This is a genomic window from Moraxella sp. FZFQ2102 (assembly GCF_024137865.1).
Taxonomy (GTDB): Bacteria; Pseudomonadota; Gammaproteobacteria; order Pseudomonadales; family Moraxellaceae; genus Moraxella.
Map to the genome: position 1 here is coordinate 1,903,157 of NZ_CP099960.1, position 115,343 is coordinate 2,018,499.

At 46.5% G+C, this 115,343-nt stretch carries 104 protein-coding genes, 3 tRNA genes and 2 riboswitches (2 of these 109 running past the window's edge); of the genes, 72 read left to right on the forward strand and 35 right to left on the reverse strand.

The features are described 5' to 3' along the window. On the reverse strand, nt 1-483 hold the 5' portion of the coding sequence (locus NGM44_RS08965) for a DUF2939 domain-containing protein (RefSeq protein WP_253223325.1). It extends 105 nt beyond the left edge of the window; only the first 483 of its 588 coding nucleotides appear in the window; its start codon is at nt 481-483; its stop codon lies off the left edge, out of view. A gap of 187 nt (nt 484-670) precedes the next feature. Here NGM44_RS08965 and NGM44_RS08970 point away from each other — a divergent pair, with 187 nt between their 5' ends. From NGM44_RS08970 to NGM44_RS09045, 16 genes are all read left to right on the forward strand, one after another. Then, entirely contained in the window at nt 671-2,200 is a 1,530-nt protein-coding gene (locus tag NGM44_RS08970) for a helicase HerA-like domain-containing protein (RefSeq protein WP_253223326.1), read from the forward strand. A gap of 254 nt (nt 2,201-2,454) precedes the next feature. Continuing rightward, entirely contained in the window at nt 2,455-2,664 is a 210-nt protein-coding gene (locus tag NGM44_RS08975; RefSeq protein ID WP_253223327.1) for a hypothetical protein, read from the forward strand. Nucleotides 2,665-2,706: 42 nt separating this feature from the next. Further along, nucleotides 2,707-3,150 (forward strand): hypothetical protein, encoded by a 444-nt coding sequence (locus NGM44_RS08980; RefSeq protein ID WP_253223328.1) that lies wholly within the window; start codon nt 2,707-2,709, stop codon nt 3,148-3,150. A gap of 174 nt (nt 3,151-3,324) precedes the next feature. Beyond that, nucleotides 3,325-4,050 carry a UMP kinase gene (pyrH, locus tag NGM44_RS08985; protein WP_253223329.1) on the forward strand — a complete coding sequence of 242 codons (726 nt, stop codon included), beginning with the start codon at nt 3,325-3,327 and terminating at the stop codon, nt 4,048-4,050. Nucleotides 4,051-4,158: 108 nt separating this feature from the next. After that, nucleotides 4,159-4,713, forward strand: a complete 555-nt coding sequence (gene frr, locus NGM44_RS08990; RefSeq protein ID WP_253223330.1) for a ribosome recycling factor — start codon at nt 4,159-4,161, stop codon at nt 4,711-4,713. Between the two features lie 142 nt (nt 4,714-4,855). Beyond that, nucleotides 4,856-5,617: a polyprenyl diphosphate synthase gene (gene uppS / locus NGM44_RS08995; RefSeq protein ID WP_253223331.1), complete on the forward strand. Its 762-nt coding sequence runs from the start codon at nt 4,856-4,858 to the stop codon at nt 5,615-5,617. 101 nt (nt 5,618-5,718) lie between these two features. After that, entirely contained in the window at nt 5,719-6,567 is an 849-nt protein-coding gene (locus NGM44_RS09000; protein ID WP_253223332.1) for a phosphatidate cytidylyltransferase, read from the forward strand. A 30-nt stretch (nt 6,568-6,597) separates the two neighbouring features. Then, the gene (gene dxr, locus NGM44_RS09005) at nt 6,598-7,845 is read left to right on the forward strand and encodes a 1-deoxy-D-xylulose-5-phosphate reductoisomerase (RefSeq protein ID WP_253223333.1); all 1,248 of its coding nucleotides are present in this window, start codon (nt 6,598-6,600) and stop codon (nt 7,843-7,845) included. Further along, nucleotides 7,842-9,218, forward strand: a complete 1,377-nt coding sequence (gene rseP, locus NGM44_RS09010; protein WP_253223334.1) for an RIP metalloprotease RseP — start codon at nt 7,842-7,844, stop codon at nt 9,216-9,218. Before dxr ends, rseP begins: the two co-directional genes overlap by 4 nt. A gap of 205 nt (nt 9,219-9,423) precedes the next feature. Further along, a complete protein-coding gene (gene bamA, locus NGM44_RS09015) occupies nt 9,424-11,931 on the forward strand; it encodes an outer membrane protein assembly factor BamA (protein WP_253223335.1) in 2,508 nt (835 codons plus the stop codon). Continuing rightward, a complete protein-coding gene (lpxD, locus tag NGM44_RS09020) occupies nt 11,931-12,944 on the forward strand; it encodes a UDP-3-O-(3-hydroxymyristoyl)glucosamine N-acyltransferase (RefSeq protein WP_253223336.1) in 1,014 nt (337 codons plus the stop codon). The genes bamA and lpxD overlap by 1 nt, the downstream gene beginning before the upstream one ends. Nucleotides 12,945-12,970: 26 nt before the next feature. Next, nucleotides 12,971-13,498, forward strand: coding sequence for a 3-hydroxyacyl-ACP dehydratase FabZ (fabZ, locus tag NGM44_RS09025; protein WP_253223337.1), 528 nt, complete (start codon nt 12,971-12,973; stop codon nt 13,496-13,498). Between the two features lie 2 nt (nt 13,499-13,500). Beyond that, nucleotides 13,501-14,274, forward strand: a complete 774-nt coding sequence (lpxA, locus tag NGM44_RS09030; RefSeq protein WP_253223338.1) for an acyl-ACP--UDP-N-acetylglucosamine O-acyltransferase — start codon at nt 13,501-13,503, stop codon at nt 14,272-14,274. Nucleotides 14,275-14,543: 269 nt separating this feature from the next. Beyond that, nucleotides 14,544-16,031 carry a sodium-dependent transporter gene (locus NGM44_RS09035; protein WP_253223339.1) on the forward strand — a complete coding sequence of 496 codons (1,488 nt, stop codon included), beginning with the start codon at nt 14,544-14,546 and terminating at the stop codon, nt 16,029-16,031. Nucleotides 16,032-16,041: 10 nt separating this feature from the next. Beyond that, entirely contained in the window at nt 16,042-16,170 is a 129-nt protein-coding gene (locus tag NGM44_RS09040) for a methionine/alanine import family NSS transporter small subunit (protein ID WP_253223340.1), read from the forward strand. 353 nt (nt 16,171-16,523) lie between these two features. Then, nucleotides 16,524-18,050 carry an acetyl-CoA hydrolase/transferase family protein gene (locus NGM44_RS09045; RefSeq protein ID WP_253223341.1) on the forward strand — a complete coding sequence of 509 codons (1,527 nt, stop codon included), beginning with the start codon at nt 16,524-16,526 and terminating at the stop codon, nt 18,048-18,050. Nucleotides 18,051-18,161: 111 nt separating this feature from the next. Here NGM44_RS09045 and NGM44_RS09050 read toward each other — a convergent pair whose 3' ends face one another. Continuing rightward, nucleotides 18,162-19,439: a bifunctional O-acetylhomoserine aminocarboxypropyltransferase/cysteine synthase gene (locus NGM44_RS09050; RefSeq protein WP_253223342.1), complete on the reverse strand. Its 1,278-nt coding sequence runs from the start codon at nt 19,437-19,439 to the stop codon at nt 18,162-18,164. 288 nt (nt 19,440-19,727) lie between these two features. On the opposite strand from NGM44_RS09050, the gene argC reads away from it, so the two are divergent. Then, nucleotides 19,728-20,801: an N-acetyl-gamma-glutamyl-phosphate reductase gene (gene argC / locus NGM44_RS09055; RefSeq protein WP_253223343.1), complete on the forward strand. Its 1,074-nt coding sequence runs from the start codon at nt 19,728-19,730 to the stop codon at nt 20,799-20,801. A 180-nt stretch (nt 20,802-20,981) separates the two neighbouring features. Beyond that, nucleotides 20,982-21,926 carry a D-alanyl-D-alanine carboxypeptidase family protein gene (locus NGM44_RS09060; RefSeq protein ID WP_253223344.1) on the forward strand — a complete coding sequence of 315 codons (945 nt, stop codon included), beginning with the start codon at nt 20,982-20,984 and terminating at the stop codon, nt 21,924-21,926. 59 nt (nt 21,927-21,985) lie between these two features. Here the strand turns inward: NGM44_RS09060 and NGM44_RS09065 are convergent, their stop codons facing one another. Then, entirely contained in the window at nt 21,986-22,879 is an 894-nt protein-coding gene (locus tag NGM44_RS09065; RefSeq protein ID WP_253223345.1) for a M15 family metallopeptidase, read from the reverse strand. 21 nt (nt 22,880-22,900) lie between these two features. Further along, entirely contained in the window at nt 22,901-23,446 is a 546-nt protein-coding gene (locus NGM44_RS09070; RefSeq protein ID WP_253223346.1) for an SH3 domain-containing protein, read from the reverse strand. Nucleotides 23,447-23,656: 210 nt separating this feature from the next. Between NGM44_RS09070 and NGM44_RS09075 the strand changes: the two genes are divergently transcribed. From NGM44_RS09075 to NGM44_RS09165, 19 genes are all read left to right on the forward strand, one after another. Beyond that, nucleotides 23,657-25,822, forward strand: a complete 2,166-nt coding sequence (locus NGM44_RS09075) for a cation-translocating P-type ATPase (RefSeq protein ID WP_253223347.1) — start codon at nt 23,657-23,659, stop codon at nt 25,820-25,822. 297 nt (nt 25,823-26,119) lie between these two features. Next, complete coding sequence (gene lolA, locus NGM44_RS09080; RefSeq protein ID WP_253223348.1) at nt 26,120-26,791, forward strand: outer membrane lipoprotein chaperone LolA; 672 nt, start codon at nt 26,120-26,122, stop codon at nt 26,789-26,791. 67 nt (nt 26,792-26,858) lie between these two features. Next, a complete protein-coding gene (locus NGM44_RS09085; RefSeq protein WP_253223349.1) occupies nt 26,859-27,560 on the forward strand; it encodes a DUF305 domain-containing protein in 702 nt (233 codons plus the stop codon). A 95-nt stretch (nt 27,561-27,655) separates the two neighbouring features. Beyond that, entirely contained in the window at nt 27,656-27,874 is a 219-nt protein-coding gene (locus tag NGM44_RS09090) for a heavy-metal-associated domain-containing protein (protein WP_253223350.1), read from the forward strand. Nucleotides 27,875-28,107: 233 nt separating this feature from the next. Continuing rightward, nucleotides 28,108-28,710: an NADH-quinone oxidoreductase subunit A gene (ndhC, locus tag NGM44_RS09095; RefSeq protein ID WP_371923490.1), complete on the forward strand. Its 603-nt coding sequence runs from the start codon at nt 28,108-28,110 to the stop codon at nt 28,708-28,710. A 136-nt stretch (nt 28,711-28,846) separates the two neighbouring features. Next, nucleotides 28,847-29,518 carry an NADH-quinone oxidoreductase subunit B family protein gene (locus NGM44_RS09100; RefSeq protein ID WP_253223351.1) on the forward strand — a complete coding sequence of 224 codons (672 nt, stop codon included), beginning with the start codon at nt 28,847-28,849 and terminating at the stop codon, nt 29,516-29,518. An 88-nt stretch (nt 29,519-29,606) separates the two neighbouring features. Beyond that, nucleotides 29,607-31,364 (forward strand): NADH-quinone oxidoreductase subunit C/D, encoded by a 1,758-nt coding sequence (gene nuoC, locus NGM44_RS09105; protein ID WP_253223352.1) that lies wholly within the window; start codon nt 29,607-29,609, stop codon nt 31,362-31,364. 34 nt (nt 31,365-31,398) lie between these two features. After that, nucleotides 31,399-31,908 (forward strand): NADH-quinone oxidoreductase subunit NuoE, encoded by a 510-nt coding sequence (gene nuoE, locus NGM44_RS09110; RefSeq protein WP_253223353.1) that lies wholly within the window; start codon nt 31,399-31,401, stop codon nt 31,906-31,908. 53 nt (nt 31,909-31,961) lie between these two features. Next, nucleotides 31,962-33,332: an NADH-quinone oxidoreductase subunit NuoF gene (gene nuoF, locus NGM44_RS09115; RefSeq protein ID WP_371923547.1), complete on the forward strand. Its 1,371-nt coding sequence runs from the start codon at nt 31,962-31,964 to the stop codon at nt 33,330-33,332. Next, nucleotides 33,332-36,391, forward strand: coding sequence for an NADH-quinone oxidoreductase subunit NuoG (gene nuoG / locus NGM44_RS09120; RefSeq protein ID WP_253223355.1), 3,060 nt, complete (start codon nt 33,332-33,334; stop codon nt 36,389-36,391). Before nuoF ends, nuoG begins: the two co-directional genes overlap by 1 nt. Before the next feature lie 47 nt (nt 36,392-36,438). Then, on the forward strand, nt 36,439-37,422 hold the full coding sequence (gene nuoH, locus NGM44_RS09125; protein WP_371923548.1) for an NADH-quinone oxidoreductase subunit NuoH: 984 nt from the start codon (nt 36,439-36,441) through the stop codon (nt 37,420-37,422). 12 nt (nt 37,423-37,434) lie between these two features. Continuing rightward, a complete protein-coding gene (gene nuoI, locus NGM44_RS09130; protein WP_253223357.1) occupies nt 37,435-37,983 on the forward strand; it encodes an NADH-quinone oxidoreductase subunit NuoI in 549 nt (182 codons plus the stop codon). Further along, nucleotides 37,980-38,621: an NADH-quinone oxidoreductase subunit J gene (nuoJ, locus tag NGM44_RS09135; protein WP_253223358.1), complete on the forward strand. Its 642-nt coding sequence runs from the start codon at nt 37,980-37,982 to the stop codon at nt 38,619-38,621. The genes nuoI and nuoJ overlap by 4 nt, the downstream gene beginning before the upstream one ends. 92 nt (nt 38,622-38,713) lie before the next feature. After that, the gene (nuoK, locus tag NGM44_RS09140; protein ID WP_371923549.1) at nt 38,714-38,992 is read left to right on the forward strand and encodes an NADH-quinone oxidoreductase subunit NuoK; all 279 of its coding nucleotides are present in this window, start codon (nt 38,714-38,716) and stop codon (nt 38,990-38,992) included. 3 nt (nt 38,993-38,995) lie between these two features. After that, nucleotides 38,996-40,867 carry an NADH-quinone oxidoreductase subunit L gene (gene nuoL, locus NGM44_RS09145; RefSeq protein WP_253223359.1) on the forward strand — a complete coding sequence of 624 codons (1,872 nt, stop codon included), beginning with the start codon at nt 38,996-38,998 and terminating at the stop codon, nt 40,865-40,867. 1 nt (nt 40,868) lies between these two features. Beyond that, on the forward strand, nt 40,869-42,569 hold the full coding sequence (nuoM, locus tag NGM44_RS09150) for an NADH-quinone oxidoreductase subunit M (RefSeq protein WP_253223360.1): 1,701 nt from the start codon (nt 40,869-40,871) through the stop codon (nt 42,567-42,569). Nucleotides 42,570-42,571: 2 nt separating this feature from the next. Continuing rightward, a complete protein-coding gene (locus tag NGM44_RS09155; RefSeq protein WP_253223361.1) occupies nt 42,572-44,050 on the forward strand; it encodes an NADH-quinone oxidoreductase subunit N in 1,479 nt (492 codons plus the stop codon). A gap of 99 nt (nt 44,051-44,149) precedes the next feature. Beyond that, nucleotides 44,150-44,953, forward strand: a complete 804-nt coding sequence (locus NGM44_RS09160) for a ferredoxin--NADP reductase (RefSeq protein WP_253223362.1) — start codon at nt 44,150-44,152, stop codon at nt 44,951-44,953. 3 nt (nt 44,954-44,956) lie between these two features. Beyond that, nucleotides 44,957-45,613, forward strand: a complete 657-nt coding sequence (locus NGM44_RS09165; RefSeq protein ID WP_253223363.1) for a nicotinamidase — start codon at nt 44,957-44,959, stop codon at nt 45,611-45,613. 117 nt (nt 45,614-45,730) lie between these two features. Here NGM44_RS09165 and NGM44_RS09170 read toward each other — a convergent pair whose 3' ends face one another. The 8 genes from NGM44_RS09170 to NGM44_RS09205 form a co-directional block, all read right to left on the reverse strand. After that, entirely contained in the window at nt 45,731-46,879 is a 1,149-nt protein-coding gene (locus NGM44_RS09170) for a sugar transporter (RefSeq protein WP_253223364.1), read from the reverse strand. A 101-nt stretch (nt 46,880-46,980) separates the two neighbouring features. After that, nucleotides 46,981-48,483, reverse strand: coding sequence for a 30S ribosomal protein S12 methylthiotransferase RimO (gene rimO, locus NGM44_RS09175; RefSeq protein ID WP_253223365.1), 1,503 nt, complete (start codon nt 48,481-48,483; stop codon nt 46,981-46,983). 338 nt (nt 48,484-48,821) lie between these two features. Continuing rightward, a complete protein-coding gene (locus NGM44_RS09180; protein WP_253223366.1) occupies nt 48,822-50,210 on the reverse strand; it encodes a DASS family sodium-coupled anion symporter in 1,389 nt (462 codons plus the stop codon). 560 nt (nt 50,211-50,770) lie between these two features. Next, nucleotides 50,771-50,847, reverse strand: a tRNA-Asp gene (locus NGM44_RS09185). A gap of 4 nt (nt 50,848-50,851) precedes the next feature. Further along, nucleotides 50,852-50,927: transfer RNA gene (locus NGM44_RS09190), tRNA-Val, on the reverse strand. Between the two features lie 218 nt (nt 50,928-51,145). Further along, complete coding sequence (locus tag NGM44_RS09195; protein WP_253224670.1) at nt 51,146-51,634, reverse strand: glutathione peroxidase; 489 nt, start codon at nt 51,632-51,634, stop codon at nt 51,146-51,148. A gap of 31 nt (nt 51,635-51,665) precedes the next feature. Continuing rightward, nucleotides 51,666-52,370: a Smr/MutS family protein gene (locus tag NGM44_RS09200; RefSeq protein ID WP_253223367.1), complete on the reverse strand. Its 705-nt coding sequence runs from the start codon at nt 52,368-52,370 to the stop codon at nt 51,666-51,668. A 78-nt stretch (nt 52,371-52,448) separates the two neighbouring features. Further along, nucleotides 52,449-53,522, reverse strand: coding sequence for a 3-deoxy-7-phosphoheptulonate synthase (locus NGM44_RS09205; protein ID WP_253223368.1), 1,074 nt, complete (start codon nt 53,520-53,522; stop codon nt 52,449-52,451). A gap of 320 nt (nt 53,523-53,842) precedes the next feature. Here NGM44_RS09205 and NGM44_RS09210 point away from each other — a divergent pair, with 320 nt between their 5' ends. Both NGM44_RS09210 and NGM44_RS09215 read left to right on the forward strand, forming a co-directional pair. Next, nucleotides 53,843-54,835 (forward strand): polyprenyl synthetase family protein, encoded by a 993-nt coding sequence (locus tag NGM44_RS09210; protein ID WP_253223369.1) that lies wholly within the window; start codon nt 53,843-53,845, stop codon nt 54,833-54,835. 290 nt (nt 54,836-55,125) lie between these two features. Then, a complete protein-coding gene (locus NGM44_RS09215) occupies nt 55,126-57,162 on the forward strand; it encodes a UvrD-helicase domain-containing protein (protein WP_253223370.1) in 2,037 nt (678 codons plus the stop codon). 124 nt (nt 57,163-57,286) lie between these two features. On the opposite strand, the gene NGM44_RS09220 is transcribed toward NGM44_RS09215, so the two are convergent. Both NGM44_RS09220 and NGM44_RS09225 read right to left on the reverse strand, forming a co-directional pair. Continuing rightward, a complete protein-coding gene (locus NGM44_RS09220; RefSeq protein WP_253223371.1) occupies nt 57,287-57,892 on the reverse strand; it encodes a glutathione S-transferase N-terminal domain-containing protein in 606 nt (201 codons plus the stop codon). Between the two features lie 38 nt (nt 57,893-57,930). Next, the gene (locus NGM44_RS09225; RefSeq protein WP_253223372.1) at nt 57,931-59,109 is read right to left on the reverse strand and encodes an MFS transporter; all 1,179 of its coding nucleotides are present in this window, start codon (nt 59,107-59,109) and stop codon (nt 57,931-57,933) included. Nucleotides 59,110-59,511: 402 nt separating this feature from the next. On the opposite strand from NGM44_RS09225, the gene NGM44_RS09230 reads away from it, so the two are divergent. The 5 genes from NGM44_RS09230 (at nt 59,512) to NGM44_RS09250 (ending at nt 64,340) form a co-directional block, all read left to right on the forward strand. Continuing rightward, on the forward strand, nt 59,512-60,795 hold the full coding sequence (locus tag NGM44_RS09230) for an FAD-dependent monooxygenase (RefSeq protein WP_253223373.1): 1,284 nt from the start codon (nt 59,512-59,514) through the stop codon (nt 60,793-60,795). 72 nt (nt 60,796-60,867) lie between these two features. Next, entirely contained in the window at nt 60,868-61,245 is a 378-nt protein-coding gene (locus NGM44_RS09235; RefSeq protein ID WP_253223374.1) for a CidA/LrgA family protein, read from the forward strand. Then, complete coding sequence (locus tag NGM44_RS09240; protein WP_253223375.1) at nt 61,245-61,970, forward strand: LrgB family protein; 726 nt, start codon at nt 61,245-61,247, stop codon at nt 61,968-61,970. The genes NGM44_RS09235 and NGM44_RS09240 overlap by 1 nt, the downstream gene beginning before the upstream one ends. Nucleotides 61,971-62,024: 54 nt before the next feature. Next, nucleotides 62,025-62,723 (forward strand): aspartate/glutamate racemase family protein, encoded by a 699-nt coding sequence (locus NGM44_RS09245; RefSeq protein WP_253223376.1) that lies wholly within the window; start codon nt 62,025-62,027, stop codon nt 62,721-62,723. A 24-nt stretch (nt 62,724-62,747) separates the two neighbouring features. Further along, nucleotides 62,748-64,340, forward strand: coding sequence for a Na/Pi cotransporter family protein (locus NGM44_RS09250; protein WP_253223377.1), 1,593 nt, complete (start codon nt 62,748-62,750; stop codon nt 64,338-64,340). Nucleotides 64,341-64,468: 128 nt separating this feature from the next. Here the strand turns inward: NGM44_RS09250 and NGM44_RS09255 are convergent, their stop codons facing one another. After that, nucleotides 64,469-65,176: a TerD family protein gene (locus tag NGM44_RS09255; protein ID WP_253223378.1), complete on the reverse strand. Its 708-nt coding sequence runs from the start codon at nt 65,174-65,176 to the stop codon at nt 64,469-64,471. 329 nt (nt 65,177-65,505) lie between these two features. Between NGM44_RS09255 and NGM44_RS09260 the strand changes: the two genes are divergently transcribed. Beyond that, a complete protein-coding gene (locus NGM44_RS09260) occupies nt 65,506-66,387 on the forward strand; it encodes a DUF4377 domain-containing protein (protein WP_253223379.1) in 882 nt (293 codons plus the stop codon). Nucleotides 66,388-66,538: 151 nt separating this feature from the next. Here NGM44_RS09260 and ruvC read toward each other — a convergent pair whose 3' ends face one another. After that, on the reverse strand, nt 66,539-67,129 hold the full coding sequence (gene ruvC, locus NGM44_RS09265; RefSeq protein WP_253223380.1) for a crossover junction endodeoxyribonuclease RuvC: 591 nt from the start codon (nt 67,127-67,129) through the stop codon (nt 66,539-66,541). Between the two features lie 116 nt (nt 67,130-67,245). On the opposite strand from ruvC, the gene NGM44_RS09270 reads away from it, so the two are divergent. Continuing rightward, nucleotides 67,246-67,857, forward strand: coding sequence for an FxsA family protein (locus NGM44_RS09270; RefSeq protein ID WP_253223381.1), 612 nt, complete (start codon nt 67,246-67,248; stop codon nt 67,855-67,857). A gap of 131 nt (nt 67,858-67,988) precedes the next feature. Here NGM44_RS09270 and gcvP read toward each other — a convergent pair whose 3' ends face one another. The 4 genes from gcvP to gcvT form a co-directional block, all read right to left on the reverse strand. Beyond that, nucleotides 67,989-70,844: an aminomethyl-transferring glycine dehydrogenase gene (gcvP, locus tag NGM44_RS09275; RefSeq protein ID WP_253223382.1), complete on the reverse strand. Its 2,856-nt coding sequence runs from the start codon at nt 70,842-70,844 to the stop codon at nt 67,989-67,991. 17 nt (nt 70,845-70,861) lie between these two features. Beyond that, complete coding sequence (locus NGM44_RS09280) at nt 70,862-71,329, reverse strand: hypothetical protein (RefSeq protein ID WP_253223383.1); 468 nt, start codon at nt 71,327-71,329, stop codon at nt 70,862-70,864. Between the two features lie 61 nt (nt 71,330-71,390). Further along, entirely contained in the window at nt 71,391-71,771 is a 381-nt protein-coding gene (gene gcvH / locus NGM44_RS09285; protein WP_253223384.1) for a glycine cleavage system protein GcvH, read from the reverse strand. Between the two features lie 51 nt (nt 71,772-71,822). Next, complete coding sequence (gene gcvT, locus NGM44_RS09290) at nt 71,823-72,926, reverse strand: glycine cleavage system aminomethyltransferase GcvT (RefSeq protein WP_253223385.1); 1,104 nt, start codon at nt 72,924-72,926, stop codon at nt 71,823-71,825. Nucleotides 72,927-73,058: 132 nt separating this feature from the next. Beyond that, a riboswitch (glycine riboswitch) is annotated at nt 73,059-73,189 on the reverse strand. Between the two features lie 17 nt (nt 73,190-73,206). Continuing rightward, nucleotides 73,207-73,335: riboswitch (glycine riboswitch) on the reverse strand. Nucleotides 73,336-73,518: 183 nt separating this feature from the next. On the opposite strand from gcvT, the gene NGM44_RS09295 reads away from it, so the two are divergent. From NGM44_RS09295 to rplI, 5 genes are all read left to right on the forward strand, one after another. Next, nucleotides 73,519-73,839 (forward strand): YcgL domain-containing protein, encoded by a 321-nt coding sequence (locus tag NGM44_RS09295; protein WP_253223386.1) that lies wholly within the window; start codon nt 73,519-73,521, stop codon nt 73,837-73,839. A gap of 111 nt (nt 73,840-73,950) precedes the next feature. Then, nucleotides 73,951-74,436, forward strand: a complete 486-nt coding sequence (locus tag NGM44_RS09300; RefSeq protein WP_253223387.1) for a hypothetical protein — start codon at nt 73,951-73,953, stop codon at nt 74,434-74,436. Between the two features lie 167 nt (nt 74,437-74,603). Beyond that, nucleotides 74,604-75,005 carry a 30S ribosomal protein S6 gene (gene rpsF, locus NGM44_RS09305; protein ID WP_253223388.1) on the forward strand — a complete coding sequence of 134 codons (402 nt, stop codon included), beginning with the start codon at nt 74,604-74,606 and terminating at the stop codon, nt 75,003-75,005. Between the two features lie 16 nt (nt 75,006-75,021). Continuing rightward, nucleotides 75,022-75,249 carry a 30S ribosomal protein S18 gene (gene rpsR, locus NGM44_RS09310; RefSeq protein ID WP_049235696.1) on the forward strand — a complete coding sequence of 76 codons (228 nt, stop codon included), beginning with the start codon at nt 75,022-75,024 and terminating at the stop codon, nt 75,247-75,249. Between the two features lie 16 nt (nt 75,250-75,265). Continuing rightward, complete coding sequence (gene rplI, locus NGM44_RS09315) at nt 75,266-75,742, forward strand: 50S ribosomal protein L9 (protein WP_253223389.1); 477 nt, start codon at nt 75,266-75,268, stop codon at nt 75,740-75,742. Nucleotides 75,743-75,885: 143 nt separating this feature from the next. Here rplI and NGM44_RS09320 read toward each other — a convergent pair whose 3' ends face one another. Next, nucleotides 75,886-77,028: a cupin domain-containing protein gene (locus tag NGM44_RS09320; protein WP_253223390.1), complete on the reverse strand. Its 1,143-nt coding sequence runs from the start codon at nt 77,026-77,028 to the stop codon at nt 75,886-75,888. Nucleotides 77,029-77,296: 268 nt separating this feature from the next. On the opposite strand from NGM44_RS09320, the gene prmB reads away from it, so the two are divergent. The 5 genes from prmB to NGM44_RS09345 all read left to right on the forward strand — a co-directional run bounded on the left by prmB (nt 77,297) and on the right by NGM44_RS09345 (nt 81,365). Next, a complete protein-coding gene (gene prmB / locus NGM44_RS09325) occupies nt 77,297-78,409 on the forward strand; it encodes a 50S ribosomal protein L3 N(5)-glutamine methyltransferase (protein WP_253223391.1) in 1,113 nt (370 codons plus the stop codon). Between the two features lie 3 nt (nt 78,410-78,412). Further along, a complete protein-coding gene (gene aroC / locus NGM44_RS09330; protein WP_253223392.1) occupies nt 78,413-79,501 on the forward strand; it encodes a chorismate synthase in 1,089 nt (362 codons plus the stop codon). A gap of 89 nt (nt 79,502-79,590) precedes the next feature. Further along, complete coding sequence (gene ybaK, locus NGM44_RS09335) at nt 79,591-80,058, forward strand: Cys-tRNA(Pro) deacylase (RefSeq protein WP_253223393.1); 468 nt, start codon at nt 79,591-79,593, stop codon at nt 80,056-80,058. A gap of 271 nt (nt 80,059-80,329) precedes the next feature. After that, complete coding sequence (locus tag NGM44_RS09340) at nt 80,330-80,734, forward strand: hypothetical protein (RefSeq protein ID WP_253223394.1); 405 nt, start codon at nt 80,330-80,332, stop codon at nt 80,732-80,734. Between the two features lie 160 nt (nt 80,735-80,894). Next, nucleotides 80,895-81,365, forward strand: a complete 471-nt coding sequence (locus NGM44_RS09345) for a hypothetical protein (RefSeq protein ID WP_253223395.1) — start codon at nt 80,895-80,897, stop codon at nt 81,363-81,365. Between the two features lie 65 nt (nt 81,366-81,430). Here NGM44_RS09345 and tgt read toward each other — a convergent pair whose 3' ends face one another. Both tgt and queA read right to left on the reverse strand, forming a co-directional pair. After that, complete coding sequence (gene tgt, locus NGM44_RS09350) at nt 81,431-82,594, reverse strand: tRNA guanosine(34) transglycosylase Tgt (protein WP_253223396.1); 1,164 nt, start codon at nt 82,592-82,594, stop codon at nt 81,431-81,433. Between the two features lie 77 nt (nt 82,595-82,671). Next, nucleotides 82,672-83,754 (reverse strand): tRNA preQ1(34) S-adenosylmethionine ribosyltransferase-isomerase QueA, encoded by a 1,083-nt coding sequence (gene queA / locus NGM44_RS09355; protein WP_253223397.1) that lies wholly within the window; start codon nt 83,752-83,754, stop codon nt 82,672-82,674. A gap of 140 nt (nt 83,755-83,894) precedes the next feature. Between queA and NGM44_RS09360 the strand changes: the two genes are divergently transcribed. Then, on the forward strand, nt 83,895-85,103 hold the full coding sequence (locus NGM44_RS09360) for an Mrp/NBP35 family ATP-binding protein (protein WP_253223398.1): 1,209 nt from the start codon (nt 83,895-83,897) through the stop codon (nt 85,101-85,103). Between the two features lie 84 nt (nt 85,104-85,187). After that, on the forward strand, nt 85,188-86,261 hold the full coding sequence (locus NGM44_RS09365) for a mechanosensitive ion channel family protein (RefSeq protein ID WP_253223399.1): 1,074 nt from the start codon (nt 85,188-85,190) through the stop codon (nt 86,259-86,261). A 76-nt stretch (nt 86,262-86,337) separates the two neighbouring features. Here NGM44_RS09365 and sthA read toward each other — a convergent pair whose 3' ends face one another. From sthA to NGM44_RS09380, 3 genes are all read right to left on the reverse strand, one after another. Continuing rightward, nucleotides 86,338-87,918: a Si-specific NAD(P)(+) transhydrogenase gene (gene sthA / locus NGM44_RS09370; protein ID WP_371923550.1), complete on the reverse strand. Its 1,581-nt coding sequence runs from the start codon at nt 87,916-87,918 to the stop codon at nt 86,338-86,340. 93 nt (nt 87,919-88,011) lie between these two features. Then, nucleotides 88,012-88,368 (reverse strand): DUF4377 domain-containing protein, encoded by a 357-nt coding sequence (locus NGM44_RS09375; RefSeq protein WP_253223400.1) that lies wholly within the window; start codon nt 88,366-88,368, stop codon nt 88,012-88,014. Nucleotides 88,369-88,407: 39 nt separating this feature from the next. Further along, entirely contained in the window at nt 88,408-89,271 is an 864-nt protein-coding gene (locus NGM44_RS09380; protein WP_253223401.1) for a pyruvate, water dikinase regulatory protein, read from the reverse strand. A 339-nt stretch (nt 89,272-89,610) separates the two neighbouring features. Here NGM44_RS09380 and ppsA point away from each other — a divergent pair, with 339 nt between their 5' ends. The 9 genes from ppsA (at nt 89,611) to pyrF (ending at nt 98,727) form a co-directional block, all read left to right on the forward strand. Continuing rightward, a complete protein-coding gene (gene ppsA / locus NGM44_RS09385; protein WP_253223402.1) occupies nt 89,611-91,986 on the forward strand; it encodes a phosphoenolpyruvate synthase in 2,376 nt (791 codons plus the stop codon). A gap of 157 nt (nt 91,987-92,143) precedes the next feature. Then, entirely contained in the window at nt 92,144-93,085 is a 942-nt protein-coding gene (locus NGM44_RS09390) for an RDD family protein (RefSeq protein ID WP_253223403.1), read from the forward strand. Nucleotides 93,086-93,094: 9 nt separating this feature from the next. Continuing rightward, on the forward strand, nt 93,095-93,805 hold the full coding sequence (ung, locus tag NGM44_RS09395) for a uracil-DNA glycosylase (protein WP_253224672.1): 711 nt from the start codon (nt 93,095-93,097) through the stop codon (nt 93,803-93,805). A gap of 95 nt (nt 93,806-93,900) precedes the next feature. Then, entirely contained in the window at nt 93,901-94,365 is a 465-nt protein-coding gene (gene tadA / locus NGM44_RS09400; protein WP_253224673.1) for a tRNA adenosine(34) deaminase TadA, read from the forward strand. Between the two features lie 28 nt (nt 94,366-94,393). Continuing rightward, complete coding sequence (gene cmk, locus NGM44_RS09405) at nt 94,394-95,104, forward strand: (d)CMP kinase (RefSeq protein ID WP_253223404.1); 711 nt, start codon at nt 94,394-94,396, stop codon at nt 95,102-95,104. A gap of 217 nt (nt 95,105-95,321) precedes the next feature. Then, a complete protein-coding gene (rpsA, locus tag NGM44_RS09410; protein ID WP_253224674.1) occupies nt 95,322-97,001 on the forward strand; it encodes a 30S ribosomal protein S1 in 1,680 nt (559 codons plus the stop codon). Between the two features lie 235 nt (nt 97,002-97,236). Continuing rightward, the gene (locus tag NGM44_RS09415; RefSeq protein ID WP_253223405.1) at nt 97,237-97,545 is read left to right on the forward strand and encodes an HU family DNA-binding protein; all 309 of its coding nucleotides are present in this window, start codon (nt 97,237-97,239) and stop codon (nt 97,543-97,545) included. Between the two features lie 28 nt (nt 97,546-97,573). Beyond that, the gene (locus tag NGM44_RS09420) at nt 97,574-97,966 is read left to right on the forward strand and encodes a LapA family protein (RefSeq protein WP_253223406.1); all 393 of its coding nucleotides are present in this window, start codon (nt 97,574-97,576) and stop codon (nt 97,964-97,966) included. 71 nt (nt 97,967-98,037) lie between these two features. After that, complete coding sequence (gene pyrF / locus NGM44_RS09425) at nt 98,038-98,727, forward strand: orotidine-5'-phosphate decarboxylase (RefSeq protein ID WP_253223407.1); 690 nt, start codon at nt 98,038-98,040, stop codon at nt 98,725-98,727. 61 nt (nt 98,728-98,788) lie between these two features. Here the strand turns inward: pyrF and ybeY are convergent, their stop codons facing one another. From ybeY to NGM44_RS09450, 5 genes are all read right to left on the reverse strand, one after another. Continuing rightward, nucleotides 98,789-99,223, reverse strand: a complete 435-nt coding sequence (ybeY, locus tag NGM44_RS09430) for an rRNA maturation RNase YbeY (protein ID WP_371923551.1) — start codon at nt 99,221-99,223, stop codon at nt 98,789-98,791. Between the two features lie 104 nt (nt 99,224-99,327). Then, on the reverse strand, nt 99,328-100,407 hold the full coding sequence (locus NGM44_RS09435; protein WP_253223409.1) for a PhoH family protein: 1,080 nt from the start codon (nt 100,405-100,407) through the stop codon (nt 99,328-99,330). Nucleotides 100,408-100,446: 39 nt separating this feature from the next. Further along, nucleotides 100,447-100,845, reverse strand: a complete 399-nt coding sequence (locus NGM44_RS09440) for a diacylglycerol kinase (protein WP_253223410.1) — start codon at nt 100,843-100,845, stop codon at nt 100,447-100,449. Nucleotides 100,846-100,974: 129 nt separating this feature from the next. Then, a tRNA-Leu gene (locus tag NGM44_RS09445) sits at nt 100,975-101,059 on the reverse strand. 195 nt (nt 101,060-101,254) lie between these two features. After that, nucleotides 101,255-101,734 (reverse strand): hypothetical protein, encoded by a 480-nt coding sequence (locus NGM44_RS09450; protein WP_253223411.1) that lies wholly within the window; start codon nt 101,732-101,734, stop codon nt 101,255-101,257. A gap of 418 nt (nt 101,735-102,152) precedes the next feature. Here NGM44_RS09450 and NGM44_RS09455 point away from each other — a divergent pair, with 418 nt between their 5' ends. From NGM44_RS09455 to carB, 3 genes are all read left to right on the forward strand, one after another. Next, on the forward strand, nt 102,153-103,229 hold the full coding sequence (locus tag NGM44_RS09455; protein WP_253223412.1) for a DUF475 domain-containing protein: 1,077 nt from the start codon (nt 102,153-102,155) through the stop codon (nt 103,227-103,229). Nucleotides 103,230-103,554: 325 nt separating this feature from the next. Beyond that, on the forward strand, nt 103,555-104,754 hold the full coding sequence (carA, locus tag NGM44_RS09460) for a glutamine-hydrolyzing carbamoyl-phosphate synthase small subunit (RefSeq protein ID WP_253223413.1): 1,200 nt from the start codon (nt 103,555-103,557) through the stop codon (nt 104,752-104,754). Nucleotides 104,755-104,837: 83 nt separating this feature from the next. Then, nucleotides 104,838-108,074 carry a carbamoyl-phosphate synthase large subunit gene (gene carB, locus NGM44_RS09465; protein WP_253223414.1) on the forward strand — a complete coding sequence of 1,079 codons (3,237 nt, stop codon included), beginning with the start codon at nt 104,838-104,840 and terminating at the stop codon, nt 108,072-108,074. A gap of 94 nt (nt 108,075-108,168) precedes the next feature. On the opposite strand, the gene NGM44_RS09470 is transcribed toward carB, so the two are convergent. The 3 genes from NGM44_RS09470 to NGM44_RS09480 all read right to left on the reverse strand — a co-directional run bounded on the left by NGM44_RS09470 (nt 108,169) and on the right by NGM44_RS09480 (nt 111,925). Then, a complete protein-coding gene (locus tag NGM44_RS09470; protein ID WP_253223415.1) occupies nt 108,169-110,007 on the reverse strand; it encodes a monovalent cation:proton antiporter-2 (CPA2) family protein in 1,839 nt (612 codons plus the stop codon). A 161-nt stretch (nt 110,008-110,168) separates the two neighbouring features. Continuing rightward, nucleotides 110,169-111,536 carry a magnesium/cobalt transporter CorA gene (gene corA / locus NGM44_RS09475; protein ID WP_371923494.1) on the reverse strand — a complete coding sequence of 456 codons (1,368 nt, stop codon included), beginning with the start codon at nt 111,534-111,536 and terminating at the stop codon, nt 110,169-110,171. A gap of 188 nt (nt 111,537-111,724) precedes the next feature. Then, on the reverse strand, nt 111,725-111,925 hold the full coding sequence (locus tag NGM44_RS09480; RefSeq protein ID WP_253223416.1) for a hypothetical protein: 201 nt from the start codon (nt 111,923-111,925) through the stop codon (nt 111,725-111,727). Nucleotides 111,926-111,960: 35 nt separating this feature from the next. On the opposite strand from NGM44_RS09480, the gene NGM44_RS09485 reads away from it, so the two are divergent. Both NGM44_RS09485 and NGM44_RS09490 read left to right on the forward strand, forming a co-directional pair. After that, nucleotides 111,961-113,238 (forward strand): ATP phosphoribosyltransferase regulatory subunit, encoded by a 1,278-nt coding sequence (locus NGM44_RS09485; RefSeq protein WP_253223417.1) that lies wholly within the window; start codon nt 111,961-111,963, stop codon nt 113,236-113,238. A gap of 60 nt (nt 113,239-113,298) precedes the next feature. Continuing rightward, complete coding sequence (locus NGM44_RS09490; protein ID WP_253223418.1) at nt 113,299-114,588, forward strand: adenylosuccinate synthase; 1,290 nt, start codon at nt 113,299-113,301, stop codon at nt 114,586-114,588. Nucleotides 114,589-115,045: 457 nt separating this feature from the next. Here the strand turns inward: NGM44_RS09490 and NGM44_RS09495 are convergent, their stop codons facing one another. Further along, nucleotides 115,046-115,343 carry the 3' portion of a 5-formyltetrahydrofolate cyclo-ligase gene (locus NGM44_RS09495; RefSeq protein ID WP_253223419.1) on the reverse strand. Its footprint extends 275 nt past the window's final position, so 298 of the gene's 573 nt are visible here — the last part of the coding sequence; its start codon lies beyond the right edge, outside the window; it ends in the stop codon at nt 115,046-115,048.

Below are 115,343 nucleotides of genomic sequence, written 5' to 3' on the forward strand. Positions count from 1 at the left end.
GGTGAAAGTGTTGAGTGATTGATAGCTTGGGTGAAATTGCAATTCATCCGTTTTGGCAAGACTGTCACCATCAGCATTGATAGCTGAATTATCACCTGTATGATCGGCTTTGCCTGTGATGGTATTTTGAATATTTTCTAAAGATAATTGCTTGCCGATGTCTTGACCATTGACCATCAATTCCACCGACTTTGGCGAGACCAAATGATCAATCAAGCCATCAACCATCACCGTGGCAAATGCCGCACCGAGCATGGCAAAGTTATCATTGCTATCAGGAAGCTCGGTGTTTAGCTTGGTTTTGACTTGGTCTTTGATACTGGATTTGACACTGACAAAATCCACCGTATCAACGATGGCGGCAGCGTCTTTTTGTTCTACTGCAGTTTTTAGATTATATAAAGTATGATAAGGGGATGCGAAATAATAGCCAACCAATGCCAACGCGATAAATAAGACAACAAAGCGAATCAATTTATTCATAACCATCATTCCAAATCATCATGTTAAGCAGTACCCGATTTATTTTGTACCTTGTGAAAATTTGGCTTTTTTATCAAATTTTACAGCCAAAAATTTTTGCAAAATTACAAAAATTCACTGCATTTTTCACACGGCAAATGGGTATAATAAGCATTATTCTAACACAGATTTTTTTAAGGAAAAACTCATGCAATTAACCCTTGCAAAAACCGTACAGGGCGCACAGGATTTGGGCATCATCGCTAAGATGGCGAACCGTCACGGACTGATCGCAGGCGCGACGGGTACAGGTAAGACCATCAGCCTACGCAAGATGGCAGAAAGCTTCAGCCGCGAAGGTGTGCCAGTATTTTTGGCGGATGTCAAAGGCGATTTATCAGGCATTGCGCGTGCAGGCGCAGCAACGGGCAAGGTCGGCGAGCGTATGGCTGAATTTGGCTTGAGCGATGAGTATTTGACAGGTTTTCCTGTGCGCTACTGGGATGTCTATGGCGAGACAGGCATCCCTGTGCGCGTGACGATTTCGCAGCTTGGTAGTACCTTATTGGCGCGTTTGCTTGGATTGAACGACACCCAAGAAGGCTTGTTAAATCTTGTGTTTAAAGTCGCTGATGATCGCGGCTGGCATCTGCTTGACCTAAAAGATCTGCGCAGTATGCTTGTGTTCGTTTCTGAAAATGCTGCAGAATTTCGCGTGCAATACGGCAATGTCTCAGCGGCAAGTATCGGCGCGATTCAGCGTCAGCTGTTGCAGCTTGAGAGCGAAGGGGCGAATGAGTTTTTCGGCGAGCCGAGCCTGAATTTGGAAGATTGGATTCAGCTTGATGGCGGCAAAGGCGTGATCAATATCTTAAATTCTGAAAAATTGATGCGCTCACCGCGACTGTACGGTGCGTTTTTGCTGTGGTTTTTGGCGGAGATTTTTGAGACTTTCCCTGAGGTGGGTGATCTGGATAAGCCAAAATTCGTGCTGTTTTTTGATGAAGCGCATTTGTTGTTTGACGATATGCCAGCGGCATTGACCAAGCAGATTGAGCAAGTGGTGCGCTTGATTCGTTCTAAAGGTGTGGGTGTGTATTTTGTTACCCAAAATCCGCTAGATCTGCCTGATACCATCCTAGGCCAGCTAGGTAATCGAATTCAGCACGCACTGCGCGCCTTTACGCCACGCGACCAAAAGGCAGTAAAATCTGCGGCTGAGACTTTTCGCAGTAATGAGAATCTCGATGTCGCTGAAGTGATCAGCGAGCTTGGCGTTGGTGAAGCTTTGGTGTCTTTTTTAGATGAAAAAGGTATGCCGACGGTGGTGGAGCGCGCGTATATTTTGCCGCCATCATCACAGCTTGCGCCACTGACTGCTGATGAGCGCGACCAAGCCTATCAAGGCGATGTGCTGTACCGCTATTATAAAGATATGGTGGATAATTATTCGGCATTCGAAGCTTTAAATGAACAAAAAGCACAGGAGCAAGCGCAAGCAGAACAAGCCACTGCCGAGACTTTACAGGCGCAAAATATCGCCAAGCAAAGCGAAGAAAAAACCGCAGGCAGCAGCGCGCTTGAAGGCTTTTTGGGTGGCTTGACAGGTGGTCGTAAGAAATCAGGACAGGGCACCGCCTATAATGTCGCTGATGCGCTTGGTAGTCAGCTGAACAAGCAAGCCACACAAGCCATCAGCCGCGGATTGATGGGTGTGATTAAGAATTTGTTAAAGTGATTTAATGCTCTAAAATTAGCCATTTGCCTTGGGTGAATGGCTAATTTTAATCAGATCCATCAATAAAAAAGCCCGCCATCATCAATGCAATGGCAGGCTTTTTCGGGGTGTATCTTGGGGTCATAATAAAATTACGATCGGTTCCCAAGCTCATTTGCTAATTATATCAAATCATTTATTTATTGGTAATCATAAGAGTTAAATAACTGGCTTGAGTAAATGATAGACAGTCAGTGCTAGGTGATCAAGTATCAATGAATAATTTAGATAATCTAGTATTAATACAAAAAATCTTTGGATATCTTTCCGTCTCGCGAACTCAAAAATATCTAAACAATACAGCAACGCCTGCCGGTGCATTTGCACTATATGAACTGAATGCCAAGCTGGGGGCTAGTCTGTGGACTGCGATACAATATTATGAAGTTGTGCTGCGTAATTTGGTTGATAGGGCATTGCCTTAATCTTTTTCGGAGAATTGGGTTGAAAATGCAGCATTCTTATCAATGATTAAGCAGCAAAAACGCGCAGCCATCGAAACGGCTGTAAAATATTGCACAAATGAATATGGTGCGTTTGATAAAAATGATGTGATTGCGTCACTAAGTCTGTCAATTTGGCTTGAAGTGGTGTCGCCGAAATTTTTAAATCAAATTTGGATAAAGCATATTGACGATGTATTTGTACACAAACCACAAGGGATGAGCGTTCGTGAATTTATCAGTGAGCTGCAGCAGCAATTTAAGCATATCAAAACTTTGAGAAATAGAATTGCGCATCACGAGCCAATTTATCATCTAAACATTCAAAAAATTATCGATGCAATTACCTTATTTCTAAAGGCGGCCGCGCCTGAATTATTGGTCATATGTAGGACGCATTTTCAAGCATCGCAAGATATTAAGCATCAAATCAAGGCACTGTTAAAGCAACAATATGCCAAAAAATAGGCAATGCCACTTTAGATGTGTCCAAATAATTTTGGTTAAATTTCTCACCACAAATCTCAGCCAACCCTATCAAAAATTTGCACTTCATGCTACAATAAACGCAATTTGTCTAATAAACGGGTTGATTTATACGCTAATTATACGCTAAATCACCCATAGCCAGTCGGGGTCGATATGTCTGATAAAAATCCACAATTTTCTCGTATTCTTCTAAAACTGTCGGGCGAAGCCTTAGCGGGCGGTCGCGGCATGGGTATTGATGCAGCGATCCTAGACCAAATGAGCTTGTCGATCGCGCATTTGCGTGGCTTGGGCGTGCAAGTCGGTATCGTCGTCGGCGGTGGTAACTTGTACCGCGGCAGCCAGCTGCAAAAAGAAGGCTTGGTGGGTCGCGTCACAGGCGATCAGATGGGTATGCTTGCCACGGTGATGAATGGTCTTGCCATGCGCGATGCCTTGGTGCGCCGTAATATCAAAACGCGTCTGATGTCAGCGATCGCCATCGACACGGTGGTGGAGTCGTACTCAAGCCGTGATGCCATCCGCCATCTGAATAATGGCGAAGTGTGTATTTTCGTTGCCGGTACGGGCAATCCATTTTTCACCACCGACACCGCAGCGTGCTTGCGTGGTATCGAAATCGAAGCAGGTCTGATCCTAAAAGCCACCAAGGTTGATGGTGTGTATGATAAAGATCCAACCACCAACGAAGACGCGGTGAAATTTGACAGTCTAAGCTTCGATGAAGTGCTTGAGAAAAAACTTGGCGTGATGGACTTGACCGCCATTGCATTATGCCGTGAGCATAATGTCCCACTACAAGTATTTGACATGAATAAGCCAAACGCGCTATTGAATGTGGTGATGGGCGAAGCAGAAGGTACACGCGTTTATCATTGATGATATTTCTGATATTAAAGAAAAATTATCAAATAAATGATATTAAACTTAGAAAAAGTTGATACGAATTTTAAAACCCATTGTGTAAAAATTTTAAAGGAAAGTCCCATGATTAATGACATCAAAAAAGATGGCGAAAGCCGTATGCAAAAATCAATCGAAGCACTAGAAGGTGCTTTTGGTAAGCTGCGTACAGGCCGTGCGCATCCAGGTGTATTGGCAAGCGTGATGGTCAGCTACTACGGCTCAGACACACCACTGAATCAAGTAGCAAGCATCAATGTCGAAGATTCGCGCACGCTATTGGTACAGCCGTTTGACCGCTCAATGGTACAAGCGGTAGATAAGGCGATCCGTGAAGCTGATTTGGGTCTAAACCCAATGACCGCCGATGTCATCCGCGTACCGATGCCAGCTTTGACCGAAGAGACGCGCCGCGATATGCAAAAAATCGCTCGCCATGACGCTGAGCAAGCGCGTGTATCTGTGCGTAATATCCGCCGTGATATGCTGGGTGATATTAAAGATTTGCTAAAAGAAAAAGAAATCTCAGAAGATGATGAATGCCGTGCAGCGGACGACATCCAAAAGATGACGGATAAATTCATCGCTGCGATCGATTCTCGCCTAGAGAAAAAAGAAGCAGAGCTGATGGAAGTATAATCCAGTCATCACAGAACATGGGTGAAGATGGTCTTTGCCCATGTTTATTCATTTATCAAGCTGCTTGAAATGCTGTAAACCACAGCAGTAAGCAGGCGACAAAACAGACAGCGACACACAGCGAACAGTAACAGCGAAGATTATGACCACCACGCTTTTGCCACTGGCAACCACCCCTAAGCACATCGCCATCATTATGGATGGGAACAACCGCTATGGCAAAGCCCAAAAGCTTGCTGCAGGGGCAGGGCATATCGCAGGCAAAGATGCGCTTGATCCGATCGTTGAGCATTGCTTGGCGCGTGGCGTGCAGGTGCTGACGGTGTTTGCGTTTTCTAGCGAAAACTGGGCAAGACCTGCCAATGAAGTTGAGCTACTCATGCAGCTGCTTGAGCAGACGATTCACGAGCAGATGCCAAGAATGCACAAATACCGCATTCGCCTGCGTTTTATCGGTGATCGCAGTCAGTTATCACCACAGCTTGCCAAGCTTATGAGTGATGCTGAAGCGACGACGGCGCAGTTTGACGCGATGACTTTGGTGATTGCCATCAGCTATGGCGGGCAGTGGGATATCGCTAATGCAGCACAAAGCTTGGCGCGACAAGTAGTAGATGGCAGTATCAAGCCTGATGACATCACTGCTGAGTCGTTGGGTCAGGCGGTGCAGCTGGCAGATCTGTCTGCGGTGGATATGCTGATTCGCACAGGCGGTGAGTATCGCATTTCGAATTTTTTGCTGTGGCAAGCGGCGTATGCTGAGCTATTTTTCACGCCGACATTGTGGCCGGAATTTACCCCTGATGAGCTTGATCGGATGATGCAGGATTTTGCCAATCGTGAACGCCGCTTTGGTATGACCAGTGAGCAAGTCCAAAGTGGCGCAGCACAGACAGCTGAATGATTGACTGATTTTGTATTTATCCAGTAATTATCATACTGAATTTATCGACCAAACAGGTTATACATCAAACGATTACATATCAAACAAAGGCAACTTAAACCATGTGGCAGCGTATCAAAACCGCAATCGTGCTTGTGATCATCGTGGGTTTTGCACTCTTTGCAAGCTCGATGCCGATTTTCGTTCTGCCATTATTGGCGGTGGGTGTGCTGATTGCTGCGCATGAGTGGACGAAGCTGATGCCCAAGGTCAAATATCCTGCGCGTTTTATTTTGGCGGTGCTGCTTTTGACCATATTGTCGGTCTTTGTGCCGTGGACTTGGGTGGCTTGGTGGGCGGTATCGCTTGGTATTTGGGTAATGGCGACCGCGTGGGTGTTACAGTATCCGGCGCAAGAAAAATGGTACGGCAAGCGACTGGTATATATGGGCGCGGTGATTTTGACCGCGGCGATTACCGCGATGTATGGACTGTGGCAGATGTCACCGTGGTGGCTGATGTATGTGTTTTTGCTTGTGTGGTGCGCAGACAGCGGCGCGTATTTCGTCGGTCGTAAACTGGGTAAACGCAAGCTTGCACCAAATGTATCGCCTAATAAAAGTATCGAAGGCTTGATCGGTGGCTTGGTGACAGCAGGGATTGTGACGGTGATTGTTGGTAATTATCTGCAGTTATCAGGCACGGCTCTGGCGTTGTTCTTATTATTATCCGCTGTGACTGTCTTGGCAAGTGTGCTGGGTGATTTGTTCGAATCCATGCTTAAGCGCCGCGCAGGCATTAAGGACTCAGGCAGTATCTTACCAGGGCATGGCGGTGTGCTAGATCGCATCGATTCGCTGTTATCTGCCACGCCTGTGTTTGCCTTTGGTTTTTGGCTATTATTAAAGCTTGGCGTCTTTACCGAAGTGTGGATTAAGATGCACTTTGCCGCCATGCGCATTCCTTTTTAATTTGAAAAATTAGCATAACCATTCAATACAATGACAAATCACACCACAACCCCACAAAATATCGCCGTGCTTGGCGCGACAGGCTCAATCGGTGACAGTACGCTTGCCATCATCAGACAGCATGCCGAGCGTTATCGCGTCTATGCGCTGTCAGGCTTTGGGCGTGTGGATAAATTGTTTGAATTGGCGTGTGAATTTCGTCCCGTCAAGGTCTGCACATCCGCGGAGAATCACGCGATTTTACAAGACAAACTTGCCAAACAAGGGTTTAACATCGAAGTGCTATCAGGCGATGACGGACTGGTGCAGATCGCCAGTGATGCACAGGTGGATACTGTGGTGGCTGCCATCGTTGGTGCAGCAGGCTTGTCATCGACATTGGCAGCGGCGCGTGCAGGTAAGCGAATTTTACTTGCCAATAAAGAATCGCTGGTGATGGCAGGCAGGCTTGTGATGAACGCAGCACGGCAGCATGGCGCGGTGATTTTGCCGATTGATTCTGAGCATAACGCCATTTATCAGTGTCTGCCACAAGCGGTGCAAGCGGATAATACCGCCATTCATCACGCCAAACATGGTATCAAGCAGCTGTGGCTGACGGCATCAGGTGGCGGGTTTTTGTACAAATCCATCGATGAGATGGCAGTGGCAACGGTCGCTGATGCGGTCAAGCATCCCAACTGGTCTATGGGGCAAAAAATCTCCATCGACTCAGCGACGATGATGAATAAAGGGCTTGAGCTGATCGAAGCATGTCATTTGTTTAATCTGAATGAACAAGACATCCAAGTGGTGATTCACCCAAATAGCGTGGTACATTCACTGGTGGAATATACTGATGGCAGTTTCTTAGCGCAGCTTGGCAGTCCTGATATGCGCACACCGATTGCGCATGCATTAGCTTATCCTGAGCGCATCGATGCAGGCGTGGCGACACTTGATTTGTATCAGCTTGCGGATTTGAAATTTATCAAGCCTGATTTGGATAAATTTGTCGCGTTAAAGCTTGCGCGAGCGGCTGCCAAGCAAGGCACAGGCGCGTGCATTACGCTCAACGCCGCCAATGAAGTGGCGGTAGCGGCTTTTTTAAATGAACAAATTCGCCTAACCGACATCGCCAAAGTCGTGGAGCTGTGCTTACATGATACGCGCATCACATCGCAGTTTGGGCAAGATTTCAGCGATGAAAATCAAGGACTGGATCATATCATGGCGCTAGATCAGCTTGTGCGTGAAGTCGCTGAGCTTAAGATTGCTCAACTGGAGCAGTCAGCGTGAATGCCTTGTACATGATACTTGCCGCCATCTGCGTGCTTGGACCGTTGGTGGCGCTGCATGAATTTGGGCATTATATCGTCGCGCGACTGTGCGGTGTGAAGGTGCTGACTTATTCGATTGGCTTTGGACCAAAATTATTCGGCTGGACAAGTCGCCGTTCTGGGATTGATTATCAAATCGCTGCCATTCCTTTGGGTGGCTATGTCAAGATGCTTGATGAGCGCGCTGAAGTTGTGCCAGATGAGCTAAAGTCGGTTGCATTTAATAACCAACACCCCCTAAAGAAAATCGCCATCGTCGCAGCAGGGCCTGTGATGAACTTCATCATCGCTATCAGCTTATTTTGGGTGCTGCTATTATTCCCAAGTGAGCAGCTTGCCACGCGCATTGGCAAGATCGTCACCGATTCACCTGCCCAAAGCAGCGGACTTGTCGTCGGTGATGAGATTGTCAGCATTGATGGGCGCGCTGTCAGCACTTGGCAGGATACCGCCTACGCGCTTGCCGATAGCATGGGCGAGAGCCGTAATATCGTGGTGGGCGTAGTGCGTGATGAGCAAGCCTTGACGCAGAATGTTGCTGTTGAGCGATTCATGCAGCCGACAGGTGAGCAGACGCAGACCCAAGACCCTTTGACAGCGCTAGGGATTTTGCCATATCAGCCCGTGATCGCACCTGTGGTAGGTGAAGTGGCGGCAGACAGTGCGGCGGCATTGATGGGGCTACAAGTCGGAGATAGATTCGTCAGCATCGATGGTGTCGCGGTCAATGACTGGGTAAGTGCCACCGAGATTATCCGCAAAAGCCCTGAGAAGATGCTTGCCGTCGTCATCATTCGTGATGGCAAGCAGCTACCGATCAAGCTCATGCCACGCGGTATTAAGACGCGAGATGGCGTCATCGGTCAGCTTGGTATCAAGCCACACATCGGCGATGAACAGCTGATTCCACCTGAATACATCAAGACCATCCAGTATTCGCCAGTCGAAGCGGTAGGCAAGGCATTTAGCCGCACCTATGAGCTGTCGGTGATGACGGTCAGCTCACTGGGCAAGATGATCACAGGGATGATTGGGCTTGATAATCTGTCAGGACCGATCACCATCGCTGAAGTGTCCAAAGACAGCTTTGAGATGGGTTGGAAGCAGGTGCTATCGACGGCGGCGATGATTAGTCTAAGCCTAGCTGTGCTGAATCTATTACCGATTCCTGTGCTTGATGGCGGGCATTTGATATTTTATACTTATGAGCTGATTCGCGGTAAGGCGATGTCAGAAACGGTGCAGGCGGTGGCGTTTCGCATGGGTGCGATATTGCTTTTATGTTTCATGGTGCTTGCAATTAGTAACGACATCATGCGTGTTTTTGGCTAAGCACTGTTTTTATGCTACAGTAAGATTATTTTTTGTATATTTGCGTTTTTGTACTTGCCAAATGCGGCGTTTTCGCTTACCTTTAGTGTTTTATTATTCACATGAATGACAGATGCCTGCTGATCGCGCGTTATTTGGTGTTTGGTGGGCCGATTTATCCGAAAGGGATGAAGGCACTGATTTTTAATTTTAGTTGGATAGACTTATGCGTAGTTCTTATTTTTCTGGCTTTGCTAAAACGGCCATCGCGACCGCTGTTGTGATGGTGATGAGTGCACAAGCAAAAGCTGACTTCGTTGCCAATGACATTGCCATCGATGGCTTGCAACGCGTGACGATCGAAAGCTTGCAAACCACTTTGCCGATTCGCATGGGGCAGACCGTCACTGATGAACAGCTTGCCCAGAGCATCCGCGCCTTGTACGCGACTGGTAATTTCAGCGATGTGCAAGCTGATGTCAATGGCGATCAAGTGGTGTTTCGCGTGACCGAGCGCCCAACCATCGCTGAGCTTAATTTTGATGGCAACCGTCTGATTCCAAAAGACGCCCTTGAACAAGGTCTAAAATCAAGCGGCTTGGTCGTCGGTGGTGTATTAAAGCAAGCCACCATTCACGCGATCAAAAACGAGCTTGAAAACCAATACGCCAGCCAAGGCTATTACAACACTGAAATCAATGTCAAACAAACCGAGCTAGATGGCAACCGCGTCAAGCTGGATCTTGAGTTCGTCGAAGGTAAGCGCGCACGCGTCGTGGATATCAATATCATTGGCAATGAGCATTTTAGCGATGACGATCTGCGCCAAGAGTTTATCCTAAAAGACGGTTCATGGAATCCGCTGTCACGCTCTGACCGCTACACCCAAGAAAAAATGGCAGCCAGTATCGAGAAGCTGCGCGCCAAATACTTGAACGATGGCTTTGTGCGCTTCACCATCAATGACGCCAATCTGAACATCGATGAAGAAAAAGAAAAAGTTTTTATCGAAGTGGCAGTGACTGAAGGTGAGCAGTATAAGTTTGGTAAAGCAAGCTTTGCTGGCGAGACCACTTATCCAATCTCAGAGCTTAATGAGTTGGTCGCCTTTAAAGAAGGGGATACTTATTCACAAGCCAAGATGGATGAGACCAGTACCGCCATCGCCAATAAATTCGGTGATGATGGCTACTACTATGCTCAAATCCGTCCAGTAAGCCGCATCAATGATGCCACGCGCACTGTGGATATCGATTATTATGTCGATCCTGTGCGTCCTGTGTATGTACGCCGTATCAACTTCAGCGGCAACCACAAGACCAAAGATGAAGTCTTGCGCCGTGAGATGCGTCAGCTAGAAGGTGCATTGGCATCGAACCAAAAAATTCAGCTGTCGCGCGCGCGTCTGTTGCGTACAGGCTTTTTCAAAAATGTCGTCGTCGATACACAGCCAGTACCGAACTCACCTGATCAAATCGATGTCAATTTCGTCGTCGAAGAACAGCCATCAGGCTCATCGACCATCGCCGCTGGCTATTCACAAAGTGGCGGTATGACATTCCAGTTCGATGTATCTCAAAATAACTTCATGGGTACAGGTAATCGTGTCTCAGCAGGTCTGTCGCGTTCAGAGACACGCGACTCGTACAATCTGTCGATGACCGATCCGTATTTCACGGTCAATGGCGTTTCACAGACCATCGGTGCATACTATCGTAAGACCAAATATGATCCAAAAAACCTAAGTAACTATGTACTAGACTCCTATGGCGGTAACCTAACTTATGGATATCCAATTGATGAAAATCAGCGCATTAGCGGCGGTCTGAATATTGATAATGTCAAGGTGCAGGGTAGTGTTAGAATGGGCTTGAGTAATGTTGTAAGCCTATTGGAAGATGGCGGCACGGCATATGGGGGTTATATGTCTAAAAACGCATCACCTTATAAGGAAGGTGACTTTGTGCACCAAAACTTTGAGAATACGTATAATACATACAATGCTATACTAGGTTGGTCTTACTCAAGTTTAGATCGTCCTGTGTTCCCAACTGAGGGTCAAAGCCATAATGTGGATTTAACTTTGGGCTTTGGTGATAAGACCTATCAAAAACTGGTTTATACCGGTAACTACTATAAGCCACTTTATAAAGGGTCTATCTTGCGTGGCTATGCTAAGCTTGGCTATGGTAATGATTTACCATTTTATGAAAACTTCTATGCCGGTGGTTATGGCTCGGTGCGTGGTTATGACCAATCAAGTTTAGGGCCATTATCGCAAGAATATGTGAATGTACAAGCTGCTGCATATGCGTTGAAAAATAGCGTTGGCGGTGATAATGCCCAAGCAATTTTGGATGGTACAACCAGTTTCCGTGGTCAAGAAGTTGGCGGTAATGCCTTGGCAACTTTCGGTGCTGAGCTGATTTTACCAATGCCGTTTAAGGGTGATTGGGCGGATCAAGTGCGTCCAGTGGTGTTTGTCGAAGGCGGTCAAGTCTTTGATACCACTGATCACAAAGATCAAGTCATTGACCTAAAAACCATTAACCCAAATCTAACTGGTCAAGCTAAGCTGATGAGAAGCGACAATGAGCTGCGTTATAGTGCAGGTGTTGGTGTGACTTGGTACACCGCCATCGGCCCGATCTCGATCAGCTATGCTAAGCCGCTGAACGCCAAAGAATACGACGAAACTGACAACATTCAGTTCCAAATCGGTAGTATCTTCTGATGGTAACATTAGCTACGATCATTGACGCGATTGAGCATCGTCAAGCGGTGCTCAATAAAGATCAGCTTGATTTGACACATGAGCTGACAGGCGTTGCCAATTTAGCCACTGCCAATGCATCGCAGTTGGCTTTTTTGGCGCAGGCCAAATATTTGCCTGAGCTTGTTGGTTCGCAAGCAGGCGTGGTGCTGATCTCTGAGAAATTCGCCACCGCCGATGAAGCCATGCGGACTGACGCCATTAAGGTGGTGGTCAAAGATGCATATTTGGCGTATGCGTGCGCAAGTGTGCTATTTGCACCAAGTATCTCGCCAAGCATCGCACCGACAGCGCAGATCGCTGCATCTGCCATGGTCGGTGAGCGTGTCAGTATCGGTCATTATGCGGTGATCGGTGAAGGCGCAGTCATCGCCGATGGTGTGAGTCTCGGTGCGCACGCTGTGATCGCCGATGGTGCGATCATCGGCGCTGATAGCATGATCGCAAGCCATGTATTTATCGGTCATGGCTGTGTCTTGGGCGCACGCGTGCGTGTGCATAGTCATGCCAGTATCGGTTCAGAAGGCTTTGGCTTTGCCCCTGCGGTATCGGCAGATGGCTTACAGTGGCAGCGTATCACGCAGCTGGGTCGTGTAATCATCGGCGATGATGTGCGTATCGGTAGTAGTACCTGTATCGATCGCGGTGCGGTCGAAGATACTGTCATCGGCGATCATGTCATCATCGATAATCTGGTGCAGATCGCGCACAATGTCCGTATCGGTCGCGGTACAGCCATCGCCGCCAAAGCAGGTATCGCAGGCTCGACCACCATTGGCAGTAACTGTATCATCGGTGGTGCAGTTGGTATCAATGGACACCTAACCATCGCTGATGGCGTAACTTTCACAGGCATGGCAATGGTCATCGGTGATGTCACTGAAGCAGGTACTTATTCATCAGGTACAGTCGCTATGCCACAAGCCAAATGGCGCCGCGCCGCTGTCAAATTCCGCCAAATGGGCGAAAAATAATTTATCTTTCATAGGAAAATCACAGTATGTCAGTATCAATGATTGATCACGAACTGCTAAGCGATGCCGACATCGCTGCCTTGAATGAACGCGGCGTAACATTGCCGCTGCGCTATGATCAGATCAAGCACTATTTGCCACATCGTTATCCATTCATGCTGATCGATCGCGTCACGGCAGTGCGCTGTGATGAGTGGATCACAGGCTACAAGAATATCAGTATCAATGAAGAGCTGTTCAACGGTCATTTCCCTGACAATCCAATCATGCCGGGTGTGTTGATGGTCGAAGCGATGGCGCAGCTGTCTGGGATTTTAAGCTTCATCAGTGCAGGTCAGTCATCGGATGATGGCTATCTGTATCTGTTCGCTGGTGTGGATAAGGTGCGTTTTAAGCGTCTGGTGCAACCGGGGGATCAGCTGGTGATCCGTGCCAAAACCATCATGAATAAGCGCGATATCTATAAATATGCCTGCAGTGCTTATGTCGATGAACAACTGGTCTGCAGTGCTGAGCTGATGCTTGCGCGCCAAAAAGTTGAACAGATGGGGTAAATATGAGTATTCATCCAACAGCAATTATCGACCCAAGTGCACAAATTGACGAAACCGCCACCATCGGTCCATACTGTATCATCGGCAGAAATGCCAAGATCGGTGCGCATACTGTCTTGCGCCGTCATGTCATCATTGGTGAGAATACTACGATTGGCGCACACAATGACATTTATCAATTCGCAAGCGTCGGCGAAAATCCACAGGATCTAAAATACGCAGGCGAAGAGACTTATCTTGAGATCGGTGATTATAACCGTATTCGTGAGTCTTGCACCATTCACCGCGGCACAGCCCAAGATCACGGCATCACCAAAATCGGCAGCCATAATCTGTTCATGGTCAATGTCCATATCGCGCATGACTGCGCGGTCGGTGATTATAATGTGCTTGCCAATAATGTTGGTGTAGCAGGGCATTCACACATCGGTAATCATGTGATCATCGGCGGTCAGTCAGGTATTCATCAGTTTTGCCGTATTGATGACTACAGCATGATCGGTGGCGCAAGCTTGATACTAAAAGATGTCGCGGCATTCGTCACTGTCTCTGGTAATCCTGCCAAGACACACGGCCTGAATAAAGAAGGTATGCGCCGCAAGGGCTGGTCTGCTGAGACGATCAAAGCCATTGATAGCGCTTATCGCGTGATCTTCCGCTCAGGACTACTGCGCGATGAAGCGGTGGAACAGCTAGAAGAGCTGGTCAAAGACGAACCAAAAATTCAGCTATTGATTAACTCGATCAAAAACAGCGAGCGTGGTCTGATCCGCTGATTTGGCGACAAAAACACCCAAAGACTGCGAATTTTTGCAAAGTAAATACCCATAATGCACAATATTATGGGTATTTTTTCATTTATAAATTGACTTTTTTTGTTTCTTAATTCAAACTATCATTCTAGGTTTTGTAACCTTAATGTAGTTTCAGGGATGTTTTTGTGCCAACATGACATGGCAGGACATCTTGGTTATGGACAATGAACATCGACATTGCAAAATAGCAATGTTTGAATTTGATTTTATTTTATTGATTTGGAGGGCTTATGTCGGCACAACGCGAAAGTTGGTCAGCACGCTCTGGCTTTATTTTGGCAGCCATCGGATCGGCTGTCGGCTTGGGTAACATTTGGCGTTTCCCTTATGTTTCCTACGAAAACGGTGGCGGTGCGTTTTTTATTCCGTATTTGATTGCACTGGCGACTGCAGGTTTTCCGCTATTGTTCCTAGATTATGTGGTTGGTCAGCGTTATAAGGGCGCGCCACCGACTGCTTATCGCCGTTTGGTGAAATCTGCTGAAGGCATCGGTTGGTGGCAGGTGGTGGTGTGTACCATCATCGGTATTTATTATGCGTCAGTCCTAAGCTGGGCAGGCAGCTATACGGTGTTTGCCTTTGATCAAGCATGGGGCGAAGACACCGAAGGCTTTTTCTTTAACACCTATCTACAGAACGCCAGTGAGATGACGATGGCGTATTCATCGGAGCTTCTGATCGGTCTTGTGATCGTTTGGGCGGCGGTGCTGTTGATTATGTATGGTGGTATCCAAAAAGGCGTTGAGCTGTCGAACAAGATTTTCATCCCGCTATTGGTGGTGATGTTCGGTATCTTGGTTGGCCGTGCGGTGACTTTACCAGGTGCTACCATGGGCTTAGATACTTTCTTTAACCCAGATTGGGCGAAGATGGCTGATCCAAAAGTATGGCTAGCGGCTTATGGTCATGTCTTCTTCTCGATGTCGATCGGCTTTGGTATCATGGTGACTTATGCATCGTATCTGAACCGCAATGCCAACTTGACAGGTTCAGGCTTGGTGGTTGGTTTTGCCAACTCAAGCTTTGAGCTATTGGCAGGTATCGGTATCTTCTCGGTGCTTGGCTTTATGGCGCAGGCATCAGGCGTACCAGTATCAGAAGTGGTCTCAGGTGGTATCGGTCTTGCGTTCGTCGCTTTCCCAAAAATCATCTCTACCATGGGTGATGCAGGCACGATCGTCGGTATCTTGTTCTTTGCTTCATTGACAGTCGCTGGTATCACATCAATGGTATCGATCCTACAAGTGCCAATCTCAGCAGTGCAGGATAAATTTGGCTGGTCAAAAAACAAAGCCGTCACCATCGTGGGTCTGGGCTCAGCGATCGTTTCTATCGCGCTATTTGGCACAAAGAACGCCATCACTTTCGTCGATGTCATCGATAACTTCGCGAACAACATCGGCATCGTGCTAGGTGCAATCCTATCGATCATCTGGGTAACATGGCTAAACCGCCGTTTACTACCGACTTTGATCAATCACATCAACGCAATCTCAAGTGTGAAGGTTGGCTTTGTGTGGTCATTCATGCTGACCGTGGTGACGCCAGTGGTCTTGATCGTTACTTTGGCATTGTCGCTACAGACGCTATTCACTGAAGGTTATGGCGGCTATCCGACGATGACGCAAGTGATCTTTGGTTGGGGTGTGGTGATTTTGGCTGCCTTGGCTGCTTTGATTCTTCCAAGTGTCAAAGGTCATGAAACGCACGAAAAATAAGGAGTGAGCCATGAGTTCTACAGCATTGATTGTCATGATCGTGGCGATGATCGCGATTTGGGGCGGTTTGATTTTATCATCCATTCATCTGATCAAAAATCCAGATATTGATTTGGATAAAGTGCCTGCCGATCATTGATCTTATCGGTTACAAAAACACGCCAAGTGCTGCATTTGGCGTGTTTTTTTATTTGGGGTGGATTTACTTTATTATCATAGATTTGGCTGTTTTGAAAATTAAGAAAAACTTTTTAAAATATGATGATTTTTAACAAGATTTGTCATGGTAAGGTACATAGTCTGATAGATGATTCTGGACGAAATTGACAATAATTTTAAATGATTAAAAATCAAAAATCTAAAAATTCGCAAAATGTTTGTACAGCCTATTTATTTCATCGTCATCTAGTGGTACAATTTTATCAATTTACAGTTGTAAATTTTTCGTTTTACCAAGTTTTTGGATAAAACAATATCATTAGGAGTATTATTATGTCTATCGATCGTATTCGTCATGCAGGTCTGCGTGACAAGGTAATGAGTGCAGAGCAAGCTGCAGAATTTGTCAAAGATGGCATGAATCTTGCCATCACTGGTTTTACTGGCGCAGGCTATCCAAAAGCCTTGCCAACTGCCATCGCAAACAAAGCTAAAGAAGCACACGCACGCGGCGAAAAATTCAGCATCGGTATGGTAACAGGCGCATCAACCGCCCCTGAGTGTGATGGCGTCTTGGCAGAAGCGAACGCGGTACATTTCCGCTCACCATTCCAATCAGATCCTACCTTGCGCAACAACATCAACGCAGGCCGTACCGCTTATCAAGATATGCACCTGTCGCATGTCGAGCAGCAAATGCGTCAAGGTTTCTATGGCGAATTTGACATCGCCATCGTTGAAGCGTCAGGCATCACCGAAGAAGGTCACATCATCCCTGCGATGGGTATCGGTCATGCAGTAGAAGCGATCAAATCAGCTAAGCAAGTAATCATCGAAGTGAATGCTGCACAAAATGTTGGCCTAGAAGGTATGCATGATGTGTATGGTGAAGTGGGCTTGCCGCCACATCGTAAGCCAATCCCATTGGTCGGTGCTTTTGACCGTATCGGTACGCCATACATCGAGTGCGCTCAAGACAAAGTTGCGGCAATCGTCCTAACCAACGGTGGTGACCGTAACTCAAAATTCGCTGATCCTGATGATGTCTCAATGCGTATCGCAGCGCAAATCATCGATTTCCTTGACCATGAAGTCAAAGCAGGTCGCCTACCTAAGAGCCTATTGCCACTACAATCAGGCGTGGGTAATGTCGCGAATGCGGTGATGGCAGGTCTGTTAGATGCACCATTTGAAGATTTGACCGGTTACACCGAAGTACTACAAGACGGTATGCTGGATCTGATTTTGGCTGGTAAGATGAAGCACGCATCAGCGACTGCATTGTCATTTAGCCCAGATGCACTACAACGCTTCAATGACAATATCGAATTCCTGCGCGATAAGCTGATCCTACGCCCAATGGAAATCAGCAACAACCCAGAAATTATCCGCCGTCTTGGTATCATCGGCATGAACGCGATGATCGAAGCGGATATCTATGGTAATGTGAACTCAACCCATGTCATGGGTACCAAGATGATGAACGGTATCGGTGGTTCGGGCGACTTTACCCGTAACGGCTTCTTCTCGTTCTATGTCAGTCCATCGACCGCAAAAGGCGGCGCGATTTCATCAATCGTCCCAATGGTCAGCCACCACGACCACACCGAGCATGATGTGATGTTCATCGTCACCGAACAAGGTATGGCAGATCTGCGCGGTAAAGCACCTAAGCAACGCGCTAAGCTAATTATCGAAAACTGTTCACACCCAGATTATCGCGATATGCTGCGTGATTACTACGATCGCGCGTTGGCAGCGAGCGAAAAAGCAGGCGGCATCCACACGCCACACATTCTGCTTGAAGCACTGTCATGGCATCAGCGTTTCGTTGAAACTGGTGATATGCGTATCAAATAATCTGCTATCATTAGCAAAACCGCCCGAAAGTTTTCGGGCGGTTTTTTGTTTATGGGAATGATAAACGCATTGCAATCAATGGTTTTTGTGGATTGGGTTGGTATTGATTGATTATACCTTATCCAATGCCTGCGCCAAATCTGCAATCAAATCATCGATATGTTCAATGCCGATTGATAAGCGTACCATATCCTCGCTCACGCCAGCAGATTTTAGCTCTTCGGCATTGAGTTGGCGATGTGTTGTTGTGGCAGGGTGACAAGCTAGGCTTTTTGCATCACCAATATTGACTAAGCGGGTAAATAGCTGCAGAGCATCAATGAATCGTGTACCGCCAGCTTTACCATCTTTGACCCCAAAAGATAAGATCGCAGATGGTTTACCGCCAAGATATTTCACCGCCAGCTGATGCTGTGGATGGTTTGGCAGACCAGCATAATTTACCCAGCTGACTTTTGGATGGTTTTGTAGGTATTCAGCGACTTTTTGGGCGTTTTCAGTGTGGCGCTCCATGCGTAAATTTAAGGTTTCTAAACCTTGTAAAATTAAAAACGCATTCATGGGGCTGATGGCTGCACCTGTATTACGAAGTGGTACAACTCGAGCGCGCGCGATATAAGCCGCCTCGCCCAAAGCTTCAACATAATTTACACCATGATAACTTGGGTCGGGCGTGTTGAGTGATTTAAAGCGTTCAGGATATTTACCCCATGGGAATTTACCACTATCAACGATTATGCCGCCAATACTGGTGCCGTGACCGCCGATGTATTTGGTCAAAGAATGTACAACAATATCAGCACCATGCTCAAAAGGCTTAAGAAGTGCAGGCGTGGCAACGGTATTATCAACAATGACTGGTACGCCATATTCGTGCGCAATGGCGCTGATGGCAGTCAAATCTACAATATTACCCAAGGGATTGCCGATAGATTCGACAAAGATTAGCTTGGTTTTATCATCAATTTTATCGCGTATTTGTTCTGGTTGATTACCATCAAAGAATCTTACCTCGATGCCTTGTTTTGGCAGGGTATGAGCAAAAAGGTTGTAAGTGCCACCGTATAGCTGACTGACCGAGACAATGTTATCACCTGCTTCGGTGATGGTCTGAATGGCATAGGTGATGGCAGCCATGCCTGAGGCTAGGGCTAGACCACCAATCCCACCTTCTAGTGCTGCGACACGCGCCTCAAGCACAGCGGTGGTTGGGTTCATGATACGGGTATAAATATTGCCTTGTACTTTTAGATCAAATAAATCTGCGCCGTGCTGCGTGTCATCAAAGGCATAAGAGGTGGTTTGATACATTGGGACGGCAACGGCTTTGGTGGTTGGGTCAGGGCTATATCCTGCATGAATGGCAAGGGTTTCATCTTTAAAGCTCATGTTATACACTCCATTGGTTGTAAAAATAGTAGAGTCAGTTAAAAGTACACTGTTTGCATAGAATACAAGGCAGGGTTTTATTGTTCGACATTTCAATGATGAGGTTGAAATAGTATAACGAAAATCATTGGGCTTCTTAATGCTGTTTTGCCACAAGCTTATGAGTGATTTTCATAATCAGTCTAAATTATCAATTATAATTTATTAAATAAAATACATTCTCATTGCAATTACTGACAGTTTGGGCTAAGATTAGGGCGTATTTTTACATTACAATAAGGATTACTCATGTCACAAACCATCTCAGTTGGTATCGTCGGCGGTACAGGCTATACAGGCGTTGAGCTATTGCGTATCTTGAGCCGCCATCCACAGGTGTCGGTCAAATTTCTGACTTCTCGCAGTGAAGCGGGCAAAAGCGTCAGTGAAATTTTCCCAAGTCTGCGCGGCGTGTGCGAAGTTGCCTTTAGTGATATGACTGATGAGACGATGGCGCAGATGGGTGATGAGTGCGATGTGGTGTTTTTTGCGACGCCGCACGGGGTGGCGATGACACACACGCCTGCACTGGTGGCAAAAGGCGTGAAGGTGATTGATTTGGGTGCGGATTTTCGCTTACAATCACTTGCCGAATTTGAGCAATGGTACGGCATGGCGCACACTTGCCCAGATGTGCTCAAAGACAGCATCTATGGTTTGACCGAAGTGACGCGCGATAAGGTAGCGACGGCATCAGTGATCGCTAATCCGGGCTGCTATCCGACGACGGCGATTTTGGGTCTAAAGCCTGTGATCGACACCGAAAACAGCCAAAATCAGCCGCTTATCGATGGTCGTATTATCATCGATGCCAAATCAGGCATCTCGGGTGCAGGTCGCCAAGGCAAGCTAGGCATCAGCTATGCTGAGACGGCGGATAATTTCAGTGCTTATGGCGTGGCAGGACATCGCCACAGCCCAGAGATCGCTCAAGGTGTACAGGCGGTGCTAGGTGCGAATTTTACGCATAAGATTCGCTTTGTGCCGCATCTGGTACCGATGATTCGCGGTATGCTCAGCACCATTCATGTGCCGCTGTCACAGACGGGCGAGCAGGTGGATTGGCAAGCGGTGTTTGAAGCGGTATATGTTGATGAATATTTCATCGATGTACTGCCAAAAGGTGCGCTGCCTGATACGCGCTCGGTGCGTGCGTCCAATAAGCTGCGTATCGCGGTGCATCAAGATGGCGATATGCTGACCATCATTGTAGTGCAGGACAATCTGGTCAAAGGCGCGGCGGGGCAAGCGGTACAAAACATGAATGTGATGTGCGGTCTGCCTGAGACGATGGGACTTGAGCTTGTGCCTGTCGTTCCTTGAGCGTAGTTCTTGATATTAGATGAATAAAAAAGCCAAATTCGTGATGAGTTTGGCTTTTTGATTTGAATAAAATAGGGCGACGATTTCACAATCATGGTTAAATGTTAAGATTTTTAAAATTGATAGAAAAGCAGATTAAAATCCGTTATAATCATTTTATTTTAGATGAGTGTTTACTGTATGAAATCAGCGCACTATTTGCTATTGGGTGCAGTGGTTGTAAGTATGACTGCCCATGCGCAAAATACACAAACTGCCACCAAGCGTAATTTTTTGGTCACAGATCATTCTACTTATGAAAATCAGCAACAAAAACCTGTACCACAAAAAACCGTTGCTGAGCCTATACAAGCCAAGCCGCTGTCACAGTTTTTAAAACAAAATGCCGTCAGTGGGCAAAATTATGCGACCGATGCCGCTGTAGCACCTACGACAGTTACCGCCATGCAAAACCCTTTGACTGTGCCTTTTGAAATTAACGGTCGCGTGCATACGCCTGTTGCTGCCAGTAAGTTTGAAAGTGTGGTGATGCCAAGCACACCTACGATCGCGCCAAAATCAGCATTGGTATCAGTAGTTGAACAAGATGCTGATAACACTGTCGATGTCATGCCCGAATGTACACCAAATAAAGCCGCCAAAAGTGTTGGCATCAGTCATTTTAAATTTGAAGAAACGCCAAAAACTGACTTAGTCAGCGTGGGTAAATATTTGGTGCATAAAGATGCAGCGCCGTCTTTGCGTCAGATGATGGCAGATGCCAAAGCAGCTCGCGCGCCTTTGACTTTGGGTTCGGCATTTCGCTCGTTGTCGCATCAGCAGGATATTATCAATCGCAAAACAAGAGAAAAGAAACCTGCCAAACAGATTTATCGTTTCTCAGCGCCATCTGGGTATTCTGAGCATCATACAGGTTTGGCGGTGGATTTTTCACCGATCAATGACACCTTTGCCAACACCAAAGGCTATCAATGGCTGCTGGATAATGCAGCCGATTACGGTTGGTATCAGACTTTTACCAAGGAATATTCAGCCAAAAGTGGCGTGGCTGAAGAGAGTTGGCATTGGAAGTTTAAAGGTACAGATACCGCCAAGCGACTGTTGAAAAATGGTGATTGTCTATAATCTGCCCAATAAAAAAGAACCTAAAGTTAGGTTCTTTTTTATGCTTGTCATCTTATGATTTATGATGGGTGGCAAGGGCTGATACCAGTCACATAGTCAGCGACTGTGCCAAGTTCGCGCAGGGCTGCTGCACCTTTGATAGATTGACTGGTGACTAGAGCGAGAGTTTGTGGATCGCGGATTTGGTCAAAATACTGCTGTGCAGTTGGGATATGTGACCAGTGCCACGCTTCTTCGCTGTAGCCTTTGGTGCGGTTTGGACCATAGGTTTGGCAAAAACCATAGTTTGGCGCATTGGCGGCCAACCATTGATGCACGCGCATACCTTCTTTGCCATTCCAGTAGTTCAATGCCACGCTGTTAAAGTCAATCTCAGTACCCCAGTGATGGCGACTTGTACCGGGAAATGATGACCATTTTAAGATATCCAATGCTTTTTGGGTATCATTGTCAGCAGTATCGCCCCATTTATTTTCCCAAATTTGCTTTTGGCGCTTATAGGAACGGTAAGCAGAAACCACTGTCAGATTGATGCCATCAGCTTTGGCGGCAGCGATCAGTTGCATCAGTGGGTCATAGACATCTTTATGCACTTGTTCAGCCTTGGTGGTGTATTGGCTTGGAATGCCGACCAGTACATGATCGTTACCCACGCCATGCACTTCAGACAGCTTGCCTGCTGGTGCAGGTGCTGCGGTCGTTGGTGTTTGATCAGCGGTCAAGGCATTGGTCTTGACTGGTTGCTCTTGGGTAGTTTGTGGCTCTTGCTCTGCTGTCTCATCCAGTGTTTTGATTTCACCGATTGCCACAGGTTCTTGGGCGGTATTATCTGCCAACTCTGACTGCTGATCACCGACAAAAATCTTTTGCCCAAAGTACAACGCCATCAATGCGCCTGCAAGAAAAATCAAAATGCCAAGCGTCTTGACGCTGCCTGTTTCGTATTTTTTCATTATATATCCAACCGTATGGGCTTAGTAATTCAAATAGCCACCAAAGCTATAACCTGTCAAGCCTGTCGCGTCCTGAACTTTTACCCAACAGTTATAAATGCCGTTGATGGTTTCGCATTTGTTGGTTTCAGCGATGACATAGATCTGCTCAGTGGTGTATAGATAGCCGACTTTACCCGCACTGCGTGATGGGCTGCGACGTACCATGACATTGCTGCCGTGGCGTGTGATGACGGTTGCGGGCAGATTTACAGGAGTTTCAGAATAGGCAGGCTGTGCTGCTTTACGCGCAGGTGCAGGTGTTGCTGTTGTTTTTTGTTTTGGCGCAGCTTGTACGGGCGCAGCGACTTGTGGCTGCTGGACCACTTCTACTGGCTGTTGTGCTTGCACTTGTGCATTTGGATCTTGAACGATCACAGGTTGTACTGCTTGTGGCTGCTGTGCAACTTGTGCTTGCTGCTGTGGTTGTTCATCTGCCAAGATAGCGCGTGCGATGCTCTTGATGATATCCCCATCACAGCCTGTCAATGCAAGGCTTACCCCTGCAATCATAAAAATGCGTTTCATAACAACTCCTAAATTAACCAATTAACACTCATCAATCAAATTTTACCAAATTCTTACAGCCTTATCAATGAAATTTATTTATATGCTTAAACTGTAAATTAATCTATCCATAATCTTACTAAGCTGATCACCATGGCTGTGCTAACTGGTTGAAACTGCTTGACTTTTACCCAAGGTCAGGGTTTATCATATACAAAAAAGGATCTGATCATGAGTAAACAAATTCACCAACAATTTGCCATCACCGGCATGACCTGCCAAGCCTGCGCCAATCGTATCGAAAAAGTGCTGAACAAAAAACCTGCGATCAATAAAGCGACGGTGAATTTCGCCACCGAGACACTGCAGGTGGATTATCAAGCCGATGCCACAAGCAGCGATGAGATCATCGCATGGGTTCAGAAAACTGGCTTTGAAGCTACGATCGATAAACCCAAAGTCGATACACGCGTGCCGTGGCAGCTGTGGGTGCTGTTTGTGCTTGCGCTGCCATTTATGGTGGGGATGATCGGTATGATGATGGGTCGCCATGATCTGATGATGCCTGTGTGGGCGCAGTTTGTGCTTGCGACGATTGTGCAGGTGGTATTTGGCGCGCGCTTTTATCAAGGGGCGTGGGCAAGCGTGCGAGCAGGACTTGCCAATATGGATGTGCTGGTTGCCATCGGTACGACAGCGATTTGGGCGTATTCGACTTATATTTGGCTCACCGATCCGCACGCGATGCATGGGGTGTATTTTGAAGCGTCGGTGATGGTGATTGCTTTTGTAAGATTGGGTAAATTTCTTGAACATCGTACCAAGACCCAAAGTCTAGATAGTATTGAGCTATTGACCCAGTTGATCCCAAGTATGGTGCATAAAAAAGTCGCTGACGGCTTTGTTAAAGTGGGTATCGAGAGTGTGGCTGTTGGTGATGAGCTGCTTGCCAATACAGGGGATAAAATCGCTGTCGATGGCATGGTGGTGACAGGCGGCGCGCTTGCCAATGAAGCGCATCTGACAGGCGAAAGTATGCTTGTGCCTAAAGCCATCGGCGACACTGTCTATGCAGGCAGCACGCTTGGTGATGGCAGTGTGGTGTATCGTGCGGCGGCGACAGGTCAGGTGACCAAGCTTGGTGATATGATGAGTGCGCTTGCTGATGCCCAAGGCAGTAAGGCGGATATTGCGCGCTTTGCTGATCGTGTCTCGGCGGTATTCGTACCTGTGGTGGTGGCGATTTCGATCATTACTTTTGTGGTAAATTTTGGTTTTGGTTTGGGTTTTGACACATCCTTGATGCGTGCGGTGGCGGTATTGGTGATTGCTTGTCCGTGTGCCTTGGGGCTTGCTACGCCTGCTGCGATCATGGCAGGAATGGGCGTTGGTGCGCGACACGGCGTGTGGTATAAAGATGCGGTGAGCCTTGAGCGAGCAGGGCGCATTGATACCATTGTCTTTGATAAGACAGGGACGCTGACCACAGGCAAGCCAAGCGTGACCGCGATGCAGATCATTAATCATCGTTATCACGCCGATGAGCTGTTATCCATCGCAGCAAGCCTTGAACAATACGCTGCCCATCCGCTTGCGCACGCCATCATCAGTCACGCCCAAGACAGACGCCTACCGCTGTACACCGCCCTAGATGTCAGTACCGTCACAGGATCGGGCTTAATGGGGCAGATCGCAGGCGTCGGCAGAGTGCGTGTCGGTACGCCAAGCTTTGTCGGTATCGATGAGCAGGCGTTGGCAGGACTGGATACTGATTGGCAAGAGAAATCGGCGGCATCAACGCTTGTGGCAGTGTCGATTGATGATAAGCCTGCGGCGATTTTTGTGCTGGATGACACCATCAAAGACGAAGCAGCACGGATTATCACCGCTTTACAAGGTGCAGGTGTGCAGACGGTGCTGATGAGCGGAGATCGAAATTCTGCGGTCGCCAAGGTTGCAAATGCGCTGAACATTACTCATGCCACAGGGCAAATGTCACCACGCGATAAATTGTCCGCCATTGAGCGTTTGGCGGCTGATGGTTATCAGGTGGCGATGGTCGGCGATGGGGTGAACGACGCACCAGCGATGGCAGCAGCACAGGCAAGCTTCGCGGTCGGTGGCGCAACCGATGTCGCGCGCCACACTGCATCAGCGACACTACTCGGTGAGTCACTCAGCCATGTGTATTATGCTTATCACATCGCACAGCGCACTTTAGCTGCGATTAAGCAAAATCTATTTTTCGCCCTAATCTATAACTGCATCGGCATACCGCTTGCGGCATTGGGGCTGCTTAGCCCTGCGATGGCAGCGGCGGCGATGGCATTAAGCTCAATCTCGGTACTACTGAATGCCATTCGCCTAAAACGCTTGGATTTGACCACAAAGCTTTGATTTTAAGCTCAAGTTGGCAAGTGCAAGGATTGGTTTTGGTGTACAACATCTCACTTGACAACACTGCTAATTTGTCATAATTTGTTACAAATACTGCGAAAATTGCCAATTCTTACCAAAAATTGCGTCATTTGCCGAAAATTTGAGCAATTGCGTTACAAATGCGTGCAGCTGTTAGCATTTTTCATCTAGATTGCAACATATAAAACTGGCACAATGCACCCATATCGATGACGCGTTTTGATGTGCTTTTCTCGCGTTTTCATTTATAATAGATGAATTTTTCGGAGTTTACTTATGTCAAATTTTAACCAAACAGTGCGCGCAAGCCTTCTTAAAGCAGTGATGGCGACCACTGTCATGGGTGCTATCGCAGCCCCTGTATTAACCACCACGGCATATGCTGCCCCAGCCAGCCAAGCAGACGCGGTCAAGCAGCTAAATCGCCTACTTAGCAACACCAAATCAATGAGTGCAGATTTCGCCCAAACCACAGTCGCGGGCAAAAAAACCACCAAGTTCAGCGGCTCGATGAGCGTACAGCGTCCGAACCAGTTCCGCTGGGAAACCAAATCACCGGCAGAGCAGCTGATCGTTGCCAATGGTGATACGCTGTGGGTATATGATAAAGACCTACAACAAGCAACCAAGCAATCGGTGGGCAACCAAGTCGGCGAAACGCCAGCCTTGCTACTGTCAGGCGATGTCAATCAAATCAACCGTAACTTCACCGTCAGTCAGCCGAATGCTGCCAAGTACTATTTTGTCCTAACACCAAAATCAAACAACGCCAACTTTAAAAATGTCTCGATCAGCTTTAATGGTGGCAAGCCTGTGATGATGGTGCTTAATGACAACTTAGGTCAGACCACCAGTATTCGCTTTAGCAAAATCACCATGAATAAAAAGATTGATGCATCACAATTTAACTTCAAGCCACCTGCAGGCGTGGATGTCATCAGCCAATAATATCAAAGGCTGCCATGCTGTGCGCGTGGCAGCTTCCTTGGATTTTTTTTGAAAAATGGTTGGGTCTATGACTTGGGTTTTTCGTCATAAAGGGCTGACGGCGATGTTTGCCGCTTTGGTGCTGACGGCGTGTAGTCAAAATACCGCCAAAACCAACACTAAAGCAGGTGCGCAATCAGCTTCCTTGCAAGCCGAGCAAACAAACAGTGCCGATACCGCACAGATACAAGCATCAAAATACCGCCAAAAACTGCGTGATGCCATCGAGCAGATGCAGCACGAGACGATCGATGCGCCATCGGCACAAGGCAGGTTTGTGCAGGCGTTGAGTGCGCATCACCAAGCGGCGATCACGATGGCTTATACCGAGCTTCGCTATGGCAAAGATAACCAAATGCGCGAGTTCGCCCAAGCGATCATCGATGGCGAGCAAGCTGAGCTACAGTGGATGCGTGACTGGCAGCAGCGCGCGCAGACAGATGATGATCAAGCGGCGCAGATGCAGGGCAAATGGCTGAGTCTTCAGAAGAATCTGCAGGGTAAATTGGATCAACTGGGCAAGGGTCTGTCATCAGATCTACAGACGCCTGATGTGCTGTTTGCTCATGCAATGCTGTTACAGAACCAACTGGCGATCGATTTATCTGCCCAAATCATCAAGCTTGGCGCGGATGATGAGATCTTGGCATTAGCGCAGCAAAATATCGATGACCATACGCTGCATAATAATGAGCTTAATACTTGGCTTAAGCAAATCAATAATCCATGAACAAAATCCGATGTTTTAGCATTGGGATTTTTGCATTTTTGCCAAAAATATCGTAAAATAACCACGCTACAAAACAACAACAAGGATAATAACAAATGACAACATTACACTTATCCATTTCAGACATGACCTGTGGCGGCTGTACTGCCAGTGTCCAAAAAGCCGTGCAAGCTTTAGACGGTATCACATCGATTTCTATTGATTTGCCATCTCGTCAAGCGGTGATTGGCTATGATGAAGCGCAGATTGACCAAGATGCGATCTTACAAGCCATTGATGATGCAGGCTTTGAGCCAGAGATTATCACTGCATAAATTCACAATAAATCTTGAAAAATTAAAAATCATTGCTTTAACAATAATTATCGATCATAAAAAAGCAAGTTTTGTGTAAAAAATAAGCAAGATTATTTGTCATGGATATGGCGGCATAAAAATAAGAAATAATAATTTACAATCAAATTCATCACTAAAATGTCGTAATTGTTGGATTTATGTTATAATACCGCCGTTTTTATTCTAATAAAAGAAATCACACAGAGGTGATTATGTTAGCCAATTGGTCAGCGATCGCATTTTTGCTAGCCGCCGCTGGGCTAGTCGTTTTTATGCTGACTGTACCGCGTCTTTTGGGCGGTCGGTCATCAGGTCTCCAAAAACAAGAAACCTTCGAAGCGGGTGTGGTGTCAGCAGGTTCGGCGCGCATTCGACTGTCTGCCAAATTCTATTTGGTTGCCATTTTCTTTGTCATTTTCGATTTAGAAGCACTGTTTTTATACGCCTATTCGGTAAGCGTGCGTGAAGTCAATTGGTATGGCTTTACTGCAGCTGCCATCTTTATCGCCATTTTGTTTGTAGGTTTGATCTATGAAATGCGCTTGGGTGCGATGAACTGGGCGCCAGCAGATAAGCGCAAGAAAAAACCACGCATCCTATCTAAGCCTGCAGGGTTTGATCTAGCGAGCATCACTGCCTTCAATGGCATCGATGAGCTGCACACCGACCCAACAGGTAAAGTACCAGCGCAATCTTCAGGCCGTATCAATGTCTCAAATGACATTGAGAAAAATCGTGCGCACATGGCGAACATCGACCACATTAACACCACTGGCCGAGTTACCACTCAAGACTTTCGCCAACAGGATGACTGAATAAACAAGCGTTACGGCGAGTGCTGTGGCGTTTTGTTTTATCAATGACAAGGACATCTAGGGAAGTTTAGCGTAGGGATAGCGATCGGTTCTGAGCCGATCGATCACCAATAACCAAAATAAGAAGTGTACCGCTATGAAATACACACTAACCAAAGCCAATCCATCAAAAGAACAATTCCCAAAACAATCGCGCGAGCTGATTGACGACATCACACAAGCTGAAGTCGAGAAAAATGTCTTTATGGCAAAGCTTGAAGACCTAACGCACGCTGCAGCGAACTGGGGTCGCAAAAACTCACTGTGGCCGTTTAACTTCGGTACAAGCTGCTGCTATGTCGAATACGCCACCACCTTGACAGGCGTGCATGACTTGTCGCGATTCGGTGCAGAAGTTATCCGTGCGTCACCGCGTCAGGCGGATGTGATGATCGTAGCAGGGACTTGCTTTGTGAAGATGGCGCCAGTTATTTTGCGCCTGTATGAGCAAATGCTAGAGCCGAAGTGGGTCATCTCTATGGGTGCGTGCGCCAACTCAGGCGGTATGTATGACATCTATTCGGTCGTACAAGGGGTTGATAAGATTTTGCCTGTGGATGTGTATATCCCAGGTTGTCCACCGCGTCCTGAAGCACTGATCCAAGCCTTGATGCTGCTACAAGAATCAATCACGCACGAACGCCGTCCATTGGGCATTCACCTAGATGAGCATGGTATCATCCAGCCTGTGATGACCCCAGAGCGCGATCGCAAAAACGCAGAACGCATCAAAACGGTCAATCTGCGCAGCCAAGATGATGCTTGGTAAGATTTTAATCGATCATCGATCGCTTGTTACTTTCTAATTTAATCGGTGTTTGATGTTTTGATTGAACATCACTAAGGATAATAACAAAATGAGTTTCAATGATACTGCGCCGAAGCATCACGCGATTTTTACGGCGTTAAATGTTAAGCATCATGGGCAATATACCATCCAAGAAACAGCAGATGGTATTCCGACCATTTGGGTGAGCGCTGATCATGTGTTGGATGTTTTGATGACGCTGCGCACCTTGCCAAAGCCCTATGTCATGCTGGTGGATTTGTCTGCCATTGACGAGCGTCTGCGCACCCATCGCTATGGCTTGCCGCCAAGTGATTTTACTGTGTTTTATCACTTGATGAGCCTTGAGCGCAATGAAGATATCCGCGTAAAAGTCGCGCTAAAAGAAGGTCAAAGCATCCCATCAGCGACCAAGATTTATCCAAATGCCAACTGGTATGAGCGCGAAGTGTACGATATGTTTGGCATCATCTTTGATGGTCATCCGCACTTGACGCGTATCTTATTGCCAAAATACTGGGAAGGTCATCCGCTGCGCAAAGAATACCACGCGCGTGCGACCGAATTTACACCATATTTTCTAAATACCGCCAAGCAGCAGTTTGAGCAAGAGAACTTACGCTTTGTGCCTGAAGAGTGGGGCATGAAACGCTCGGGTCGTGATGAAGACTTCATGTTCCTAAACATCGGCCCGAACCACCCATCGGCGCACGGTGCATTCCGTTTGGTGCTACAGTTGGATGGTGAAGAGATCATCGACTGTATCCCTGACATCGGCTATCACCATCGCGGCGCCGAGAAGATGGCGGAGCGTCAGACTTGGCATTCGTTCATTCCATACACTGACCGCATCGACTACTTGGGCGGTGTGATGAATGAGCTGCCATACATCATGGCGGTGGAAAAATTGGCAGGTATTACCGTGCCTGAGCGCGCGCAGACCATTCGCGTGATGATGAGTGAATTTTTCCGCATTACCAATAACCTACTGTACTGGGGTACATTCATCCAAGACGCAGGCGGTATGACGCCAGTATTTTATATGTTTGCCGACCGTCAAAAAGCCTACGATGTCATCGAAGCGGTGACAGGCTATCGTATGCATCCTGCGTGGTTCCGTATCGGTGGCACGGCGCATGATTTGCCAAATGGCTGGCAGAAACTGGTGCGCGATTTCCTAGACTGGATGCCAAAGCGTATTGATGAATATTTCAAAGCGACGATGACCAACACGGTGCTAAAAGGCCGCACCCAAGCGGTCGCCCAATACGATGCTAAGCAAGCCTTAGCATGGGGTGTGACAGGTGCAGGTCTGCGTGCGACGGGTATTGATTTTGACTTGCGTAAGGCACGCCCGTATATGGGTTATGAAAACTTTGACTTTGAAGTGCCGGTATTCTATAACGGTGATGCTTATGATCGCTGCTTGGTGAAAATTGAAGAGATTCGCCAAAGTCTGCGCATCATTGAGCAGTGCCTGAACAATATGCCATCAGGTCCTTATAAAGCCGAGCATCCGCTGGCTGTACCACCACCAAAAGACCGCACACTACAAGACATCGAGACCTTGATCAACCACTTCGTATCGGTCTCATGGGGTCCTGTGATGCCAGCGGGCGAAAGCTGCGCAATGGTTGAAGGTGTCAAGGGTCTGAACAGCTACTATGTGACTTCAGATAACTCAACGATGAGCTATCGTACGCGTATTCGCACACCGACCTTTGCACACTTGCAACAAATGCCAAGCGTGATCAATGGTTCATTGGTGTCTGATGCGATCATTTACTTGGCAAGTATTGATATTGTCATGGCGGATTGTGATCGATAATTAAGATGTGATAATAACAAAAATAAGGGTTTATATGAAAATTGTAACTGATAAAACCCCCAAAGTGGATGTGGCATCCATTTTGACCAAGGAAGAAATTGCAGGCATTGATGAATATATTCATCACTACCCACAAGCGCGTGCTGCAGTACTTGATGCACTTAAATTGGTTCAAAAACGCAACGGTTGGGTCGATGATGCCCAAGTGGCGGCGATTGCCAATATGCTTGACATCGCTGTGACTGATGTGGAAGGTGTGGCGACATTCTTTAACCGCATCTATCGCAGCCCTGTTGGTCGTCATGTGATCTTGATCTGTGACTCGATCGCCTGCTATTTGACAGGCTATGAAGCACTGGCAGATGAGTTCAAAAAGCAGCTGGGTATTGACTTTGGTCAGACCACTACCGATGGCAGATTTACGCTATTGCCAATCTGCTGCTTAGGTAACTGCGATAAAGGCCCAAGCGTGCTGATCGGTGAAGATACTTATGGTCCTGTACTGCCAAGCGAAGTGTCATTATTATTGGAGCAATACGCATGAAAACAGTTGCAGAACAAATCGATGCTCGTAAAAATGGCTTAGCACCAAGTCAGCTGAATAATCAGCGCGTACCGATCTATGGCGTGGGTCTTGCCGAAGGTGAAGAGCCAACTAGTCTTACGCATCCATTGACTTGGCGCTTGTTCCACCAAGATGCGGTGCTAAAACTTGCTGATTACCTTGCCCTAAAAGGCTTTGAAGGTCTAAAAATCGCCTTATCAAAAACCCCAAAAGAAGTCGGCGAGATGATCAAAACTGCCAATGTCCGTGGTCGTGGTGGTGCAGGCTTTAACGCAGGCTTGAAGTGGACATTCATGACACCACCAGATGGCGGTGTGCGCTACTTGATCTGTAATGCTGACGAGATGGAACCAGGGACATTTAAAGACCGTCTATTGATGGAGCGTCTGCCATTTCAGTTGATCGAAGGGATGTTGATTACCGCCTATGCCATCGGTGCTAGTGTCGGCTATATCTTTATCCGTGGTGAGTACATCCTAGCGGCTGAACGCCTAGAAGCTGCGATTAAAGAGCTGCATGAAGCGGGCCTTATGGGCGATGATATTCTTGGCAGTGGTTTTAATTTTGATCTGCATGTGCATACGGGCGCAGGTCGCTATATTTGCGGTGAAGAAACAGCTCTAATCAACTGCCTAGAAGGTCGTCGTGCCAATCCACGCACTAAGCCGCCTTTCCCACAAGTCTCAGGCGCGTGGGGTCGTCCGACAGTGGTGAACAATGTCGAAACGCTGAATAATATGTCAGCCATCATGCTAAATGGCGTGCAGTGGTACCTGGATTTACCAAAGAAAAAAGGCAAATCAGAAACCCCAGGGACCAAAATCATGGGCTGTTCAGGTCGCGTAAAAGACGCAGGTCTGTGGGAAGTGCCATTTGGTTATACTGCGCGTGAGTTGATTGAGCTGGCTGGCGGTATGCAAGATGGTCTGAAGCTAAAAGCATGGCTACCAGGTGGTGCAAGTACCGATTTTCTGACCGCAAGCGATGAGCATCTTGATCTTGTGATGGACTTTGATCCGATCATGAAAGCAGGTAGTCGCCTAGGTACTTGCCTAATGATGGTCGTCGATGAAACTCAAGATATGGTGAGTCTATCCAAGAACCTACAGCAATTTTTCCAACGCGAAAGCTGTGGCTGGTGTACACCATGCCGCGACGGTCTGCCTTGGGGTGTAAAAATGCTTGATGCTATCGACAATGGTCACGGCAAGCCTGAAGATATTGACAAATTATCCGAGCTGACACGCGATCTGTGGATTGGTAAGACTTTCTGCGCGCACGCACCAGGGGCGATGGAGCCATTGATGAGTGCATTGAAATATTTCCGCCATGAATTTGACAATAAAATCAATCAGCCTGCACCAGATGCAGCTGAGCAATCAGCACAACAAGGGGGTGTGTGATGGCAGTCATTCATATTGATGGTAAAACTGTCGAAGTCGATAGTGCTGATAACCTATTACAAGCCTGTTTGTCATTGGGCATCGACATCCCGTATTTCTGCTACCATCCTGCTTTGGGCTCGGTCGGCTCATGCCGTCAGTGCGCAGTCAAGCAATACAACAACGCCGAAGATTATGCCGCAGGTCGTGGCCGTTTGGTGATGAGCTGTATGGTTGCGCCGACCAATGATATGTATATCTCGGTTGATGATGATGAAGCTAAGGCATTTCGTAAGCGTATCGTTGAGTACATCATGACCAACCATCCGCACGACTGCCCAACTTGTGAAGAAGGTGGTCACTGCCATCTACAGGACATGACTTATATGTCAGGTCATCGCGAGCGCCGTTATCGCTTTACCAAGCGCACGCACCACAACCAAGATTTAGGCCCATTCATCAATCATGAGATGAACCGCTGTATCGCGTGCTATCGCTGTGTGCGTTTTTATAAAGACTATGCAGGCGGCGAAGACATGGGCGTGTATGCGTCGAACAACCGCGTGTATTTCGGCCGTGAAGCAGATGGTCAGTTTGAAAGTGAATTTAGCGGTAACTTGACCGAAGTCTGCCCAACAGGTGTATTTACCGACGCCACGCATTCAGACCGCTACAACCGTAAATGGGATATGCAGTACGCGCCAAGCGTGTGCCATGGCTGCTCTACAGGCTGCAACATCTCAGCAGGCGAGCGTTATGGTGAGCTGCGCCGCATTGAAAACCGCTATAATCATGATGTCAATGGTTATTTCCTATGTGACCGCGGCCGCTTCGGTTATGGTTATGTCAATCGTGCCGATCGCCCATTGACCCCATGCCAAAACACCGCCAATGGCAAAGTAGCACTCACCGCTGATGCAGCATTGGATACCGCCATTGAATTATTAAAAGGTAAAAAAGCCATCGGTATCGGCTCAGATGCAAGCAGCATTGAGAATAACTTTGCGCTCAAAAAACTGGTCGGTGCGGATAATTACAGCACAGGTCAATCATTGGCAACCCAAAGCTTGATTGATAAATCGGTGCAAATTCTTCGTAATGATAGCGTGTATAATGTTTCGGTTGCCCAAATCGAGCAAGCTGATGCAGTATTCATTTTGGGTGAAGACATCACGCAGACTTCTGCGCGTGTGGCACTGTCTGTACGCCAAGCAGCGAAAAATAAAGCCAAAGATATGGCGACAGCGCTGCGTACTGAGCATTGGCTGGCTGAGCCTGTCAAGCGTATTGGTCAAAATGCCTATAGTCCGATCTATGTCGTCGATGTGGTCGATACCAAGCTTGATGACATTGCTAAGGTGTCTGCTGTGGCGACGATCGAAGATGTTGCGCGCTTGGGCTACTTGGTCGGTGAAGTGATTGAGACTTTCGGCACGGATTTGGATCGTCTTGCCAAGCCAAGCTTGAATGCCAGCGATGAAATGCTAGATTTGGCTTATCAAATCGCCAAAGATCTAATCACTGCTAATCAGCCATTGGTCATCTCAGGTACTTCATTGTCATCAAGCCATGTGATTGATGCAGCAGGTTATATCACGACCGCCTTGACCAAAAAACGCCAAGCGATCAAAGCGCAAAACGATGCTGAGCTACAAGCATATCAAGCGCAAGTGGATGCACTGAATGCAGCAGAACTGCCTGAACATGATCCACAATTGGCAGCCAAGCCTGAGCATGAAGGTACGAATACCGATAAGGCAGAGCAAGCGCAACTGGTACGCATTCCAGAGCCAAAAGCCTTAGATAAGCGCTTTGCACCTGTGGCGGGCATTTATCTTGCCTTACCAGCGGCGAACAGCGCAGGTCTAAGCTTGCTTGGTGGTAAATCAATCGAAGAAGTGCTGGCGTCAGACTTTGAAGTGGCGGTGGTACTAGAAAATGATTTGAGCCAACTTGCCAGTATCAATGCCTTGGGCAAGCTTCATGACAAGACTGTGATTGTTATCGATCATCAAAATTATCCGTGGCATGATGGCGTGGATTTGGTGCTGTCAGCATCAAGCTTTGCCGAAAGTGATGGTACACTTGTCTCAGCTGAAGGTCGCGCGCAGCGTTTCTTCCAAGCTTATGATAAAAAATATTATGAGCCAACTTCAGAGATCAAAGACGCGTGGCGTTGGTTGTATGCACTTGGCTTTGAGACTGGTAAAGGCGCGAGCGCAGCGCACTTGGACGAAGTCATTGATGATATTGGCAATGAAGTACCTGCTTTGGCAAATATCAAAGCAGCCGCACCGAATGCCGACTATCGCATCACAGGTCTGAAAATCGCGCGTGAACCACGCCGCTACTCAGGCCGTACCGCGATGCGTGCGCCACTATCAATCCATGAGCCAATGCAGCCAAAGGATCTAGATACAGCGTTGACTTTCTCGATGGAGGGCTATGTGGGGAACCAAACCAACCCAGCGAGCATCCCATTTGCATGGGCGGCAGGGTGGAACTCACCACAAGCTTGGAACAAATACCAAGATAAAGTCGGTGGTAAGCTAAAAGGCGGTGATGTCGGCGTGCGTCTGTTTGATATTTTGCCACGATTGGATACGACTTATCACAGCCATCGCACTGAGATCCAGGATCCTGCATCGACCAGTGTATTTAATGGTATCGTGCGCTTAGTGCCTGTGCATAATATCTTCTCATCATCACCGATGGCGAGCCGAAGCCCAGTGGTAGCAGGTCAAATCAAACCGATCGGTTGGTATGTCAATGAAGAAGATGCCAATCATTGGCAAGTGCGCGAAGGGGATTTGCTCAGTATCCAAAGCGTACAAGGCGAGATCGTATTGCCTGTACTGATTAATGAGTTCATCCCTGAAGGCTGCATCGGCTATGCCGCAGGTCAAGTGCCACTATCACCAAAAGTGCCAACGACCATCAAGCGTGCTGACAGCGTAGATCCTGTCTATCAGCCTGCTTATCAGCTGAGCGTGCAGAATCTGCCAAGCCGTCACAACAATCCATTATTTAAGGCAAGTGATACGCCTGTGAATGTCGCACCATCCATGGAGGCTGTGTAATGTCATCTCGTATTATTCCAGAAGTACCAGCATTTTTGGCGAATGCGATGAGCTTTGATGTGTGGTCGGTATTGTTTTTGGTCATTCAGGCTTTGGTGATTTTCCTAGGTCTAGTGATTGTCGCGGCACTGATGATCGTCTATGAGCGCCGTATGCTTGCACTGTGGCAAGACCGCTACGGCCCAAACCGTGTGGGTTGGCAAGGTTCGCTACAGCTGGTGGCGGATATGCTGAAGATTTTTTTCAAAGAAGACTGGACGCCAGAATTTGCTGACAAAAAAATCTTCACCCTAGCGCCTGCGATTGCGATGTTCACTGCTTTGGCAAGCTTTGCCATCATTCCACTAAGCCCAACATTGGGCGCAGCAGATTGGAATATTGGCTTATTGTTCTTTTTTGCCATGGCAGGACTAGCTGTCTATGCAGTGATGTTTGGTGGTTGGTCATCGGCGAACAAATTCTCGTTACTAGGCGGTCTGCGTTCATCTGCCCAAACCATCAGTTATGAAGTCTTTTTGGGCTTATCACTGATGGGTGTGGTGGCGATGGCGGGATCGTTTAACCTGCGCGACATCGTTGAAGCACAAGCGACCGTTTGGAATGTCATTCCACAATTCTTTGGCTTTTTGGCATTCGTGGTGGCAGGCGTAGCAGTGACGCACCGCCATCCCTTTGACCAGCCAGAAGCTGAGCAAGAGCTTGCTGAAGGTTATCATGTTGAATATTCAGGCATGAAATTTGGTATGTTCTTCATCGGTGAATATGTCAATGTCGTGCTGATTTCGGCGCTGATGACTTGCTTGTTCTTTGGCGGTTGGCTGCCACCGTTTGGCATTGACATTCCATTCATCGCCCCTGTGGTGTGGTTCATGCTAAAGACTTTGTTCTTTATGACCATGTTTATCCTTGCGCGTGGCTCATTGATGCGTCCGCGTTATGATCAGGTGATGAACTTTGGTTGGAAAGTGTGTTTGCCAGTCACTTTGGTGAATTTGCTTGTAACTGCAGCTGTCATTTTATTAGTACAATAAGGCTGGTGAAATATGTTTACAACTCTAAAAGATACGGCAGTTGGCATCATCAGTATCGTCCGCTCATTGTGGATGGTCAATAGCCATGCCTTGCGTCCGCGTGATACGATTTTATATCCAGAACAACCCGTGCCAGTGCCGCCGCGTTTTCGTGGTCGCATTATTCTGACGCGTGATCCTGATGGTGATGAACGCTGCGTGGCGTGTAACTTATGTGCTGTGGCGTGTCCTGTGGGCTGTATCAGCCTACAAAAAGCCGAGCGTGAAGATGGTCGCTGGTATCCAGAATTTTTCCGTATTAATTTCTCGCGCTGCGTATTTTGTGGTATGTGCGAAGAAGCTTGCCCAACGACAGCGATTCAGCTGACCCCTGATTTTGAATTGGGTGAGTACAATCGCCAAAACTTGGTCTATGAAAAAGAGCATCTGCTGATCTCAGGACCAGGCAAATATCCTGATTATAACTATTACCGTGTCACTGGCATGGCGACCGAAAAACAACCAAAAGGCTCGCACCAAAACGAAGCGACACCGATTGATGTGCGGAGTTTGTTACCATGATGACGATTTTATCTGATATTTTAAGCAATGCCAATTTGGTGGGTTTTTATGCCTTGGCAGCGGTGGCGATTTATGCCAGTTTCCGTGTAGTAACGCACGCCAATCCAGTACACGCCATCTTGTCGATGATTGTATCACTATTGGCAGTGGCAGGGATTTTCTTTATTTTGGGTGCGCCGTTTGCAGGTGTCTTGGAAGTCATCGTATATGCCGGTGCGATTTTGGTGCTGTTCGTCTTTGTGATCATGATGCTAAATCTTGGCACGGATGTCAGTGAAGAAAAATCATGGCTGACATCGAATGCGTGGGCGACACCAGTAGGCTTAACATTGATCATCGCTGCGGTATTGGTTGGTATCATCAGTGCGTCACCAAATGGCGCTCAGATGCTAAGCGCCCAAACAGTAGATGCCAAAGCGGTGGGTACAAGCCTATTTACCCAGTATGTGCTACTGGTGGAAGTGGCAGCATTCTTATTATTGGGTGCGTTGGTCGCAGCATATCACTTGGGCAAAAAAGCCTTGGATGATGAGAACTTCAGTCATTATCAAGACACTGAAGCAGGCGCAAATGCACCGAACCATCAGCCAGATGGACCAGTTTTTACACAACATAATAATAACAAAGGGGGTCTGTAATGGCGACAAATTTGCAGACATCAGTCACACAAGCTGCAGCACAAGCAAGTGAACAGATTGCCAATTTGGGCATTCCTGTATCACACGCGCTGATGTTGTGCGCGATTTTATTCGCCATCGGTCTGGTTGGCGTGATGGCGCGCCGCAATGTGCTGTTTATGCTGATGAGCCTTGAGATCATGATGAACTCGACCGCGTTGGCTTTCGTTATTGGCGGTAATATTTGGGGCAGTCCTGATGGGCAGGTGATGTTTATTTTTGTCCTGACTTTGGCAGCTGCTGAAGCTGCTATTGGTTTGGCTATTTTGTTGCAATTTTATCATCGATTCCGCAATCTTGATGTGAATCAAGCTAGCAGATTGAAGGGGTAAATTATGAGTATGTTAGCATGGACTTTTATTTGCCCACTGATTGGTTTTTTGATCTTGGCAAGTTTGCGAGATCGCCTATCTGAGATGATGGCAACCATCATCGGTGTGGGTTCGATGGCATTGTCAGCAATTGCGGCATTGATGGCATCGATGGAGTATTTGAATAATTATAATGGTCAAGCAATCAATGTGCCGTTGTGGACATGGCTGAAAGTGGGTGAGTTTGCCCCTGCTTTTGGTTTGCATTTTGATGGTTTGACCTTGACCATGACAGGGATTATCACTGGCATTGGTTTTTTGATTCATCTATTCGCTTCATGGTATATGAAGGGTGAAGAAGGTTTTGCACGCTTTTTTAGCTATCTGAACCTATTTGTGGCAAGTATGCTGCTTTTGGTACAAGCGGATAACTTATTGCTACTTTACCTAGGTTGGGAAGGTGTCGGTATCTGCTCGTATCTATTGATCGGCTTTTATTATACCGAGCGTGCTAATGGTCGTGCAGCGATCAAGGCATTTACTGTGACGCGTGTCGGTGATGTGTTCCTGGCAATTGGTCTGTTCTTATTGTTCCGTGAATTTGGCACTTTGACCATTTCTGAGATCATTACCAAAGCACCTGAAGTATTTACGCTCAATAACCCAACGATGATTTTGACCACCATGATGTTGGTTGGTGGCGCTTGGGGTAAGTCAGCGCAGATTCCGCTACACACTTGGCTGGCTGATGCGATGGCAGGTCCGACACCTGTCTCAGCACTGATCCACGCAGCGACAATGGTTACAGCTGGCGTGTATCTGATCGCGCGTATGCATCCGCTATTTATCCTGACGCCTGAAGTACTGCTGTACTGGGTTGGTGGTGTTGGCGCAATCTCAATGTTGGTGGCGGGTTTTTGTGCCTTGGCGCAGACCGATATCAAGCGTATCTTGGCATACTCCACCATGAGTCAGCTTGGTTATATGTTCATCGCACTGGGCGTGGGCGCATGGCAAGTGGCGATTTTCCACTTGATGACGCACGCATTCTTTAAGGCATTGCTATTTTTGTCATCGGGTGCGGTGATCTTGTCAGTACATCATGAGCAAAACATCTTTAAAATGGGTGGTCTGTATAAGAAAATCCCATTAGTGTTCGCTTGCTTTGTTGTCGGTGGTGGTGCGCTGGTTGCGCTGCCTTGGATTACCGTGGGCTTTTATTCTAAAGAAGCGATTCTTTGGGAAGCGTACGCTGGCGGTTACCAAACGCTGTTTTGGGCGGGTGTCTTTGGTGCATTCTTAACATCAATCTATACTTTCCGTATGATTTGGATCACTTTCTTTGGTGAAGAAAAAACCCACGCACACAAGCTATCGGGCATCTCATACTGGCTGCCATTGGTGGTGTTGCTTGTGCTATCGACTGGTATCGGTGCAATGATCGTACCGCCATTGGCTGATGTCTTGCCATTGGGTCCAGGTGCGGCACTTGAAGCTGCAGGTGAAGCACACGCCAAGCACACGGCTGAACTGATTGCTACTGGCTTTATGGCGGCAGGCTTGATTTTGGCGGTGCTATTGTATGCAGTGAATAAAGGTCGCTTGGTTGATGGCTTTAAAAAGACTGCCATCGGTGGCGCGCTGTATCACTGGTGCTATCACGGTTTGGGCTTTGATGCTTTGTATGACATTGTATTTGTCAAGCCGTTCTTGGCAATCACCAAAGGGCTAAAAGCCGATCCTGTCGATAAGCTGATCGGTATTTTCCCGGCATTGGCATCTGTGGGCAACAAAATCACTGCAAAAACCCAAACAGGGCTATTGCGCACCCACATGGCAGGCTTTGGTTTTGGCTTAGTAATTATTCTAATCTTGGCAATGATGATGGTGGTGTAAGATGGCATTAGAACAAAATTGGATACTGCCAGCATTGATTGCAATTCCATTTATTGCAGGTGTGCTGTGCTGGCTTATTGAAAAAGTAAGCGATCGCTTGCCACGATGGATTGCCTTGATTGCAATGATTGTGACATTTGGTCTATCGCTTGTGTTGTGGCAGCAGGGGAATTTTAATACCTTGCTTGCAACAGATGGTATGGCGGATAAGGCAAATTTACCTTGGGCAGCGCAGTTTGTGCTACCTTGGATTCCAAGCTTAGGCATCAAATTCCACCTAGCGATGGATGGTCTGTCGCTATTGATGGTGGCTTTGACAGCATTTCTTGGCATCATGGCGGTGGGCTGTTCTTGGGGTGAAATCCAAAAACGCGTCGGCTTTTTTATGCTGAATCTGCTGTGGAGCTTAGGCGGCGTTATTGGTGTATTTTTGGCAATTGACTTATTCTTATTCTTCTTCTTTTGGGAGATGATGCTGTTGCCGATTTATTTCTTGATTGCGCTGTGGGGTCATAATGCCACAGGCGGTCGCACCAAAGAATATGCCGCAACCAAATTCTTCATCTACACCCAAGCATCAGGTCTTGTGATGTTGATCGGTATTTTGCTGCTTGTCATCATTCACTTTAGCCAAACTGGCGTGCTAAGCTTTGATTATCATGACCTACTGGGTCTGAATCTGGGCGCGTGGGAATACATCATCATGCTGTGCTTCTTCATTGGTTTTGCGGTGAAATTGCCAGTATTCCCACTGCACAGCTGGCTGCCTGACGCGCACGCACAAGCGCCGACAGCAGGTTCGGTGGACTTGGCAGGTATCTTGATCAAGACAGCGGCATTTGGTCTGTTGCGCTTTGTCTTGCCATTATTCCCAACAGCATCGGCTGAATTCGCTCCGGTTGCCATCGTGCTTGGTATGATCGGTGTGGTGTATGGCGCACTACTTGCTTTTGCCCAAACCGACATCAAGCGTCTGCTTGCTTATACGAGCGTGTCACACATGGGCTTTGTGGTATTGGCGGTGTTCGCTGGTACTTTGGTATCGCTACAAGGTTTGATGGTGCAGATGATTGCGCACGGTCTGTCGAGTGCGGCGCTATTTATCATGGCAGGTCAGTTGTACGAACGCTTACATACGCGTGATTTGACCAAGATGGGTGGTATGTGGGGTCAGTTCCGCTACTTTGCACCGCTGCTGATGTTCTTTAGTGCGGCACTGCTGGGTATTCCAGGGACAGGTAACTTCATCGGTGAGATCCTGATTCTGCTTGGTGCGTTTGAACTACATCCGATCGCAACTGTCATCGCTACAGCAAGCCTTGTCTTGGCAGGCCTGTATGCGCTGATCATGATTTATCAAGCACTATTTGGTGACAACACCACTGTGGCATTGGTCAAGCAAAATGGTGGTAAGCTAAAAGATCTTGGCAAGCGCGAATTGGTCTTGTTATTGACCTTGGGCGCGGGTCTGGTATGGCTGGGTCTATACCCACAGCCTGTGATGGATAAATCACAAGGCTCAATGCAGTGGATCGCCCAAGCGTATGCCAATCAAGTACAAGCCACCGAGCCTGCGCATGGTGTGCGTCTGATTGATGGGTCGATGGCGGAATATATGCACGACAATCACGATCGCTTGTATGAGCGCGGTGAAAATCAATCTTTTAGCCCAGTGGGCGATAACCACAATCATGGGGAGTGATTATGAATAGTATGGTTTTTGCATCTGTTTCGTCACTGCTGCCAGTGATTGTGGTGGCATTGACAGCGCTCGTGGTGATGATTGCCATCGCCATCAAGCGTTCGCATTTTTGGGTGGCGACCTTAAGCGTCGTCGGCTTGAACATTGCCTTGTTGGCATTGATCGCACAAGCATCAGGGTTGATCATCTCAGGTGAAGCGTTTGGCAATCTGTACCTATTTGACGGATTTGCCAAGTTCAATATGGGTGTGATCGTCATCGCAGCATTGGCGTGCTGTACACTGTCTTATGGTTATTTTGAGACATTGAAAGACAATAAAGACGAGCTGTATCTATTGATGCTGATCTCAACGATGGGCGCGATGCTGATGACAGGCGCGCAGCATTTGGCATCATTCTTTATGAGCCTTGAGCTATTGTCTGTGCCGATGTATGGTATGCTTGCTTATACTTTCTTGCGCGCGCGTTCGCTAGAAGCGGGTCTAAAATACCTAGTGATGTCGGCAGCAGCATCAGCAACCCTATTGATGGGCATGGCGCTGATCTATGCTGATGCAGGTACTTTGTACTTTGGTGAATTGGCAAAACTGCTGTTCTCAGGCCAAGTCTCAAGCCTATTCGTCGCAGGTTCTGTGATGATGATGGCAGCGATCGCCTTCAAGCTATCAGCAGCACCATTCCACGCGTGGGTATCTGATGTCTATGAAGGCGCACCTGCGCCAGTAGCGGCATTCTTAGCAAGTGTGAGCAAGGTGGCGATGATGGCATTGGCACTGCGCTTTATGATCGGTAGTATGGTACCTGTGATGCCTGCCTTTGATAATGTGCTGATTTTGATCATTGCCTTGTCAATTCTATTGGGTAACTTACTTGCCATTCGCCAACAGAACCTGAAGCGTATGCTTGCTTATTCATCGATTGCGCACATTGGCTATGCTCTGATCGCGCTGTTGTCAGTCGGCTCAGGCAGCACAAGCGTCATCAGTATGTATATGGCGGTGTATGCGCTGACTTCGATCGGTGCATTCGGTGTGATTGCTTTGATGTCAAGCCCGTACCGTGAGCGCGGTCATACATCGATCAGTGGCGAAGCGGATGAGCTGCGTTTTTATCAAGGTCTGTTCTGGCGTCGTCCTGTACTGTCAGGTGTCTTGACAGTGATGTTATTGTCATTGGCAGGTATTCCGCTGACGGCAGGTTTTGTCACTAAGTTCACCATTTTCTTTACCGCGGTTCAAGGCGTGCGCTTTTGGGCAGCAGGTATGGTGATCCTAGGCAGCGCCATCGGTTTGTACTACTATTTGCGCGTTTTGGTAACCTTGTACCAAAAACCAAAAGTACAGCTAGAATACGATGCGCATGAGCATTGGGGCATCAAGGCTGGTGGTATCATGGTGATGATTGTCACCGTTCTGGTGGTGGTCTTTGGTATCTTGCCAGAAGGTCTAATGCAGATGGTGTCATTTGCAAGCATTGGCTAAATCGCGCCCATGACCGAACAAGCACCACAAAATGGTGCTTGTTTTGTTTTGTGAGCTTTGGTATAGTTAGCAGGATAAAATATAAGGAAAAATTTAACAATGAGTGATGACAAAGCCGTCGTCTTAACCGTATTATCAAAAACCGTCTGGTCGGATTCTTTATTCAGTTTTACCACCACAAGACCAGATGGTTTTCGTTTTGAAGCAGGGCAGTTCGTCCGCCTTGGAGTCAATCCAAGTAAGCTTGCCGCCAATCAAGGCAAAGATGCGCCCGATGAGACCATTTTTCGTGCGTATTCGGTGGTGTCATCGCCTTATGATGAAGCGCTGGAATTTTTCTCAGTGGTTGTGCCTGATGGCGCGTTTACATCGCAGCTTAAAGATTTGCAAGTGGGCGATACGCTGTATTTGAACACCACGCCATTTGGCTTTTTGACTTTATCGCGCTATCAAGAGCCAAAGCCAAATACGCTGTGGCTACTTGCAACAGGAACAGGGCTTGCGCCATTTTTATCAATGCTGCAAGATCTCTACACTTGGCAGCAGTATGATAATATTGTGCTTGCTTATAGCGCGCGTACGGTGAGTGAATTGGCGTATCAAGATAAAATCCACCAGATTGCTGATGATTTTACAAGTTTAGTGGATAATCCTGCCAAGTTCATCTATGTGCCAATCGTCACGCGTGAAGCGGTGGCGGGCTGTCTAAATCAGCGACTGCCGATACTCATTGCCAATGGCGAGCTTGAAAAAACTGCAGGCATCACATTTGATCAAGACTGCCATGCCATGCTGTGCGGCAATCCGCAGATGGTTGATGATACCAAAGAAGCACTCAAGGCAAAGGGCTTAACCATGAACCGCCGCGGCGTCGGTAATATCGCTGTAGAAAATTATTGGTGACTTATGACAACTCAATTTCCATCTTTAGCAAATATCGATCAAGCCAAAACCGCGCTGATCGTCGTCGATGTCCAAAATGGCTTTATCACAGGCAATCTGGCTGTGCCAAATGCAGCGCGTATCGTGCCGATTATCAATGAAATCGCCAAGCAGTTCGACCATGTGATTTTGACGCAGGATTATCATCCGAGCAATCACATTTCATTTGCCAAGCATCACGAAGGCAAAAAGCCATTTGATACCATTGTGCTGTCGTATGGCGAGCAGGTGCTGTGGCCGAATCACTGCGAGCAAGGTACACAAGATGCCGAATTTCATGCCGATTTATCAATTCCGCACGCCGAGCTGATTTTGCGTAAGGGTTATAATGCGCAGGTGGATAGCTATTCGGCGTTCATGGAAGCAGATGGCACGATGACAGGCTTGGATGGCTATCTGAAGCAGCGCGGCATTGATACTTTGTATTTTGTTGGTATCGCGACCGATTATTGCGTGACTTGGTCCACGATCGATGCGGTGAACCTAGGCTATCAATGCACGGTGCTGATGGATGCGACCGCTGCCATTGATCAAGATGGCTCACTGCAAGACGCCATTGATGATATGCAGGCACTTGGGGTGAATTTGGATTTTGAGAAATTTACAGTCTGCCAACTTTGAAATAATGCTGTGTTGAACTCGTGCGTGTACTGCTTGTGCAACTTCGCCTGTTTTCCTTGCCTTATTTCAAATTTGTTTGACTATTATCTTTAAAATAAATTAAAAGCATGGCGGTTGTCATGCTTTTTTTCTGTATAAAAACACCCCAACCGCACCTATCAAAATCAATGCACCCACATAGCCAATCATTGGTAAGCCAAATCCTGCAATCACAAGACCGCCAACCATCGCACCGCCACCAATACCGACATTGAAAATTCCCGAAAAAATCGACATGGCGACATCAGTGGCTTTTGGTGCAAGTTTTAGCACGCGAATCTGTAATGACAGTGCCAAAGCGGTCAGCGATACGCCCCAAATAAACACCAAAACTGTCCAAATACCCTGTATGTCAGCCATCGGCATCAAGCCAACAAGTCCAATAAGCATACCGCCAAATGCTATGGTAATAAATCGATCACCCAGTTTTTCGTAATATCGACCGAACAAAATGCTTGCTACAATCCCAGCTGCGCCAAACAGCAGCAAAGTCATCGTCGCAAAATCTGCACCAAAATCTGTGATATCAAGCACAAATGGCTCAATATAGCTATATGCAGTAAAATGCGCTGTAACAGTCAGCACAATCATGGCATAGACGGATAACAAGGGCTTGTTGTTGATGACGCTTGGTAGGCTAGATAGATTCCCTGAATTTTTGGCAGGTAAGCGCGGTAGTAGATAGGCGAGCAGTAGCATGATAAACATGGCAATCACACCAATCATCCCAAAACTGGTTCGCCAATCCAGTGCCTGACCTAGTACACGACCCAGTGGCAAGCCTAGCACGGTTGCCAATGCACTGCCTGTGGATAGTAGTCCCAATGCTTGAGTTTCTTTACCAATGGGTGCTAGACGCACGACAAGGCTTGCAGTGATTGACCAAAATACTGCATGGGTAATCGCCACGATCGCACGGCTCACAAGCAGCATGGTAAAGCTGGTAGCAAGGTATGAGACGATATGACCGATGGCAAATAAGCCAAAAAGAATCAACAGTAGCTTTTTGCGTTCGATGGTAGCGGTCGCAAGCATCATTGGCAAAGATAGCACAGCAACAATCCATGCATACACAGTCATCATGATACCTGTTTGGCTGGCAGTCATACCAAAGCTGGTACCGATGTCTGTCAGTAGGGCGATGGGGATAAACTCAGTGGTATTAAAAATAAATGCGGATAACGCAAGAATAATGACAGGTAGAAAGCTTTGGTTGGTGTTGGTCATGGTTAGTTATTATTTAGTTATCATTATATGAGATAAAAAAAGCCATTCAGCGAATGGCTTGTGGTAGATTTTGGGTGGTTATAAAGTTATTTAAAAGCGAATCAAGAACCAAAGCTTGCAAACAAATCATAGTCGCTGGCTTCATCAATCGTCACCGTCAGCATATCGCCAGCTTTGACTGTCGTATCGATATTGTCCACATACACATGACCGTCAATCTCAGGCGCATCAGCATAACTACGACAGATGGCGATATTTTCTTCGGTATCAATCTCATCGACGAGCACGACTAGGCGTTTGCCCACTTTTTCGGCAAGCTTTTCACTGCTGATTTGTTGTTGAAGTGCCATCAGTTGTTCATAGCGTTCTTGTTTGATGTGCTCAGGTACAGGGTTTGGCAAGTCATTCGCCACCGCGCCTTCGACTTCTGAATAAGTAAAGCAGCCGACACGATCAAGGCGCGCTTGTTTTAGCCAGTCAAGTAGGTATTCAAAATCTTCTTGAGTTTCGCCAGGGAAGCCCACCACAAAAGTTGAGCGAATGACGATATCAGGGCAAATCGCACGCCATGCACGGATACGCTCAAGGGTGTCTTCGCTCATTGCAGGGCGTTTCATGGCTTTTAGCACACTTGGGCTGGCGTGTTGGAATGGAATGTCAAGGTAGGGTAACAGTCCGCCTGTACCGCCTGATTTTGCCATGCTATCCGCCATGAGTTGTACGACTTGATCGACATGGGGATAAGGATAAACATAGTGCAGACGCACCCAGATGCCTAGCTTTGCCATTTGTTCGCACAGATCAAAAAACTTCGTCTTAATCGGCTGACCATCCCAAAATACCGTCTTGTATTTGGTATCGACACCGTAGGCAGAGGTGTCTTGGGAGATGATGAGTAGCTCTTTGACACCGCTATTTTTGAGTGCGACGGCTTCTTTTATTACGCCATCGATGGTACGACTGACCAAATCACCACGCAATGATGGGATGATACAAAACGTACAGCGATGATTACAGCCTTCTGAGATTTTTAGATAAGCATAATGCTTGGGTGTCAGCTTGATGCCTGCATCGTTGATGAGATCGATTTTTGGATCATAAGTCTTTGATTTGGCAGGTTTTGGTACATGATGAGTGACGGCTGATACCACCTCATCATAGGCGTGTGCACCAGTGACCGCCAGCACCGATGGGTGCATGGTGCGGATTTTGTCGGCATCTTTGCCCAAACAGCCAGTGACGATGACTTTACCGTTTTTGTTGATGGCTTCACCGATGGCATCGAGCGACTCTTGGACGGCCGACTCAATAAAACCACAGGTGTTGACCACGACCAAATCCGCACCGTCATAATCTTTGGCGACTTGGTAGCCTTCACGAGTCAGCTCGGTGATGATGCGTTCGCTATCCACGAGTGCCTTTGGGCAGCCCAAGGACACAAAGCCAACTTTGGGTGCACTGCCTGAGGCTTGTGCAATGGCGGCAGCGGATTCATCAATGCTGCGGTTTTGGTTATGATTGGCTTTATGGTGATAGGCAGGCGTGTTGGGATTTGGCGTTTGGGCTGGGTTTTTTGGATCAAATACGGTTGGCGTGCTGGTCATAGTTGGCTCTTGGCTGACTGATTTTGAATAAAATTGCTTATTTTAGCATAAAATGCATAGGAATTGTATGGGGTGGTATGGTGTGGTGTGATTGATTGGGTCGGTAATGGATAAGTAATAGCAAAAAATCATCTTATACTGTCAAAAGTGTTATTAGGTAACTTCTTATTTTTGGTTAAAGCATCAAACTAAAATCAACTAAGTCACGGAATTTAAGACACTAAGCGGTTTCTGCTACTAACTACCAAGAATCGGGGTGAGTACCACCATGCTGTAAATACAATATCTAGAATCAAAAAAATCAGCATAGCGATCGCCATGCTGATTTTTTGTCATTCTTATTTCCAGAAGAAATAAGCCAAGCCGCCAATGATTAATACCGAGCAGATGTTTAATAGCAAGCCGACACGCACCATTTCTTTAAACTTAATATGTCCTGTAGCAAAGACAATCGCATTTGGTGGAGTGGCAATTGGCAGCATAAAGGCGCAGCTGGCACCACAAGCGATGATGGCAGCAAGGGCAATCGGTTCAATGCCCAGTGATTGTGCAACTGCGATAAAAATCGGCATCAGCAAGGCAGCACTTGCGGTATTGGAAGTAAATTCGGTCAAAAACACGATAAATGCCGTCAAAGCAAGCATAATCACCAGCCAATGTTGGCTAGAGACCAAATGCACGATGGTGTCTGCCATGATTTGGCTTGCACCCGAGTCTTTGAGCACCACGCTCAGTGTCAGACCGCCACCAAATAGCATTAAAATACCCCATTCGACACGCTCTTGGATTTGCGTCCAAGTCGCCGTACCTGCTACGATCAAGGCAATCACCGCAACCATCACCACGACACTATCAAAGCTTGCGATTTTGCCATCTAGACCCAAAACGCCTGAGATGATTGGGTTGATGATTGAGCCAAAGCACAGCAGCAGGACGGTGGTAAAGAAGATGATTAGGGTGGTTTTGTTTTGTGGGGTGAGTTTGATGGCATCGACTTTAAAGTCGAATTTGGCATTGAGATTTGGGCGCAAGACTACCCATAGTGACAATAGCATACTTGGCAATAGTAGCAGCATAACAGGCATGCCGAATTTTAGCCATTCGGCAAAGGTAATATCCAACTGTGATGCCAAAATACCATTGGGTGCACTACCAACCAAGGTGCCGATACCGCCAATATTGGCACTAAAGGCAATGCCCATTAGGACAAATGAGTATGTGCGACGATCTTCAGCGATATTTACACCACTTAGGATGCCTATGGTCAAAGGCAGCATCATCGCAGCCACGGCAGTGTTGTTCATCCACATGGAGATAAAGGCGGTAGCGAAAAACAGATAAAATACTGTCTTTTTCAAATTGCCCTTGGCAAGCTTGATGATAAAATGCGCCAAGACTTTATCCAAACCTTGAATTTGCAAGACCGCTGCCAAAACAAAGCCGCCAAAAAACATAAAAATAATCGGCTCAGAAAAGGTGGCAAAGGCATCTTTGGTTTTTAATAATCCCATGCCGATGGCTAAAATAGGAATCATCAGCGCGGTAACGGTGATATTAAAAGCTTCGGTTAGCCATAAGACGCCAGCAAAAACCAGCAGCGCCAAGCCCTTATTTTCTGACGGGCTAAAAGGTAGCGTGTGAATCAATATGAAAAATAAAATCAAATCCAAGGCTAAGATGATTAAGCCTCGATGTTTGGATTGCTGAAATTGCGAAAACAAATTCATCAACATACTCCTAAATAAAGCACAACAGCCACTCAAGTCTTGCAAAGTGAATCAACTGTATTTCATTGTGAACCGCCAGCCTATCCATCTGCACCATATTGCTAAATCAGGCGCAGGGCTGCGGCATCATTTTCCATGGTTAGATTATTATTGTCTAAATGGTGTAATTTTGAATTGAATAATAAAAGTAGGGATGCAATAGGGAGTCATCCAAATTATTTATACAAATTATAACATAAACAGATGATTTGTGGTGGGATTCGTGTTAGCTAAAAAAGGAGTAATTTTCCCTTCTTTTTCTTTCCATCAAACCCCACCCCAACCCTCCCCTTGATTAAGGGGAGGGAGCCGTATCTTGTAAGCATTAGCTGAAAAGGAACAGCTCCTCCTTTTCAAGGAGGAGGCTGGGAGGGGGTTGCCAAAAAAAAGATAAGATTGAAAAAAGAAGGAGGTGATAATGCCAAAGCTTAAAGCAGGCGCGAAACCACCAAAAGAAAAAATCCCCAAGCCAGGGGAGACTTGGGGAGAAAGTGAAAAGCTTATAAAAGCTACACTAAAAGTGGCGCAGCGGACGGGGCTCGAACCCGCGACCCCCGGCGTGACAGGCCGGTATTCTAACCAACTGAACTACCGCTGCATAGTGGTGGGTGGTAACGGGATCGAACCGCTGACCCTCTGCTTGTAAGGCAGATGCTCTACCAACTGAGCTAACCACCCTAAAATGTCTTTTCCAATTTGGAAAATTGATACTGTGTCAAGGTATCACATTTTAAGTCTAGAACCAAACACGCTACAATGTGTTGCTGTGTTCGTTCGTTGTGGTGCGTATTATATAGAAATTTACACAGGTGTCAAACATTTTTTTATCAAAAATTTGATAAATTAGTGATAAAGTTTATAACTTATTGAAAATTAATAACTTATTTTCATCAAACTTAGAGCGATTTTGCTAAGGCTGTCTCGATATCTGCTGTCAAATTTTCAGGCTTGGTCATTGGTGTATAGCGGTCGATGACTTTGCCATCACGACCGATGAGAAATTTGGTGAAATTCCACTTGATGCCATCGGTCAAGAGTCCGCCTTGCTGTGATTTGAGCCAAGTATAAATCGGGTGAGCGTGCTCGCCATTGACATCGATTTTTTGCATCATCAAAAATTCGACGCCATAATTTCTTTGGCAAAATTCACCAATGGCAACACCGTCATTGGGTTCTTGTTTGCCAAATTGATTGCACGGAAAGCCAATCACCACAAGCCCTTGTTTATGATATTGTTCATGTAGGGCTTGCAGTCCTGCAAACTGTGGGGTGAATCCGCATTCGCTTGCGGTATTGACGATCAACAGTACCTTGCCTGTAAAGTCAGCAAAATTGATGGTATTACCCTGTAAATCTTGGGCGCAAAAGTCATAAATGGTGGTCATGGCGTTGTCCGTATTCGTGATGGCTTTGATGTTATTGCTCAAACTTCTTACGCTTTAATAGCACGAGCACCGCGCCATTACCGCCGTCATTGGCAGGGGCGGAGACGAATGCCATGACATCGCTGATTTGTCGTAGCCAACCATTGACGCAGGTTTTGATGATGGCATTTTTACCTTTGCCGTGGACGATTTTTACCACGGTTTCGCCATTAGTCATGGCATTGTGAATCAGCAGCTGTACGGCATTGCGCGCATCTTCAATGCTTGAGCCGTGCAAATCCACCGCATCATACCAGCGCAGTTTGCCTTGTTTTAGCTGCTCGAAGATTTTGTTTTGTAGTGTTGGATTTTTATAAGACAGATAAGCTTCGCCTGCCACAGGATTAAGTAGCGCTTGCATATCAGACAGGTTGCCGCCGATGTCTTCTCCGCCTTCAGCAGCAGCGCGGCGGCGTAGGGCATTTTCGTCGGCTTTGGCAGGTTTGTGAAGCACCACTTCATCGGTTTTTAGGGGCGCAACCCCGCTCATCGCCTGCATGAACAGCACTTTATCTTCGTCGATTTGTTCATGATTGAAGCGCTTGACTTCGCCCGCCACTTGCTTGGCGTTCATCAGTGCGACAGGTTCGGTGGGTTTGCCGGTTTCGCTGTCAGGCTTTGAGCTTGGCTTGGCAAGGGATTTGAGATTGTCGTGTAGTTCTTTGGATAATAAATCTTTAAAGCTTGGATTTGACATGGGATGCTCTGAATAATTTTGATCAATATATAATGACAAAAACCGTCAAGGCGACGGCTTTTGTGTGGTGTCCTGCGATTAGCGGTTTGGCAGATGCTCTTTGACTTCTTTAGCAAAGCTGCGTAAAGTCTCAACTGTCGCTTCCCAATCTAGGCAGCCATCGGTGACTGATTTGCCGTATTCTAGATCTGCAAGATTGGCTGGGATATTTTGGCGACCGCCTTTTAGGTGGCTTTCGATCATCAGACCCATGATTGATTTGTTGCCTTTGGCGATTTGACCTGCGACATTGTTGATGACCATCGGCTGTAGGTATGGGTCTTTGCCGCTGTTGGCATGGCTTGCGTCGATCATGATTTTGCCATTGGTTTTGCCTTTGGCAAGTTCATTTTCGGCAGCGGCGACGGCGGTTTCGTCATAGTTTGGCTTGTCATTGCCGCCGCGCAGCACCACATGGGCGTACTTGTTACCTTTTGATTTGATGATAGCCACTTGACCATCGGCTGACAGACCTAGGAAGCTGTGACCTGATTGCACCGCTTGCATGGCATTGACCGCGACCGTCATGCTGCCGTCAGTACCGTTTTTGAAGCCAACTGGGCAAGACAGACCAGAGCTCATCTCACGGTGTGTCTGCGACTCGGTGGTGCGCGCGCCAATGGCTGACCAGCTGATCAGATCTTGCATATATTGTGGTGTGTTTGGATCTAGGGCTTCGGTAGCGCACGGCAGGCCTTTTTCGTTCAGCTCAAGCAATAGCTTTCTTGCGATGTGCAGACCTTTTTCGATGTCGAAGCTGTCGTTCATGTCTGGGTCATTGATCAGACCTTTCCAGCCTGTGGTGGTGCGTGGTTTTTCAAAATAGACACGCATGACGATGAACAGCTCATTTTTCAGCTCTTCTGCAAGCACTTTTAGTTTATCTGCATATTCATGTGCTGCCACAGGATCATGGATTGAGCAAGGGCCGACCACGACCAGTACGCGCTTATCGATGCCATCTAGGATGTTTTGGATGGTTTTGCGGCCGTCTAGTACGGTTTGGTACGCGGTATCAGATAGTGGTAGCTCGGCTTTTAGGCTGCTTGGTGTAATTAGCGGAATGATTTTGTCGATGTTCACGTCGTCGATGTCTTTATTTTGGGTGATCATAATGGGCTTTCCTAGTCGGTGGGTTTGTGGCTACAAAGGGGCAGCGTCACAAAATTTCATGCCACATTATGCCTGTTGTTGGCGTGTATTACAAGCACTAATGTACACTTGGTTTAGAAAAATATGTCAAATAGTTATGAAAAATAGTTCTAAGCAAACCAACTGTATGAGTCTTGCTGGATTGATTGGCTAAAATACAAAGGATTATACACTCAATTTAATAAACCCATTGCATAAGCCAAGTCATGGAAATTTTTTGAGTAACTGCCGCGCTTGTGGTATGATAAAGTGATTTTTTCAATAATAAGTTTGAGCGATTTATGACGACTTCTACCCCGACTTATGCCAATATCCAATCGATCGTCGCTGAAGATTTTGCCATCATGGATAAGCAGGTTTTTGGCAGTCTGAATTCTAAAGTGCAGCTGGTGATGAGTGTATCTAAGCATGTCATCGATGCTGGCGGCAAGCGAATGCGTCCGCTGATCACGCTTTTGACCGCGCGAATGCTACAAGATGTACAAAGTGAGCAGGCGATGCAGCTGGCGGCGATCACTGAGATGCTGCACACGGCGACACTGGTGCATGATGATGTCATTGATGCGTCCGGTATGCGCCGCGGTAAGCCGACGGCGAACGCCACTTGGGATAATCCAACGGCGGTGCTAGTGGGGGATTATCTGATTGCTCGTTCATTTAATTTATTGGTAGGATTTAATAATTTACCCCTGCTTAAGCTGTTCAGTGATGGGACTTGTGACATCGCTGAAGGGGAAGTATTACAGCTGCAGCATCAGCACAACCCACAGACAGTAGAAGCTGATTATCTACAAATCATCGATGGCAAGACTTCGCGTCTGTTTATGATGGCGACCAAGGGTGCTGCGATTTTACAAGGTCGTGATGAGTATCTGGATGATTTGGGTGCGTTTGCTTATCATTTTGGTAATGCGTTTCAGATGATTGATGATGTGCTGGATTTCACAGGTGATGTGGCGGTGATGGGTAAGAATCTTGGCGATGACTTGGCAGAAGGTAAGCCGACATTACCAATCATCAAAACTTTAGAAATTCTAAAACAAAATAATGATGTACATTATGATACGCTGCGTATCGCGGTGCAGACAGGCAAGGTAGAAGATGTCAGCCTGTTGATCGGGCTTGTGCAGTCATCAGGTGCGCTGGATTATTGCAAATCACGCGCGCTAGAAGAGACACGCCTTGCTCAAAAGGCGCTTGAGAACCTACCTGCTAACCGCTACCGTGATGGCTTATATCAATTGACGGAGCTTGCGAGCAGTCGATTGGTGTAAAATCCTTATAAAAATCAGCCATTTTCAAAGTTTGAGTTGAAATTGGCTGATTTTTTGTGCTTAAATTTTGGATTTTACATTTTTTCCTATGAAAAGTGTGGTGAGATAACATTTTTTCATAGGAAAAGTGTAATTAATTATTAATAATTATAATATAAATTTATAAAGCTAATTAATATAATATCAACTACCATTAACAAACCCAGCAACAGCAGTAAGAAACTTCCCACAATCCGAAAAAAATCTCGTATAATAAACAGTTTTCACAATCATCAAGAAGTATCAGCACTATGAGCAAACTCAATCCAAGGCAGCATGAAGCGATGATCCATGTGTCAGGGCCTTTGTTGGTTTTGGCGGGCGCAGGGTCGGGCAAGACTTCGGTTATCACCCAAAAAATCGCCCATCTGATCCAAAATTGCAACATCCCAGCCGATCGCATCACGGCGATGACCTTTACCAATAAGGCGGCGCGTGAGATGAAAGCTCGTGTGCAAAAGCTGCTCCCAAGCGAGAAAACGCGCGGTTTGACGGTTTCGACATTTCACCATTTTGGCTTACAATTCTTACGATTTGAACTAAAAAATACACCACTGAAATCCAATTTTTCGATCATGGACAGCGATGATTCTAAGCGACTTTTGACTGAGCTGATGATGCGCGACAACATGAGCGGTGCGGAGAGTCGTGAGCTTGTCGGTAAAGCGATTAAGATGATTTCTGATTGGAAAAATGATCTTGTCGCCCCTGAAGATGCTGCTGAGACTATTGACAATCCTGAAGAAATGATGTTTGTGCATCTGTATGCCTTATATGAGCGGAATTTGCGCGCGTATAATGCGGTGGATTTTGATGATTTGATCGTGATGCCAGTGCGGATTTTGAGCGAAAATAAAGAAGTGCGCGATAAGTGGCAAAATCGCATCCGCTATTTATTGGTCGATGAATACCAAGATACCAACACCGCGCAGTATGAGCTGATCAAGCTTTTGGTCGGTGTTACGGCGCGCTTTACTGTCGTTGGCGACGATGATCAATCGATCTATGCGTGGCGTGGCGCGAAGCCTGAAAATATGGCGCTATTAAAAGAAGATTTTCCATCATTAACCGTGGTGAAGCTTGAGCAAAATTACCGCTCGACCAACCGCATTTTGAACGCTGCAAACTCAGTAATCACCAATAATGAGCATATCTTTGAAAAGGCGCTGTGGTCGGATAAAGGGCATGGCGAGCTGATTCGCGTGGTGACTTGCCCAAGCGATCTTGATGAAGTGGAACGCGTTGCTAAGGAAATCTTAACGCATCGCTTGCGTCATGGTAATACTTGGGATCAATATGCGGTGCTGTATCGCAGTAATTTTCAAGCGCGAATCTTAGAAACTGAATTGCGACAGCTTGATATTCCTTATAAACTATCAGGCGGTACATCATTCTTTGCACGCACCGAAATCAAAGACATCATGAGCTATCTGCGGATCATTATCAATCCAGATGATGATGCAGCATTTTTAAGAATTATTAACACACCAAAGCGCGGTATGGGTTCGGCAACGCTTGAGAAATTGGGACTGCTTGCCCAAGAATACGGCATTTCGCTGCTGTCTGCGTGCAGTCATGCAGGGCTAAAAGCGGCAGTGGGCGCAAAGGCAAGCAATACCTTGGCGGATTTTGGCGAATTTATCGAACGCTATACGCGCGATCTATATGACAATCCTGATCCGATGCCGCTTGTGCGTCAGATGATTGTTGAGACTGGCTACATTGACTATATTAAAGATGATGCTAAAACGCCGCAGCAAGAAAAGGTGCGCCTTGATAATATCGAATCACTGTACTCAAGCATCACAGCGCTGATCAATCGCGCTGAAGATGAAGATGAGCAAACCATCGATGCGGTGATTCGTAAGCTTGTGCTGCTTGATATGCTGGAGCAGCAGCAAGAAGAAGAAAATACCAATAAGGTAAACTTAATGACCTTGCACGCCGCTAAGGGTCTTGAGTTTGACTTTGTGTATATCATCGGCTGTGAAGAAGAGATTTTGCCACATCGCAATTCGATCTTGACCGACAGCATCGAAGAAGAGCGGCGGCTGATGTATGTGGGCATCACGCGCGCGCGCCTTGAGCTGACGCTGCTACTTGCCCAAAAACGCCGTGCTGGCAAAGATCTAAAAGCCACAACGCCATCGCGATTCTTAGACGAATTGCCGCTTGAGCATATCGATTACCCTGCCAAAAAAGGCGCGGTCAAAAAAGACTCCAAGCAAGTGGCAAGTGAATATCTTGCTAATATTCAAGCGATGCTTGCGGCGAAGAAGAAGGGGTAGATTGATATACTTAAAAATAAACCCAAGCTCATCACTTGGGTTTATTTTTACAAATCGATTTTGCTTTTTGGTAGGGCTTGCAGGGTGCATTTGTGCACAGATATTTGATTTTAAAGTAAGTTTTTTACAAACCCATCACACTCTTCGGAAGCTTCTCCAGCGCATCCGCCGAAGTTTTTCGTATCAGCTCATCATTGCCAAAAGCTGCAACCGCTTGTTTATTTATATCGCTTAAGCTGTCATAAATTTGTGGTAAGCGCAACTCAAGCCACGCAAGCGCACAATACAGCGCGATGTCGCCTGCACTATGCTGAAACTCAAGCGGTGGTAGGGCGGATAATGCTTGCTGCAATAAGGTATTGGAACGCGTGACCAAAGGATGATCGCCACAATCACTCTTGCCAAAATGCACGATGGTAAAACTGCGCACGCCTAGGTGTAACAGCCCCAATGCCTTACTGAGTGTAGGCAGTGTCTGAGCATCAAACGCTTGTGGTACTAAGGCTTGTAGCACCAAAGCTGTTTCGGTGATGACTGTACCATCTGCCAGCACCAAAGCAGGCACTTGGCTTAAGGGATTGGCTTGGGTCAGCTCACTTGGTGTCTGCCACGGCAACACAAATTCAAGCTTGGCATCCACGCCGTATAGATGCGCAATGCTGATGATCATCCGTGTAAATGGCGATGTGGTGCTGACATATAAAGTGGGTTTTTGGATATTATTCATCATATTTTCCTAATTTTCTATTAACTTAAAATTTATAGAAATCAATCACGACCACGCATAAAAATCAGCACAATCATCAAGGCAATGGCTTGCAGTAGCAAAATCGCCATCACTGTCCAATCCCACTGTCCGCGCGCATAAACCAAAGCACAAATCCACGCGCCGATAAAGCCGCCGCCATAGTAGGACATATAATAAATCCCCGTGGCAAGCGATCGCCCTTGTGAGACATGGCTCGTCAGATAGGCGATGGTTGCCGACTGTGTCACGAACACGCCTGACGACATCAAAGTCAGTCCTGCGATGACGACCCACAGCGGCGTCGCCAAAGTCAGCGCAATGCCGATGGCGGATGTGACCACAGCGGCGATGATGGTCGTAGTCGTGCCAAAGCGCGCCGTGACTTTGGCTGACATCGGCGTGATGACCATGCCGATCAGATAAATACTAAAAATATTGGCAAGGGCTGCGGTGCTTAGCTGATATGGTGCGTTCGCTAAGTGCAGATTAACAAAGGTAAAGCAGCCTACCAAGGTAAACAGCACGCACGCGCCCAGTACGCTACTGCTGATGACATGGGGATTTTTGGTGTGGGATAATAGCGTCTCAAAAGCGTTTTTAAAGCTTTCGCTGATGATGAAATTGCGCGATTTTGGCAAAGTTTTCATCACCCACAGCGCACCAATCAGCGTACAAATCGCCATCACGCCATAGCCATAACGCCAACCGATAAAATGCTCAAGATGTCCTGCAAAAAACCGCCCGCTGAACCCGCCCAGCACCGTGCCTGACACATACAGCGCCATCATTGTCGCCAGATGCTCGCTGTATTCTTCGCTGATATAAGCGATCAGCACCACCGTAATCCCTGGTACGCTAATCCCTTGTAAGAACCGCCACACCGTAATCTCTCTCATGCTGCTACTGATGCCGATGAGCCCTGTGGGAATGGCAAGCAAAAATAGCCCGCCGACAATGAAAGGCTTACGCCCCAAGCCATCAGACAGCATCCCCATAAATGGCGACATCACCGCGATGGCAAGTACCGTTGCGCCGACCGCCATCCCGGCTTCGATCTCATTGGCATTCAAATCATGAATCAGCACGGGCAAAATCGCTTGCACTGAATAGACTTGTAAAAAGGCAAAAAAGCCAATCATGGCGACGGTGAATTTCTCTGCCAAAGTGGGCGCAGCTTTGTGTGGGGCGATGGTATTCATGATTGATATAAAATTTACAAAAATCTTAGGCATTGTAACACAGTTTGGTATGGTTGCAATGATATATCAGTTATAAAAATGGGTTTATAGATTTCGATGATGAATTGGGCAGGATTGATGGGAAAATTTTTAAAACAAATTGAAATCATTTAAAATGAATATATTTTTAATAAATTTTAATAAAATTCTATAATATTAATCAGATTTATGCATCTTGATAAAGATGTTTTGTAAAAATAATATAAATTTATTTAAAAATATCCACCCAAAATCCTTAAGCAAAAACCGCCAAAACTCCCCAAAAATCTGCTAAAATAATGCGATTTGTAGAATAATTATCATTCATTCATTATCATTAAACTTTATCATTAAATTTCGCATTCATATTTTGGAATTACGACCATGACCACCGACACACAGCATAATAAGACCACAAGCACGCATCAGCCCATCATCATTGTCGGTGGTGGCAATGTCGGTTTGTCATTTGCGCTTTTATTGGCACATCATCAGATTGACTGCGTGCTGCTTGAGCATTTTCGCTATCCGACCATAGAAGTCGATGATGATCGTGAGCGTACGCAGTATTTGGACAGCCGCAATACCGCTTTGTCGCGCCGCACGGTGCAAATTTATCAAGAGATTGGCTTGTGGGATCGCTTACAAAGCTATGCCTGCCGTATCGATCGCGTGCTGATCAGTGAAGTGGGCAGTTTTGGCAAGGCAAGCCTAGAAAAAGACGCTGAAGGCGTGGAAAGCTTTGGGCAGGTGATGGAGAACGCCCATCTTGGCAGACAACTATTGCTTGCTGTCAAGGACAGTCCATACATCACGCTGTATGATGGCGCAAGTGTGACGGACATTGCCCAAGATGAGCAGTCGGCAAGCGTGACGGTGCAGTTTGACACAGGTGAAAGCCGTGTTTTGATATCGACACTTGTGGTGGCGTGCGACGGTCAGCATTCTAGCGTGCGTAAGCTGCTTGGTATCGATGTCGATACGCATGACTATGGTCAAGTGGGCATCGTTGGCGTGGTGCAGACCGATGAGCCGCATCGACACAGTGCGATTGAGCGATTCAGCACGGCAGGGCCATTGGCGGTGCTGCCACTGACTGATGGCAGGGGTGATGGCGGTACGGACAGCACCCAAGGCTATCGCCGCTCTGTGGTATTTATCTGTAAAAAAGGCGAAGAAAATCAATATCTTAATAATGATGACAAATATCTACAAACCCTGCAGCAAGTCTTTGGCACGGCAGCAGGGCGATTTGTCGCTACAGGCAAACGCGGTGCATATCCGCTGACTAAGGTGCTGGCGCATCGTCAGGTCTCAGGGCGATTTGTCATCATGGGTAATGCTGCGCACACCTTGCATCCTGTGGCGGGACAAGGGTTTAATCTGTGTCTGCGCGATGCTTATGCGATGGCAAATCTGCTTGCCAAAGCGCGAGCCGATGATGGTGATGCGGTGGATTTTGGGCGTTATGATCGCTTGGCAGCGTACGAACAATCACGCCTAAAAGACCAAAAACGCGTGATCAAATTCTGCGATACCGTCGTCGGTAGCTTCTGCCACCCCAATCCTGTGATGAAATTTGCGCGTAATGTTGGTCTTGTGTGTTTTGATAAAATCCCTGGGATTAAGCCATTGGTAGCGACTTATGCGATGGGTTTAAAATCATAAATTGGCATTGAGCGGTTTGTATAATTATTTTAATAAAATTATTAGCATAATGAAAAATAACAAGGATAACGAATGATATTAAAGGCATTTTTGGTGATTTTTGGCTGTTTGTTCATTGGCCAAGTGGTGATTGCACTGACTGATTTGCCATTACCGCCAAGTATCATTGGGCTTGTGGTGTTGTTTATCGCGCTACAAACGGGCGTGGTGCAATTGGCAACGGTCGAAAAGCTTGCCAAAGTGCTGATGGATTATTTAGTTTTACTTGTTATTCCTGCTTGTATTTCGATCATGCAGTATCTTGACATCATCCGTGATGACTTGTGGGTGCTAATTGTCGCGGTCTCATTGAGCACTGTATTGGTGCTGATCAGCACGGCAGGGTCTTATACTTGGCTGCGAAAACTACAAAAGTCGCACCAGCAAAAACGCACTAAGGCAGGTGCGTGATGGCGATGGTCGATCAGTATCTTGCTCTAAGTCATGAGCTGCTGCGCAGTCCGTTTTTGTTATTGATGCTGCTGATTGGCGTGTTTGAATTGTCAGTATGGCTGCGCAATCGCACTGGTCAGCCACTGATTAATCCGACGCTGGTCACGACAGTGGTGGTAATCGGTGTGCTGATGCTGTTTGATATTGACTGGGCGAGTTTTGAAAAAGCAAGCAACTACATCACTTTTTGGCTACAGCCTGTGGTGGTTTGCCTTGCTGTGCCTTTATATATCCAATGGCAAAAAATCAAAGCGCAGTGGCTGCCTGTCATCGTCTCGCAGATCATTGGCAGTGCGGTGGGGATTGTCACAGGAGTGGGCTTGGTGCGTGTGCTTGGCGGTAGTGATCAGAGCGCGGTTGCGACAGCTGCCAAATCGGTCACCATGCCGATTGCTATCGAAGTGACGACGGTGCTTGGCGGTGTGGTTGGCATTGCGGCAGCGACGGTCTTGATCGCAGGCGTGGTCGGGCAGGTGATGGGCGTGTGGATTTTGCACCGCTTTGGGCTTAAGCTGCCCATGGGAATGGGGCTGTCATTGGGCAGTGCATCACACGCTTTAGGCACGGTGCGATCGATGCAGCTGGGTGCTCGCTATGTGGCGTATGCAACCTTGGGGCTGATTTTAAATGGCGTACTGACGGCGTTTTTGGCACCTGTGCTGGTGCCGCGGCTTATTCCTTAGGATAATCAATTAAACTTATCGTTCAAATTAGTGAGCATTAAGGCAATTAAAAACATGAAAACGCTTGGCATCATTGGCGGTATGTCGCCAGCATCGACAGTGCTTTATTATCAAACTATCAATCAGCTTGTCAATCAGGCCTGTGGTGGCAATACATCAGCACCGCTATTGATAGACAGTGTGAATTTTGAAGTCATTGCACAGCGGCAACGACAGGGCGACTGGCAAGGCATGGGGCAGATATTGGCAAATAGTGCCAAAAAGCTATGTGATGCCGGAGCGGATGGGATTTTGCTTGCGACCAACACCATGCACAAGGTGGCAGGTGACATCATCTCGGTGATTGATGTGCCTTTTATTCATATCATTGATGCGACCGCAGATGCCATCCATCAGCAGGGCATCAGTCAGGTGGCACTGCTTGGCACGGCATTTACCATGAGTGAGCCATTTTATCGGGATAAGATGGCAAAGCAGGGCATTGACTGCCTTGTTCCAACAGAACAGGAACAGGTGCTGATTCATCAGATTATCTTTGATGAGCTGACACTGGGTGTAGTGAATGAGTCCTCCAAGCAAGCCTATCTACATATCATTGAGCGCCTCATCCAAGCAGGTGCCAAAGGGGTCGTGCTGGGCTGTACAGAAATCGGGCTACTGATTTCCCAAGCGGATGTCTGTGTACCTGTGTTTGATACAGCCAATATTCATGCGATGGCGGCGGCGAAGTTTATTTTAGATGACAAAAATTAAGACTAGCAATTAAAAAGGGTTAGCGTGCAACAGATTATCATTCAGTTGGCAGGTGGCATCGGTATGTTCCTGCTTGGCATGAGCCTGATGACCGACAGCCTAAAGGCGATGGCGGGCGAAAGCTTGCGGCAGTGGCTTGGGCGATTTACAGGTTCGCCATTTAAGGCGATGATGTCAGGCATCGGCTTTACGCTGGTTGTGCAGTCATCGACGGCGACGACGCTTGCGACCATTGGCTTTGTCAGTGCAGGGGTACTAAGCTTCACCCAAGCCATCGGCGTGATCATCGGCGCTAATATCGGCACGACTAGCACAGGCTGGATGGTGGCGCTGCTTGGGCTGAAATTCTCAGTATCGATGGTTGCCTTGCCGATGGTCGGTGTCGGCGCGATGATGAAATTGCTTGGCAAAAATACTGTCGCGCTGCTAGGGCTTGCTTTGGCAGGTTTTGGCTTGTTGTTTATCGGCATTGATTTTCTACAAAGTGCGATGGCAGGCTTTGCTGAGCAAGTGGATTTGGCGCGTTGGTCGAATGATGATGTCTTGACGCGGCTGATTTTGGTGCTGATTGGCATTGTGATGACCATTTTGCTGCAGTCATCGAGTGCGGCGATTACCGCGACTTTGGCGGCATTGGCAGGCGGGGCGATTGATATGCCACAAGCCTTGACACTGGTCATTGGGCAAAATATCGGCACGGTGGCAACTGCGATACTTGCTGCCATCGGCGCAACGGTGAGCGCGAAGCGTACCGCGGCGGTGCATGTGGTGTTCAATGTCGTGACGGCGGTGGTGGCGTTTTTTGTGCTGATGCCGCTGCTGTTGTGGCAAGTGCGTACAGGGTGGTTACAAGATTGGGACAATGTCTTGGTGATTGCCTTATTTCACACAGCGTTTAGTATCATGGGTGCGATGATTTTTATGCCGTTTACGCGTCAGTTTCAATGGGTGCTTGAGCGCATGATTCCTGAGCGCATAGATGGCGCACACACGCATTATCTGGACGAAAGCTTGTTTTCTGTACCAGCAGTCGCCATCAGCGCTGCCAAATCTGCACTGAATCAAACTGTTGCAGCAACACTCAGCCAACTGGTGAAAGCTTGCCGCGGCGAGATGTCGGGTACTGCTATTGATGTCGCGCAGCTGGATGATTGTTTACAAAAAGTGGATGAATATCTGAATAAAATGCCTGTGTCGCAGTCGCAAGCCGATCAAGAAAAACTCATGCGCTTATTACAGCTCATCGTCTATATCCGTGTGATTCGTGAAGATCTGATACACGCTGAATTCATTGATGTTTTGCATGGTTATGCCGATGCATCATTGATGCGTGAAGTGACGGCGAAGTTTGAGCAGTTGGCAGAATATTTGGCACAAGAGCATGAATATCTGCCGAGTGAATTTGTGGCAAGTTTTGTACAGTTTGGCGACTCGATGAAAGCACAAAAAACCGATGTACGCCTTGCGATCATTGAGTATTCAGCACATACACAGACACACGCGGCAGATGCACTCAATCTGATTGTGGCACGCCGCTGGTTGGACCGCTTGGTTAAGCATACAGCCAAAATGCTTTTGGTGCTTGAATCTCCAAAGGTAAAACATGAGATGATTTAATTAAATAATATACTTGATACCATCTGAATAAAAAACAGCAATGACCATCATTCATCATTGCTGTTTTTATTATTTAATTTTAAAATTTCAATGTTTAAAAATTAATAATAATGTCAAATTATTAAACATTATGAACTGACATCTGCTGCCCAACGCTGCTGATGGCTTTTTAGCCAATCTTTAACCACAGTAGCTAAATTGCCACTATTTTTGGATTGATAGCCATCAAGTGCAGCCAATGGCGCAGACAGGCGAAAATCACCACCATCACGCGTCAGCTGCCATGCGATGATGGCGCATGTTTTTTTGTCCAGTTGTGATAATTCGATGCGATGGGCGATGTTGTATTCATTGTCGCGAAAAGTGGCAATGCCTTTATTAGCAAGGCGTAGCGGCTGATTGTGATAACTTGCCATGACAAATACAAGCTGATGGCACTGCTCATCAAGCTCATTAGGACGAATCCAAATCTCTTCTTGACTGATCAGACTGTCTTCAAAGCACTGCGCACCGATCAGGGCATCACCTTTATGGCGAATCGACGCGCTATCATTACGCAGATTACCATACCAAATCTGCTCTAGCAGCTGATGCTGACGGTCAAACACCAAGCAGTACAGATCAATATCCATCGACACAGGCGCGCTACTACCAAGTGGTAATTTACCAAGCAGCGCATCCAAACCGCGCTTAGGCACTAAAGTCTCATCATAATCGACACACGCGTGCAGGCTGCTGCCTGTCAAGCCTAAGTGATTGAGCTTTTGATCTTCAAAAAACTCAATCAATGGCGCGCTTGGTGCTAGGGTTGTGCTCGTCTGAGTAGAATCGGTCATGGTAAATGCTTAAGTCATCAGAATATAAAAAGCCTATTCTAGCAAACTTATGTATAAATTCCTACCCTAATCGCAACTGTGTAATGAGTGAACGAGTGTATTTGCAATTGTACGACATTCATTAACAAAAACACACATTTACTCGTATAATCAATACAAAGTCGCGGTGCTATTCGGTGGTGATTTTGGGGTGAAAATGCTAAAATAACTACGGTAAAAATTTGATGATTATCATTATCCATCATCAAGATTTGTCAATCCTAAACCCACTAAATATTTATAGTATTTGAAAAGATATTTTAAAAATTTCATAAAATAATGGTACTACTATGAAACTGCTGACTTTTCGCCCCTTGCCCATCACTGTGACGCTCACTGCCATCAGTATTGCTTTTACTGCGGCATTGGCTGGTTGTCAGCAGGTCGGTGAAGCGGTGAATGGTGCGGTCAGCGAAGTGCATCTGCCGCAGAAGACAATTCAGCCTGTGGCGGCGCTGCCTGACCAATCGCACGCGGTTTATGCAGATTATCAAACTTTATCGAAATATCATTGGCGCTTGGTTGATGCGACGATGCAGGGTGCGCCATTGCAAGTTTATCAAGATATTATTAAAAATCAACAAGGGTCTTTGACCTTCAGTAGTGATAATGGCGCGCAGCGTTATGGCTATACTTTTGGCTGTAATAGCGCGGGCGGTGAGTATCAGTTGGAGCTTGGTAAGGTTACTTTTACAGGTGATGCATTCAGCACGCTGATCCACTGTGGCGATCTGACAAATGCCGAAGATCGCTTTGCGCATGATCTGGACGGCAGTTTATTAACGCTAAAAATTGATAAAACCAATTTCACCGCTGAGATGACTCAGTCGAAAGGTGGCTTGGTGATGCATTGGCAGGGCGCGATGAAGCCTGAAGTTCGCTATGGCAAGCCTGTGCAGCTATACTGGGAGATCGCACCCGAGAAGGTGGCTTGTGTCGATGATGCGGGCAATGATCAGCTGTGCTTAAAAGTGCGTAATGTCAATTATGATGAACAAGGCATCAAAACAGGCGCAGGCGCGTGGCGTAATTTCGATGGTCAGATTGATGGTTTTAAATTTGACCCAAACATCCGCCAAATCATCCGTTTGAACGCGTTTAACAATCCAAACGGCGAACCAAATCCTTATTATGTCTTTGATCAGATGGTCGAGAGCGAAGTGATTCGCTGATTGACAAAATCATCGATAAAACAGGGCGATTAAATGATTGCCCTGTTTTTGTATTGGTGGTGAATTATCGTATCTCAACAAAGTACATCACTTGACTACACTAAGTAAATTAACATCATCAGGTTGTTTGCTTTCAATTAACCTTCCCGAATCATCTATTTTTTAAATTTAATAAATCATCATCGGTCAGGCGCCAGCGTCCTTTTTTCTTGGATGTGGCGCGACCGAGTAGGGCGGTGTTACCGATGAGCTTATGCATCGAATGGCTTGAATGTGCGTGGCAAATGGCGCAGGCAAGCCCATCGGCGGCGTCCTGCTGGGGGATTACTTCAAGTGATAAGATGCGGCAGACCATCGCGCTGACCTGATCCTTGTCCGCTGCACCGTAACCGCAGACGGCTTGTTTGATTTGGCGCGCGGTGTATTCTGAGACGGATAAATCAAGCGCGGTCAGTGCGGCGATGGCAGCCCCACGCGCTTGCCCAAGCTTCAATGCTGAATCGGGGTTTTCCGCCATAAATACTTGCTCGATGGCGGCGTGCATGGGCTTGTCGCTGTATTTTTGGTAATGGGTGACGATGCGCGTGATACCTGCGAAAATCTGTGCGATGCGCTCGCTCATCTCGGTGCTGTTTGTGCGGATGGTGCCTGCGTCCAAAAAGGTGATTTTGTCGCCTTCGGTGCTGACGATGCCATAGCCTGTCTTGCGCGAACCGGGGTCGATGCCGATGATTAGGGTCATAATGTTTATATTGCGTAATTAATAAGTATAAAGGGCTTGAAAACTTGCCAATCGCCCAAATAGTTTGTTAGTATAGCGTATTTTTCTATTTTTGCGAATTTTTATAAGGAATTGCTATGGGTGCTTTGGTTGGCATTGCTTTGGTTTGGTTCATCATCGAGATGCTAGTGTGGTATTTGGTTGCCCAAATGCCTGGTATGAGCGGCTGGTATGTGTTCTTTTGGTTCGTGGCAGCGGCATTTATCGGATTGAGCTTTATCCGTAAGGCGGCAGGCACGCTAAACCCAATGGCGCAGCAGATGAAAGCGATGCAAAGTGGCGTCATCCCCAATCCTGCCAATCAACCATCAGAAGGCTTAGTGACTAAGGCAGTGGCGTCAGGCATTGCAGGTGTGTTGTTCTTGTTACCAGGTCTGATCAGCGATGTGGCGGCGGTTGTGCTGCTGTTACCATTTGTGCAGCGCAAACTAGCCACTGCGGCGAAAAACTATGCCATGAAAAATCAAGACAAGCTGATGAAAATGATGGCAAATCAAATGGGCGGTCAAAGTCCATTCGGTGCGATGGGCGGCATGGGTGGCAATCCCTTTGGTGGTATGAATGGCCAAAATCCATTCGGACAAGGCAATCCTTTTGGTAAATCAGGCTTTGGCGGTACGACGGTCGATGGCGATGCCACACCAGTGAATAAAAATGTCAAACGCATCACATCAGCGAATGATGATTGAGCCAGATTGAATGCTAAAAACCAACCAGTCGGTTGGTTTTTTATTTTGTTTGAATTTCAACAAAGTTATTAAGTATATAAAAAATCGCCCACCGATTGATCGATGGGCGATTTGCACTGCTAAATCATGAGTTATTCATAATTATCGATACTTGGGCAAGAACAGATCAAATTCTTGTCGCCATAGACATCATCCACACGACCAACTGATGGCCAGAATTTGTGTGCTTTGATGTAGTCTAGTGGGAAAGCAGCTTCAGTGCGGCTATATGGGCGATCCCATTCACCAGCGATGACTGCTTGGGTGTGCGGTGCGTTCACCAGTGGGTTATTGTCCGCTGTCCAGCCGTCGGTACCTGCTTGTACTTTTAGGGCTTCTTGTTTGATTTGCTTCAATGCTGAGATAAAGCGGTCAAGCTCATCTTTGCTCTCAGATTCGGTCGGCTCAATCATCAAGGTGCCTGCCACAGGGAATGACATGGTCGGCGCGTGGAAACCGTAGTCCATCAGGCGCTTGGCGATGTCAGTCTCGGTGATGCCAGTTTCTGCTTTGAGTGGGCGAATATCGATGATACATTCGTGTGCCACACGGCCATTTTTACCTGTGTATAGCACAGGGTAGTCAGCAGATAGCTGGCTTGCCACATAGTTGGCGTTAAGTAGCGCTTGCTTGGTCGCTGCCAATAGACCATCACGACCCATCATGGTGATGTACATCCATGAGATTGGCAGGATGCTTGCAGAGCCGTACGGTGCTGCTGAGACAGCAGATTGACCTTCGACAGCATTATGCACAGGGGCGACGCTGTGGCTTGCGATGAATGGCGCTAGGTGTTTTTTCAGACCAATCGGACCCATGCCAGGACCGCCACCGCCGTGTGGGATACAGAAGGTTTTGTGTAGGTTCATGTGTAGCACGTCCGCACCGACATCAGCAGGCTGCATGATGGCGACTTGGGCGTTCATGTTAGCGCCGTCCATATAGACTTGACCGCCATGAGTGTGAATCAGATCACAGATATCACGGATGCCTTCTTCAAACACACCATGTGTTGATGGATAAGTAATCATCAAAGCGCCTAGGTTGGCTGAATGCTCTTCACACTTGGCTTTTAGGTCATCAAGATCGACATTACCTTGCTCGTCGGTCGCTACGACGACAACTTTCATACCCATCATCTGAGCAGTAGCAGGGTTGGTACCGTGTGCTGAGCGTGGGATTAGGCAGACATTGCGGTCGGTTTGACCTAGGCTTTCGTGATAGCGGCGAATAGCAAGTAGGCCGGCATATTCACCAGATGCACCAGAGTTTGGCTGCATACTGATTTCATCAAAGCCTGTGATGGCTTTTAGCTGGTCTTGTAGGCTGTCAATCATCTCAATGTAGCCGACCACTTCGTCGCGTGGTGCGAACGGGTGTACATTAGCAAACTCATTCCAAGTGATTGGTAGCATTTCGCTCGTCGCGTTGAGCTTCATGGTGCACGAGCCAAGCGAAATCATTGAGCGGTTCATCGCCAAATCTTTGTCTTCTAGTGATTTTAGATAGCGTAGCATCTGATGCTCAGTGTGGTGGCTGTTGAACACGGGATGGGTCAAAATGTCATCAGTACGCACTTGTGAGCCAAGCACTGATTTGACTTCATCTAGAGTACCAGCGACACCGAAGAACCCACAAAGAGCGTTAAATTCTTCTTCGTCAGTCAATTCGTTAAACGCTACCGAAATGCGAGTGTCGCCATCACGCCATAGGCTATAGCCTGCCGCTTTGGCAGCTTGCATGATGCCATCGGCTGTCGCTTTGTCCGCCACATCCACAAGCACGGTATCAAAGAATGTACCATGTACGACAGCGAATTTGGCTTTGACGGCGTCACTAAACGCCACCGCCAGTGCATGAATGCGAGTGGCAATGCGTTTTAGACCCACTGGGCCATGATAGACAGCGTACATACCAGCTAGGTTGGCAAGTAGTACTTGAGAAGTACAGATGTTTGAGTTGGCTTTTTCACGGCGGATATGCTGTTCACGAGTCTGTAGTGCCATGCGTAGAGCGGTGTTGCCTTGAGCATCGATAGATACACCGATAATACGACCAGGGGCAGAACGCTTATCTTTATCTTTGAATGCAAAATACGCTGCGTGTGGACCGCCAAAGCCCATTGGGATACCAAAACGCTGTGTGCTGCCTAGAGCAATATCAGCACCCATGCTGGCAGGGGATTTAAGCAGGACTAGGCTTAGGATATCACTGGCGACGATGGCATAAGCACCTTTTTCTTTGACAGCTGCGATGATGTCAGTCAAATCAACCACATCGCCTTCACGGCCGACATATTGGAAATAAGCACCGAAATATTCGCCGTTTTTCGCGGTGTCAAAATCACCAACAACCACATCCCATCCGAAGTACTTCGCGCGCGTGCGGATGACATCTAGGGTCTGTGGATAGGTGCGACTATCGACAAAAAATTGGTTTGATTTTGATTTGCTGACACGATTTGCCATCGCCATCGCTTCGGCAGCGGCGGTCGCTTCATCAAGCAGTGATGCACCTGCCAAGTCCATGCCAGTCAAGTCAATACAGACTTGTTGGAAGTTTAGCAAAGCTTCTAGGCGACCTTGGGCGATTTCGGCTTGGTATGGGGTGTAGGCGGTGTACCAGCCTGGATTTTCTAGTACATTGCGCTGGATAACCGCAGGTAGGCGAGTTGGTGCATAGCCTTGACCGATGTAGCTTTTTGAGACGGTGATTTTGTCCGCCATTTTGCGCAATTTGGCTAGGGCATTGTGCTCGCTCATTGCCACTGGCAAATCAAGCTCTTTGCCCAAGCGAACTGCTTTTGGGACGACAGCATCAATAAAGCTGTCCATATCGTCAAAGCCAACAGCTTTTAGTAAGGCTTGTTGTTCGCTTGCATCCTTGCCAAGATGGCGATGGACAAAAGCATTTTCATAAAATAAATCGGAAAAGGTGTTAAATAACATAAGTTATCCTTTTAGGGTTAGTAATCAGAATAGCTTTGTAATAATTTCACTTCATTGGGTGAATTATCCCAAAAAAATTGTATGTCATTTTTGTCAAAAGAACCCATAATGACCATGCCACAATCATCATCTTTTTCAAAAATATCATAATAAACCAAATCGCCATTTGTGTCATAAAATGATGTTTTGGCTTTTTTATCAACTTCAATCCATTCTGTTTTTTGAGATTGGGTTAAAATTAATTTATCATTGAGTTTGCGATAATCTTCAAAACCATGCTCCGTATATTTACGCATACCAATAATTGTAGTGTGGTCTATACCAAACACAACATCAGCAATCAATTTACCGCTTGGGTCATATTCAGAGATTTCATCTTGGATAATGTGTTTGTTATTATCCAAAATTAAAACACGATAACTCATACCATCATTATAATAATGAATTTTTGAGTAATTGTCGTATTCTAAAACTTCTACTTTCATTTAATGTTGCTAAAATTAAAAGTCATGACGTGAATATCAAACTCACGCCATGACTTTTTAATCACAGACTACTTTCGTACTCTTCTGCACTCATTAGGCTGTCATAATCGGCAGGATTGGCAGGCTTAACTTTAAAGAACCATGCTTTGCCGTATGGGTCTTCGTTCGCAAGCTCTGGGCTATCTACCAGCTCTTCGTTGATCTCAACGATTTCACCAGCGATCGGTGCATAGACATCAGATGCGGCTTTGACAGATTCAACGACAGCGATTTCTTGGTCGGCTTCAACAGTGGTGCCAACTTCTGGTAGCTCAACGAATACCACATCGCCAAGCGCATCTTGGGCGTGGTCAGTGATGCCGACAGTGATGGTGCCGTCTGCTTCTAGGCGTAGCCATTCGTGGCTTGCGACATATTTTAGATCAGCTGGGATATTGCTCATGGGTTCTCTCCTGTGAGTGGGGTTTGTATTTTAAAAGGGTTAAATAATGAATTAATTAAACTGCTTTTTACCATTACGGACAAATGGCAATTTCAATACACGGACATCGACTTCTTTGCCACGCATGATGACTTTGGCGGTATCACCAGTGAAGTCACTTGGCACACGAGCGATGGCGATAGATTGTTTTAGACTTGGGCTAAAGACACCGCTTGTGGTGATGCCATTACCTGCATCGGTCACGACTTCCATATGGTCACGCAGTACGCCACCTTTACCAGTCAATAATAGACCAACTTGCTTGACTTTGACGCCATTAGCTTTTAGGGCGACAAGCTTGTCTTTACCGACAAAATCACGGCTTTCATCTTTTAGATCTACCGTCCATGCCATGCCTGCTTCTAGTGGGCTGACATCATCGTCCATATCGTTGCCGTATAGGTTCATACCTGCTTCCATACGCAGGGTGTCACGAGCGCCCAGACCGCATGGCTGTACACCTGCATCTGCTAGCGCTTTAAAAAATTCTCCTGCTTTATCGGCAGGCATGATCACTTCCACGCCATCTTCGCCAGTGTAACCTGTGCGAGCGACGAACCAATCATCACCAAGATCGACGCCAACAAATGGCTTAAGTGCGTTGACTTTTTCCGCCCATTCAGGCTTGACGGTGAGTAGTTTTTCAATCGCTTTTGGGCCTTGAACAGCAAGCATTGCCACATCGTAGCGTGGATTTAGTGTCACGCCAAATTCGCTACCGACTTTGGCAAATTGCGCTAAGTCTTTTTCACGAGTTGCGCCGTTTGAGACGATACGATAAGTGGTTTCATCTTCGCTAGTGCGATAAACGATTAGGTCATCAATCACACCGCCATTGTCGTTTAGCATTGCTGAATACAGTGCTTTACCAACAAAGCCAAGTTTATTGACATCATTGGCGATAAGCTTACGGAAAAATGCTTTGGCATTGTCGCCAGTCACATCAGTCACTAGCATATGCGAGACATCAAACATCCCTGCATCGGTACGCACAGCTTCGTGTTCGACGATTTGTGAGCCATAATTGACAGGCAATTCCCAACCGCCGAAGTCAATCAGCTTGCCATCAAAAGCGACATGAGAATCGTATAAAGGGGTGCGTTGTGGTGCGGTCATGGTAAATTCCTTATTTTCAGAAAAAAGTGCAAACATCGCAATTTGTCTTGCTTTGTATCAAATTAATGTATAGTATCAAATCAATGATAACACGCAATTATGACAAATTTAGGGCAATTACGCCCAACAATCAGCACCCCATCTGTCCTTTGACCTGAGATTTTCAATTACTTTTAGGACAAAAGCAATCTTCTTCCCTTCGGTGGGCAAAGCTTGTGTGTTTGGTACATTGGTACAAGCCGCCACTCTCCAGATTGTGTTGATAAACCATTGAGATTTATCGAGATTTTCAGTCCTTTTACCTGAGCGATTATGGGGAATGTGTCAAGCACAGTTTACGCCTTCGGTGGTGTTTTGCTGTTTTATCCTTCCATTTAAAAACAAAAACACGCTCTCCTGAAAATCAGACCCCCTTATTATGAAAAATAATGCTACAATTTACAAGTAAAATTATCGACTTTTACCAAAAATATTGCTTTTTGTGTAAAATTGGCGTAAGAATTGTTTGATTTTCACGCCAAATTTGCCTTTGTGGGTAATTTGTGATTAAAAAGCACTGATGAATATTTAAAAGATGAATAAAGGTGAGTCCATGCATTGTGATGTGTATAAATTTCCAAAAAACGAAGATTGGTATGTGTATATCGCGCGTCCTGATTATCCCAATGACACCGATAAGCTGACCGATTGGCTTGGCGTGCTGCCTGCTGCGATGCGTGCTAAGCTTGGTATGGGGCAGTTTGTACTACATTTGGATTTGTCAGCGCGTGATAAATTGGCACGCGCCAATATCGATGAAGTGCGTGCTAAGCTTAGTGAGCAGGGTTATTATGTGCAAGCACCGCCTGCGGATATTTTGGCAGCACAAGCATTGGCTAAAGCGCGTGACGCCCAAGATAAAAAGTACGACTAAGCATACATAACTGATTGAATTTATGCAAATTTTTGCCATTTTACGAATTTTTAACAGTTTTTGACAAAAAGCATGATAAAATAGGCGAAAATTTCATAGTTGGTAGTATCCATGAATTGGTTGAAAGATTTGCCGCTTGAGAAAATCAGCGAAGCCTTGGCAGGATTTTTTGCATGGTGGGCTAATGTCACAGACTCAATACCTGCGGCGCAGTTGCCATTGACGGTGTATGTCGTGGGATGTGTGCTGGTGTTGGCTCTGTGGTGGCTGATTGCGCGATTGTTTCCGCGTCCTTTTAAGGGTATCAGTTGGGTGATGGTGGCAGCGATTTTGTTCGCACCTGGTCAGGCAGCTGGTGGCGGCGGTGAAGTTGCACCTGCGATGCTTGGTGTGTTTCATGCGATTTTGATGAAAGATTTTGCGGGTGCTGTGGTGGCGTTTTTGCCGATTTTGGCAGTGTTTGCAGCCTTGCTTGTCGTTGGTGCGATTTGGCAAATGCTGCGTAGCGTAATCGCAAATACCACCGAAAATCAAGCAGAAACCGCACGCATCCAAGAACAAAAACGCCAAATGAACCAAAACCAGTCACAGGCATAAGTTTGATTGCCAATGGTTAAGTAAAATAAAACTTGTCATTGGTTAATTTTGTGTGTATAATACGCGCTTTGTTAAATAGGTTTGGCTTGCCAAGCCTTGTTTTTCAATCTCCTTGCTGCTGTCAGATACGGTCTGATGGTGGCTGTTTTAATCCGTAGGGAGTCCTTATGAGACATTATGAAGTGGTGCTATTGGTTCATCCAGACCAAAGCAACCAAGTTGCCGACATGGTAACTAAGTACCGTACTATCGTTGAAGAGAATGGTGGTGCGAACCATCGTCTAGAAGACTGGGGTCGCCGTCAATTGGCTTACCCAATCAACAAAATCCACAAAGCACACTATGTGCTACTGAACATCGAATGTAACGACGAAACTCTAGCTCAGCTAGAAGAATTGTTCAAGTACAACGATGCCATCATCCGTAGCCTAGTTATCCGCCGCGAAGCAGCTATCACTGAACAATCGCCACTAGCGAAAGAAGCAGAAGATAAGCGCACTCGCAAAGCTAACCGTCGTAACGAAGTTCGCACCGAGCAAGGTGAGAGCGACGCTGACAGCGATAACTAATTAAGGAGATTTCATCATGGCACGTTTTTATCGTCGTCGTAAGTTCTGCCGCTTTACCGCTGAAGGCATCACTCACATCGATTACAAAGATGTAGAACTACTAAAGCAATACATCAGCGAAAATGGCAAAATCGTTCCTAGCCGTATCACTGGTACTTCTAACAAATATCAGCGTCAATTGGCTGTGGCGATCAAGCAAGCTCGCTATTTGGCTCTATTGCCATACACTGACAACCACAAGTAATTAACGGAGATAAATCATGCAAGTTATTCTATTACAGCGTGTCGTTAATCTTGGTAAACTTGGTGAAACGGTTGATGTAAAAGCTGGTTACGGTCGTAACTACCTAATCCCACAAGGCAAAGCACTACCTGCAACTGAAGCGAACATCGCTAAGTTTGAAGCACGCCGTGCTGAACTAGAAGCGATCGAAGCAAAAGAACTAGAAGTTGCTAAGCAACGCGCTGAAGCACTAACTGATGTAAATGTCATCATGCGTGCTAAGTCTGGTGATGAAGGCAAGCTATTCGGTTCTATCGGTACTCGTGACATCGCTGATGCCTTGACTAAGTCTGGCCTAGAAGTAGATCGTCAAGAAGTGAAGATGCCTGAAGGCGCATTCCGTCAAGTTGGTGAGTACAAAGTTACCATCCAACTACACCATGATATCTCTGCTGACATCTTGGTAACTATCCTAAGCGAAGATGCACCAGCTGCTGATGCTGACGAAGAATAATCCTTAAAGGATTACAAACCCCTGAAGTGTATAGCTTTGGGGGTTTTTTGTTTTTGTTAATAAAATAGTGAATTTGATAAGTTAAACAAAAACCCTGCCACAATCCATTATCAGATCATGGCAGGGTCATCAGCAGAATAAACTTACACCAACACCAACCAATTATCATTCAGCCAGCCAGTGATTTCATCCATGGTGGCATTTGGCACATCATCATAACTTAGGACTTCGCCGTCAATCAAGCGTACAAACACCGATAGGGTGGTATCATTCAGGCAGATACACTCGCCATTGATATACCAGTCATCATTCACACGCACAAAGCGACAAGCAGGATTGAGCATCAGGCACTCACCATCACTTAGGCGTAATTTTAATTCTTGGCTATTTAGCTCATCTTCAAAAGCAAGTAGTTCATATTGGCGTTTTGAGACCAGTTCAGCCACTGCATCGGCGATGATTTGATCACCTGTTTCTGAATTAAGTAGGTCAAGCAGCGCCTGCTTCATCGCGGCAATACTATCACGGCTCAGCTCATAAGCATCGGCTTGTGCGGCTTGTGGCAAGGTCAAAACGCGGAAAAGTTCTGAGTGGTTGGTTGCGACATCGGCGACTTCATCGATGATCTGTACAAGGTTTGGGCGGCGAAAACCAAATGAGAAAGTCAAGCAATCATCTTGAGCGATACCATGATGACTCAGCATCGGCGGTACATACAGCACATCGCCCACTTCCAGCACTTCATCAAAGATGATCTCGCCCATATCATCCAATAGGCGAATAGGCTGATTAGGCACAAATGGCGTGCCATCGTCGCACATCTTGCCCAGCTGCCAACGGCGCGAGCCATAACCTTGCGCCAAAAACACATCATACTCATCATAATGCGCACCCACCGAGCCACCGGCTTGCGCGACCGAGACCATGATGTCGTCTTGTTGCCATTTTGGAATAAAGTCAAAATGCGACCACAACTCACCTAATTCAGGCGACCACTGCTCAAGATTTTGTACCAAGATCGTCCAAAGCTTTGGTGTATTTTGTAGATCTTCTTCACAAAGTGGCGAGTTTTTCAATGACCATTGGCTTTCATCGGCGTCACTTTGGCTGATCAGACGCGCCGATACACCATCTTCTAAAGCCAATCCAAGCACATCTTCAGGTTCAAACATTCCCACCAAAGCAGGCAAACCACCCTTAATCAAAAGCGGCTTTTTCTGCCAATATTCTGCCAAAAAAGTCTCAGCGCTCATGCCATTAGGCAAGCAATATTCATTGTGTTTCATTCAATTGTCCAGTGTATTTCAATTAAAATCAAAAAAGCTTTTGCATAGTGTAGCAATTTTTCTGGATAAATCCAAACCCAATCGCGCGCTTTATGATTGATCTTTATCAAATGATGAAAATTTTAGAAATTCACTGTGGCAATTGTGGTAATTTTCACCGCTTTTCTTTATAATAAGGGCAATTTTCACCTAATTTTGGGCGTGAATGGGTGATGTAGATGAACTTGCCAATCGCGCCTGTGGATAAATCCGAATTTTAAGGTTATTTATGTCAGAATTTAATGAAACTGCAAATCATGACGACTTATTAGAGCATGAATTTGAATACATTCCAAGCGAAAATGGCGATCTGACCCAAGCAGACATCGCGGCTTTGTACGCTGAGCTTGGCGAAGCTGAGCAAGCTTTGGTGACCATTCGTGATTTTATCCGCTTTGTGGTGACGAAACTGCGCCAATATGATGTGGTGGTGGCGCAAGGCACGACCGATGAATTTGCTGAAGCAGCGGCGATTGTGCTGCATTCATTGTCATTGCAATGGTCGGCAGATGAGCAGATTTTGGACTGTAAGCTTACCCCAAGCGAAAAGCAAGAAGTGCTGACCTTGTTGTCTGAGCGTATCATTCAGCGTAAGCCATTGAGTTATTTGATTAATTTGGCATATTTCTGCGGTTTGCCATTTTATGTCGATGAGCGCGTTTTGATTCCGCGTTCGCCGATTGCTGAGCTGATCAATCAGCAATTTTATCCGTATTTCGATGTCGATGACGCGCGCAAGAATAAGTTTTTTGATCATGGCTTGGAAGAAAAGCAGCTTGCCGCGCCTGAGCGTATTTTGGACCTTTGTACAGGTTCTGGCTGTATCGCCATCGCGCTTGCCAAGGCATTTCCTGATGCCAATGTTGATGCCACAGATATTGACAAAGATGCGCTAGAAGTGGCGTGGACGAATGTCGAGCATCATGAGCTTGAGCATCAGGTGAATTTACTTGAGTCTGATTTGTTTGCCAAGATTCCTGCTGAGAATCAATACGAGCTGATCGTGACCAATCCGCCATATGTTGATGCTGCGGTGATGGCAGATTTGCCGCCTGAGTTTTTGCACGAGCCTGAGCACGCCTTGGCAGCAGGGCAAGATGGCTTGGATTTGGTGCATCAAATCTTGCATGACGCGCCTGATTATCTGACGCGCGATGGTTTGTTGGTCTGTGAAGTGGGTGATAGCGAATGGGCATTGCGCCAAGCTTATCCTGAGATTCAGTTTGAATGGCTGACTTTTGAAAAGGGCGGCAGCGGTGTGTTTGCCATCAGTTGTGAAGAACTGCTTGAATATCGTGAAGATTTTGCGCGTCAAGTTGAGCGTGTCAAAGGGGGCTTGTAACTCATGGCTGGCAATACGATTGGACAACTGTTCACCGTTACCACTTGCGGTGAGTCACATGGCGTAGGCTTGATGGCGATCGTCGATGGTGTGCCACCAGGACTGTCGCTGTCGGCAGAAGATTTACAAATTGAGCTGGATCGCCGCAAACCAGGTACTTCCAAATTTGCCACGCAGCGCAAAGAACCTGATGAAGTCGAGATCATCTCAGGGGTCTTTGAAGGCAAAACCACTGGCACGCCAATAGGGCTTTTGATTCGTAACACTGACCAAAAATCCAAAGATTATGGCAATATCGCAACAACTTTTCGCCCAAATCACGCCGACTATGCTTATACGATGAAATACGGCTTTCGCGATTATCGTGGCGGCGGTCGTTCATCGGCGCGCGAGACGGCAATGCGTGTGGCAGCTGGGGCGATTGCCAAGAAATATTTGGCAGAAAAATGCGGCATCGTCATTCGTGGCCATGTTACCCAAATCGGCACAGAAAAGGCTGAAAAGCTGGATTGGAATGAAGTGGGCAATAACCCATTTTTCTGTGGTGATGTCGATGCTGTGCCACGCTTTGAAGCTCTGGTGACTTCGCTGCGTGAACAAGGTACAAGCTGTGGCGCGCGCCTTGAGATTTATGCTGAGAATGTGCCAGTGGGTCTGGGCGAGCCTGTGTTCGATCGACTTGATGCCGACATTGCTCATGCGATGATGAGTATCAATGCGGTTAAGGGTGTGGAGATCGGCGATGGCTTTGCGGTGGCTGGGCAGTTTGGTCACGAAAGCCGTGATGAGCTGACGCCAAATGGTTTTACGGCAAATCATGCAGGCGGTATCTTGGGCGGTATCTCAAGCGGTCAGACGATTAAGGTTGCCATCGCACTTAAGCCAACCGCGAGCATCACCACACCAGGTAAAACCGTCAATCTGGACGGTGAAGTGGTCGATGTCATCACCAAAGGGCGTCATGATCCGTGCGTCGGCGTACGCGCAACGCCAATTGCTGAAGCGATGCTTGCGATTGTGCTGATGGATCATCTGATGCGTAATCGCGCACAAAATGCCGATGTCGTACCGCCATTAAAGCCGATTGCTTAACTTTCTAAACCACAAGTGCGTTGCGTTTGTGGTTTTTTGTTGGGTTTTAAGATTTTATATTGTTTAAGAAATTTACAATAAGGATAGCCATGACTCCTGCGATTAATTTATTAAAAAAGCAAAAAATCACCCACAGTATCCATGAATACGAGCACGATCCAAACCGCCATGATTTTGGGCTAGAAGCAGCTGAAGCATTGGGTTTGTCGGTCGATGAAGTGTTTAAGACCTTGCTTGTAACTGATGGTGCGACTTATTTTGTGGCGATTTTACCTGTCAATCATAAATTAAATCTTAAAAAGGTTGCTGCTGCCGTCGGGGTAAAAAAGTTACAGATGGCAGAACCAAAAGACGCTGAGCGCATCACAGGCTATATCGTCGGTGGTATCAGTCCGATTGCACAGAAAAAACGCCTAAAAACCGTATTGGATATTTCTGCTAAGCAGTTTAACAAAATCTATATCAGTGGCGGTCGCCGTGGCTGTGATATTGGTATTCATCCTGATGATTTGGTGCAAGTTTTATCCGCGACTGTCGCAGATGTGCTTGATGCTTGAATGGTAGTCATTAAGCCATGTCACCACGCCGACAAGCTTAGTGATACAAGCGTAACCAAATGTAATGATTTGTACTTATTTGTACTTTGAAGTATCAGTTTGTAGTTTGCTACTTGTAAAAATCGCACAATCCTTTTAACATTCACTGTGCACCTACTTGTTTGTATTTTCAGGTAATTTTACATAAATATAAATAAAGTGGTGGTGTGTATTTTTGATCAAGTTTTACAAGCCAAGTGTTCATTGGTATGTTAATTAATAAAGGTGTCTTATGAAAAAGAGTTTTGGTGCAGCGATTTTGGCAGTGGCAGCATTAACGGGCTGTGCGGCTGGCGGTACGACAGGTGCAGCGACTGCAGGTGATGCGACGGCGATCGGCGTGGGTACAGCGACCAATGTCGGTATGGCGATTTTCCAACAAGCAGTCGATGCCAAGTGCCGTACAGAGCTAAACAACCAACCGATTTATAAAACCGCGTCAATGGTGCTAAGCAGCGAACAAAAAACTGCACTTGAAAACAATGTCTGCGGCTGTGTCGCTGAAAAAGCCCCACAAAGCGTCACCATCACCGAAATCGCTCAAGCGGCGGTAAGTCCTGCAGCGCGCACCCAAGTGGTAGCATCGGCGGTGACCAAGACCATCAATGCTTGCGCAACCAGCTTTTTGGGCCAGTAATTGATGCTAAAGCCTTGAGAATATTGGTTTCAAGGCTTTTTGTTTACTTTTGTAAAAACTGTGTTATAATTGTAAATAGTAAAAGCAGTTGCGGTCTTGGCAATGGGCGAAAGACGCTTCCAGAAGGTATCAGCTGTTTGGTGAATCGGGAATTGACCAGATGCAATATTTTTTTGAAAAAACAAGTCGAACGATTGGCGTTGCTGTGTTGGCGATGTGTATACTCAGCGCCTGCGAAAACACCCAAAAAACCGAGCCAACCGCCCAGACGATCGACAATACTGCGGCAGGTGAGAATGATGTCGTGACGCGACGCAGTGCTGCTGATGCTTGTCCGCGCTTGATCCAAAAGCGTGTCGATACCACCCAGTCAGTACGCCAAGAGAGTATCTCTGCCAGTTCTTGTGACTATTTTATCTATCCTAAAGTGGGCGATCAAATCTCGGTCGTGGTTTCGAATAGTAGCCTAAAACCAACGCTGAGAATGCCTGTTTTTCATGACTTTGCCAATGGTATTTATACTGTAACGGACAATGGTCGCCATGTCATCCGTGTAGAATACGATGCCATCGCCACGCGTCCGAATGTCCTAGATTTTGAGATCGAAGTGGATATTAAGTCTGCGTCATGATTGCAATTTAAATACCAAAAATCCGCCAAACCATTCAGCTTGGCGGATTTTTTATTGCGCGGCTGTCAAATCCGATGCTCATCCTTATCATATTCGGGCACTGCCATGCCCCAATTGCCATAAAACTCGGCGACAAATTCATCAAAGCGATTTTCTTCAATGGCTTTACGAATGTCCGCCATCAGTCTTTGATAGTAGCGCAGATTGTGAATGGTGGCAAGCTGCGCTGAGAGCATCTCTTTGCACTTGTGCAGATGATACAGATAGGCGCGGCTGAAGTTTTGGCAAGTGTAGCAGTCGCAATGCTCATCAAGCGGCGCAGTATCTAGGCGATATTGGCTGTTTTTGATGCGCACGATGCCTTTATTTTCGCTATTGCCCGTAACGAAATAATGACCATTGCGCGCGTTTCGGGTCGGCATCACGCAGTCAAACATATCCACGCCACGGCGCACCGCTTCGACGATATCAGCAGGCTTACCCACACCCATCAAGTAGCGCGGCTTATCGTTTGGCATGGCTTTTGGCAGATAATTGAGCACGCCGATCATCTCATCTTTTGGTTCGCCTACAGACAGACCGCCGATTGCATAGCCATCAAACGGCATATCTAATAAACCCTGCAGGGATTGCGTGCGCAAATCCTTGTACATACTGCCTTGGATGATGCCAAATAGGGCGTTTTTATTACCCAGTCGCTGATGTTCATCAATGCAGCGTTGCCCCCAGCGCAGTGACAGCTCAAGCGACTTTTTCGCTTCTTCGTGCGTGGCAGGATAAGGCGTGCACTCGTCAAACTGCATGACAATGTCAGAGTTCAGATCATTTTGGATCTGCATGGAAGCCTCAGGCGACAAAAACACCTTCGCGCCATCCACAGGTGAGCGAAACGCCACACCTTCTTCGGTGATCTTGCGCATCGCCCCAAGGCTAAACACCTGAAAGCCGCCTGAATCGGTCAAAATCGGCTTGTCCCAATGAATGAAATTGTGCAATCCGCCAAATTCGCGAATCACTTCCATCCCAGGGCGCAGCCACAGATGAAAAGTGTTGCCAAGAATGATGTCCGCGCCGATGCCGTGGATATCGCGCGGTAGCATACCTTTGACTGTACCATAAGTGCCAACTGGCATAAAAGCAGGGGTTTGTACTTCGCCATGTGCCAAATGCACTGTACCACGGCGCGCGTGATTATTACCGCCATCGGTATTGTGTAGGGTAAATTTCATAAATTTCTCTAAAATATAAATTCGTAATTCTAAAATAATTATTTAAAAAAAGATCACTTTATTTCAAATAACTGATTTTAAGAAAAGCCATCATTTTTCTGCAAAAACATCGCATCGCCATAGCTAAAAAATCGATATTGTTGATTGATGGCGTGCTGATAAGCATTTTTGATATTATCAACGCCTGCAAAAGCAGAAACGAGCATTAAAAGCGTTGATTTTGGCAGATGAAAATTAGTAATCAAGCAATCCACCACACCAAATTGATAAGGCGGATAAATAAAAATCGTCGTATCACCTGCACATTCGACAAGCTTGCCATCTTTACGGTGTAAATGCGCGGTCTCAAGTGTGCGCGTCACCGTCGTGCCTACCGCAATCACGCGCTTGCCTGCATCTTTGGTGGCATTGATGATGTTGGCAGTCGCTTGGGACAAGTGGGCAAATTCTGCGTGCATGATATGATCACGCAAATCATCTGCCTTAACTGGGGCAAAAGTACCTGCGCCAACATGCAGCGTCACAAAGGCAATTTGCACGCCTTTGTTTTTAATTTTATGTAATAATTCATCATCAAAATGCAGGCTTGCAGTCGGCGCAGCGACGCTTGCGGTCTTGTCAGGATTGTGAAACACGGTCTGATAGCGTTCATTGTCCATCTCGTCGGCATCACGCTCAAAATATGGCGGAATCGGCATCTCACCATAGCGATCCAAATCAGGCAAAATCGGCGCAGCGAATGCTAGGATAAATAAATTCTCTTGACGACCGAGCATGATGGCTGTCATCTGACCATCAGCCAAAGACAGCGTCTGACCCGCTTTGGGCGCACGGCTTGAGCGCACATGACACAGCGCACGGTGTGGCAGCATCCCATCTTCATCGGGTAAAAGTCGCTCAACCAGCACTTCCACCGCACCGCCTGTAGCTTTTTGACCATATAAGCGTGCTTTCATAACCTTGGTGTCGTTCAGCACCAACAGATCACCTTCATTTAATAAATCTAATAAATCAGCAAACTGTCGATCATTAATCTTGTCATCAGCAAGGTGCATCAGGCGTGACTGGCTACGCTCAGCAAGTGGATGGCGCGCGATCAGCTCATCAGGCAGATGATAATCATAATCGCTGACCAGCAAAGGGGTATTGGTTTGGCTCATGGTGTCGTAATGATAATGAAAATTGCTTATTTTACCAAAAAATCAGGCGTTTCTCTAGCGATTTCTCTTGGCGGTGTCAATCGGTCCAAATTGTGCTAAAATAAGGCGATTTGTTGAGAATTAAAAACCAAAGGCAAGCTATGTTTAATATATTTAAAAAGAAAATGTCATTACAAGAACAAGTGCAAGCAGAGCTTGAGTCGCGCAGTCTGTTTGGTCAGCCGTTTATGCGATTTGTCAAATCATCGGAGCTAAAAGGTGATGTGCTTGAGCTTGCCATGCGCATTGGCATGAGTGATGATACCGCTGAGCTTGAGCGCGAGTATCGCAGCTTGCAGCAGCGCCTGTATCCGATGGGTGTCAAAGAAGTGAATATCAATGTTTCGATTGCCAAAGAAGCCATCGCCTATGCCGATGCCCAAGCTGATAATACTGCCAAAGCCAAAAGCGATGCAGTGGTGCAGTCGTATCAGCCTGCGCCCAAAGCCGATGACAAAATCCCAACCCATCAAGATGATGCTAAGCCTGCCAAAGCTGCACCTAAGCAAAGCGAGCTGAGCGCGCACCCGCGTATCAGTAACATTGTCGTTGTCGCGTCAGGTAAGGGCGGTGTGGGCAAATCGACAACAACGGTGAACTTGGCACTTGCACTACAAAAGCTTGGCAAAAAAGTCGGTATCCTAGATGCCGACATCTACGGCCCATCCATTCCAGCTATGCTAGGGATTGCGGAAGTCAAGCCACAAGTAGAAAATGATCAATTTGTACCGATCGATGCAGGTGGTATGGCGGTGCTGTCAATTGGCAACCTGATCGCATCAGAAGACACCCCTGTGGCTTGGCGTGGCATCAAGGCAACGGGGGCATTGATGCAGCTGTATAATCAGACCAACTGGCCACAGCTGGATTATCTGCTGATTGATATGCCACCAGGAACGGGCGATATTCAGCTGACACTTGCCCAAAGAATCCCTGTGACGGGTGCGGTGATTGTCACCACGCCGCAGCACATCGCGCTATTGGATGCCAAAAAGGGCATTGAGATGTTTTATAAAACTGAGATTCCTGTGCTTGGGATTGTTGAAAATATGGCGCTGCATACTTGTAGCCAGTGCGGTCATACCGAAGCGATTTTTGGCAGTGGTGGCGGTGATGAGATGGCGACGGCTTATGGTGTACCACTATTAGGGCAGTTACCATTGGATGCTAAGATTCGCGTTTCTATGGATGAAGGCGCGCCAAGTGTGCTGCATGAGAATCATTTGGGCGAGCATTATCAAGCGATTGCAACGGCGGTGGATGCGCGCGTTGGACAATTTGCCAAAAAACCAACTGGTCGGTTTTTCTGATTTTTGTTAAAAATTCATACAGTTCTTAGCTGTTTATTGATCAATAAATTTAAAATTTAAATTAAAAAAAATGGATACCATTCTATGACCGATGTGACCAAAGCAGCAGAAAAAGTCGTTGAAAAAACGGTAGAGCAAACCGCAGACACTGTCGCACAAGCGGCAAGCGACGCCCAAAAAGCCGCTGAAACTGCCAAAGAAGCTGCCACGCACGCTGCTGAAGTGACCAAAGAATCGCTTGAGCATAGCACGAATAACGCGCTTGAGTTTTTGGGTATTCCTATTGATATTGCGACACTGACCCAGATGGCGATCGATATGTCGGGCAAGATCATTCTTGCGCTGATCATTTTCTTTGTCGGTAAATGGATTGGCAAGCGCATTGTCAATGTCGCCAAACGCATCATGGCGCGCAGCCGTCTGGATAGCACGGCGGCAAACTTTTTGGGCAATTTGCTGTATGGCATTATGCTGGTGGCGGTGATTTTGGCAGCGCTGAATAAATTGGGCGTCAATACCAACTCATTTGTTGCCATTTTGGGTGCAGCAGGCGTAGCGATCGGTGTTTCGCTAAAAGATCAATTATCCAATCTAGCAGCGGGTGTTTTGATTGTGATTTTTCGTCCCTTTGGGCGTGGTGATGTCGTGGAAGTGGGCGGAAAAACAGGCACGGTGCTTGACATCACGCTTGTCAATACGCGCATTAAGACGGCTAATAATCATGAAATCATCATCCCAAATGGTGACATCATGACTTCATCCAGCACCAATTTTTCATCATTACCAACGCGCCGTGTGGATATCGCTGTGGGTATCAGTTATGATGCCGATATTCGCACAGCACGCAAGGTGATGGTTGAGCTTGCCAAAGAACACGGTAAGGTGCTGCCCGATCCAGAGCCAACGGTGGTGGTGACGGCACTGGGTGAGAGTTCAGTTGATCTACTCCTGCGCGTATGGGCGACGAATGATGACTGGTACACAGTGCAGTGCGAGCTGTTAGAAGAAGTCAAATATGCCTTGGATGATGCAGGCATAGGCATTCCTTATCCGAATCGCACGATACAGATTGAGCATTTGGATGAGTTATTAAAACTGGCACAAGTAGCCAAACCTGTCCAAAAAGACAGTACGGCTGATAGTCAAACCCCTGATTAAGCTTATTTTTTTTAGCATATCAAAAAATCACGCCCAAGCACCAAACTTGAGCGTGATTTTATTTTAGCATAAACACTTAGAAGATTCGGTTCATACCATTCAAAGCCGCCACACGATAGGCTTCTGCCATCGTTGGGTAGTTGAAAGTGGTATTGATGAAATATTCAAGCGTATGACCGCACTTCATCACCGCCTGACCGATGTGAATAATCTCAGATGCATGGTTGCCGTAACAATGAATGCCCAAGATCTCTAGGGTCTCGCGATGGAATAGGATTTTTAGGACGCCTGAGCGTTCACCAATGATCTGTGAGCGTGCTAAGTGCTTGAAGAAGGCTTGACCGACTTCATAAGGAATTTGCTCAGCGGTCAGTTCAGCTTCAGTTTTACCGATACTTGAAATCTCAGGAATGGTATAAATACCTGTCGGTACGCTGCTGATGAACTCGGCATCTTTATCACCGACCATAAAGCCTGCCGCATTACGACCTTGGTCATAGGCAGCCGATGCCAGTGATGGCCAACCGATGACATCACCGACCGCATAGATGTGTGGCGCGCTGGTGCGATAGGTTTGATCAACTTCCAGCTGACCGCGGTTGTTGGCGGTTAAGCCCACGGCTTCTAGGTTTAGACTGTCGGTATTGCCCGAGCGACCGTTACACCATAGAATAGCGTCTGATTTGATCTTTTTACCGCTTTTTAGATGTAGAATCACGCAGTCATCGTGCGTCTCAAGACGATCAATCTCTTCGTGGTTGCGAATGCGCACACCGAATTGGCGTAAGTCGTGGCTTAATGCATCCGAAATCTCTTCATCCAAATAGCTTAACAGCTGCTCTTTATTGTTAATCAAATCAACCACATAGCCAAGCCCTGTGAAAATCGATGCGTATTCACAGCCGATGACGCCTGCACCGTAGATGATGATCTTGCGCGCGATATAATCCATCTGCAAGATAGTATCAGAGTCAAAGACGCGCGGATGCTCAAAGTCAAGTGTATCAGGACGATAAGGGCGTGAACCGACCGCGATCACTGCTTGGTTAAAGGTGATGGTTTTGGTGGGTTCATGATCGTGGGTATAGACTTCCAAAGTATGCGCATCGATGAAACTGCCCCAGCCTTGGATGACTTCGATTTGGTTACGCTCATAAAATAGCTTGTGTGTCTGTACTTGTGTGCGGATGACTTCACGCGCACGGCTCAGTACTTTATTCAGTGGCACTTGATAGCTTTCTTTGGCTTTATTAAATAGTGGATCACGGCGAAAGCTGATCAAGTTAAATACCGATTGGCGCAGTGCTTTACTTGGAATCGTACCGACATGCGCGCAGTTACCGCCGACTTGTTCGCGCGGATCGATGACAGCGACACGGTAGCCTGATTTAGCAAGCTTCATCGCTGCCGCTTCACCAGCAGGGCCTGCACCTAGGACGATGGCGTCGTATTCATAGCCGTGCTTGATTTTACTTTTGGTATGTGTGTTCAGACCGATACGGCGACCATCTAAGGGGCTGATTAGGCTTGGGTGCAGATGGTCGTGATCCACATGTTCAAAGGTGTTACCTTGCTGGGTGGCGGCGGTACTTTGGGTGTTGGCAGTTTCGACTGCCGCGTCGAGAGTTTCATTGGTCACGGCGGCTTCCTTATTGATTTTGTGTTGTTGATTATTGGGTTGTTTGCTTTTTTTTGTCATTCGCAATCCTTAAATTACCGCATTGTGTTTTTGGCTATCTTTGGGCAGTTATTAATATTGTGACAGCACTTCGCTTAATTGCCAAAACCCTGTCGGCTGCCCTGTATTTTGGTCAATCTCTTGTGCAGCCCGGATCTTATAGCTGACACCAGTTTTTGGCTCAAAGCCTTTGATGCTGTTATAACCAATACCGAACGCATTTTGATCGCTTGTGCCTTGTACTTTGACAGTCAAGCATTGCATTGGCTGTGATGATTGGCAGATTGAGCGTGTCGGTGCGATCTCTAGCACTTGCGATGGGGCAAGGGCGATGTTTGGCACATATAGCGGTTCGGGTTTCGGCACGCTTTTTTGGCAAGCAGTCAGTAGTACGGCAGAACTTAGGGTAATTAAAGCAATTTTTTTCATAATAAATTTAAATAATAATTAAAAATAAATAATTTACAATCACATCCCAATGCGACGCTTCAGTCCAGTCATCTGAAGGATACGCGTGGCGATCTCTTCGACAGACATTTCAGAAACATTCAGATTGGGGATTTTTTGGGTGCTGTAGATGGCTTGGATTGCTTGCTGCTCAGCTTGACATTGAGCAAGACTTGCGTAGCGGCTGCCTGCTTTACGCTCTTGGCGAATGCGCACCAAGCGTTCGGTATCGATGGTTAGACCGAATAATTTATGCTTATGTGCTTTTAGGGCAGGGGGTAGGTTGCTGGTGTCCAAGTCTTCTTCGGTCAATGGATAGTTCGCTGCGCGGATACCGTATTGTAGGGCAAGATACAGCGAAGTCGGTGTTTTGCCTGAGCGCGACAGACCGACCAGAATAATATCTGCGCCATCATAATGAGTAATACGCGCGCCGTCATCATTATCTAAGGCAAAATGCACCGCATCGATACGCGCTTTATAGTCATCCGAATCGACACTGCTGTGCGCCATGCCTGCGTGTGGATTTGGCTTGTGGTTGATCTCGGTGGCAATACGCGTGATCAAGCCTTCATAGATATCAAGATTGCACGCATTGGCAGTATTGATGACTTCGCGAATCTCATCGCTGACGATGGTATCAAAGACCAGTGGCAACAGATTGGTATTTTTATAAGCTTTATTAATGCGAGCAACTGCATCCTTGGCAAGCTCAACGCTATCAACATAAGGGATGACTTGAATATCAAATTCAACATCAGCGAACTGGCTTAATAGCGATTTGCCTAGCGTTTCTGCGGTGATCGCTGTGCCATCAGAGATAAAAAACGCACTGCGAACAGGGTCTTTGGGTGGGGTACTTGGTGTGGGGGTGTGGACATACATGTCAAAAGCACCTTTTAAACAATCATATTGGCTGATTATAGCATAAAAAATAAAAGTTGTGAGTAAATTGCACGGCGGCTGTGTTGTGTTTTGTATCATTGAATGAATTTGAATCATAAAATAATAAAAAATTCAAGGGTTTTGATATATATTTTAAAAATGTCAGTATATAATTCAAAAATATAACGATAAATGCATTGTGTATTGTTTTTTTTGTCGTTATAATCGACAAATCTTATAAATTGCTTTGATACAGATTTAATATCAAATCACACCATCGTTATGATGGCAGATTAATGAAATCTTATTACAGCATTCCTTTATTTGGAGTTTATCACCATGAGCAAGCAAGTCATTCCATTTAATCAGCTGGGCAAGCACGATGTTGAACTGGTCGGCGGTAAAAACTCGTCACTGGGCGAGATGATCAGCCACTTGGGCAACTTAGGTGTGAATGTGCCAAATGGCTTTGCCACCACATCTGATGCGTTCAACCGCTTTTTGAACGAAACAGGTCTATTGGATAAGATCAATGCTGAGCTAAAAGGCTTGGATGTTGATAATGTTGAGCTTTTGACCGAGACAGGCGCGAAGATTCGTGGTTGGGTGATTGACCAAGAATTGCCAAAAGATCTAGAAGATGAAATCCGTGCAGCGTTCGATGAATTATCAGGCGGTCAAGACATCGCGGTGGCGGTGCGCTCATCAGCAACAGCAGAAGACTTGCCAGATGCATCATTTGCAGGTCAGCAAGAGACTTTCTTAAACATTCGCGGTATTGACAATGTACTGATCGCGATCAAAGAAGTCTTTGCTTCATTGTACAACGACCGTGCGATCGCATATCGCGTGCACAAAGGCTTTGAGCACGCAGGCGTGGCGCTGTCAGCAGGCATTCAGCGTATGGTGCGCTCAGAGACAGGTACTTCAGGCGTGATGTTTACGCTAGATACCGAGTCAGGCTTTGATGAAGTGGTCTTCATCACTGCAAGCTATGGTCTGGGCGAGATGGTCGTGCAAGGCGCGGTAAACCCAGATGAGTTTTATCTATCAAAAGCATTGCTTGAACAAAATCGCCCAGCGGTCGTGCGCCGTAACCTAGGCTCAAAACAAAAGAAAATGGTCTATGGCGATGAAGGCAGCACCACCAAATCAACCAAGATTGTCGATGTCGAAAAAGCCGATCGCAATCAATTTGCCCTAACCACCGATGAGCTGACACGCCTTGCCAAGCAAGCGATGATCATCGAGAAGCATTACGGTCAGCCGATGGACATCGAATGGGCAAAAGATGGCGACACAGGTGAAATCTTCATCGTGCAAGCGCGTCCAGAAACGGTCAAGTCTCGCCAAGACAAGAACCACATGGAGCGCTATGTCATCAATTCTAAAGGTGCAAAAGTACTTACCGAAGGTCGTTCTATCGGTCAGCGTGTCGGCGGCGGCAAGGTGCGTATCGTCACCAATCTAAATGAGATGAGCAAAGTCCAAGACGGTGATGTGCTGGTATCAGACATGACTGATCCAGATTGGGAACCAGTGATGAAGCGCGCATCAGCGATCATCACCAACCGTGGCGGTCGTACTTGCCATGCGGCGATCATCGCGCGTGAGCTGGGTGTGCCTGCGATCGTCGGCTCTGGTAATGCCACCGAAGTGCTGACCGATGGTCAAGAAGTGACTGTATCATGTGCTGAAGGTGATACTGGCTTTATTTATGAAGGCTTACTGGACTATGAAGTACAGCGTAATTCAATCAGCACCATGCCTGAGCTTGGCTTTAAGGTGATGATGAATGTCGGCAATCCAGATCGTGCCTTTGATTTTGCCCAAATCCCGAACGAAGGTGTGGGTCTTGCGCGTCTTGAGTTTATCATCAACCGCATGATTGGCGTGCATCCAAAGGCGCTATTGAACATCGATAGCCTACCACAAGAAACCGTACAAGCGGTACAAGAGCGCATGGCAGGTTATAATTCACCAGTTGAATTCTATATCAATAAGCTGATCGAAGGTATCTCAACGCTTGCGGTGGCATTCCGTGATAAGCCTGTGATCGTGCGTATGTCTGACTTTAAGTCAAATGAATATGCCAACCTAATCGGCGGAAAGCTGTACGAGCCATCAGAAGAAAACCCAATGCTTGGTTTCCGTGGTGCCAGTCGCTATGTGTCAGAAAATTTCCGCGACTGCTTTGAGCTTGAATGCCGCGCGCTAAAATATGTGCGTGATGACATGGGCTTGACCAATGTCAAGATCATGATTCCATTTGTGCGTACCACAGGCGAAGCACAGCAAGTGATTGAATTGCTTGAGAAAAATGGTCTGAAACGCGGTGAAAATGATCTTGAAATTATCATGATGTGCGAGCTGCCGACCAATGCGATTTTGGCAGATGAATTCTTGCAATATTTCGATGGTTTCTCAATCGGTTCAAACGACTTAACGCAGCTGACCCTAGGTCTAGACCGTGACTCAGGCATTGTCTCGCATCTGTTTGACGAGCGTGATCCAGCGGTGAAAAAACTGCTAAAAACTGCCATCGATGCTTGCCGCGCACAAGGCAAATATGTCGGTATCTGTGGTCAAGGCCCATCAGATCATCCAGATCTTGCCTATTGGCTGATGGAACAAGGTATCAGCTCAGTATCGCTAAACCCAGATACGGTGCTTGATACTTGGTTGTTCCTAGCAGATGATAAGAATAAATCATAAGTGATTATGAGTTAAACTGAATAAAGCAGCATGAGTACGATACTTGTGCTGTTTTATTTTTGTATCAATTTATCGGCTGAAGCCTTTTTTATTTCTATCATATGGTTTACAATACTAGGTTGCATTTAAAAATTTAAGTAAAACAATTAGGCGGTTTATGAAAATCTATTTGGCAAGAAATAATGTGCAAGCAGGGCCTTATACCCTAGATGAACTAAACACCATGCTGTCATCAGGCGAAGTACTGCTGGATGATTTGGCGTGGCATAAGGGAATGAGTCAATGGCAAAAATTGGGCGAATTAACCCAAGGTCAATTGCATTATGCGCCTGTTTTGCCTGAGTCTGCCAGTACAGTCGCACCAAGCCAAACCACAACTGCACCACAGCAGCGCGGTTTTGGGGATAATCCTGATTTTCATCCGACTGATGATGCTCTGCCAAAGACTGAAGATAAAAAACGCGTCAGTGTTGCTGATTTGTATGGTCGCGCTACCCCTGAGCAAGCTAAAACCACCCAAGAGCGCGCACCGCAAAGCATGCAACCTAAAGCAGGTGAGCAGGCGATTTATGCCAGCATCGGTTCGCGCTTTTTGGCGACGGTGGTGAATTTTGTGCTGTTTTTATTGAGCCTGTTGCCGTTTTTACAAAGCTTTATGTCGCTCAATCCTGATCCTGTCAAGCTGAATACAGGCGCATTCACTGAGCGCATGGCATATGCCCAAGAGCTTGCGACGCAGATTGCACCGCAGGCGATGACGCTTACCAGTGCGCTGATTTTGTCATATGTAGTGATTCAGCTGATTTTGATCATCGCGCGCGGTCAGTCATTTGGTAAAATGGTGGTCGGTATTCGCACGGTCGATGATAAGACGCATGACAAGCCCAATTTCTTTAAGCGCGTGATTTTGCGTGTGCTGCTGCTGTTTGTGATTTATCAAGTAGCATCAGGCTTACCTGTGCCGATTAACTTATCATTGATTTTATTGATGATTAACTATTTCATCGCAAGTCGTGATCGTAACAGACAAGGATGGCATGATAAATTGGCAGGCACTGTGGTGGTCAAAACTTCATCTGTTCCCTTCAAAAAGAAATAAGATAAAATGATGCAATTGACAGAACAAGCACAGGCGACCCTTGCGCGTGTACAGCTGCCCGATGAATGGAAAATGGCACTGGCGCCTGCGTTATTAAGCCCGACGATGGATGGCTTGCGGACTTTTTTACAAGGCGAGTACGCAGAAGGCAAAGAGATTTTTCCGCCGACCAAGCAGATTTTTAACGCCTTTCATCTGACGCCATTATCGCAGGTGAAAGTGGTGATCTTGGGGCAGGATCCTTATCATGGTGCAGGGCAGGCGATGGGCTTATCGTTCAGTGTGCCAAAGATCATCCCAAAACCGCCAAGTCTTCAGAATATCTTAAAAGAACTTGCGCAAGATCTGGGTATACCTGTCAGTCATCATGGCGATCTGACCCATTGGGCGACCCAAGGCGTGCTGCTGCTCAATGCTACTTTGACCGTAGAAATGGGTAGGGCGGGTAGCCACCAAAAGCAAGGTTGGGAAGAATTTACCGATTATGTGATCAAGGTGTTGAACGAACAAACCGACCGTACGGTTTTTATTCTGTGGGGCAGTTATGCCAAGAATAAAGGGCGGTTCATTAACACAAGCAAGCATTTGGTTTTGACGGCAAATCATCCATCGCCACTGTCGGCAAATCGCGGTGGATTCTTTGGCAGCCGTCCGTTTTCTAAAACCAATACTTATTTGATCAAGCATGGCAATACACCGATTGATTGGCAGTTACCCTAAAGATAATGTCAATTAATCTTAAGAAACCTATAGCCAATTGGGCTGATATTCATTTTCGCCATTGTCAATTTTGGTCATTGGATGATGTGGCGATAATGCAGCAGGCGTTGGCATTGGCAAAGCAGGGCGCGGCAGCAGGCGAGATCCCTGTCGGCGCGCTGCTTGTGCATGATGGACAGATCATCGGACAGGGTTATAATTGCCCAATCGGTACGCACAATCCCACGGCACACGCTGAGATCGTTGCACTGCAGGATGCTTGTGCGCGGCTGAATAATTATCGTCTGCCTAAGGATACCACGCTGTATGTGACGCTTGAGCCTTGTACTATGTGCTTTGGGGCGCTGATTCATGCGCGCGTCACTCGTGTGGTATATGGCGCAAGTGAGCCGAAATCTGGCGCGGTTGGCAGTCGGTTAAGTTTGCATCAGATGGATTTTTATAATCATCATATCGCGGTACAAAATGGCTTATTGGCGTGTGAATGCTCACAAGTATTGAGTAATTTTTTTAAACAACGCCGTAAAGATAAACGATCAGAAAAATTGGCAAAAAGTTAAGAACTTTAAACAGGTTTGAGAATTTATTATGACAAATCAAACACACACCGTCATCTGTATCGATGGCCCAAGTGGCGCAGGCAAAGGTACGCTGGCGTATCGCTTGGCGGATGAATTGGGCTATAATTTACTGGATAGTGGCGCGCTGTATCGCATCGTTGGCTTGCTTGCGCATCAAGCAGGCTTGCTTGTCGATGGCGTGGCAGATTTGGAAGTGCAATTAGAAAAATTAACCCAATCTTTAAACCTTGCTTTTGTGATCAACCACGATACCAAGGCGGTGGAAATTGTCATCAATGGCAAACCACTACAAGATGATATTCGCAATGAAACGGTGGGCAGCTATGCGTCAAAAGTTGCGGTCTTTCCTAAAGTGCGTGCCGCGCTACTTGATGTGCAGCGCAACATGGCAGCCCAAAATGGCGTGATCGCCGATGGTCGCGACATGGGAACGGTGGTATTTCCTGATGCGCCTGTGAAGGTATTTTTGACCGCCAGTGCTGCTGCGCGCGCCGATCGCCGTGTGGCACAGCTAAAGCAAGCAGGCAAAGCGGCGGATTATGATGCGATTTTAAATGACATCAAAGCGCGTGATGAGCGCGATGAGAACCGCAGTGTTGCCCCGTCTAAGCCTGCTGATGATGCGTTGGTGCTGGATAGCTCTGAGCTTGATGCGTCGCAAGTCTATGCCAGGGTGCGAGCTTTTTGTGAACAAAAAGGTGTTGTCTTTACAAATTAAGGCACGCTGAGTATTTTTTAATCCGTCATCACGCCAAAAAAAGCTCAAGAAAATTGTAAAAATTGGGTGATTTTTGGTTAAAAATGATGTAAAATAATGCGGTTTTAATTTTTTTAATGCGTGAACCTAAGTAAAAAATCCAGCAATGCTTGGCATCATGCTTAACTGAACCACACTGTGCTGGCAGGCTGTGGCTATATTTTTTTTTAAGGTAAACATAATGGTATCATTTGCTGAACTGTTTGAAGCAAGCCAATCAGAACAAGGTCTTAACATTGAGCGCGGCTCAGTGATTTCAGGTACTGTGGTTGCGATCGACAGCGATTGGATTACAGTGGACACTGGTCTTAAGTCTGAAGGCATCGTTGCTCGTGCAGAGTTTTTAAACGAAGCTGGTGAGCTTGAAGTAGCAGTAGGCGACAGCATCGATGTAGTCGTTGAAGCTGTGGACAATGGCATGGGTCAAACTGTACTTTCACGCGAAAAAGCGAAGCGTGAAGAAAGCTGGCGTGCGCTTGAGCAGCTACACGAAAACGACGAAATCGTTAAAGGTGTTATTTCTTCTAAAGTTAAAGGTGGTTTCACTGTTGAAATCGGTTCTGTTCGTGCATTCCTACCAGGTTCTCTAGTAGATGTTCGTCCAGTACGCGAAACAACTCACCTAGAAGGCAAAGAGCTTGAGTTCAAAGTTATCAAGATCGACAAGCAACGCAATAACATCGTGGTTTCTCGCCGTGCCGTTATGGAAGCTGAAAACTCAGCAGAGCGTGATGAACTACTAGCCAAACTAGAAGAAGGCATGGAAGTAGAAGGTATCGTTAAGAACCTAACTGACTACGGTGCATTCGTTGATCTAGGCGGCATCGATGGTCTTCTACACATCACTGACATGGCTTGGAAGCGTATCAAGCATCCATCAGAAGCTGTTGAAGTTGGTCAAGACCTAAAAGTTAAAGTATTGAAGTTTGACCGTGAGCGTAACCGTGTTAGCCTAGGTCTAAAACAACTTGGTACTGATCCATGGAACGAAGTTGAAAAAACTTATCCAGTAGGCACAATCACCAAAGCACGCGTAACTAATCTAACTGATTATGGCTGCTTCGCTGAGATCGCTGAAGGCATCGAAGGTTTGGTACACGTTTCTGAAATGGATCACACCAACAAGAACATCCACCCATCAAAAGTTGTTCAAGTGGGCGACGAAGTGAATGTGATGGTTCTTGAGATCGATGGCGAGCGTCGTCGTATCAGCCTAGGTATCAAGCAAACCATGCCAAACCCATGGGCAGAGTTTGACAAGAACCACGAAAAAGGTCAAAAAATCAGCGGTACCATCAAGTCAATCACTGACTTTGGTCTATTCATCGGCCTAGAAGGCGGCATTGATGGTCTGGTTCACCTATCAGACATCTCTTGGACTGAAGCTGGCGAAGAAGCAATCCGCAACTACTCAAAAGGCGACACTGTAGAAGCTGTTGTTCTATCTGTAGATGCAGAAGCAAACCGCATCAGCCTAGGCATCAAGCAACTGAACTCAGATCCATTCAACGAATATCTACTAGCGAACGATCGCGGTGCCATTGTTAAAGGTTCTGTAAAAGAAGTTGACGCTAAAGGTGCAGTCATCACTTTGGCTGAAGAGGTAGAAGGCTACCTACGCGCTGCTGACATCGCACGCGAGCGTACTGAAGATGCTTCTAAAGTATTGAATGTTGGTGATGAAGTTGAAGCGAAAATCGTTGGTGTAGATCGTAAATCTCGCAGCATCAGCCTATCTATCAAGGCTAAAGATGAAGCAGATGAGCGTCAAGCCATCAAAGAGCTTTCAAACACTGCAGCAACTGAAGCACAGCCAAAAACACTTGGCGACATCTTCGGTGATGCACTAAAAGGCTAATCACTAGCACTTTTAAAAAGTGATGGGTGTTTTACCCATCGCTTTTTTTTGTGTTTACATCATTTGAACTGGTGCGCAAATGATAAAATTTACAAAACACTGCTTAATTCAATGAATTTTAACAAAATATTCGTTCACTTTTTGCGAAAATTACGCTATTATTACAGAACATGAGTTTGATTTGACTGATGACAAAAAAGGTTTGAAAGTCATTGGTGCTAAAAGGATGGTGTTCATGCAATCAGCACAAGCTGTTATTAACAAGTCTGATTTAATTACCAATTTGGCTGCGGTCAGCGAAGGCTTAGAAGAGCATACGGTTGATGAAGCGGTGCGTCTGATCATGGCGATGATGGTCGATGAATTGGTCAATGATGGTCGTATCGAAATTCGCGGCTTTGGCAGTTTTTGTTTGCATCATCGTACAGCACGCATGGCGCGTAATCCACGCACGGGTGAGCAGGTTCAGGTGGATGCCAAGGCAGTACCATTTTTCAAGCCCGGTAAAGCACTTCGCGAAGCCGTCAATGCAGTCAATGACTGATCCACTCGAAAGACATTGAGTTTTTTTTATGCATATTATTCTGATTATCTTATTGGTCATCGCCTTTGCTTATTCATTGGCGTTGGTGGTATTAAATAACCAAGCCATCACGGTTAATCTGCTGTTTTCACAAGTGGCGGATATGAGCTTGGGTTTGGTACTGGTTGCGACCATTTTTCTTGGTGTGTTGATCGGTATTTTGCTTGCGCTGCTTATTTTCCGTGTATTCCAAAATAAATGGGAAATCAGCCGCTTGAAAAAAGAAGTCAATACCGTCCAAGCGCAATTGACAGATGCCAATCTAAAACTTGCTGAGCAAGCCAAACAGCTTGAGATGGCGCGTCAAAATGACACTTTGGCTGCAATGACTGAAACAACTGTCAATGCGCCACAACAACAAGTTGGGCACACACAACAATAAAGATGTGTTAAAATAAAAACCGTTATTTCAAACGGTTTTTTTATTGCCAAAAATTTAATCTGGAGTGAATTATGAGTACATCGCCTGTGATTGTTGCGGTGGATAAGCACAACTTAACTGACGCTTTGGCACTGGCGGATAGCTTAGATCCATCACTATGCCGACTAAAGGTGGGTAAAGAGCTGTTTACTGTTTGCGGTGTTGATGTGGTTAAAGCATTTCATCAGCGTGGCTTTGATGTGTTTTTGGATCTGAAATTTCACGACATTCCTAATACCACGGCGCAAGCAGTGCTGTCGGCGGCGGATATGGGCGTGTGGATGACTAACATTCATGCCAGCGTTGGCGTTGATGCCATGCGACTGTGTAAAGAGCGATTGAGTGCAAGTGGCTATAATACGCTTTTGATTGCGGTGACGGTGCTGACATCGATGACAGATGCCAATTTGCAAGAGCTGGGTATTAATCGCAGCGTTGCCGAGCAGGTGGAGCATTTGGCAGGCTTGACACATACCGCAGGTTTGGACGGTGTAGTCTGTTCAGCGCAAGAAGCGACGAAATTAAAAGCCAAATTCGGCGCGGATTTTAAATTGGTTACACCGGGTATTCGTCTAGCGGAGGATGCCAAAGATGACCAAAAACGCATCTGCACGCCAAAAGATGCGCTTGATAATGGCTCAGATTTTCTGGTGATTGGGCGTTCGATTACTACTGCGGATAATCCTAATGACAAGCTAAGACTGATTTTGTCGCAGATTTAAGTGGTTTATAGCAAAAAAACCTTGGTTGTGCAATACAGCCAAGGCTTTTTGTTTGTAGGGTTTATTGATCCAAATAAGGATTACCAATCCCCAATTTCGCCAAAATCTCAATTTCAAAACTTTCCATCTCATCAGCATCAGCATCGCTGATTTCATGATCAAAACCAAGCAGGTGCAAAATGCCGTGTACGGTTAAGTGCGTTAAATGATCATTAAAGCGTTTGCCTTGTTCGTCAGCTTCTTTTGCCACGACATCATGACAAAAAATCAACTCACCCAATTCAATCTCAGGCAATTCATCCAATAAAAAGCTTGGCAATTCGCTCGGATAAGACAGCACATTGGTGGCATAATCTTTACCGCGTGCATCAAGATTGAGCGCACGACCTTCTTGGGCATCGGTGATATAGATGCTTAAGGTCTTAGGCTTATGCCAATAATCCACCGCATTATCAAAATAGCGAAATGATGCACCATTTGCCAATTTATCATCCATCACAGATAGGGCGGTGGCAAGTACCGTTTCAAAATCAAAGCCATCATATTGGGCGATAAGCGCGCCATCAAGTATATCATTGCAGCTGACAAAAACTTCATGACTCATGATGCTTCACCTTGAGTGGTGGAAGTTTGAGTGTTTGATTCGATCTTATCGCTTTGTTCGGCAAGCTTGACAGCTAGGCGTTCGGCTTTTTTCTGCGCTTGGATTTTTTCTTGTTCATCATCGAACGCATCATAGGCTTGGACGATTTTTTGCACCAAATGATGACGCACGACATCTTTACTATCAAAGCGAGTGATATGAATTTCATCAATTTTTGATAGGATTTGCAGAGCCTGAGCAAGACCTGACTTATGACCGCGTGGCAAATCGACCTGCGTCATGTCGCCTGTGATCACCGCGCGTGAACCAAAGCCCAAACGCGTCAAAAACATCTTCATCTGCTCAGGCGTGGTGTTCTGTGCTTCATCGAGAATTACAAAAGAATTATTCAGCGTGCGACCGCGCATATAAGCAAGTGGCGCAACTTCAATAACTTGGCGCTCAAGCAGCTTGCCAACTTTTTCAAAGCCAAGCATCTCATACAGCGCATCGTACAGTGGGCGCAGATACGGATCGATTTTTTGGGTCAAATCCCCTGGTAAAAAGCCTAATTTTTCACCCGCTTCAACTGCAGGACGCACAAGCAAAATCCGCTCAATCTCACCGCGCTCAAGCATATCAACCGCGCACGCCACAGCAAGATAAGTCTTACCTGTACCTGCAGGACCAACGCCAAAAGACACATCAGAAATTAAGATTTTCTTAACATATTCCTGCTGATTATAGCCGCGCGGGGTGATCTTGCCTTTGCGCGTGCGCAGGCTGATGTCGGCATAAGGGGTTTTGGCTTGGCTTGGTACATCGGCTTTACGCGATAAGCTGGATTGGATGACCAAATGCAGCTCTTCACCGTCGATGTCGTCTTGCTCTTGGGCAAGTTCGGCAAGCTTAGCAAGGATGATCTCAGCGCGTTCTACGGCGGTCAAGTCGCCTGTGATGATGAACTGATTTTGGCGGTTGATGATTTGGATTTCTAGTCTTTCTTGAATGTATTTTAAGTGTTTATTATATTCACCCAATAGGGTACGCAGTTCATGGGTGCCAATCTCAAGGGTAATGGTGCGAGTGATGCTCAAGGGTTTTCCTTTTATTGATAAATTATAAAATACAATATGTTAAGTGAAATATAGCTGATACAATGCCATCAGCCATAGGACAAATTGCAAGGTCAAAATCACCATCTGCGCGGCCGAGCCGACATCTTTGGCGACTTTTGATAATGGGTGAAATTCATCCGAAATGCGATCAATCGCCGCTTCAAGCCCAGTGTTAAATAGCTCAACAATGATGGATAAAGCACTGACTAACAGCAAAATCATCTTGATGGCGAGTGTAAAGGGCAGGGCGAAAATAACGATGACTAATAAGATGTTCAGTAGGCTTACTTGGCGAAAGGCAGCTTCGCTTTTAAAGGCCGCCTTAAAGCCATCAATCGAATAACCTGCTGCTTTGATGATGCGGCGAATGCCTGTTTTGCCCTTCATGTCTTGGGCGTAGCTAGGTTTTTGGTTCATATAAAACGCTTAACAACAATAGATGTCTTATTATATCGGTCTTTGGGTGTTTCTTAAAGGGTTTTTGCCAAACTATTTTTAAAAAAAGCACAAAAAACTCACAAGCAAAAGCTGTGAGTTTCTTAAATATGGTGGGGTCGGAGAGACTCGAACTCTCACACCTCGCGGCGCTGGAACCTAAATCCAGTGCGTCTACCAATTCCGCCACGACCCCAAGTTATCTTTGAAACTATTGTCTATCAAGCTATCATCAAGATAGTGTAGTGCGTTTCAATGTCGGCTATTATAGCGCAAAAATTTTATTTGGCAAGTGTTTTTTGTAAAAAAATCAAAAAAAGTCAGACCATTATAGCCCGACTTAATTTGTAAGCATAAAAAGCTCAATAAAATCAATAATTTATCAAACTAATTATGGTGCAACTTCAAAGGTCTGCACAGGGGTTGGAACGCCATCAACTTCGACAGTCAGCGTATAAGTGCCGATAGGGTCGTTGTTATCGAACTTCCAGCAGCGTTGTACCGATGACTGCGCAATGCTGTCTGCCATGTTGCTCACGGTGTGCTTAGTGCCGTCGATTGAGCTTTGGACGATTGATTTGCCATCGGTGAAGCTGCTGCCTGCTGGCGATGTGAAGACTTCTTTGGCATTGACTTTGCTGCCAAAAACAGGTGTATCAGCGATCACGCTCCAACACGCACGGTAGGTGGGATTTGAGCGTGAGATTACATTGGTCGGCTGTGGGTGTAGGGTATTGGCAGACTCTTGGAAGATGCCAAAAGTATAACGACCGCCTTTTGCTGCCAGTTGGCTGGTAGGTTCGTTAGCGGCTTGTACTTGGCTGCTTGCGCCAAGGGCAGCAACCAAAATACAAAAAGCGAATTTTTTCATACAATTTCCAAAAAAAATTGACCAAAAAGCCCAAATCGGGCAGGGTTTTGTATTAGTCTAGCGGTTTTTGTTTGGCTTGACAATGTGGATTGTGGATAAAATTGTTATTCATTGGTAAATTATCTCTGATAAACACATCTTAATTATGCATAAATTGATGGGTGTAATTTTGTATAGAAAAATTGTAAATACTACATTTTCAGCGTTGCAAAGTCGCAAAGCACTGGATATAATATACAGATTAGTTTGTAAATGATGTTTTAAGAAAAATTACTTATTTTCTTGAAGTTTGACTTATGCGCTAAGACCGTGATGGTTTTGGCTTTTTGTTGTGTCAAAAACATACATTATGAATGTAAAAAAGCTTATGATTGTCAAGCGCAATCAATGAGCGCAAATCCTTGATATATGGGCACTTATGCGACATTTTTTATTTGATATTATTTTTACCGTTGTTTGCTTTGCTATTGCAGCGTGGTGGGGTTATAGCCACGGCGGTATTTCGGCGATGTTTTTGGCACTGGGTGTGACCGCGATTTTGGCGATCATGGAAGTGTCATTGTCATTCGATAATGCGGTGGTGAATGCATCCATTCTCAAGGGCTGGAGCGATTTTTGGAAAAAAATCTTCTTGACCATCGGTATGATCATTGCGGTATTTGGTATGCGTTTGGTATTCCCAATCGTCATCGTTGCCGTCACTGCTAATCTTGGCATGATGGAAGTGGTGAATTTGGCATTGACTAACCCAACCAAATATGCAGAGCATTTGAACGCGCATCATGCTGAGATTTCGGCATTTGGTGGTATGTTCCTATTGCTGGTTTTCCTAAAATTCATGTTCGGCGACAAAGATATCCATTGGTTCCGCTGGCTAGAAGCGCGCCTTGTCCGCTTTAGTAAAGTCGATGCAATGAGCGTGTTTGTGGCGTTGGTTGTGCTGATGATTTCGATGACTTGGGTCGATGAAGCCAAGCAGGGCGTAGTACTTGTGGCAGGTATCTGGGGTATCTTGGTGTATCTGGGTGTCAGCGTACTCTCGGCACTGCTTGAAGGTGAGAGTGATCCTGACGAAGTGGTTTATGATGCCAAAGGCAATGTCATCACCAATACCGCAGGTGTATCACCAACCATCCTAAAAGGTGGTGTGGCAGGTTTTCTATATCTAGAAGTGCTGGATGCGTCGTTTAGTTTTGACGGTGTGATTGGTGCATTTGCCATCACCAACGATGTGATTATCATCATGATTGGTCTAGCAATTGGTGCGATGTTTGTGCGTTCGATGACCATTTATTTGGTGGATAAAGGCACGCTGAGCGAATTTGTGTATCTTGAGCATGGTGCGCATTACGCCATCGGTGCATTGGCGATTATTATGCTGCTATCGACCAAATTCCACGTTCCTGAGATTGTGACAGGTCTGATTGGTGTGGCATTTATTGCACTGTCGATCTTTAACTCTGTACAATACAATCGCAGAAATCCAGCATCTTAGTCAAAATGTCTAAATGCTGACAATACCCGCCTTGATGGTGGGTATTTTTTTATGTGAAGTGGATAATGATATGAGTATGGAAATTTGATAAATTTGTCAAAAATCACTGGTATTTTTGTAAAGTTTTTTGTATAATGTGCAAAATCTATATCAAAGCGAGTGAACATGAAAAAGAGTAGCTTAAATCTTGCCTTATATGCAATTTAAGTTATTTATTTTTCTTTAGTTTGCTCGCTTTTTTGCGGGCTATTTTTTGGGAAAATTCTTAAAAATCAATGCCTTATGGCAGATATCTAGTAGTAATAAGCATTAATCGGAGCGGGTGATGGCAAAAGTAAAAGCAATCTTAGCACTGGCGGACGGAACAATCTTCCGTGGCGTAAGCATCGGTGCCACAGGTGAAACTGTCGGCGAAGTGGTTTTTAACACAGCAATGACAGGCTATCAAGAAATTCTGACTGACCCAAGCTATGCAGGGCAAATGGTCACCTTGACTTATCCGCACATCGGTAACACAGGCTGTAACGATGAAGATCGTGAATCAGGTCGCATCCATAAGGTGTGGGCGACAGGGTTGATTATTCGTGACTTGCCGCTATTGCACTCAAACTTTCGTGCCACAGGCTCGCTGTCAGATTATCTGATTGCCAATAATGTCGTGGCAATCGCTGACATTGACACTCGTAAGCTGACCACATTACTACGCACCACAGGTGCTCAAAATGGCTGCATCATGACAGCTGATAGCGATGGCAATATCGATGAAGCTCGTGCAATTGAGCTTGCCAAATCAGCACCATCGATGAAAGGTCAAGACCTTGCCAAGGTCTGCTGCGATCAAGATGGCTACATCTGGACTGAAGGCTCATGGGAGCTTGCCAATGATGGTCGCAATGCCAAGATAACCGAGACTGGCGGCCGCTTCCGTAAGCTTGGCGAAGATATCGAGCATCGCTTTAATATCGTGGCTTATGACTTTGGTGTCAAAACCAACATCTTACGTATGCTTGTCGATCGTGGCTGTCATGTCACTGTCGTACCTGCAACCACGCCTGTGGCTGAAGTGCTAAAACATAATCCAGATGGTATTTTCTTGTCAAATGGTCCTGGTGATCCTGAGCCATGTACTTATGCCATCGATGCGATTCGTCATATTATTAATGAGACCGCCATCCCAGTGTTTGGTATCTGCCTAGGTCATCAGCTATTGGCATTGGCAAGTGGGGCGAAGACCTTGAAGATGAAGTTTGGTCATCACGGAGCGAACCATCCGGTCCAAAATATCCTAGATGGTACTGTGATGATCACGAGCCAAAACCATGGTTTTGCGGTCGATGAATCAAGCCTACCTGCCAATGTGCGTGTGACACATCGTTCATTGTTTGATGGCTCGAACCAGGGCATCGAGCTGACCAATCGTCCTGCATTTAGCTTCCAAGGACATCCAGAAGCTAGCCCAGGCCCACATGATTGTGCGGTGTTGTTTGATCAATTTATTAAGCAGATGAGTGAGTTTAAGAAGTAAGGCTCATAATTTATTATATATCAAACAATGCGGTAATCAGCAAAGATAGTTATAAAAAACAGAGAATTGACGAGTAAGAGATTATGCCAAAACGCAATGATATTAAAAGTATCCTAATCATCGGGGCAGGCCCGATTGTTATCGGTCAAGCGTGTGAGTTTGACTACTCAGGCGCACAAGCCTGTAAAGCCCTAAAAGAAGAAGGCTATCGAGTCATCTTGGTGAACTCAAACCCTGCAACCATCATGACAGACCCTGTGATGGCAGATGCGACTTACATTGAGCCAATTACTTGGCAGACGGTCGAAGGCATCATCGCCAAAGAGCGTCCAGATGCTATCCTGCCGACGATGGGTGGTCAGACTGCGCTTAACTGTGCACTGGATTTGGATAAGCATGGTGTGCTTGCCAAATACGGCTGTGAGCTGATTGGTGCGACCAAAGACGCCATCGAAAAAGCCGAAGACCGTGAGCTGTTTGATAAGGCGATGAAAAAAATCGGTCTGGAATGTCCACGCGCTGATATCGCTGAGACGATGGAAGAAGCACTTGAGATTCAAGCGCGCTTCGGCTTCCCTGTGATTATCCGTCCTTCATTTACCATGGGTGGCTCAGGTGGTGGTATTGCTTATAACCGCGATGAATTTATTGAAATTTGTGAGCGTGGCTTTGACCTATCACCAACGCATCAGCTGTTGATTGACGAAAGCTTGATCGGCTGGAAAGAGTACGAGATGGAAGTGGTGCGTGACAAGAACGACAACTGCATCATCGTCTGCTCAATCGAAAATTTCGACCCAATGGGCGTGCATACTGGCGACTCAATCACCGTTGCCCCAGCACAAACCTTGACGGACAAAGAATATCAGCTGATGCGTAATGCATCGATTGCCGTCTTGCGTGAAATTGGCGTTGAAACGGGCGGCTCAAATGTGCAGTTTGGTATCAACCCTGCCAATGGCCGCATGGTCGTGATTGAGATGAATCCACGAGTCAGTCGTTCATCAGCATTGGCATCTAAGGCAACAGGTTTCCCAATTGCCAAAATCGCTGCCAAATTGGCAGTGGGCTATACCCTAGATGAGCTAAAAAATGACATCACCGGTGGCAAGACGCCAGCGAGCTTTGAGCCATCGATTGATTATGTCGTCACCAAGATTCCACGCTTTAACTTCGAAAAATTCCCACAAGCGGAAAATGTGCTGACTACACAGATGAAGTCAGTGGGTGAAGTGATGGCGATTGGCCGTAATTTCCAAGAATCTATGCAAAAAGCCTTGCGTGGTCTAGAAACTGGTGCAACAGGCTTTGATGAAATTATCGAGCTTGAAGGCAAATCAGCAGACGCCATCAACAGCGAAATCAAAAACAAGCTATCCATCCCGACGCCTGATCGTATCTTCTATATCGCTGAAGCGTTCCGTCATGGCTTTGATTTGGATGCGGTATATCAATACACCAAAATCGATCCTTGGTTCTTGGTACAAATCGAAGACATCGTCAAGACCGAAAGCGACATCAAATCGCTGGGCTTTGGCGGCCTAAATGCCGATAATCTGCGTGCCTTTAAACGCAAGGGTATGAGTGATCTTCGCATCGCAAACTTAATGGGCATCAGCCAAAAACAACTGCGTAAACAGCGCTGGGATCTTGGCGTATATCCAGTGTATAAGCGTGTCGATACCTGTGCGGCCGAGTTTGAGACTTCAACCGCTTATATGTACTCAAGCTATGACGATGAGTGTGAAGCTCGCCCAAGCGATAAAGATAAAATCATGGTCATCGGCGGTGGTCCAAACCGTATCGGTCAAGGTATTGAATTTGACTACTGCTGTGTGCACGCAGCACTTGCCATGCGTGAAGATGGCTATGAGACCATCATGGTGAACTGTAACCCAGAGACTGTCTCAACTGACTATGACACATCAGATCGCTTGTACTTTGAGCCTGTGACGCTTGAAGATGTGCTTGAAATTATCCGCACCGAAAAACCAAAAGGCGTCATTGTGCAGTATGGTGGTCAAACGCCATTGAAACTTGCTCGTGCATTAGAAGAAGCAGGTGCGCCAATCATCGGTACCAGCCCTGATGCCATCGACCGTGCCGAAGACCGTGAACGCTTCCAGCGTATGCTACATCAGCTGAACCTAAATCAGCCACCAAACGCACTAGCAACCAGTAGCGAAGAAGGTATCGTCAAGGCACAATCTGTCGGCTATCCGCTTGTTGTCCGTCCATCGTATGTATTGGGTGGCCGTGCGATGGAAATCGTGTATAACGAAGATGAGCTTAAGCGCTACTTGCGTGAAGCGGTGCAAGCATCGAACGAAGCGCCAGTACTACTAGATCGCTTCTTGGATGATGCCATCGAAGTGGATGTGGATTGTGTGTCTGATGGCAAAACCGTCGTCATCGGTGGTATCATGCAGCACATCGAACAAGCAGGCGTGCACTCAGGCGACTCAGCGTGTAGCTTGCCACCGTATTCATTGAGCAATGACATCCAAGATCAGATCCGTGAGCAGACCATTGCGATGGCAAAAGAGCTGGGTGTGGTCGGTCTGATGAATGTGCAATATGCGGTCAAAGATAACACTGTGTATATCCTAGAAGTGAACCCACGCGCGAGCCGTACAGTGCCATTTGTCTCAAAATGTATCGGCACATCACTTGCCAAAGTCGCTGCCCGTTGTATGGCAGGCAAGAGCTTGGAAGAGCAGGGTTTTACCAGTGAGATCATTCCGACGCATTATTCGGTCAAAGAAGCGGTATTCCCATTTGCTAAGTTCCCAGGTGTGGATCCAATCCTAAGCCCAGAGATGAAATCAACAGGTGAAGTGATGGGTGTGGGCAAGACCTTTGGTGAAGCTTTCTACAAAGCTGTCATCGGCTCAAACGAACGCCTACCAGGCTTACCGGTATCAGGTGAAGTCAAAAAAGCCTTCTTGTCAGTACGCGATAGCGATAAGAAGCATCTGACCGAGCTTGGTAAGCAGCTTGTCGGTTATGGCTTTAAGCTTGTGGCGACTGCTGGCACGCAGCAAGTATTGGCTGATGCAGGCATCGAGTGCGAGCGCATCAATAAAGTCAATGAAGGCCGTCCACACATCGTCGATATGATCAAAAATGACGAAGTGCATTTGGTGATCAATACCACTGAAGGTAAGCAAGCGCAAGAAGATTCATTCTTGATCCGTCGCAGTGCCTTGCAAGCCAAGGTGTTCTATGTCACCACCATGAGCGCAGCACAAGCGGTATGTATGGCATATCAAGTGAAACTGCCATTTGATGTGTATAAGCTGCAAGATTTGCACGCATAATATCCGCACAAATAAAAAATACCGACAGGTTTAATGCTTGTCGGTATTTTTTTATTGATCAAATTTGTAAAATAATTAATGAAGCTTAAGGCATTTAAGGCAAATAAGTCCCACGCTTAGGCTGCCATTCGATCTCTTCACCGCGCATCAGCTTATCAATCATTACTTTGGTGTTGGCGCGATGCTCGGTCAATAGGCTGATCATATGCGTGTTTTTGTAGCGACTGATGTCAGGATCATACGATTCTGCCGCTTTTGCCACACCATCACGATCGCGATGATGGTATAAATGCGCGATACGCTCGGCAGTGTCGCTGTCCATGCCAAGCAGCTCAAGCCCCGTCTTGGCACTGCGCACCGCTGAGTCAAAGGTCTCACGAATGACCGCATTTGCACCAGCGCGGTGCAGCTGATAAGCATGAATGCGATCATAAGCACGCGCCACGATGGGCAAATCTGGAAAATCATGGCGCAGGTGCTTGACAATGCTAAGTGATTTTTGGGGATCATCGATGGTGATCATCGCAAGTTTTGCCTTGGCAATGCCCGCCATCTCAAGCAAATCAAAGCGTGTCGCATCACCAAAATAAGTCTTAATGCCAAGATTTGCCAAGCCATCGACATGGTCGGCATCTGAGTCGATCAAGGTCGTGTGATAGCCGCACGCAGTCAGCACGCCATTGACCACCTGCCCATAGCGACCATGCCCAAGGATGATGATGGGATTTTCTTCATCGATAAAATCATTTTCACGAGCAGTGGTGCGATCGGCAGTTTTGGCAAACTTACCATGAATGACCAAAAACAGCGGCGTCAGCACCATGGACATCACCACGATTGCGGTTAAGTTGGCGTGCGTGGTGGCATCGATCACCGACTGAGCAGCAGCTGCCGAGAATAGCACAAACGCAAATTCACCGCCTTGTGCCATCATCACCGCACGCTCAAGTGCTATAGCATGATCGGATTTGGTCATGCGCGCCACCAGATAAATCCACACGCCTTTGGTCGCCATCAGTGCCAGCACGCCAAGGCTGATCAGCTGCCAGTTATCCGCGACAACTGATAAATCTAGCGCCATGCCGACACCTAAGAAAAATAGACCTAAGAGCAAACCACGAAACGGCTCAATGTCCGCTTCTAGCTGATGGCGAAAGCTGGATTCGGATAATAACACACCAGCGACGAACGCACCCATCGCCATCGACAGTCCGCCAAGTTCCATCAATAGAGCAGAGCCAAGCACCACAAGCAAGGCAGCCGCAGTCATGATCTCGCGTACGCCAGTCTTGGCTAGGATTTTAAACAGTGGATTAATCAGTACGCGACCAGCGAAAAACAGCGCCAGCAGCGAACCAATCGCGATCAAAATCGACTGCCAAGCAGGGGTATCGCTCGTCTGTACCACAGGCGCAAGAAAGGCAACAATGGCAAGCAGTGGCACGATAAGCAAATCTTCAAACAGCAAAATCGACACCATGCTTTGACCTTTGGCAGTGCCAAGCTCATTATTCTCACCAAGACTTGACATGACAATGGCTGTCGAAGTCAGCACAAATCCTGCCGCACCGATGAACGCCACTTGCCATGATGCACCAAGCAGCATAATCACCGCGGTCATCAAAGCAGTTGCACCCAGTACTTGTAGCGAACCTAGCCCAAAAATCTGCCGACGCAGACCCCATAGATGTGCTGGCTGCATCTCAAGCCCAATGATGAATAAGAACATCACCACGCCAAGCTCCGCCACATGAATGATGGTCTGCGGATCGGTAAATATCCCCAAGCCAAACGGGCCAATCAACAGACCGCCTGCCAGATACCCAAGTACAGAGCCTAAGCCAATTTTGCGAAAAATCGGTACAGCAATCACTGCCGCCCCAAGCAGGGTAACGACTTTGATCAGCTCGCCTGCCATGCCTGCTTCAGCCATAGTTCACCTTTATATCGTTGATTAATTTAAATAATTCTTGCAATCAAAACAAAAAGACAGCATTCATATGATGCTGTCATCTTAACCTAAGCTTGATGATTTCACCAATACTATCAGAAAAAATAAGAAAATCTGATGAAATCATTAATAATTATAATAAATTATAACCAGCCAGCTTTTCTAAATTTAGAATATAAATACAAACACACAGCAATCACTGCACCCAGCACGATAAAATAGCCGTATTTGTAGTGTAATTCAGGCATAAAATCAAAGTTCATCCCATAGATGCCTGCCACTGCCGTCGGTACCGCAGCAATACCTGCCCAAGCAGCCAGCTTACGTACGACATCGTTCTGCCCCATGGTCACCATCGCCATATAGGTATCCATCGCCACAGACAGCATTTCGTTGAGTCCATTGACCGCATCGATCGAGCGAAGCAGGTGGTCGTTGACGTCGCGAAAATACGGCTTGGCAGCGGCAGGGAAGGCAGCAACCAGCTCATTTTTTTTGTGGTTGATAAAGAAATTACACACATCTTGCACAGGTAAAATCACCGCACGCATATGGACAAGTTGTGATTTTAATTCGTACAGACTTTTGAGTGTTGATTTGCTAAATTCGTGCGAGAAAATATTACGTTCTTGTTCACGCAAGTAGTTGCCCAAGCGGTCAGTAATCGGCAAGTAGTTATCGACGATGAAGTCCATGATGGCGTGCAGTACAAAAATCGGGCCAAGACGCAGTTTCTCAGGACGGCGATGGCAATGCTCACGCACAGGGCTGTATGAGTTCGATGCACCACGACGCACGCTGATGATAAAGTTTTTACCCATAAAAATCGCGGTCGTACCATAGCGGATTTGATTGTCTTCAAGCTTGGCGGTACGCACGACGACGAAAATCGTATCATTGCCATAGCTTTCGACTTTTGGGCGCTGATGATCGGCAAATGCATCTTCTAGCGCAAGTTCATGCAGATCAAAGGCATCTTGCACTTCTTTGACGGTCTCAAGACTTGGGTCATATAGCCCAAGCCAAATAAACTGGTTGTTGTTAGTCAATGCGCGGCTGACATCTTCGATCGCCAAAGGCTCAATCGGTGCGCCTGTTTTGCGAGAATATGAGTAGCAGATGATGGTTTCGTTATCCCCTGATTGCTCAATGTCTTCAAAACGATCGGCATCAGGATCATAGACAGTCATCGTCTCGATGGTGTCTTCGAGCGTGGCATCAGAGTCGCCATAGATATAGCTGTCGTGCGTGTCATGAAAGGTTTCGGCAGATTTTGACTCAGCTTCTTCACGCGATTCTGCTTCATCCAGATAATCATCATCACGCTTGGCATCGTCATCAATCAGCTCATCATCGAACAAATCGGCTTGATCGGGCTTGTCATCTTGCGGCAAAGTTTGCGGCGCATCTGCTGATACATCTTGGTGCAAATCGGCTGCATCTTGTGCGGACTGGGAGTTTGGCTGTCGGCTTGGGGTGGTGCTTAAGTCTGTGTCGTTTTTTAAAGTCATCACAAATTCCCCCAAAGTTTACCAAAAAGATGTCGCCAAAAACCCAAATGCCATCAAATATAGCCAATGAAATTTCTTGCAACTGCCAAAATGAGTAATTATAGCAATAAATTGGTAAAATTTCATCTATTTTTCAAGAATTTAAGCAAGAATTTAGCCAGGTTTTATGGTTTTATTGTTTAAATTTATCACTTAATTTTATTAAAATTATCCATTAATGATGGTAATGGACAAAAAAACAGAAATTTTTTGCAATTTACACTTGCAAGGATTGGTTTGTGTGGTACACTAGATAGGAAAAAATTCTTATTCGCCAGTCGCTTTGGCTGCGCTTCCAATTTTTTCACCGCATTGTATTTATTCTTTTTGTAGGTTAAGTGAATGTTCATTTAACCGCCTTTTGTTTGCCTAACAGGGGTTTGTTGTGCCACACAATTGCACCGATACTGACCAACTTGCCACCAAGCGGATTCACCAAAATTGGCTGTTGCCTGATGGGGTGGCGGATGTCTTGTTCAAGGATGCGCAAAAACAAGAAAGTCTGCGCGATGCCTTGCTGTTTGTCCTGACGGCGCACGGCTATCGCTTGGTTTCACCGCCCCTAATCGAATATACTGAGAGCCTGCTTGGTAATGCTGATGAAGATCTTAAGCGTCAAACTTTCAAATTCATCGATCAGCTAAACGGTCGCTTGATGGGCTTGCGTGCAGACATTACGCCGCAGATTCTGCGTATCGATAGTAAATATGGGCATGGCATTAGCCGTTATTGCTATGTCGGTCAGGTGGTGAAAACCTTGCCAACTGGGCTGTTTGGTCTGCGTACGCCGCTACAAATGGGCGCGGAGATTTTCGGCGTTGATACCATTGATGCAGAGATTTCGCTGTTGGATTTGTTCGCGGCATTGATGGATGAGATTGGGCTTGCGCGCGAAAGCTTGCATGTCGATGTCGGTCATGTGGCGATTTTCCGTCAGCTGTGCCAGATTCATGGCGTGCCAGCGGCAAAAGTCGATGAGCTGATGGCGATTTATCATAAAAAAGCCATGCCTGAGCTTGCGGTATTTTGTCAAGCCTTAGGCGATGAGCTTGCCAATCCGGCAGGTGCAAATGACTTTGTCGTGCTTGCCAAGCATACCCTTGCACAAGATGGCGTGCCAAATGCTGCCAATTTATTGGGTAAATTATCAGCCCAGGCGAATGCCGATACCACCATCGTCGCTGCGACCCATGAAATCGTCGCATTGATCGCGCACATTCGCATGCTTGGCATGGGTATTAGCCTTGATGTTACCGAATTGTCAGGCTATCACTATCACACAGGCGTGGTGTTCAATGTCTATTTGAACCACAGCCAAACCGCACAGACTCAAGCTCTGGTGCGCGGCGGTCGCTTCAAGGGCGTATCTGCTGATGGTCAAGATCGCGCGGCGACAGGCTTTAGTATGGATCTAAACCGCTTGCTTGAATTTGTCGAGCTACAAGAAGACACCGTGATTGTGGTGGATTTTAATGATTTGCAAGCGGCAAGCGCTGCACAAAAAGCCGACCTAAATGAGCAAATCAAAACGCTACAAAATGAAGGCTGTATCGTCATCAAGCCATTATCTGCTGATGATAAGCCGCAGAGTATCGATGGCGTGCTGCATTTCGATACAGAGCAGGCGCAGTGGTCGGTGCAGTTGGTTGGTGATGATTTTTAATCTATTTTAATTAAATTTAATTCATTCAATTTCATGTTTATCTAAACTTAAGGAATTATCATGGGTAAGAATGTCGTAGTACTTGGTAGCCAATGGGGCGACGAAGGCAAAGGCAAAATCGTTGATCTATTAACCGAAAAAGCGACAGCGGTAGCACGCTTTCAAGGTGGTCATAATGCAGGTCATACGCTGGTCGTTGGCGGCGAAAAAACCGTACTACATCTCATCCCATCAGGCATCTTGCGTGAAGGTGTGACTTGCTTTATCGGTAATGGCGTGGTGCTTGCCCCTGATGCGCTGCTTAAAGAAATGAACGGCTTGATCGAAAAAGGCGTGCCTGTGCGTGAGCGTCTGCGCATCTCGCCTGCGTGTCCACTGATCATGCCATATCATGTGGCACTGGATCAAGCGCGTGAAATCAAGCGCGGCAGTGGTAAAATCGGTACGACAGGTCGTGGTATCGGTCCTGCTTATGAAGATAAAGTTGCACGCCGTGCGCTGAAAGTAGCGGATCTGTTCCGTGAGGACCTACCAGAAAAACTACAAAATCTGCTAGAGTATCATAACTTTGCACTGACCCAATACTACAAAGTCGATGCCATTGATTATGAAGCGACGCTTAAGCTGTGCCAAGAATGGGCAGCTGAGCTAAAAGACTTGGTGGTCGATGTGACCGAAGCACTAGAATCACGCCGTCAAAAGGGCGAAAACTTGATGTTCGAAGGTGCGCAGGGTACGCTGCTTGACATTGATCATGGTACTTATCCATTCGTCACCAGCTCAAACACCACGGCAGGCGGCGTCTCAACAGGCACAGGTCTTGGCCCATTGTACCTAGATTATGTACTTGGCATCACCAAAGCTTATACCACTCGTGTCGGCTCAGGCCCATTCCCGACCGAGCTATTTGATGAAGTGGGTGCGCACCTTGCCAAAGTCGGCCATGAATTTGGTGCGACCACAGGTCGTGCGCGTCGCTGTGGTTGGTTTGATGCGGTCAGCCTACGCCGTGCGGTGGTGCTAAATTCTATGTCGGGCATCTGCCTAACCAAGCTTGATGTACTTGACGGCTTGGAAGAAATCTGTATCTGCACTGAGTATGAAGTACCAGCAGGCGAGTGCACAGGTGCATTCGATGCAGAATACTACGAAAAAGTTTCGCCAAAATATGAAACCATGCCAGGTTGGAGCGAATCAACCATCGGCGTGACCAAGTTTGAAGACTTGCCGGCTAATGCACAAGCCTACATCAAGCGTATCGAGACGCTAGTCGGCTGCCCTGTGGACATCATCTCAACAGGCCCTGACCGCGCCGAAACCATCGTACTGCGCGATCCGTATGATGCCTAATCGCTAAAAGCACAAAACCGCCGATTGTGATGATTGGCGGTTTTTGTTTGGGGTGGCGGTCTTGGTCTTGTGTGGGGTATGCCTTATGTCTGAATAAATAAAGAACGGTGATACCAAAATAAGGAAAGAGAATATGCAAACAGATAAGCTAACTCAATATAAGCACCTTTTGGATATAAAAAAATAGTAATTACCTGCAGGGTGCGTTATACGCACCGTTAAGACATCCGAATTGCTAATATACTAAAAATATTATTTTAAATCAATTGCTTATATAGAGCGGTGCGTGGAACACACCCTACGGTTACTTGAGTTGCAATAGTAGCAAAGGTAAGGGCGCATCCACACACCAGTGAGACATCCGAAATGTCAATATCCTAAAAATATTATTTTAAATCAATTGCTTGTATTTTATTAGTGCGTGAAATATATCTAACAATCACCCAATCTTACACCCCTAAACCCGCATTATCCGTTTCTCGGTCAGCACCATATCCACCGCCTGATCCCAAGGTTGTTTTGGCAGATTATCCACCACTTGAAACTCATAGCACCAAGCGACTTTGATGGTTTTGGTGCATTTGGCAAAAGTGCGATCATAATAGCCACCACCCATGCCAAGGCGTACACCACGCATATCCACCGCGACCAAAGGGCAGATGATGGCGTCCAGATGAGCCGCAGCGATAATATCTTGGGTAACAGGTTCAAGCATACCTAGGTAATGGCGCATGACGGCAGTTTTTGTGATAGGC

Excerpts from the sequence above, each read along its gene's own strand:
- NGM44_RS08970 (WP_253223326.1), top strand. The coding sequence starts at position 671 with ATGCAATTAACCCTTGCAAAAACCGTACAGGGCGCACAGGATTTGGGC.
- NGM44_RS08975 (WP_253223327.1), top strand. The coding sequence starts at position 2,455 with ATGAATAATTTAGATAATCTAGTATTAATACAAAAAATCTTTGGATAT.
- NGM44_RS08980 (WP_253223328.1), top strand. The coding sequence starts at position 2,707 with ATGATTAAGCAGCAAAAACGCGCAGCCATCGAAACGGCTGTAAAATAT.
- pyrH (WP_253223329.1), top strand. The coding sequence starts at position 3,325 with ATGTCTGATAAAAATCCACAATTTTCTCGTATTCTTCTAAAACTGTCG.
- frr (WP_253223330.1), top strand. The coding sequence starts at position 4,159 with ATGATTAATGACATCAAAAAAGATGGCGAAAGCCGTATGCAAAAATCA.
- uppS (WP_253223331.1), top strand. The coding sequence starts at position 4,856 with ATGACCACCACGCTTTTGCCACTGGCAACCACCCCTAAGCACATCGCC.
- NGM44_RS09000 (WP_253223332.1), top strand. The coding sequence starts at position 5,719 with ATGTGGCAGCGTATCAAAACCGCAATCGTGCTTGTGATCATCGTGGGT.
- dxr (WP_253223333.1), top strand. The coding sequence starts at position 6,598 with ATGACAAATCACACCACAACCCCACAAAATATCGCCGTGCTTGGCGCG.
- bamA (WP_253223335.1), top strand. The coding sequence starts at position 9,424 with ATGCGTAGTTCTTATTTTTCTGGCTTTGCTAAAACGGCCATCGCGACC.
- lpxD (WP_253223336.1), top strand. The coding sequence starts at position 11,931 with ATGGTAACATTAGCTACGATCATTGACGCGATTGAGCATCGTCAAGCG.
- fabZ (WP_253223337.1), top strand. The coding sequence starts at position 12,971 with ATGTCAGTATCAATGATTGATCACGAACTGCTAAGCGATGCCGACATC.
- lpxA (WP_253223338.1), top strand. The coding sequence starts at position 13,501 with ATGAGTATTCATCCAACAGCAATTATCGACCCAAGTGCACAAATTGAC.
- NGM44_RS09035 (WP_253223339.1), top strand. The coding sequence starts at position 14,544 with ATGTCGGCACAACGCGAAAGTTGGTCAGCACGCTCTGGCTTTATTTTG.
- NGM44_RS09040 (WP_253223340.1), top strand. The coding sequence starts at position 16,042 with ATGAGTTCTACAGCATTGATTGTCATGATCGTGGCGATGATCGCGATT.
- NGM44_RS09045 (WP_253223341.1), top strand. The coding sequence starts at position 16,524 with ATGTCTATCGATCGTATTCGTCATGCAGGTCTGCGTGACAAGGTAATG.
- NGM44_RS09050 (WP_253223342.1), bottom strand. The coding sequence starts at position 19,439 with ATGAGCTTTAAAGATGAAACCCTTGCCATTCATGCAGGATATAGCCCT.
- argC (WP_253223343.1), top strand. The coding sequence starts at position 19,728 with ATGTCACAAACCATCTCAGTTGGTATCGTCGGCGGTACAGGCTATACA.
- NGM44_RS09060 (WP_253223344.1), top strand. The coding sequence starts at position 20,982 with ATGAAATCAGCGCACTATTTGCTATTGGGTGCAGTGGTTGTAAGTATG.
- NGM44_RS09065 (WP_253223345.1), bottom strand. The coding sequence starts at position 22,879 with ATGAAAAAATACGAAACAGGCAGCGTCAAGACGCTTGGCATTTTGATT.
- NGM44_RS09070 (WP_253223346.1), bottom strand. The coding sequence starts at position 23,446 with ATGAAACGCATTTTTATGATTGCAGGGGTAAGCCTTGCATTGACAGGC.
- NGM44_RS09075 (WP_253223347.1), top strand. The coding sequence starts at position 23,657 with ATGAGTAAACAAATTCACCAACAATTTGCCATCACCGGCATGACCTGC.
- lolA (WP_253223348.1), top strand. The coding sequence starts at position 26,120 with ATGTCAAATTTTAACCAAACAGTGCGCGCAAGCCTTCTTAAAGCAGTG.
- NGM44_RS09085 (WP_253223349.1), top strand. The coding sequence starts at position 26,859 with ATGACTTGGGTTTTTCGTCATAAAGGGCTGACGGCGATGTTTGCCGCT.
- NGM44_RS09090 (WP_253223350.1), top strand. The coding sequence starts at position 27,656 with ATGACAACATTACACTTATCCATTTCAGACATGACCTGTGGCGGCTGT.
- ndhC (WP_371923490.1), top strand. The coding sequence starts at position 28,108 with ATGTTAGCCAATTGGTCAGCGATCGCATTTTTGCTAGCCGCCGCTGGG.
- NGM44_RS09100 (WP_253223351.1), top strand. The coding sequence starts at position 28,847 with ATGAAATACACACTAACCAAAGCCAATCCATCAAAAGAACAATTCCCA.
- nuoC (WP_253223352.1), top strand. The coding sequence starts at position 29,607 with ATGAGTTTCAATGATACTGCGCCGAAGCATCACGCGATTTTTACGGCG.
- nuoE (WP_253223353.1), top strand. The coding sequence starts at position 31,399 with ATGAAAATTGTAACTGATAAAACCCCCAAAGTGGATGTGGCATCCATT.
- nuoG (WP_253223355.1), top strand. The coding sequence starts at position 33,332 with ATGGCAGTCATTCATATTGATGGTAAAACTGTCGAAGTCGATAGTGCT.
- nuoH (WP_371923548.1), top strand. The coding sequence starts at position 36,439 with ATGAGCTTTGATGTGTGGTCGGTATTGTTTTTGGTCATTCAGGCTTTG.
- nuoI (WP_253223357.1), top strand. The coding sequence starts at position 37,435 with ATGTTTACAACTCTAAAAGATACGGCAGTTGGCATCATCAGTATCGTC.
- nuoJ (WP_253223358.1), top strand. The coding sequence starts at position 37,980 with ATGATGACGATTTTATCTGATATTTTAAGCAATGCCAATTTGGTGGGT.
- nuoK (WP_371923549.1), top strand. The coding sequence starts at position 38,714 with ATGTTGTGCGCGATTTTATTCGCCATCGGTCTGGTTGGCGTGATGGCG.
- nuoL (WP_253223359.1), top strand. The coding sequence starts at position 38,996 with ATGAGTATGTTAGCATGGACTTTTATTTGCCCACTGATTGGTTTTTTG.
- nuoM (WP_253223360.1), top strand. The coding sequence starts at position 40,869 with ATGGCATTAGAACAAAATTGGATACTGCCAGCATTGATTGCAATTCCA.
- NGM44_RS09155 (WP_253223361.1), top strand. The coding sequence starts at position 42,572 with ATGAATAGTATGGTTTTTGCATCTGTTTCGTCACTGCTGCCAGTGATT.
- NGM44_RS09160 (WP_253223362.1), top strand. The coding sequence starts at position 44,150 with ATGAGTGATGACAAAGCCGTCGTCTTAACCGTATTATCAAAAACCGTC.
- NGM44_RS09165 (WP_253223363.1), top strand. The coding sequence starts at position 44,957 with ATGACAACTCAATTTCCATCTTTAGCAAATATCGATCAAGCCAAAACC.
- NGM44_RS09170 (WP_253223364.1), bottom strand. The coding sequence starts at position 46,879 with ATGACCAACACCAACCAAAGCTTTCTACCTGTCATTATTCTTGCGTTA.
- rimO (WP_253223365.1), bottom strand. The coding sequence starts at position 48,483 with ATGACCAGCACGCCAACCGTATTTGATCCAAAAAACCCAGCCCAAACG.
- NGM44_RS09180 (WP_253223366.1), bottom strand. The coding sequence starts at position 50,210 with ATGAATTTGTTTTCGCAATTTCAGCAATCCAAACATCGAGGCTTAATC.
- NGM44_RS09195 (WP_253224670.1), bottom strand. The coding sequence starts at position 51,634 with ATGACCACCATTTATGACTTTTGCGCCCAAGATTTACAGGGTAATACC.
- NGM44_RS09200 (WP_253223367.1), bottom strand. The coding sequence starts at position 52,370 with ATGTCAAATCCAAGCTTTAAAGATTTATTATCCAAAGAACTACACGAC.
- NGM44_RS09205 (WP_253223368.1), bottom strand. The coding sequence starts at position 53,522 with ATGATCACCCAAAATAAAGACATCGACGACGTGAACATCGACAAAATC.
- NGM44_RS09210 (WP_253223369.1), top strand. The coding sequence starts at position 53,843 with ATGACGACTTCTACCCCGACTTATGCCAATATCCAATCGATCGTCGCT.
- NGM44_RS09215 (WP_253223370.1), top strand. The coding sequence starts at position 55,126 with ATGAGCAAACTCAATCCAAGGCAGCATGAAGCGATGATCCATGTGTCA.
- NGM44_RS09220 (WP_253223371.1), bottom strand. The coding sequence starts at position 57,892 with ATGATGAATAATATCCAAAAACCCACTTTATATGTCAGCACCACATCG.
- NGM44_RS09225 (WP_253223372.1), bottom strand. The coding sequence starts at position 59,109 with ATGAATACCATCGCCCCACACAAAGCTGCGCCCACTTTGGCAGAGAAA.
- NGM44_RS09230 (WP_253223373.1), top strand. The coding sequence starts at position 59,512 with ATGACCACCGACACACAGCATAATAAGACCACAAGCACGCATCAGCCC.
- NGM44_RS09235 (WP_253223374.1), top strand. The coding sequence starts at position 60,868 with ATGATATTAAAGGCATTTTTGGTGATTTTTGGCTGTTTGTTCATTGGC.
- NGM44_RS09240 (WP_253223375.1), top strand. The coding sequence starts at position 61,245 with ATGGCGATGGTCGATCAGTATCTTGCTCTAAGTCATGAGCTGCTGCGC.
- NGM44_RS09245 (WP_253223376.1), top strand. The coding sequence starts at position 62,025 with ATGAAAACGCTTGGCATCATTGGCGGTATGTCGCCAGCATCGACAGTG.
- NGM44_RS09255 (WP_253223378.1), bottom strand. The coding sequence starts at position 65,176 with ATGACCGATTCTACTCAGACGAGCACAACCCTAGCACCAAGCGCGCCA.
- NGM44_RS09260 (WP_253223379.1), top strand. The coding sequence starts at position 65,506 with ATGAAACTGCTGACTTTTCGCCCCTTGCCCATCACTGTGACGCTCACT.
- ruvC (WP_253223380.1), bottom strand. The coding sequence starts at position 67,129 with ATGACCCTAATCATCGGCATCGACCCCGGTTCGCGCAAGACAGGCTAT.
- NGM44_RS09270 (WP_253223381.1), top strand. The coding sequence starts at position 67,246 with ATGGGTGCTTTGGTTGGCATTGCTTTGGTTTGGTTCATCATCGAGATG.
- gcvP (WP_253223382.1), bottom strand. The coding sequence starts at position 70,844 with ATGTTATTTAACACCTTTTCCGATTTATTTTATGAAAATGCTTTTGTC.
- NGM44_RS09280 (WP_253223383.1), bottom strand. The coding sequence starts at position 71,329 with ATGAAAGTAGAAGTTTTAGAATACGACAATTACTCAAAAATTCATTAT.
- gcvH (WP_253223384.1), bottom strand. The coding sequence starts at position 71,771 with ATGAGCAATATCCCAGCTGATCTAAAATATGTCGCAAGCCACGAATGG.
- gcvT (WP_253223385.1), bottom strand. The coding sequence starts at position 72,926 with ATGACCGCACCACAACGCACCCCTTTATACGATTCTCATGTCGCTTTT.
- NGM44_RS09295 (WP_253223386.1), top strand. The coding sequence starts at position 73,519 with ATGCATTGTGATGTGTATAAATTTCCAAAAAACGAAGATTGGTATGTG.
- NGM44_RS09300 (WP_253223387.1), top strand. The coding sequence starts at position 73,951 with ATGAATTGGTTGAAAGATTTGCCGCTTGAGAAAATCAGCGAAGCCTTG.
- rpsF (WP_253223388.1), top strand. The coding sequence starts at position 74,604 with ATGAGACATTATGAAGTGGTGCTATTGGTTCATCCAGACCAAAGCAAC.
- rpsR (WP_049235696.1), top strand. The coding sequence starts at position 75,022 with ATGGCACGTTTTTATCGTCGTCGTAAGTTCTGCCGCTTTACCGCTGAA.
- rplI (WP_253223389.1), top strand. The coding sequence starts at position 75,266 with ATGCAAGTTATTCTATTACAGCGTGTCGTTAATCTTGGTAAACTTGGT.
- NGM44_RS09320 (WP_253223390.1), bottom strand. The coding sequence starts at position 77,028 with ATGAAACACAATGAATATTGCTTGCCTAATGGCATGAGCGCTGAGACT.
- prmB (WP_253223391.1), top strand. The coding sequence starts at position 77,297 with ATGTCAGAATTTAATGAAACTGCAAATCATGACGACTTATTAGAGCAT.
- aroC (WP_253223392.1), top strand. The coding sequence starts at position 78,413 with ATGGCTGGCAATACGATTGGACAACTGTTCACCGTTACCACTTGCGGT.
- ybaK (WP_253223393.1), top strand. The coding sequence starts at position 79,591 with ATGACTCCTGCGATTAATTTATTAAAAAAGCAAAAAATCACCCACAGT.
- NGM44_RS09340 (WP_253223394.1), top strand. The coding sequence starts at position 80,330 with ATGAAAAAGAGTTTTGGTGCAGCGATTTTGGCAGTGGCAGCATTAACG.
- NGM44_RS09345 (WP_253223395.1), top strand. The coding sequence starts at position 80,895 with ATGCAATATTTTTTTGAAAAAACAAGTCGAACGATTGGCGTTGCTGTG.
- tgt (WP_253223396.1), bottom strand. The coding sequence starts at position 82,594 with ATGAAATTTACCCTACACAATACCGATGGCGGTAATAATCACGCGCGC.
- queA (WP_253223397.1), bottom strand. The coding sequence starts at position 83,754 with ATGAGCCAAACCAATACCCCTTTGCTGGTCAGCGATTATGATTATCAT.
- NGM44_RS09360 (WP_253223398.1), top strand. The coding sequence starts at position 83,895 with ATGTTTAATATATTTAAAAAGAAAATGTCATTACAAGAACAAGTGCAA.
- NGM44_RS09365 (WP_253223399.1), top strand. The coding sequence starts at position 85,188 with ATGACCGATGTGACCAAAGCAGCAGAAAAAGTCGTTGAAAAAACGGTA.
- NGM44_RS09375 (WP_253223400.1), bottom strand. The coding sequence starts at position 88,368 with ATGAAAAAAATTGCTTTAATTACCCTAAGTTCTGCCGTACTACTGACT.
- NGM44_RS09380 (WP_253223401.1), bottom strand. The coding sequence starts at position 89,271 with ATGTATGTCCACACCCCCACACCAAGTACCCCACCCAAAGACCCTGTT.
- ppsA (WP_253223402.1), top strand. The coding sequence starts at position 89,611 with ATGAGCAAGCAAGTCATTCCATTTAATCAGCTGGGCAAGCACGATGTT.
- NGM44_RS09390 (WP_253223403.1), top strand. The coding sequence starts at position 92,144 with ATGAAAATCTATTTGGCAAGAAATAATGTGCAAGCAGGGCCTTATACC.
- ung (WP_253224672.1), top strand. The coding sequence starts at position 93,095 with ATGCAATTGACAGAACAAGCACAGGCGACCCTTGCGCGTGTACAGCTG.
- tadA (WP_253224673.1), top strand. The coding sequence starts at position 93,901 with ATGCAGCAGGCGTTGGCATTGGCAAAGCAGGGCGCGGCAGCAGGCGAG.
- cmk (WP_253223404.1), top strand. The coding sequence starts at position 94,394 with ATGACAAATCAAACACACACCGTCATCTGTATCGATGGCCCAAGTGGC.
- NGM44_RS09415 (WP_253223405.1), top strand. The coding sequence starts at position 97,237 with ATGCAATCAGCACAAGCTGTTATTAACAAGTCTGATTTAATTACCAAT.
- NGM44_RS09420 (WP_253223406.1), top strand. The coding sequence starts at position 97,574 with ATGCATATTATTCTGATTATCTTATTGGTCATCGCCTTTGCTTATTCA.
- pyrF (WP_253223407.1), top strand. The coding sequence starts at position 98,038 with ATGAGTACATCGCCTGTGATTGTTGCGGTGGATAAGCACAACTTAACT.
- ybeY (WP_371923551.1), bottom strand. The coding sequence starts at position 99,223 with ATGGATGATAAATTGGCAAATGGTGCATCATTTCGCTATTTTGATAAT.
- NGM44_RS09440 (WP_253223410.1), bottom strand. The coding sequence starts at position 100,845 with ATGAACCAAAAACCTAGCTACGCCCAAGACATGAAGGGCAAAACAGGC.
- NGM44_RS09450 (WP_253223411.1), bottom strand. The coding sequence starts at position 101,734 with ATGAAAAAATTCGCTTTTTGTATTTTGGTTGCTGCCCTTGGCGCAAGC.
- NGM44_RS09455 (WP_253223412.1), top strand. The coding sequence starts at position 102,153 with ATGCGACATTTTTTATTTGATATTATTTTTACCGTTGTTTGCTTTGCT.
- carA (WP_253223413.1), top strand. The coding sequence starts at position 103,555 with ATGGCAAAAGTAAAAGCAATCTTAGCACTGGCGGACGGAACAATCTTC.
- carB (WP_253223414.1), top strand. The coding sequence starts at position 104,838 with ATGCCAAAACGCAATGATATTAAAAGTATCCTAATCATCGGGGCAGGC.
- NGM44_RS09470 (WP_253223415.1), bottom strand. The coding sequence starts at position 110,007 with ATGGCTGAAGCAGGCATGGCAGGCGAGCTGATCAAAGTCGTTACCCTG.
- corA (WP_371923494.1), bottom strand. The coding sequence starts at position 111,536 with ATGACTTTAAAAAACGACACAGACTTAAGCACCACCCCAAGCCGACAG.
- NGM44_RS09480 (WP_253223416.1), bottom strand. The coding sequence starts at position 111,925 with ATGAACATTCACTTAACCTACAAAAAGAATAAATACAATGCGGTGAAA.
- NGM44_RS09490 (WP_253223418.1), top strand. The coding sequence starts at position 113,299 with ATGGGTAAGAATGTCGTAGTACTTGGTAGCCAATGGGGCGACGAAGGC.